The 115343-nt window shown below is 68.4% G+C and carries 99 protein-coding genes and 1 tRNA gene (1 of these 100 running past the window's edge); 65 read left to right on the top strand and 35 right to left on the bottom strand.

Going from position 1 to position 115343, the window contains the following annotated elements:
• Positions 1-220, top strand: the end of a protein-coding gene (locus R5H19_RS00500; RefSeq protein ID WP_318157017.1) for a sterol desaturase family protein. 893 nt of this gene lie to the left of the window's left edge; 220 of the gene's 1113 nt are visible here — the last part of the coding sequence; the start codon falls outside the window, past its left edge; its stop codon occupies positions 218-220.
• A 7-nt stretch (positions 221-227) separates the two neighbouring features.
• On the opposite strand, the gene R5H19_RS00495 is transcribed toward R5H19_RS00500, so the two are convergent.
• Both R5H19_RS00495 and R5H19_RS00490 read right to left on the bottom strand, forming a co-directional pair.
• The gene (locus R5H19_RS00495) at positions 228-1181 is read right to left on the bottom strand and encodes a pyridoxal-phosphate dependent enzyme (RefSeq protein WP_318158121.1); all 954 of its coding nucleotides are present in this window, start codon (positions 1179-1181) and stop codon (positions 228-230) included.
• The gene (locus R5H19_RS00490) at positions 1175-2176 is read right to left on the bottom strand and encodes an aldose epimerase (RefSeq protein WP_318157016.1); all 1002 of its coding nucleotides are present in this window, start codon (positions 2174-2176) and stop codon (positions 1175-1177) included. Before R5H19_RS00490 ends, R5H19_RS00495 begins: the two co-directional genes overlap by 7 nt.
• Positions 2177-2244: 68 nt before the next feature.
• Here R5H19_RS00490 and pepN point away from each other — a divergent pair, with 68 nt between their 5' ends.
• Positions 2245-4896 (top strand): aminopeptidase N, encoded by a 2652-nt coding sequence (pepN, locus tag R5H19_RS00485; protein ID WP_318157015.1) that lies wholly within the window; start codon positions 2245-2247, stop codon positions 4894-4896.
• Positions 4897-4981: 85 nt separating this feature from the next.
• Here pepN and R5H19_RS00480 read toward each other — a convergent pair whose 3' ends face one another.
• A complete protein-coding gene (locus tag R5H19_RS00480) occupies positions 4982-5167 on the bottom strand; it encodes a hypothetical protein (protein WP_318157014.1) in 186 nt (61 codons plus the stop codon).
• Between the two features lie 64 nt (positions 5168-5231).
• On the opposite strand from R5H19_RS00480, the gene R5H19_RS00475 reads away from it, so the two are divergent.
• The 3 genes from R5H19_RS00475 to R5H19_RS00465 all read left to right on the top strand — a co-directional run bounded on the left by R5H19_RS00475 (position 5232) and on the right by R5H19_RS00465 (position 8493).
• Entirely contained in the window at positions 5232-5729 is a 498-nt protein-coding gene (locus tag R5H19_RS00475) for a hypothetical protein (protein WP_318157013.1), read from the top strand.
• Between the two features lie 40 nt (positions 5730-5769).
• On the top strand, positions 5770-7644 hold the full coding sequence (gene mnmG / locus R5H19_RS00470; protein ID WP_318157012.1) for a tRNA uridine-5-carboxymethylaminomethyl(34) synthesis enzyme MnmG: 1875 nt from the start codon (positions 5770-5772) through the stop codon (positions 7642-7644).
• Positions 7645-7716: 72 nt separating this feature from the next.
• Positions 7717-8493, top strand: coding sequence for an RDD family protein (locus R5H19_RS00465; protein ID WP_318157011.1), 777 nt, complete (start codon positions 7717-7719; stop codon positions 8491-8493).
• A 57-nt stretch (positions 8494-8550) separates the two neighbouring features.
• Here R5H19_RS00465 and R5H19_RS00460 read toward each other — a convergent pair whose 3' ends face one another.
• Positions 8551-9045 (bottom strand): hypothetical protein, encoded by a 495-nt coding sequence (locus R5H19_RS00460; protein WP_318157010.1) that lies wholly within the window; start codon positions 9043-9045, stop codon positions 8551-8553.
• A 244-nt stretch (positions 9046-9289) separates the two neighbouring features.
• Here R5H19_RS00460 and R5H19_RS00455 point away from each other — a divergent pair, with 244 nt between their 5' ends.
• Together R5H19_RS00455 and R5H19_RS00450 are read left to right on the top strand one after the other, a co-directional pair.
• Complete coding sequence (locus R5H19_RS00455; RefSeq protein ID WP_318157009.1) at positions 9290-11623, top strand: Tex family protein; 2334 nt, start codon at positions 9290-9292, stop codon at positions 11621-11623.
• Between the two features lie 115 nt (positions 11624-11738).
• Complete coding sequence (locus R5H19_RS00450; RefSeq protein WP_318157008.1) at positions 11739-13586, top strand: autotransporter domain-containing protein; 1848 nt, start codon at positions 11739-11741, stop codon at positions 13584-13586.
• A 116-nt stretch (positions 13587-13702) separates the two neighbouring features.
• Here the strand turns inward: R5H19_RS00450 and R5H19_RS00445 are convergent, their stop codons facing one another.
• A complete protein-coding gene (locus R5H19_RS00445) occupies positions 13703-14401 on the bottom strand; it encodes a YbaY family lipoprotein (protein ID WP_318157007.1) in 699 nt (232 codons plus the stop codon).
• Between R5H19_RS00445 and R5H19_RS00440 the strand changes: the two genes are divergently transcribed.
• Positions 14382-14600 carry a hypothetical protein gene (locus R5H19_RS00440; protein ID WP_318157006.1) on the top strand — a complete coding sequence of 73 codons (219 nt, stop codon included), beginning with the start codon at positions 14382-14384 and terminating at the stop codon, positions 14598-14600. The genes R5H19_RS00445 and R5H19_RS00440 overlap by 20 nt on opposite strands.
• A 154-nt stretch (positions 14601-14754) precedes the next feature.
• Here the strand turns inward: R5H19_RS00440 and purD are convergent, their stop codons facing one another.
• The 6 genes from purD to R5H19_RS00410 form a co-directional block, all read right to left on the bottom strand.
• Positions 14755-16038, bottom strand: coding sequence for a phosphoribosylamine--glycine ligase (purD, locus tag R5H19_RS00435; protein WP_318157005.1), 1284 nt, complete (start codon positions 16036-16038; stop codon positions 14755-14757).
• A gap of 106 nt (positions 16039-16144) precedes the next feature.
• Complete coding sequence (locus R5H19_RS00430; RefSeq protein ID WP_318157004.1) at positions 16145-17524, bottom strand: AMP-binding protein; 1380 nt, start codon at positions 17522-17524, stop codon at positions 16145-16147.
• 132 nt (positions 17525-17656) lie between these two features.
• On the bottom strand, positions 17657-18229 hold the full coding sequence (locus tag R5H19_RS00425; RefSeq protein ID WP_318157003.1) for a Sua5/YciO/YrdC/YwlC family protein: 573 nt from the start codon (positions 18227-18229) through the stop codon (positions 17657-17659).
• Positions 18230-20725, bottom strand: coding sequence for a DNA topoisomerase I (locus R5H19_RS00420; RefSeq protein WP_318157002.1), 2496 nt, complete (start codon positions 20723-20725; stop codon positions 18230-18232).
• Between the two features lie 122 nt (positions 20726-20847).
• Positions 20848-22017, bottom strand: a complete 1170-nt coding sequence (dprA, locus tag R5H19_RS00415) for a DNA-processing protein DprA (RefSeq protein ID WP_318157001.1) — start codon at positions 22015-22017, stop codon at positions 20848-20850.
• A 93-nt stretch (positions 22018-22110) separates the two neighbouring features.
• Positions 22111-23232, bottom strand: a complete 1122-nt coding sequence (locus tag R5H19_RS00410) for a LysM peptidoglycan-binding domain-containing protein (RefSeq protein ID WP_318157000.1) — start codon at positions 23230-23232, stop codon at positions 22111-22113.
• A gap of 189 nt (positions 23233-23421) precedes the next feature.
• Between R5H19_RS00410 and def the strand changes: the two genes are divergently transcribed.
• The 6 genes from def to R5H19_RS00380 all read left to right on the top strand — a co-directional run bounded on the left by def (position 23422) and on the right by R5H19_RS00380 (position 30451).
• On the top strand, positions 23422-23931 hold the full coding sequence (def, locus tag R5H19_RS00405) for a peptide deformylase (RefSeq protein WP_318156999.1): 510 nt from the start codon (positions 23422-23424) through the stop codon (positions 23929-23931).
• 11 nt (positions 23932-23942) lie between these two features.
• The gene (gene fmt, locus R5H19_RS00400) at positions 23943-24869 is read left to right on the top strand and encodes a methionyl-tRNA formyltransferase (protein ID WP_318158120.1); all 927 of its coding nucleotides are present in this window, start codon (positions 23943-23945) and stop codon (positions 24867-24869) included.
• Positions 24866-26167: a 16S rRNA (cytosine(967)-C(5))-methyltransferase RsmB gene (rsmB, locus tag R5H19_RS00395; RefSeq protein WP_318156998.1), complete on the top strand. Its 1302-nt coding sequence runs from the start codon at positions 24866-24868 to the stop codon at positions 26165-26167. Before fmt ends, rsmB begins: the two co-directional genes overlap by 4 nt.
• Before the next feature lie 81 nt (positions 26168-26248).
• Positions 26249-27967: a glycosyltransferase family 39 protein gene (locus R5H19_RS00390; protein WP_318156997.1), complete on the top strand. Its 1719-nt coding sequence runs from the start codon at positions 26249-26251 to the stop codon at positions 27965-27967.
• 127 nt (positions 27968-28094) lie between these two features.
• A complete protein-coding gene (locus tag R5H19_RS00385) occupies positions 28095-29540 on the top strand; it encodes an O-antigen ligase family protein (RefSeq protein ID WP_318156996.1) in 1446 nt (481 codons plus the stop codon).
• Positions 29540-30451, top strand: coding sequence for a glycosyltransferase family 2 protein (locus tag R5H19_RS00380; protein WP_318156995.1), 912 nt, complete (start codon positions 29540-29542; stop codon positions 30449-30451). The genes R5H19_RS00385 and R5H19_RS00380 overlap by 1 nt, the downstream gene beginning before the upstream one ends.
• A gap of 21 nt (positions 30452-30472) precedes the next feature.
• Here R5H19_RS00380 and R5H19_RS00375 read toward each other — a convergent pair whose 3' ends face one another.
• The 3 genes from R5H19_RS00375 to R5H19_RS00365 are packed head-to-tail and all read right to left on the bottom strand — an operon-like array spanning position 30473 to position 33196.
• Entirely contained in the window at positions 30473-31300 is an 828-nt protein-coding gene (locus R5H19_RS00375; protein WP_318156994.1) for a glycosyltransferase family 2 protein, read from the bottom strand.
• A gap of 10 nt (positions 31301-31310) precedes the next feature.
• Positions 31311-32249, bottom strand: a complete 939-nt coding sequence (locus R5H19_RS00370; RefSeq protein WP_318156993.1) for a glycosyltransferase family 2 protein — start codon at positions 32247-32249, stop codon at positions 31311-31313.
• The gene (locus tag R5H19_RS00365; protein ID WP_318156992.1) at positions 32246-33196 is read right to left on the bottom strand and encodes a UDP-glucuronic acid decarboxylase family protein; all 951 of its coding nucleotides are present in this window, start codon (positions 33194-33196) and stop codon (positions 32246-32248) included. The genes R5H19_RS00370 and R5H19_RS00365 overlap by 4 nt, the downstream gene beginning before the upstream one ends.
• Before the next feature lie 172 nt (positions 33197-33368).
• On the opposite strand from R5H19_RS00365, the gene R5H19_RS00360 reads away from it, so the two are divergent.
• From R5H19_RS00360 to R5H19_RS00345, 4 genes are all read left to right on the top strand, one after another.
• Positions 33369-34184, top strand: coding sequence for a glycosyltransferase family 2 protein (locus tag R5H19_RS00360; protein WP_318156991.1), 816 nt, complete (start codon positions 33369-33371; stop codon positions 34182-34184).
• Positions 34185-34331: 147 nt separating this feature from the next.
• Positions 34332-35363: a CDP-glycerol glycerophosphotransferase family protein gene (locus R5H19_RS00355; protein WP_318156990.1), complete on the top strand. Its 1032-nt coding sequence runs from the start codon at positions 34332-34334 to the stop codon at positions 35361-35363.
• Positions 35364-35443: 80 nt separating this feature from the next.
• A complete protein-coding gene (locus R5H19_RS00350; RefSeq protein WP_318156989.1) occupies positions 35444-37186 on the top strand; it encodes a glycosyltransferase family 39 protein in 1743 nt (580 codons plus the stop codon).
• The gene (locus R5H19_RS00345; RefSeq protein ID WP_318156988.1) at positions 37183-37509 is read left to right on the top strand and encodes a tetratricopeptide repeat protein; all 327 of its coding nucleotides are present in this window, start codon (positions 37183-37185) and stop codon (positions 37507-37509) included. Before R5H19_RS00350 ends, R5H19_RS00345 begins: the two co-directional genes overlap by 4 nt.
• Before the next feature lie 18 nt (positions 37510-37527).
• Here the strand turns inward: R5H19_RS00345 and R5H19_RS00340 are convergent, their stop codons facing one another.
• On the bottom strand, positions 37528-38421 hold the full coding sequence (locus R5H19_RS00340) for a lipid A biosynthesis acyltransferase (protein WP_318156987.1): 894 nt from the start codon (positions 38419-38421) through the stop codon (positions 37528-37530).
• Positions 38422-38534: 113 nt separating this feature from the next.
• Here R5H19_RS00340 and dtd point away from each other — a divergent pair, with 113 nt between their 5' ends.
• Together dtd and rpoD are read left to right on the top strand one after the other, a co-directional pair.
• Positions 38535-38975: a D-aminoacyl-tRNA deacylase gene (dtd, locus tag R5H19_RS00335; RefSeq protein WP_318156986.1), complete on the top strand. Its 441-nt coding sequence runs from the start codon at positions 38535-38537 to the stop codon at positions 38973-38975.
• 168 nt (positions 38976-39143) lie between these two features.
• A complete protein-coding gene (gene rpoD / locus R5H19_RS00330) occupies positions 39144-41024 on the top strand; it encodes an RNA polymerase sigma factor RpoD (RefSeq protein WP_318156985.1) in 1881 nt (626 codons plus the stop codon).
• A 64-nt stretch (positions 41025-41088) separates the two neighbouring features.
• On the opposite strand, the gene R5H19_RS00325 is transcribed toward rpoD, so the two are convergent.
• Positions 41089-41460, bottom strand: a complete 372-nt coding sequence (locus tag R5H19_RS00325) for a SnoaL-like domain-containing protein (protein WP_318156984.1) — start codon at positions 41458-41460, stop codon at positions 41089-41091.
• 121 nt (positions 41461-41581) lie between these two features.
• On the opposite strand from R5H19_RS00325, the gene R5H19_RS00320 reads away from it, so the two are divergent.
• The 21 genes from R5H19_RS00320 to R5H19_RS00220 all read left to right on the top strand — a co-directional run bounded on the left by R5H19_RS00320 (position 41582) and on the right by R5H19_RS00220 (position 67264).
• A tRNA-Ile gene (locus tag R5H19_RS00320) sits at positions 41582-41657 on the top strand.
• A 632-nt stretch (positions 41658-42289) separates the two neighbouring features.
• A complete protein-coding gene (locus R5H19_RS00315) occupies positions 42290-42469 on the top strand; it encodes a hypothetical protein (RefSeq protein WP_318156983.1) in 180 nt (59 codons plus the stop codon).
• Positions 42470-42489: 20 nt separating this feature from the next.
• Positions 42490-43074, top strand: a complete 585-nt coding sequence (locus R5H19_RS00310; RefSeq protein WP_318156982.1) for a hypothetical protein — start codon at positions 42490-42492, stop codon at positions 43072-43074.
• 152 nt (positions 43075-43226) lie between these two features.
• The gene (locus R5H19_RS00305; protein WP_318156981.1) at positions 43227-43541 is read left to right on the top strand and encodes a transposase; all 315 of its coding nucleotides are present in this window, start codon (positions 43227-43229) and stop codon (positions 43539-43541) included.
• Positions 43541-44359 carry an IS3 family transposase gene (locus tag R5H19_RS00300; RefSeq protein ID WP_318156980.1) on the top strand — a complete coding sequence of 273 codons (819 nt, stop codon included), beginning with the start codon at positions 43541-43543 and terminating at the stop codon, positions 44357-44359. The genes R5H19_RS00305 and R5H19_RS00300 overlap by 1 nt, the downstream gene beginning before the upstream one ends.
• Positions 44360-44946: 587 nt before the next feature.
• The gene (locus tag R5H19_RS00295) at positions 44947-45123 is read left to right on the top strand and encodes a hypothetical protein (protein ID WP_318156979.1); all 177 of its coding nucleotides are present in this window, start codon (positions 44947-44949) and stop codon (positions 45121-45123) included.
• A 202-nt stretch (positions 45124-45325) separates the two neighbouring features.
• Positions 45326-46183: a CoA ester lyase gene (locus R5H19_RS00290; RefSeq protein ID WP_318156978.1), complete on the top strand. Its 858-nt coding sequence runs from the start codon at positions 45326-45328 to the stop codon at positions 46181-46183.
• Positions 46183-48633, top strand: coding sequence for a sodium:solute symporter (locus R5H19_RS00285; RefSeq protein ID WP_318156977.1), 2451 nt, complete (start codon positions 46183-46185; stop codon positions 48631-48633). The genes R5H19_RS00290 and R5H19_RS00285 overlap by 1 nt, the downstream gene beginning before the upstream one ends.
• Positions 48634-48728: 95 nt before the next feature.
• Positions 48729-49610 carry a LysR family transcriptional regulator gene (locus R5H19_RS00280; RefSeq protein ID WP_318156976.1) on the top strand — a complete coding sequence of 294 codons (882 nt, stop codon included), beginning with the start codon at positions 48729-48731 and terminating at the stop codon, positions 49608-49610.
• A gap of 286 nt (positions 49611-49896) precedes the next feature.
• Entirely contained in the window at positions 49897-52158 is a 2262-nt protein-coding gene (locus R5H19_RS00275) for a TonB-dependent receptor (protein ID WP_318156975.1), read from the top strand.
• Between the two features lie 70 nt (positions 52159-52228).
• Positions 52229-53548, top strand: a complete 1320-nt coding sequence (locus R5H19_RS00270) for a serine hydrolase domain-containing protein (protein ID WP_318156974.1) — start codon at positions 52229-52231, stop codon at positions 53546-53548.
• 31 nt (positions 53549-53579) lie between these two features.
• Complete coding sequence (locus R5H19_RS00265; RefSeq protein ID WP_318156973.1) at positions 53580-55751, top strand: formylglycine-generating enzyme family protein; 2172 nt, start codon at positions 53580-53582, stop codon at positions 55749-55751.
• Positions 55751-58615, top strand: a complete 2865-nt coding sequence (locus R5H19_RS00260) for a ThuA domain-containing protein (protein ID WP_318156972.1) — start codon at positions 55751-55753, stop codon at positions 58613-58615. Before R5H19_RS00265 ends, R5H19_RS00260 begins: the two co-directional genes overlap by 1 nt.
• Positions 58612-60450, top strand: a complete 1839-nt coding sequence (locus R5H19_RS00255; RefSeq protein WP_318156971.1) for a beta-L-arabinofuranosidase domain-containing protein — start codon at positions 58612-58614, stop codon at positions 60448-60450. Before R5H19_RS00260 ends, R5H19_RS00255 begins: the two co-directional genes overlap by 4 nt.
• A gap of 138 nt (positions 60451-60588) precedes the next feature.
• Entirely contained in the window at positions 60589-61791 is a 1203-nt protein-coding gene (locus tag R5H19_RS00250) for a CoA transferase (RefSeq protein ID WP_318156970.1), read from the top strand.
• A gap of 257 nt (positions 61792-62048) precedes the next feature.
• Complete coding sequence (locus tag R5H19_RS00245) at positions 62049-62627, top strand: sigma-70 family RNA polymerase sigma factor (protein WP_318156969.1); 579 nt, start codon at positions 62049-62051, stop codon at positions 62625-62627.
• On the top strand, positions 62624-63286 hold the full coding sequence (locus R5H19_RS00240; protein ID WP_318156968.1) for a ChrR family anti-sigma-E factor: 663 nt from the start codon (positions 62624-62626) through the stop codon (positions 63284-63286). Before R5H19_RS00245 ends, R5H19_RS00240 begins: the two co-directional genes overlap by 4 nt.
• A 31-nt stretch (positions 63287-63317) precedes the next feature.
• Positions 63318-64754 carry a deoxyribodipyrimidine photo-lyase gene (locus tag R5H19_RS00235; protein ID WP_318156967.1) on the top strand — a complete coding sequence of 479 codons (1437 nt, stop codon included), beginning with the start codon at positions 63318-63320 and terminating at the stop codon, positions 64752-64754.
• Between the two features lie 66 nt (positions 64755-64820).
• Complete coding sequence (locus tag R5H19_RS00230; RefSeq protein ID WP_318156966.1) at positions 64821-65930, top strand: catalase family peroxidase; 1110 nt, start codon at positions 64821-64823, stop codon at positions 65928-65930.
• Positions 65927-66493, top strand: a complete 567-nt coding sequence (locus tag R5H19_RS00225; RefSeq protein WP_318156965.1) for a cytochrome b — start codon at positions 65927-65929, stop codon at positions 66491-66493. Before R5H19_RS00230 ends, R5H19_RS00225 begins: the two co-directional genes overlap by 4 nt.
• A 102-nt stretch (positions 66494-66595) precedes the next feature.
• Positions 66596-67264: a lipocalin family protein gene (locus tag R5H19_RS00220; protein WP_318156964.1), complete on the top strand. Its 669-nt coding sequence runs from the start codon at positions 66596-66598 to the stop codon at positions 67262-67264.
• Between the two features lie 31 nt (positions 67265-67295).
• Here the strand turns inward: R5H19_RS00220 and R5H19_RS00215 are convergent, their stop codons facing one another.
• From R5H19_RS00215 to R5H19_RS00190, 6 genes are all read right to left on the bottom strand, one after another.
• Complete coding sequence (locus tag R5H19_RS00215; RefSeq protein ID WP_318156963.1) at positions 67296-69509, bottom strand: TonB-dependent receptor; 2214 nt, start codon at positions 69507-69509, stop codon at positions 67296-67298.
• A gap of 273 nt (positions 69510-69782) precedes the next feature.
• Positions 69783-70757: an ABC transporter ATP-binding protein gene (locus R5H19_RS00210; RefSeq protein WP_318156962.1), complete on the bottom strand. Its 975-nt coding sequence runs from the start codon at positions 70755-70757 to the stop codon at positions 69783-69785.
• The gene (locus R5H19_RS00205) at positions 70757-71776 is read right to left on the bottom strand and encodes an oligopeptide/dipeptide ABC transporter ATP-binding protein (RefSeq protein WP_318156961.1); all 1020 of its coding nucleotides are present in this window, start codon (positions 71774-71776) and stop codon (positions 70757-70759) included. The genes R5H19_RS00210 and R5H19_RS00205 overlap by 1 nt, the downstream gene beginning before the upstream one ends.
• A gap of 57 nt (positions 71777-71833) precedes the next feature.
• Positions 71834-72733, bottom strand: a complete 900-nt coding sequence (locus R5H19_RS00200) for an ABC transporter permease (RefSeq protein ID WP_318156960.1) — start codon at positions 72731-72733, stop codon at positions 71834-71836.
• Positions 72730-73662 (bottom strand): ABC transporter permease, encoded by a 933-nt coding sequence (locus R5H19_RS00195; RefSeq protein WP_318156959.1) that lies wholly within the window; start codon positions 73660-73662, stop codon positions 72730-72732. Before R5H19_RS00195 ends, R5H19_RS00200 begins: the two co-directional genes overlap by 4 nt.
• A 94-nt stretch (positions 73663-73756) precedes the next feature.
• On the bottom strand, positions 73757-75262 hold the full coding sequence (locus R5H19_RS00190; protein ID WP_318156958.1) for an ABC transporter substrate-binding protein: 1506 nt from the start codon (positions 75260-75262) through the stop codon (positions 73757-73759).
• A 320-nt stretch (positions 75263-75582) separates the two neighbouring features.
• Between R5H19_RS00190 and R5H19_RS00185 the strand changes: the two genes are divergently transcribed.
• Positions 75583-76551, top strand: a complete 969-nt coding sequence (locus R5H19_RS00185) for a hypothetical protein (RefSeq protein ID WP_318156957.1) — start codon at positions 75583-75585, stop codon at positions 76549-76551.
• A 126-nt stretch (positions 76552-76677) separates the two neighbouring features.
• Here the strand turns inward: R5H19_RS00185 and R5H19_RS00180 are convergent, their stop codons facing one another.
• From R5H19_RS00180 to R5H19_RS00170, 3 genes are read right to left on the bottom strand one after another with little or no spacing between them, the layout of a single operon-like run.
• Complete coding sequence (locus R5H19_RS00180; protein ID WP_318156956.1) at positions 76678-77451, bottom strand: hypothetical protein; 774 nt, start codon at positions 77449-77451, stop codon at positions 76678-76680.
• Positions 77448-78653 carry an NAD(P)/FAD-dependent oxidoreductase gene (locus R5H19_RS00175; RefSeq protein WP_318156955.1) on the bottom strand — a complete coding sequence of 402 codons (1206 nt, stop codon included), beginning with the start codon at positions 78651-78653 and terminating at the stop codon, positions 77448-77450. The genes R5H19_RS00180 and R5H19_RS00175 overlap by 4 nt, the downstream gene beginning before the upstream one ends.
• Positions 78650-79957, bottom strand: coding sequence for an MmgE/PrpD family protein (locus R5H19_RS00170; protein ID WP_318156954.1), 1308 nt, complete (start codon positions 79955-79957; stop codon positions 78650-78652). Before R5H19_RS00170 ends, R5H19_RS00175 begins: the two co-directional genes overlap by 4 nt.
• Before the next feature lie 151 nt (positions 79958-80108).
• Between R5H19_RS00170 and R5H19_RS00165 the strand changes: the two genes are divergently transcribed.
• Positions 80109-82106 (top strand): FAD-dependent oxidoreductase, encoded by a 1998-nt coding sequence (locus R5H19_RS00165; protein WP_318156953.1) that lies wholly within the window; start codon positions 80109-80111, stop codon positions 82104-82106.
• 73 nt (positions 82107-82179) lie between these two features.
• Here R5H19_RS00165 and R5H19_RS00160 read toward each other — a convergent pair whose 3' ends face one another.
• Complete coding sequence (locus tag R5H19_RS00160; protein ID WP_318156952.1) at positions 82180-83097, bottom strand: LysR substrate-binding domain-containing protein; 918 nt, start codon at positions 83095-83097, stop codon at positions 82180-82182.
• A 183-nt stretch (positions 83098-83280) separates the two neighbouring features.
• Here R5H19_RS00160 and R5H19_RS00155 point away from each other — a divergent pair, with 183 nt between their 5' ends.
• The gene (locus R5H19_RS00155; RefSeq protein ID WP_318156951.1) at positions 83281-84462 is read left to right on the top strand and encodes an acyl-CoA dehydrogenase; all 1182 of its coding nucleotides are present in this window, start codon (positions 83281-83283) and stop codon (positions 84460-84462) included.
• A 1-nt stretch (position 84463) separates the two neighbouring features.
• Positions 84464-85705, top strand: coding sequence for a CaiB/BaiF CoA-transferase family protein (locus R5H19_RS00150; protein WP_318156950.1), 1242 nt, complete (start codon positions 84464-84466; stop codon positions 85703-85705).
• Between the two features lie 28 nt (positions 85706-85733).
• On the opposite strand, the gene R5H19_RS00145 is transcribed toward R5H19_RS00150, so the two are convergent.
• The 6 genes from R5H19_RS00145 to R5H19_RS00120 form a co-directional block, all read right to left on the bottom strand.
• On the bottom strand, positions 85734-86903 hold the full coding sequence (locus R5H19_RS00145; RefSeq protein WP_318156949.1) for a class I SAM-dependent methyltransferase: 1170 nt from the start codon (positions 86901-86903) through the stop codon (positions 85734-85736).
• A complete protein-coding gene (locus R5H19_RS00140) occupies positions 86896-88119 on the bottom strand; it encodes a methyltransferase domain-containing protein (protein ID WP_318156948.1) in 1224 nt (407 codons plus the stop codon). Before R5H19_RS00140 ends, R5H19_RS00145 begins: the two co-directional genes overlap by 8 nt.
• A gap of 28 nt (positions 88120-88147) precedes the next feature.
• Positions 88148-89026: an SDR family oxidoreductase gene (locus tag R5H19_RS00135; RefSeq protein ID WP_318156947.1), complete on the bottom strand. Its 879-nt coding sequence runs from the start codon at positions 89024-89026 to the stop codon at positions 88148-88150.
• 16 nt (positions 89027-89042) lie between these two features.
• Positions 89043-89321, bottom strand: coding sequence for a hypothetical protein (locus R5H19_RS00130; protein ID WP_318156946.1), 279 nt, complete (start codon positions 89319-89321; stop codon positions 89043-89045).
• A gap of 228 nt (positions 89322-89549) precedes the next feature.
• Complete coding sequence (locus R5H19_RS00125) at positions 89550-90776, bottom strand: MFS transporter (protein ID WP_318156945.1); 1227 nt, start codon at positions 90774-90776, stop codon at positions 89550-89552.
• A gap of 34 nt (positions 90777-90810) precedes the next feature.
• Positions 90811-91584, bottom strand: coding sequence for a GntR family transcriptional regulator (locus R5H19_RS00120; RefSeq protein WP_318156944.1), 774 nt, complete (start codon positions 91582-91584; stop codon positions 90811-90813).
• Between the two features lie 161 nt (positions 91585-91745).
• Between R5H19_RS00120 and R5H19_RS00115 the strand changes: the two genes are divergently transcribed.
• The 8 genes from R5H19_RS00115 to R5H19_RS00080 all read left to right on the top strand — a co-directional run bounded on the left by R5H19_RS00115 (position 91746) and on the right by R5H19_RS00080 (position 99499).
• Positions 91746-93275, top strand: a complete 1530-nt coding sequence (locus tag R5H19_RS00115; RefSeq protein WP_318156943.1) for an aldehyde dehydrogenase — start codon at positions 91746-91748, stop codon at positions 93273-93275.
• A 122-nt stretch (positions 93276-93397) separates the two neighbouring features.
• On the top strand, positions 93398-94084 hold the full coding sequence (locus R5H19_RS00110) for an isochorismatase family protein (RefSeq protein ID WP_318156942.1): 687 nt from the start codon (positions 93398-93400) through the stop codon (positions 94082-94084).
• Entirely contained in the window at positions 94081-94995 is a 915-nt protein-coding gene (locus R5H19_RS00105) for a polysaccharide deacetylase family protein (protein WP_318156941.1), read from the top strand. The genes R5H19_RS00110 and R5H19_RS00105 overlap by 4 nt, the downstream gene beginning before the upstream one ends.
• Complete coding sequence (locus tag R5H19_RS00100) at positions 94992-95918, top strand: polysaccharide deacetylase family protein (RefSeq protein ID WP_318156940.1); 927 nt, start codon at positions 94992-94994, stop codon at positions 95916-95918. The genes R5H19_RS00105 and R5H19_RS00100 overlap by 4 nt, the downstream gene beginning before the upstream one ends.
• Entirely contained in the window at positions 95915-96781 is an 867-nt protein-coding gene (locus R5H19_RS00095; RefSeq protein ID WP_318156939.1) for a GntR family transcriptional regulator, read from the top strand. Before R5H19_RS00100 ends, R5H19_RS00095 begins: the two co-directional genes overlap by 4 nt.
• 30 nt (positions 96782-96811) lie before the next feature.
• Positions 96812-98086 carry a 3-isopropylmalate dehydratase large subunit gene (locus tag R5H19_RS00090; protein ID WP_318156938.1) on the top strand — a complete coding sequence of 425 codons (1275 nt, stop codon included), beginning with the start codon at positions 96812-96814 and terminating at the stop codon, positions 98084-98086.
• Positions 98083-98598 carry a 3-isopropylmalate dehydratase gene (locus R5H19_RS00085; RefSeq protein ID WP_318156937.1) on the top strand — a complete coding sequence of 172 codons (516 nt, stop codon included), beginning with the start codon at positions 98083-98085 and terminating at the stop codon, positions 98596-98598. The genes R5H19_RS00090 and R5H19_RS00085 overlap by 4 nt, the downstream gene beginning before the upstream one ends.
• Before the next feature lie 40 nt (positions 98599-98638).
• On the top strand, positions 98639-99499 hold the full coding sequence (locus tag R5H19_RS00080; protein ID WP_318156936.1) for an isocitrate lyase/phosphoenolpyruvate mutase family protein: 861 nt from the start codon (positions 98639-98641) through the stop codon (positions 99497-99499).
• A gap of 229 nt (positions 99500-99728) precedes the next feature.
• On the opposite strand, the gene R5H19_RS00075 is transcribed toward R5H19_RS00080, so the two are convergent.
• On the bottom strand, positions 99729-99911 hold the full coding sequence (locus tag R5H19_RS00075) for a monovalent cation/H+ antiporter complex subunit F (RefSeq protein WP_318158168.1): 183 nt from the start codon (positions 99909-99911) through the stop codon (positions 99729-99731).
• Between the two features lie 328 nt (positions 99912-100239).
• Between R5H19_RS00075 and R5H19_RS00070 the strand changes: the two genes are divergently transcribed.
• Positions 100240-100965 (top strand): GTP cyclohydrolase I, encoded by a 726-nt coding sequence (locus R5H19_RS00070; protein ID WP_318156935.1) that lies wholly within the window; start codon positions 100240-100242, stop codon positions 100963-100965.
• Positions 100966-101083: 118 nt separating this feature from the next.
• On the top strand, positions 101084-101806 hold the full coding sequence (locus R5H19_RS00065; RefSeq protein WP_318156934.1) for a MipA/OmpV family protein: 723 nt from the start codon (positions 101084-101086) through the stop codon (positions 101804-101806).
• Between the two features lie 7 nt (positions 101807-101813).
• Here R5H19_RS00065 and R5H19_RS00060 read toward each other — a convergent pair whose 3' ends face one another.
• Positions 101814-102710, bottom strand: coding sequence for a LysR family transcriptional regulator (locus tag R5H19_RS00060; RefSeq protein ID WP_318156933.1), 897 nt, complete (start codon positions 102708-102710; stop codon positions 101814-101816).
• Between the two features lie 104 nt (positions 102711-102814).
• On the opposite strand from R5H19_RS00060, the gene R5H19_RS00055 reads away from it, so the two are divergent.
• The 4 genes from R5H19_RS00055 to R5H19_RS00040 all read left to right on the top strand — a co-directional run bounded on the left by R5H19_RS00055 (position 102815) and on the right by R5H19_RS00040 (position 108966).
• Complete coding sequence (locus R5H19_RS00055) at positions 102815-104401, top strand: NADH-quinone oxidoreductase subunit L (protein WP_318156932.1); 1587 nt, start codon at positions 102815-102817, stop codon at positions 104399-104401.
• Between the two features lie 14 nt (positions 104402-104415).
• Entirely contained in the window at positions 104416-106932 is a 2517-nt protein-coding gene (locus tag R5H19_RS00050) for a DUF2309 domain-containing protein (protein WP_318156931.1), read from the top strand.
• On the top strand, positions 106929-107933 hold the full coding sequence (locus R5H19_RS00045) for an L-threonylcarbamoyladenylate synthase (RefSeq protein WP_318156930.1): 1005 nt from the start codon (positions 106929-106931) through the stop codon (positions 107931-107933). Before R5H19_RS00050 ends, R5H19_RS00045 begins: the two co-directional genes overlap by 4 nt.
• 406 nt (positions 107934-108339) lie before the next feature.
• Positions 108340-108966 (top strand): OmpW family outer membrane protein, encoded by a 627-nt coding sequence (locus tag R5H19_RS00040; RefSeq protein WP_318156929.1) that lies wholly within the window; start codon positions 108340-108342, stop codon positions 108964-108966.
• A gap of 202 nt (positions 108967-109168) precedes the next feature.
• Here the strand turns inward: R5H19_RS00040 and R5H19_RS00035 are convergent, their stop codons facing one another.
• The gene (locus tag R5H19_RS00035) at positions 109169-109561 is read right to left on the bottom strand and encodes an MAPEG family protein (RefSeq protein WP_318156928.1); all 393 of its coding nucleotides are present in this window, start codon (positions 109559-109561) and stop codon (positions 109169-109171) included.
• Between the two features lie 321 nt (positions 109562-109882).
• On the opposite strand from R5H19_RS00035, the gene R5H19_RS00030 reads away from it, so the two are divergent.
• The 6 genes from R5H19_RS00030 to R5H19_RS00005 all read left to right on the top strand — a co-directional run.
• On the top strand, positions 109883-110782 hold the full coding sequence (locus tag R5H19_RS00030; RefSeq protein WP_318158119.1) for an acyl-CoA desaturase: 900 nt from the start codon (positions 109883-109885) through the stop codon (positions 110780-110782).
• Between the two features lies 1 nt (position 110783).
• Complete coding sequence (locus tag R5H19_RS00025) at positions 110784-112082, top strand: FAD-dependent oxidoreductase (RefSeq protein WP_318156927.1); 1299 nt, start codon at positions 110784-110786, stop codon at positions 112080-112082.
• Complete coding sequence (locus R5H19_RS00020) at positions 112079-112879, top strand: DUF1365 domain-containing protein (RefSeq protein WP_318156926.1); 801 nt, start codon at positions 112079-112081, stop codon at positions 112877-112879. Before R5H19_RS00025 ends, R5H19_RS00020 begins: the two co-directional genes overlap by 4 nt.
• 22 nt (positions 112880-112901) lie before the next feature.
• Positions 112902-114182: a cyclopropane-fatty-acyl-phospholipid synthase family protein gene (locus tag R5H19_RS00015; RefSeq protein WP_318156925.1), complete on the top strand. Its 1281-nt coding sequence runs from the start codon at positions 112902-112904 to the stop codon at positions 114180-114182.
• Positions 114179-114712 (top strand): DUF2878 family protein, encoded by a 534-nt coding sequence (locus R5H19_RS00010; RefSeq protein WP_318156924.1) that lies wholly within the window; start codon positions 114179-114181, stop codon positions 114710-114712. The genes R5H19_RS00015 and R5H19_RS00010 overlap by 4 nt, the downstream gene beginning before the upstream one ends.
• Positions 114709-115343 (top strand): DUF1295 domain-containing protein (locus R5H19_RS00005; RefSeq protein ID WP_318156923.1); only part of this gene is annotated, 635 nt, incomplete at its 3' end. The genes R5H19_RS00010 and R5H19_RS00005, both read left to right, overlap by 4 nt.

Here is a 115343-nt window from a genome sequence, read left to right as displayed (position 1 = left end):
CGGCCTGGTCGGCCTGCACTGGGCCGCGCTGAAGCGTTTCTGGGGCGCGGTGCGCCGGCCTGCGGGATGGCGCCCGGGCGAGGTGGCGTTCGACCCGGTCGACTACCGCCCGATTCCGGTCGAGCAGCTCGATCTGCACGCGCTGGCACACCATCTGCCGGGCCACGTCGCCGCACCCGCGCCGCACGCGGCGGCGGTCGGAGAATCGGCCACGGCCTGAGCCGGCTTCACCACGGCAGCGCGTCGAGATCCACGTTGCCACCGGTCAGCACCAGGCCCACGCGCCGGCCGGCGAAGCGTTGCGGCTGCTTCAGGACCGCCGCCAGCACGGTGGCGCTGGACACTTCCACTACCTGCTTCAGTTCCGACCACAGCAGCCGCATGGCGGCGATGGTCTCCGCGTCGCTGACCGTGATCACCTCGACCCGGTGCAGGCGCAACGCGTCCAGGTTGCGCTCGCCGACCAGCGCGCGCAGGCCGTCGCAGACCGTGTCGGGCACCACCGTGGTGACCCGCGTGCCGCGCGCCAGCGACTGCGCCGCGTCGTCGGCACCCAGCGGTTCGGCACCGAACAGCGCCAGCGCCGGGTCGATCGCATGCGCGGCAACCGCCACGCCGCTGGCCAGGCCGCCGCCGCCGACCGGGGTGATCAGCGCGTCCAGCCCCGGCGCCTGCTGCAGCAGTTCCAGCGCAATGGTGCCCTGGCCGGCCATCACCCGGGTGTCGGCATACGGATGCACCAGCTCGGCGCCGGTGGCACGCTGAACCTCGGCGCACATCGCCTCGCGCGCCGCCTGGGTCGGCGCGCAGCGATGCAGGATCGCGCCGGCGCGCTCGATCGCCTCGAGCTTCGCGCGCACCGCGCCCTCCGGCACCACCACGTGCGCGGTGATGCCGCGGGTGGCGGCAGCCAGCGCCAGCGCGTTGCCATGGTTGCCGGAAGAATGCGTGACCACGCCATGCGCGGCCTGTTCGTCGCTGAGCGACCACACCGCGTTGCAGGCGCCGCGGAACTTGAACGCGCCGCCGCGCTGCAGCTGCTCGCACTTGAAGTACAGCTCGGCGCCGCTGAGCGCATCCAGCGCCGCGCTGCGCAGCACCGGGGTCACCCGCGCATGGGACGCGATGCGCGCGGCGGCGTCGCGGATCTGGTCAACGTCGGGCAACGCGTTCGTCACGATTCGATCTCCACGCCACAACGGAAACGGCGCTCGGCGCCGGGTTCGAGCCGGATCGCCGCGGCGCACTCGGGCCGGTTGAACGCGTCGGCCATGCACTCCATCGGCTCCAGCGCGACCGAGCGCCGCGCGCCGCGCGCCACGGTGTCGGCGGTGAATGCATGCATCACGCCGCGCTCCTGCCACACCGCGATGGCGAAGCCGCTGGCCGGATCGCGCAGGCGGGTGCGGATGCGGCCGTCGGCATCGGCTTCGAGATCGGTGTAGCCCTGGTCGAGGATGCTGTCGCCGATCCGCCGCGGCTCGCGGAAATCCAGCGCCGGCGCATCGTCCAGCGCCACGTAGGCCTCGGTCCCGGCCAGCGCGATCAGATCGGCACCGGTGCGGATCAGGGTTTGCGCAGGGATCTGCAATTCCCACCCGTCGACCTCGCCATCGGCCACGCGAAAATACGGATGCCAGCCGAAGAAACACGGTGCCGCGCGGTCGCCGACGTTGCGCATGGCCGCTTCCAGGGCGAGGCCGGCGTAGTCGAGGGTGAATGTCACCGCCAGGTCGATCGCGTGCGGATAGCCGGGGCGCGGGCGGATCGCGTCGGTGCGCAGGGTGACGCGGGCGGAATCATCATCCGCCGCCAGACCGGCAAGCTCGAAATCGGCATCGCGCACGAAGCCATGCCGGCTGGCGCGCGCGGCACCGACGACGCCCGGGTCGAGATCCTGCAGCTGGCCGTCGAAGCGGTAGTGCGCATCGGCGACGCGCCCGGCAAACGGCGCCATGACCGCGAAGCGCGAACCGGGCCGGGTGGCGATTTCGGCGGCATCGTCGTAACCGGCGGCGAGGTCGCGGGTGACGTCATCGGCGTCGACCTCGAAACTGAGCAGCGCCGCGCCATGCTGCGCAAGGCGGATGCAGCGGCCGCCATCGACGTCCGTCAGCACCACGATGTCCTGCTCGCCGAGGCGGGCGCAGCGGGCCGTGTAGCGCGTCGCAGCCATGTGACTTTCCTGTGGTTTGACGCACGCATGGTATCCTTTTCGCTCCCCGCGCCCCATCCGTTCTTCCCATGCACGCACTTCCCGAGCAAGTCGCCCCGGCACAGGTCCGTCTTCGTGATTACCGGGAGCCGGCATGGCGCGTCGACACGGTCGAACTGGATTTCGACCTCGGCATCGACGCCAGCGAGGTGCTCGCGCGCCTGCACCTGCGCCGCGATCCCGCGCAGGACGAGTCGCTGCGGCTGGACGGCGAGAACCTGCAGCTGCTGTCGATCGTGCTGGACAGCCGGCCGCTGCCGGCCACCGAATACCGCTACACCGGCAACGTGCTGGAAGTGGACGGCGCACACGACGGCAGCGTGCTGGAAACCCGCGTGCGGCTGCGCCCGGCGGCCAACACCGCGCTGGAGGGCCTGTACCTGTCCGGCCCGCGCGAGACCGGCTTCCTGCTGACCCAGTGCGAGGCCGAGGGCTTCCGCCACATCACCTTCTTCCCCGACCGCCCGGACGTGCTGGCGCGCTACACGGTCACCCTGCGCGCCGACCGCGCGCGCTTCCCGGTGCTGCTGGCCGGCGGCAACCCGGACGGCGCCGGCGAGCTGGAGGGCGGCCGACACTGGGCGCGCTTCGTCGACCCGCACCCGAAACCCAGCTACCTGTTCGCGCTGGTTGCCGGCCGGCTGGAAGTGCTCGAGCACGACTACCGCACCGCCGATGGCCGCGACGTGCAGCTGAAGATCTGGGCCGAAGCCGACGCGATCGACCGCTGCCACTACGCGATGGACGCGCTGGAGCGCGCCATGCGCTGGGACGAACGGACTTACGGCCGCAACTACGACCTCGACGTGTTCCACGTCGTCGCCACCCACGACTTCAACATGGGCGCGATGGAGAACAAGGGCCTCAACATCTTCAACGCGAAGTGCCTGCTGGCCGCGCCGGACTCGACCACCGACGACGAGTATCGCCACGTCGAGGCGGTGGTGGCGCACGAGTACTTCCACAACTGGAGCGGCAACCGCGTCACCTGCCGCGACTGGTTCCAGCTCAGCCTGAAGGAAGGGCTCACCGTGTTCCGCGAGCAGAGCTTCTCTGCCGACATGAACTCGGCGCCGCTGAAGCGCATCGAGGACGTGGCCCTGCTGCGCCGCGCGCAGTTTCCCGAGGACGCCGGTCCGCTGGCGCATCCGGTGCGCCCGGCGCAGTACAGCGAGATCAACAACTTCTACACCGCCACGGTGTACGAGAAAGGCGCCGAACTGGTGCGCATGCTGGCCGGCGCGCTGGGCAAAGACGGCTTCCGCCGCGGCATGGATCTGTATTTCGCGCGCAACGACGGCCGCGCCGCCACGCTGGAGGATTTCCTCGGCGCACTGGGCGAGGCCAACGGCGTCGATCTCGCGCCCTACCTCGCCTGGTACGCCCAGGCCGGCACGCCGCGGCTGAAGGCGCACGGGCGCTACGACGCCGCCGCGCACACCTACACGCTGACCCTGGCCCAGCACATGGCCGGCGCCGCCGCGGGCGAGCCGCGGCCGCCGCTACCGATCCCGGTCAAGCTGGCGCTGTTCACCCACCATGGCGACATGCTGCCGCTGCATCTGGACGGCCAGACGTCCAAACCCGCCACCGAGCAGGTGGTGGTGCTGGAGCGCGCCGAGCAGAGCTTCGTGTTCACCAACGTCGCCACCGCGCCGGTACCGTCGCTGCTGCGCGGGTTCTCTGCGCCGGTGGTCCTGGAGTGCGACTACACGCCGGACGAACTGGCGCTGCTGCTGGGCCACGACGTCGACGGCTTCAATCGCTGGGAAGCCGGCCAGCAACTGGCCGCGCGCGCCTACGAGGACCTGCGCGACGGTACTGCTGCTGCGCTGCAGGCCTGGTGCGATGCGCTGGCCCGGCTGTTCGACCACGCCGTCATCGACGACGCGCTGCTGGCCGACCTGCTGACCCCACCGGGCGAGATCGAACTGGCCGAGCGCGAAACGACGGTCGACCCGCAGCGCGTCCACGACCTGCGCCAGGCCCTGCAGCAGCGGCTGGCCGCGCGGCTGGGCGCATCGGCCCTGCGCCAGCGCTACGCCGCGCTGGCGGCGCATGCCAGCGCCGAGCTCGACGCATCGAGTCAGGCCCGCCGCCGGCTGAAGCGCCGCGTGCTGGAACTGCTGGCGCTGCTCGACCCTGCCGGCGGCAGCGAGCTGGCAGCCACGCAATACCGCGAGGCGGCCGGCATGACTGACCGCCTCGCCGCCCTGTCCGTGCTGGTGCGTGGCGATGCCCCGCAGGCCGCGTCGGCACTGCACGATTATCGCGGGCGCCACCTCGGCAACGCGCTGGCGCTGGACAAGTGGTTCGCGGTGCAGGCGCAGCTGCCCGGCGAGCCGGCGCTGGATCGCGTGCGGCTGCTGGAGCGCGATGCCGCATTCACGCTGAAGAACCCGAACCGGGTGCAATCGCTGCTGGGTGCGTTCGTGCGCAACAACCCGAGCGGCTTCCACCGCGTCGACGGCGCCGGCTACCGGCTGCTGGCCGAGCGGCTGGTGGCGCTGGACGCGCTGAATCCGCAGGTCGCAGCGCGGCTGGCCACGGCATTCAACGGTTGGCGGAGGCTGGAACCGCGACGGCGCGAAGCTGCGCATGCGGCGATCGTGGAGTTGGGCGGGCGTCGCGGACTTTCCCGCAACCTGGCCGAGATCATCGGCAGCGTGCTGAACCACTGAGGCGGTCGCGGCGGTATCGCGCCGACCGCGGGCAACTGCCCCGGCGTGCGTGGCTGGCTGCCACGCACGCGGGAAGGGCATTCATTCAGACGTCCAGATGGTCGAGCGCGTCGAGCAGGCTCTGCATGCGCGATTCCAGGCTCGGCTGCAGTGCTACGCGCTCGCTGTCCTCGCACTCGCTCAGGCCATCGATTGCCATCTCGACCTGGCCCAGTTCGACCAGCAGGTCGTGATGCGGATAAACCGGTTGGAAATCGAAGCTCACGTCCATGGCGCACCTCTGTCTGGTGGATTGGTGACGGGATGAAAGCAACCGCCATGCCAAGATGTGATCCATGTCACGCTCGATTCACGCATGCCATCACACGACTGACGCGGCACGTCATCTGCTGCCGCGATCCGGCACAAAATTCCTTTTCAGTCACTCCGTGTTCACGCGATTGCGGCGAATATCGAGCCACGTTCAGCGGCAGCTGCGGCTGTCCCGCCAGCAGGTTTCCGGCTTCTGGCGCTCGGCAATACGGTCATCCTGGATTCCCCCTGTTCCTGAGACCGCCGGGCGCCAGATCTATCCGCACGAAGCCCCGCGGCTGCAGACAGCCGCGGGGCTTCGTATTTGCGGGACCTGCAGGTTTTTCCACGGCACAAAAGACGACGGCACCCCGAAGGGTGCCGTCTTGCTTCCTTTCCCGGTACGCGATCGAACCCCTGTCCGTCCGATCTCGGCGCGCGTGGTCGCGCAGCGTCTGCCCGTGAAAGTGCTGGATTTTTCCCAGCAGGAAACATGCCAGTCATCCCGGACGGCCCGCAGGACATTGACGGCGTTACCATGACGCCCCGTTTCGTCACTTTCTGCACGCTCAGGTCAGTTTGATGCGCCACCCGACCCACTACGACGTCATCGTGATCGGCGGCGGCCACGCCGGCACCGAGGCTGCGCTGGCCGCCGCGCGCACCGGCGCGCGCACACTGCTGCTCAGCCACAACATCGAGACGATCGGCCAGATGAGCTGCAACCCGGCGATCGGCGGCATCGGCAAGGGCCACCTGGTCAAGGAGATCGACGCGCTGGGCGGCGCGATGGCGCACGCCGCGGATCGCGCCGGCATCCAGTGGCGCACGCTGAACGCATCGAAGGGTCCGGCCGTGCGCGCCACCCGCTGCCAGGCCGACCGCGCGCTGTACAAGGCGGCGATCCGCCGGATGGTGGAGACGCAGCCGAACCTGGAGCTGTTCCAGCAGGCGGTGGATGACCTGATCATCGAGCACGGCCGCGTCACCGGCGTGGTCACCCAGATGGGCTTGTCGTTCGGCGCGACGACCGTCGTACTCACCGCCGGTACCTTCCTCGCCGGCAAGATCCACATCGGCCAGGCGCAATACGCCGGCGGCCGCGCCGGCGATCCGCCGGCCAGCACGCTGGCGCAGAAACTGCGCGAGCTGCCGGTGGCCGCCGACCGTCTGAAGACCGGCACGCCGCCGCGCATCGACCGGCGCAGCATCGACTTCAGCGGGCTGGAAGAACAGCCCGGCGACGCGCCGGCGCCGGTGTTCTCCTATCTCGGCACGCGCGACGAGCATCCGCGCCAGGTCAGCTGCTGGATCACCCACACCAGCGAACGCACCCACGAGATCATCCGCGGCGCGCTGGACCGCTCGCCGCTGTACACCGGCCAGATCGAGGGCGTCGGCCCGCGCTACTGCCCGTCGATCGAGGACAAGGTGGTGCGTTTCGCGGAGAAATCCTCGCACCAGATCTTCATCGAGCCGGAAGGGCTGGACACGTTCGAGATCTACCCGAACGGCATCTCCACCTCGCTGCCGTACGACGTGCAGCTGGCGCTGGTGCATTCGATTCCCGGGTTCGAAAAGGCCCACATCACCCGCCCCGGCTACGCCATCGAATACGACTACTTCGATCCACGCGGACTCAACCCGTGGCTGGAGACCAAGGCGATCTCCGGCCTGTACTTCGCCGGCCAGATCAACGGCACCACCGGCTACGAGGAAGCCGCCGCGCAGGGCCTGATCGCCGGCCTCAACGCCGCGCTGGCGGTACACGGCAAGGCGCCGTGGTATCCGCGCCGCGACGAGGCGTACATCGGCGTGCTGATCGACGACCTCACCAGCAACGGCACCATCGAGCCGTACCGCATGTTCACCTCGCGCGCCGAATACCGGCTGCACCTGCGCGAGGACAATGCCGACCTGCGCCTCGGCGAAAAGGGTTTCGAGCTCGGCGTGGTGCCGCCGGCACGCCACGATGCGTTGCGCGCCAAGCGCGACGCGGTGGCGCGCGAGACGCAGCGTCTCGGTGCGCTGTGGGCCGCACCGAACAACGCGCTGGGCGCGGCGGTCGAGCGCCGGCTCGGCATCGCGGTAAGCCGCGAGACCAGCGCGATCGAGCTGCTGCGTCGCCCCGAGCTGGACTACGCCAGGCTCGCCGGCGTACCGGAGCTGGGCCCGCCGGTGGAGCGCGACGACGTCGCCGCGCAGGTCGAGGTGCAAGTGAAGTATGCCGGCTATCTCGAGCGCCAGCGTGGCGAGATCGAGCGCCAGCGCCGCCACGAGCACACGGCGATTCCCGCCGGCTTCGACTACGACAAGGTGCGCGGCCTGTCGGCCGAGGTGCTGCTGAAGCTCAAGCGGGTGCAGCCGGCCACCATCGGCCAGGCCGCCCGCGTCAGCGGCGTCACCCCGGCCGCGATCTCGCTGCTGCTCGTGCACCTGAAGCGCCACGCCGCCTGAACACCCGCGTCGGCAGCATTCCGCGCCACGCCCGTGGCATCATGCGCACCTCACCACCTGGGGATCGTGCGCATGGAGATCTGGATCGGCCGCGACGGCGAACGGCATGGCCCGTACAAGGAAGACGACGTGCGCGCCTGGCTGCGCAGCGGCCAGCTGAGCCCGCAGGACCTGGCCTGGCGCGAAGGCCTGGCCGACTGGCAACCGCTGTCGGTGCTGTACCCCGAGGTCAGCAAGGAAGTACCGCCGCCCTCCGCGGACAACCCGTACGCCGCACCCGAGGCGCCGCTGCTGCCGCAGGTCACCGCGCTCTCGCTGGAAGACCACGCCGGCTTCTGGAAGCGCCTGGCCGCCTACGTCGTCGACGCGATCGTGCTGTACATCCCGCAGATGCTGATCGAGAAGGCGTTCGGCGGCGACGCCGCCAAGGCGGCGCTGAAGCAGGCCAGCCTCGACGCCATCGGCAATCCCGACGCCATGATGGCGGCCAACATGCACTACTACGCCACCATGTGGCCGGCCATGCTGCTGATCGTGGTGCTCGGCGTGCTGTACTTCACCGTGTGCGAAAGCTCGGCCTGGCAAGGCACGCCGGGCAAGCTGGCGCTGGGTATCCGGGTCACCGACCTGGACGGCCGGCGGATCAGCTTCCCGCGCGCCCTGGGCCGCTACTTCGCCAAGTTCATCAGCGCCATCACCCTGGGCATCGGCTTCCTGATGGTGGGCTGGACCCGGCGCAAGCAGGGTCTGCACGACATGATCGCCGGTACCCTGGTATTGAACGGCCGCGCCAGCGAGTTCAAGCCGACGCAGCCAGGCACCGACAAGCGCAACACGTTCAGCGCCTGAGGACGCACGGTGGCCCGCCGCCACCGGCGCGGCCACCGGCATGTTGCCGCGGTACGGTCAAGGCCGACTCAGCTCTGCCACGCGCAGGCTTCCGGTTCCCATCGACGCCAGGCCCTGGCCACGCGCCCCCCGGGAAAACAGCTGGCAGCGCTGGCCGCCCGCCGGGGCGACGCGCTTGCAATGCACGTCCGTGATGGCCACCGTGGCATCGGAGGCATCGAACAGCAGGATGCGCGTGGCCATGCCCGGCCCGGATGAATCGTCGAGGGCCACGGTGACGAACGGTGCCGCGGCCATGCCCTGCTTGCGCAAGGCCTCCGACCTTTCGGCCTCCCGTCGCGCCTGCAGGTACTGCCGATGGGTGTGGCCGACCAGCGCCTGCAACCCGTAGCCGGCGTCCAGATCGACGGTATAGGTCTCGTACTGCCCCGGCACGGCGGTGACCGTGACGCGCTGCAAGTTGGCGGTCTGAGACGTGTCCTGGGCGGCGCCGACGCCGACGATGCAGGAAAGTCCGAACGCGATGGCCGTAGCAATGGTCAGGTGTTTCATAAGAGCCTCCACACGGACGCCAGTGCCCGTTGCGCCAACCTAGGCCGGTGCGACGGCTCTTGCTTGAGGGATTCGAGGGGGATCGGCGCGGATTCCATGAGGGTTTCCGGCGGATCCGCCGGCAGGCGAACCGCCGCGGACATCCCTGCCCCGGACCACGGCCGCCCTCGACAGGCGGCGCGAGCGGCTTGCTATCATCCGCGGTCCGCTTGCCGCCCCGGCCCGAAGGAAACCGCACAGCCTCATGCCCAGTATCGAACAACGCATTGCCCACGACATCGCCGCGAAGACCGAACAGGTCCGCGCGGCGGTCGACCTGCTCGACGGCGGCGCCACCGTGCCGTTCATCGCGCGCTACCGCAAGGAAGTCACCGGGGGGCTCGACGATACGCAACTGCGCCTGCTGGAAGAACGGCTGCGTTACCTGCGCGAACTGGAGGATCGCCGCGCGGCGATCCTCGCCAGCGTCGAGGAACAGGGCAAACTCAGCGATGCGCTGAAAGCCGACCTGCTCGCCGCCGACACCAAGGCGCGACTGGAGGATCTGTACCTGCCGTTCAAGCCCAAGCGCCGCACCAAGGCACAGATCGCCCGCGAGGCCGGGCTGGAGCCGCTGGCGACCGGCCTGCGCGAGGATCCCACGCTCACGCCGGAGACGTTCGCCGAGTCGTTCGTCGATGCGGACAAGGGCGTGGCCGACGTGCGCGCCGCGCTGGACGGCGCGCGCGCGATCCTGATGGAATCCATCGCCGAAGACGCGCACCTGGTCGGCGAACTGCGCGACTGGTTGTGGTCGCAGGGGCAGATCCGCGCGAAAGTGGTCGAAGGCAAGGAGCACGAGGGCGCGAAGTTCCGCGACTACTTCGACCACGTCGAGCCGATCGCGAAGATTCCCTCGCATCGCCTGCTGGCGCTGATGCGCGCGCGCAACGAGGGGGTGATCGAACTCGAACTGGCGCCGGCCGTCGACAGCGAACAGGGCCACGCCGAGGGCGAGGGCCGCGTCGCGGCGCACGCGAACATCCACGACCGCGGCCGCGCCGCCGACGCCTGGCTGCGCGAAACGGTGCGCCTGACCTGGCGCGTGAAGCTGCACCTGCACCTCACGCTGGACCTGTTCGGCCGCGTGCGCGAAAGCGCCGAGGACGAGGCGATCCGGGTGTTCGGCGACAACCTCAAGGACCTGATGCTGGCCGCACCGGCCGGCGCGAAGACGGTGATGGGGCTGGACCCCGGCATCCGCACCGGCTGCAAGGTGGCGGTGGTCGACCCCACCGGCAAGCTGCTGGCTACCGACACCATCTATCCGCACGAACCGCGCCGGCAGTGGAACGAATCGCTGGCCGCGCTGGCACGGCTGTGCCAGCAGCACGGCGTGGACCTGATCGCCATCGGCAACGGCACCGCCTCGCGCGAGACCGACAAGCTCGCCGGCGAACTGATCAAGGGGCTGGCCAAAACCCATCCCGGGCACAAGCTGTCGAAGATCGTGGTGAGCGAGGCCGGTGCCTCGGTGTATTCCGCCTCCGAGCTCGCCGCGAAGGAGTTCCCCGGACTGGACGTGAGCCTGCGCGGCGCCGTCTCGATCGCGCGCCGGCTGCAGGACCCGCTGGCCGAGCTGGTGAAGATCGAGCCGAAGGCGATCGGCGTGGGCCAGTACCAGCATGACGTCAACCAGATCAAGCTGGCGCGCGCGCTGGATGCGAGGGTGGAGGACTGCGTCAACGCGGTCGGCGTCGACGTCAACACCGCCTCGGCCGCGCTGCTCTCGCGCGTGGCCGGTCTTTCCGCCAGTGTCGCCGAGAACGTGGTCAAGCACCGCGACGCCAACGGCCCGTTCGCCAACCGCAAGGCGCTGCTGAAAGTGCCGCGGCTCGGCGACAAGGCGTTCGAGCAGTGCGCCGGCTTCCTGCGCGTCACCGACGGCGACAACCCGCTGGACGCCAGCGCGGTGCACCCGGAAGCCTACCCGGTGGTCGAGCGGATCATCGCCCAGTGCGGCCGCGAGGTGCGCCACCTCATCGGCGATACCGGCTTCCTGCGCGGCCTCAAGCCCGAGCAGTACACCGACGACAAGTTCGGCGTGCCGACCGTGCGCGACATCCTGAAGGAACTGGAGAAACCCGGCCGCGATCCGCGCCCGGAATTCGTCGCACCGAGCTTCGCCGAAGGCGTCGAGGACGTGAAGGACCTCAAGCCCGGCATGATCCTGGAAGGCCGCGTCACCAACGTCGCCGCGTTCGGCGCCTTCGTCGACATCGGCGTGCACCAGGACGGCCTGGTCCACGTCTCGGCGCTGTCGCACAGCTTCGTCAAGGATCCGCGCGACGCGGTGAAGGCCGGCGACATCGTCAAGGTCAAGGTGATGGAAGTGGACATTCCGCGCCAGCGCATCGGCCTGTCCATGCGGCTCGACGACGAACCCGGCCAGACGCGCAGCCGCCCGGGCGCGGGCGGTGACCCGCGTGGCCAGCGCGACAACCGCGGCCAGCGCCCGGGCGGCGGCGCGCCCAAGCCGACTGCCGCGCCGGCCAACAACGCGTTTGCCGACGCGTTCGCGCGTGCCGGCAAGCGCTGAATCGCCCGCAGCAGACCCGCTTGGCGGCGGCGATGCGCTGCAGCATGCGGTTCCGTATGGAATGCCGTACCGTAACGTCCAGCTAACAAGGCCATCCCGGCCCAGGAGTGTTCCCATGCTTCGTACTCGCCATCTGGCCGGCGCGATCGCCACCGCCCTGCTGTTCAGCACGGCCGCCGCCGCCACCGATTTCAGCAAAGTCGTCGTATTCGGCGACAGCCTCAGCGATGGCGGCAACATCTCGCTGGCCAGTGCGCCGGCGATCCAGCCGCCGCTGCGTTTCACCACCAACCCGGGCACCACGGCGGCGGAGAACGTGGCCAAGGGTCTCGGTTTCACGCTGGCCCCGTCGGCGGCGGGCGGCACCGATTACGCCTGGGGCGGCGCCGGCTTCGTCAACAACGTGGCCGCGGTGCCGACCATCGCGCAGCAGCTGCAGATGTACCTCGGCGCCAACGGCGGCAAGGCTGATTCCCATGCCCTGTACCAGGTCTGGGGCGGCGCCAACGACATCTTCTACCTGAGCGGCACGCTGACCGATCCGAACGCGATCTCTGCCGGCGCGGTCAACGCGGCGCAGACCGAGCTCGGCGTGCTCAACGGCCTGCAGGCCGCCGGCGCGAAATACGTGGTGGTCTACAACCTGCCCGACCTCGGCAAGACCCCGGAAGCCGCCGCCGGCGGCGCGGCCGCGCAGGCCGGCGCCAGCCAGCTTGCCGTGCTCTACAACGGCGTGCTCAACAGCGGCCTGGCGCAGCTCAGCAACAACGGCCTGAACGTGATCCCGGCGAACACCTACGCCCTGCTCAACGAGGTGATCGCCAACCCCGGCGCGTACGGCTTCAGCAACGTGACCGATCCGGCCTGCGGCGCCGGCTCCAGTTCGGTGCAGTGTGGCCCGCAGGGCTCGGGGCTGCCGTACACCTACGCGGCGGGCACCGATAAGACCTACCTGTTCGCCGATGGCGTGCACCCGACCGCCGCCGCCCATGCGATGCTCGGCCAGTACGTGCTGTCGGTGATCCACGCGCCGGAGCAGATCTCGCTGCTCGGCGAAGCGCCGCTGGCGGCCAGTGCCGTGCAGAACCGCGTGATGCGCGACCAGATGCTGACCAGCGGCAAGGACGGCGAGGTACGCGCCTTCGTCAACATCGATTACGCCCGACAGCGTTTCGACGCCACCGGCGGTTCTCCGCGCACCAACAGCGACAATTTCAACTTCACGCTGGGCGCGAACTTCTTCGCCAGCGAGCACGTCACCGCCGGCGTGGCGCTCGGCATCGGCCAGCACAATGCCGACTTCGCCGGCGGCGGCGGCTACAAGCTGCAGGACGTCAGCGGCCTGGGCTATCTCGGCTACCGCAACGGCGGCGGCTACGTGGGCGGCTACGTCAACCTCGGCCAGTCCAACTTCAAGGACATCGAGCGCCGCCTGAGCATCGGCGCCATGCAGCGCACCGAAACCGGCAAGACCGACGGCTCGCACCTGGGCGGCGGCGTCACCGGCGGCTGGTGGTTCGGTTTGGGTAACGGCCTGCAGACCGGTCCGTTCGCCACCGTCGACTGGATGACGGTGAAGGTCAGCGGCTACAACGAGAGCGGCAACGACAGCAGCGCGATGTGGTTCGGCCGGCAGCAGCGCGATTCGCTGCAATCCACGCTGGGCTGGCGCCTGCGCGGCCAGTGGCAGGTCAACAACCTGCTGATGTCGCCCTACGTCGAACTGGGCTGGAGCCATGACAGCAAGGCCGACCCGCGTCTGGTCCGCGCCGGCCTGAACAGCATGAATGGCAGCTTCGCCCTGACCGGCTACAGCCCGGACCAGAGCTGGGGCACCGCAACGCTGGGCCTGTCTGCCCAACTCACCCCCAACATGCAAAGCTGGGTCGGCTACAGCGGGCGTTTCAGCGACAACAGCCAGAAGTACAACAGCGTCAACATGGGCGTGCGGATCGACCTCTGATCCGGCGCGACCGCACCCCGGCAGCGGTCGGGGTGCGGCATGAAAAAGCCGCCCGCTTCAGCAGCGGGCGGCTTTTTCGTGTGTGCTTTCCGCTCGGTACGGAAGCCTGCGGCGGCTTACTTGTTCTTGCCGCCGGTCGCCATGCCGAGGATGGCCATGGCCTGCTTCTTCAGCGTCTCCGCCACGCCGGGATCGAGCGCCTGCACGTCGTTGCCGACCTGACGCTGCTTCAGCACCAGCGTGCCGTCGTCGCTCCAGCCGGCACGGCTGATCGCGCTCGGCTTGCCGTCGCGGCTGGCCTTGGTTTCCTGCACGATCGCCCACGGCTTGCCGTCCTTGTAGGCGTAATCGGTGCTGGTGTAGCCCTTGTCGCCGTAATCGACTTCTTCGCGGATGTACTTCACTTCGCCGGCCTGACGGAACAGCTGCCAGCCGCGCGAATCATTCGCTTCCAGCTTGGTGCCGTGGCTGATCTTCATGCCGCCGATCTGCGCCTTCGCCTCGGCGAATTCGGCCAGAATCTTCTCGCTGGGCGTCTGCTCGGCCACCAGCTCAATGGCTACGCCGTCGTTCTTGCTGCCCTTGGCCAGCACCGGCGCCTGGATCGGCATCGTGTACTTGCGGTCGCCGTCGGTCAGGGTCGCCTGGACCACGTACAGATCGTTCGGTTTCACTTCGGCCGGGTTGAAGGTCAGCGTGAACGACTGCGGGAACGAGCCGGCCGGCGAGGTCTTGCTGGCCAGCGGAGCGGAGCCCGCGGCCGTGGACGACACGTTGGCCAGGTTCAGCACCAGGGTGGCGTTCGCCGATGGCATGGGCGAGCCGGCACGCAGCGTGATCGTGCCGCTCACCTGGCTCGGGATCTGCGGATTCGCGACAGCCGTGTTCGCGGAAGCGGGGGCAGCGGAGTCCGTCGGACCAGACGGATTGGGAGCGTTGCTGCAGCCAGCCAAGGCCAATGCCGCAACCGACATCAGCGACAAAACCGTCTTGCGCATGGGAAAACCTCATTGAACGTGGAATCAAGCACGCAGCCGTTCAGGCGCCTTGCGCCACGACTCTACGCGGGGGAAGCCCCAAGCATAGCCCAAAAAAGACGGCACGGAAAAGTCAAGTCATCCGATGGCCTACCATGCGCCGGCGTACGCCGTCGGTATCGACGTCTGCCTCAGTGGCGCCGCAAGGCGCGATGCGCGATGTCGCGACGGCAGAACGCGCCGTCGTAATGGATCCGGCTGACCGCGGCATAGGCGTTTTCGCGCGCAGTCGCGAGGTCGCCGCCGAGCGCGCAGACGGTCAGCACGCGGCCGCCGGCCGTAGTCACACGCCCGGCCGGATCAAGCCGGGTACCGGCGTGGAATACCTTGATCCCGGCGGCCACCGGCACGTCGAGGCCGTCGATCGCGTCGCCAAGACGCACCCGCCCTGGATAACCGCCGGCGGCCATCACCACGCCGATCGCCGGGCGCGCGTCCCAGCGCGCGCGGACATGTTCCAACCGGCCGTCCAGCGCCGCGTCGATCAGCTCGACCAGGTCCGACTTCAGGCGCAGCAGGATCGGCTGGGTTTCCGGATCGCCGAAGCGCACGTTGAACTCGATCACCTTCGGCGCACCCGACTTGTCGATCATCAGCCCGGCGTAGAGGAAGCCGATGAACGGCGCGCCCTCGGCCGCCATGCCGCGCAGGGTCGGCTCGATCACTTCCTTGAGGATGCGCTGCTCGACTTCCGGGGTGACCACCGGCGCCGGCGAATAGGCGCCCATGCCGCCGGTGTTCGGGCCGAGGTCGCCCTCGTCGCGACGCTTGTGGTCCTGGCTGGAGGCCATCGGCAGCGCATGGCTGCCGTCGCTCATCACGATGTAGCTGGCTTCCTCGCCGTCGAGGAACTCCTCGATCACCACCCGCGCCGAGGCGTCGCCGAACGCGTGCGCGCCGAGCATGTCGTGCAACGCCAGCTCCGCGTCGGCCAGGGTCAGCGCCACCACCACGCCCTTGCCGGCGGCCAGACCATCGGCCTTGATCACGATCGGCGCGCCGTGCCTGCGCACGTAGGCCAGCGCCGGATTCAGCTCGGTAAACACCGCGTAGTGCGCGGTGGGGATGTTGTGCCGCTGCAGGAAATCCTTGGCGAACGCCTTGGAGCCTTCCAGCTGCGCGGCGATCGCGCGCGGCCCGAAGATGCGCAGGCCGGCGGCGCGGAACTTGTCGACCACGCCGGCCACCAGCGGCACCTCGGGACCGACCACGGTCAGGCCGATTTTTTCGCGCTTCGCCAGCTGCAGCAGGCCATCGAGGTCGTTCGCCGCCACCTCGGCGTTGCGCACGCCGGGCTCGCGCGCAGTACCGGCGTTGCCGGGCGCCACGATCACTTCGTCGACCTGCGGGGATTGTCCGAGCTTCCACGCCAGCGCGTGCTCGCGACCGCCGCTGCCGATGACGAGGACCTTCATTGCGCTGCTCCGTGTGAGGCGCGCCACCCGGCGCAGCGCGACATTGTACCGGCTACGCCGCCCGCGGACGGCGGCGAAGCCGCGCGCCTTGCCTCAAGCCGGCGACTTACTCATCGTCGTGCTGGCCGAGCATGGCCAGCAGCGCCGCACGCGGCAGCTTGCCGGTCTCGTTGCGCGGCAAGGCATCGACCAGCTTCAGCGGACGCGGCAGGAACAACGGGTCGATCGCGCGGCGCAGCGTGTCGAGTATCGCGTGCACGTCCAGCCCCGGCGCCACCGCCAGCGCGGCAATACGGTGCACGCCCAGCGCATCGCCACCGCCAAGCTGGAACACCGCGCCGTCGCGCACGCCCGGAATCGCCAGCAGGCGCCGGGTGAGATCGCCCAGCGAGGCACGCTTGCCGGCAATCTCCAGCAGGTCCGCATGGCGGCCACACAGGCGGAAGCGGCGGCCGTCGTGGGACAGGCTGACGATGTCGGCCAGGGTGACCGGCGCGCCGAGCTGCGGCGCCTCCACCGCGGTGCCGTCCGGTTGCGGGTGCAGGCTGGCACCGTCGTACAGCGACCAGTCCTCCTCCGCGGCGGGACGGCGGCTGGCGAACACGCAGGTCTCGGTGGAGCCGAACACCTCCAGCAGCGGCGCGCCGAAGCGCCGCTCGGCCGCCCGCGCCAGTTCCACCGGCAGCGGTGCGGTGGCCGACAGCATCGCGGCGAGCGGCGGCAGCCCGACACCTGATTCCACCAGCGCACGCAGGTGCACCGGTGTGGTCACCAGCACCCGCGGCGCCGGTACCTCGGCCAAGGCGGTGGCCACGTCGGCCGGGAAGAACGGCCGCCCGGCATGCACGCCGACGTCACCCAGCAGCGGCAGCAGCACGCTCATCTCCATGCCGTACATGTGTTGCGGCGGCACCGTGGCGACGATCCCGAAATGCGGCCCGACGGTGGCGCGCAGCATGGCCAGGTTGCCGGCGTTGCTGGCGTGGAAGCTGCCCCAGCTCTTCGGATTCGCGCCGGGCGTGCCGGTGGAGCCGGAGGTGTAGCCGATCGCCACCACCTGCTCGGCGGGAATCGTCGGCCAAGCCGCAGCGGGCTCCCGCGGCGATGTGCCATCCAGCGGCGGCAATCGCCGATAGCCGCGCGGCGCCGGATCGAGCGCCAGCTCACCCAGCGCGTAACAGCCCGGATGCACCGCCATCACCTCGTCCACCGCCTGCGGCGCACGTGAGGACGGCAGCAGGTTGGCCTGGCCACGCAGCGCGATAGCGCAGAACGCGACCAGGAACGCATAGCGGTCCTCGCACAGGTTCACCGCCGCCACTGCCGTCGGCAGCTCCGCCGCCACCGCCTGCACCTGCGCCAGGAAGCGCGCCACGCACACCGGTTCGCCGTGGCGCCAGGCCACGATCCGCGCGGGATCATCCGCACCGAGCAGCGGCAGCCGCAGCGGCGCCTCGCGCTGGCAGGTGTCGTAAACGGTGGCCAAAGCTGTGCTCTCCTGATCCTCGATGCGTCACGCCCGGCAGCATGGTGTCGCACGCAGAACGGCGGCATGAACGGCTGCCGTGGGCATCCCGCGCCGGTTCAGCCGATGCGCGACCGGCCCACCCCGGAATGTTCAGGCGCGGATGATAGCGCCCGACAGCGCATCGCGAATCTCCGTGGGACCGGCCTGGCCGCCCAGCGGGGCGTCCAGCAGGCCGTCCAGGGCAGCACCGAAATAATCGGTCACGGTCTGCGCCGAACGTGCCGGCGGTTGGCCGTGCGGGTTGGCGCTGGTCGACACCAGCGCGCCACCAAAGGCCCGGCACAGCGCGGCGGCGGGCTCATGCGCAGTAACGCGCAGCGCAATGCCCGCATGGGCGCCGGCCACCCAGTCTGGCACGGCAGCCGAGCGCGGGAAGATCCAGGTGTGCGGGCCGGGCCAGCTCGCGCGCACGTCCGCCAGCACCTTCGGCGGCACCTTGTCGAAGTCGATGTAGCGTTCGACCTGGGCGAAGTCCGCGGCGATCAGCAGCACGCCCTGGGTCGCCGGGCGCTGCTTCAGCGCGAAGATCCTGTCGAAGGCCGCGCGGTCGTGCGGGTCGCAGCCAAGGCCGAACACGGCCTCGGTGGGATAGGCCAGCACGCCGCCGCCGTGCAGCAGCACGGTGGCGGCGTCGAGTTCGGCGAGGGTGAAGCGTTGCGCCACTCAGGCTTCGACCTTGCCGGCCGCCGTCTTCTTCGCGACGGCTTTCTTCTTGGCGGCCTTCTTCGCGGCAGTTTTCTTTGCCGTGGTCTTCTTTGCCGCAGCCTTCTTCGCTGCGGTCTTCTTTGCCGGCGCCTTCTTGGCAGCCGCTTTCTTCGCCGCCGTCTTCTTCACCACCGCCTTCTTGCCGAAGCGGCCCTTGCGCACCGGCGCGGCGGCCAGCAGCTCCAGGCACTGCGCCTCGGTCAGCTCCTTCGGCTCCTGTTCCTTCGGGATGCGCGCGTTCTTCTCGCCGTCGGTGATGTAGGCGCCGTAGCGGCCGTTCAGCACCTGCACGCCGTTGCCGAAATCGAGGATGACGCGGTTGGCCAGCATCTCGAGCTTGTCCTGCACGATCTGCAGCGCGCGCGGCAGTTCGATCGTGTACGGATCGTCCTCGGGCTTCAGCGAGGCGTAGGTGCTGCCCTGCTTGACGAACGGGCCGAAGCGGCCGATCGCCACGCTGACTTCGTCGCCGTTCGGCGCGCTGCCCAGCTTGCGCGGCAGCTTGAACAGCTCCAGCGCCTCGGCCAGGGTGATCGTGTGCATGCTCTGGCCCGGGCGCAACGAGGCGAACTGCGGCTTGTCCTCGTCGTCCTTGGTGCCGATCGCCGCGTACGGCCCGAACCGGCCCAGCCGCACCGAGACCGGTTTGCCGGTCTTCGGGTCGCTGCCCAGTTCGCGCGCGCCGGTGGCCTCGCTGCGGTCGACCGACTCGGTCTTCTCCTCCACCTGCTGCTTGAACGGCTGCCAGAAGCGCTGCATCAGCGGCACCCAGGCTTCCTCGCCGCGGCTGACCGCGTCCAGCTCGTCCTCGAGCTTGGCGGTGAAGTCGTAGTCGACGTAGCGGGTGAAATGCTGGGTGAGGAACTTGCTGACCGCGCGGCCCACGTCGGTCGGCTTGAAGCGGCGGCTGTCGAGGAACACGTACTCGCGGTTCTGCAGCACCTGGATGATGCTGGCGTAGGTCGACGGGCGGCCGATGCCGTACTCCTCCAGCGCCTTGACCAGGCTCGCCTCGGAGTAGCGCGGCGGCGGTTCGGTGAAGTGCTGGTCGGCGACGATGTCGTGCAGCGGCACCTGTTCGTCCACCGCCAGGCGCGGCAGCCGGCGGCCCTCGTCGTCGTCCTCGGCGCCCTTCTGGTCGCGGCCTTCCTCGTACACGGCGAGGAAACCCGGATCGACCACGGTGGTGCCGCTGGCGCGGAACGCGGCGTCGCCGCCGACCACGCCGCGCACGGCGAACTCGACGGTGACGGTGTTCAGCGTGGCATGGATCATCTGGCAGGCCACCGTGCGCTTCCAGATCAGCTCGTACAGCTTGCGCTGGTCGTCGTTGAGGAAGGCGGCCACCGACTTCGGCGTGCGCATCGCCGAGGTCGGACGGATCGCCTCGTGCGCCTCCTGCGCATTCTTCGACTTGGTCTTGTATACCTGCGGCGCGTCGGGCAGCGCGCGTGCGCCGAAATCGCGCGCGATCAGCTGGCGCAGCTCGGCCACCGCGTCGTCGCCGAGCATGGTGGAGTCGGTACGCATGTAGGTGATCAGGCCGACGTTGCCCTCGCTGCCCAGCGCCACGCCCTCGTACAGGCCCTGCGCCACCTTCATCGTGCGGCTGGTGGTGAAGCCGAGCTTGCGTGCCGCCTCCTGCTGCAACGTGGAGGTGGTGAACGGAGCGGCCGGGCGGCGCTTGCGTTCCTTCGAGCTGACCTCGCTGACGGTGAGGCGGCCGCGCGCGGCCTGCTTCAGTGCGTCACGGGCGGCCAGTGCGTCGGCCTCGCCGGTGAGGTCGAACTGCTCGAACTTCTTGCCGTTGAGTTTGCTGAGGCGCGCGGTGAAGTCGCCTTCGGCGTGCTTGAGCTGGGCCTCGATGGTCCAGTACTCGCGCGCCTTGAACGCCTCGATCTCGTCCTCGCGCTCGACGATCATGCGCAGCGCCGGCGACTGCACGCGGCCGGCGGAGAGGCCACGCTGCACCTTGCGCCACAGCACCGGCGACAGGTTGAAGCCGACCAGGTAGTCCAGCGCGCGACGGGCCTGCTGCGCGTCGACCAGGTCGTGCGAGAGCTGGCGCGGCGAAGCCACCGCGGCCTTGATCGCCTTCGGCGTGATCTCGGAGAACACCACGCGGTGCAGCTGCTTGCCCTTGGTCAGGCCGCGCTCCTTGAGGATCTCGCTGATGTGCCAGGAAATCGCCTCGCCCTCGCGGTCCAAGTCGGTCGCCAGATAGATGTCGTCGGCCAGCTTCGCCGCCTTGGCGATCGCATCGACGTGCTTCTCGTTGCGCTCGATGACCTCGTAGGCCATCGCGAAACCGTGCTCGGTGTCGACCGCGCCCTCCTTCGGCTTCAGGTCGCGCACGTGACCGTAGGAGGCGAGGACCTGGAAGTCCTTGCCGAGGTATTTGTTGATCGTCTTGGCCTTGGCCGGTGACTCGACGATGAGCAGGTTTTTCGCCATGAAGCTGGATATCCACCAAGTGAACCACCGGCGCTTCCGTGCCGGACATATATATATTTGAGACCATGCCGCACCAATGACTGTCAAGCTCGGCCGCAGCCCGGGTACCACATGGCGGCGGCTCAGTCGTCGGGCAAGCGCTGGTAGCGATTGCCCGGCAGGCTTGCCACCCTGGCCTCCAATTCCAGCATCAGCAGCATCGAGGAAAGTGCCGCGGCGGACTGCCCGGTACGCTGCACCAGCTCGTCCAGTGTCGTCGGCTCATGACCAAGCTCGATCAGGAGTCGCCGATACCCGGCGTCGCCGCCGACCGGCTCGCCTGCCGCACCGCCATCACCGGCGAACCGCAACGGCTGCACCCTCTCGCCGCCGGCCGCCTCCAGCCGCGCGGCCAGCTCACCGCCAAGCATGCGCGCTGCCGGTGTCAATGTCTCGACAATCTCGGCCGCGGTTTCGACCAGCCGGGCGCCGTCGCGGATCAGCCGGTGGCAGCCGCGGGCCAGCGGATGGTGGATGGAACCGGGCAGCGCGAACACCTCGCGGCCCTGCTCGGCGGCCAGTCGCGCGGTGATCAGCGAGCCGGAACGCAGGCCCGCCTCGACCACCACGGTGCCCAGCGCCAGGCCGGCGATGATCCGGTTGCGGCGCGGGAAATGATCCGGTCGCGCCGGCGTACCGGGCGGAAACTCGCTGATCAGCGCACCGTGTGCGGCGACCCGCCGGGCCAGCGCATGATGTTTGCGCGGGTACACCCGATCCGGCCCGGTACCGACCACCGCGAGCGTTTTCGCACCGGCGTCCAGCGCGGCCGTGTGGGCGGCGCCGTCGATGCCGTCGGCCATGCCGCTGGTGATCGCGAAGCCGGCCTGCGCCAGCGCCAGCGCGAACGCCCGGGCATGCGCGAGGCCTACGGCGCTGGCGCCGCGCGCGCCCACGATCGCCACCTGCGGCAGCAGCAGCAGGCTGGCGTCACCGACCACGAACAGCACGGCCGGCGGCTGCGGGATGTGTTCCAGCTGCGGCGGGAAATCCGCATCGGTACAGCGCAGCAGCCGATGCCCGGGTTCGGCCAGCCAGGCCAGGTCGGCGTCCAGCCGGGCCGCGTCGGGCCGAACCAGCCAGGCCCGGGCCGGCTCGTCCAACCGGGCCGCGTCGCGGCGCAACTGCACCAGCGTTGCGCCGATGTCGCCACCGGCCGCATCCAGTCGTTCGCGCAGGCCGCCGGGGCCGAGGCCGGGCGTGCGCAAGGCGACCAGCCAGGCGCGCAGTTCGTCAGGATCGTCCATGCTCATGGCGGCAGTTTACGCAGCGAAGCGCAAACAAAACGGCGCGGTGGAAACCGCGCCGTGCTGTAGGCAGATGCCGCTGCGGGAGCTTGCCGGCGGTTACTCCGGCATGGCCAGGCGGGCGCCGACGTGCACCGGTCGCAAGCCGTCCATCACCAGGCCGTAGCTGACCCGGTCGAAGGTGCGGAACACCATCACGTGGCCGACGTATTCGTCCGGCAGCTTGACCGTCTCGCCGAGGCCCCGACGCATGCTGTCGCTGGCCACGTCGTCGTGAATGGTCTCGCCGGGCTCGAACATCGTGTAGGTCTGGCCGTTCTCGACGCCGTCCTTCGCGCCGATCGACAGCATCACCACCTGGCGCGAACCGGCCGCGTCCATCGCATCGGCGAAGCCGATCACCTTGGCGTTGGCCGGCACCGACTTCGGCGCATGCGGGTAGTAATAGGGGTCGTATGGCGACTCGTCCAGCGGCATGATGCGATCGCCGCTGCGGATCTCCTGGGTCGAGCCCAGCAGCAGCAGGGTGGCCGGGTCGCCGGCACGCAGCGTCTCGGCGGTGCCGATCACGCTGACCTCGACGCCGAGGTCGTCGCCCTTGCCGTAGTGGCCGTCGTTGCGCGAATCCTCGCGCCACGGCGACTTGACCATCGCCGCGTTGCTGTCCAGGCCATGGGCGACCAGGTCGGCGCTGGCCGCGTCGTTCTGGTCGAAGCCGCGGAACACGTGGCTCGGCCGCACGATCGCCCAGCGCTGGCCAGGCTCGCTCTGCAGGCCGCGCACGTAGATGTTCTGGCCGACCGTGCCGCGCAGGCGCGATTCCTCCAGGCCAACCACGTAGGGTGCGGAACTGACCGCCTTCGAGTCCATCACCCGCATGTCCTTCAGGAACATCTTCAGCTCGGACAGCGGGATCGCCGGCACCGCCTCGCCCTCGCGACGCACGCTCGGCTGCAACCCCAGACGTGGCCCGTTGATGAAGGACAGGTTGAGCACGTCACCGGGGTAGATCAGGTGGGGGTTGCGCACCTGCGGATTGGCCTGCCAGATTTCCGGCCAAAGCCACGGCTTGGACAGGAACTTGGCGGAGATGTCCCAGAGGGTGTCGCCCCGGCGCACGGTGTAGCTGTCGGGATGATCGGCCCGCAGTTGCGCACCGGCCGCATACACGGCCACGGTGACCAGCATGCCGGCCAGCAACACGATAATTTTCTTGATCATTGGCGGGAATCCCCCTTCCCCAGATGCTCGGTCGAGTGTAACCGAATGGTTAATGCGCGCAACAGGCGCGAGTTGGCAAAAATCGTCTGCACTCGGGCGCTTGCCGACGTACAATAAGGCACATTCTAGATGGCGCCGCGGGTGGCTTTTTACCAATTCGCCCGCACTTTCGGCGCCGAGGTGAAATCCATGTCCGTGCTGTCCATCCTTGAATTCCCCGACCCCCGGCTGCGCACCCGCGCCACGCCGGTGAGCGTGTTCGACGCCAAGCTGAAGCAGTTCGTCGCCGACATGTTCGAGACCATGTACGCCGCCAACGGCGTCGGCCTGGCCGCCACCCAGGTCAACGTGCACCAGCGCGTGCTGGTCGCCGACATGAGCGAGGAGCGCAACCAGCCGCTGGCGCTGATCAACGCGCAGATCCTCGAAAAGGACGGCTCGCAGGTCTACCAGGAAGGCTGTCTGTCGTTCCCCGGCCTGTACGCCGACGTCACCCGCGCGCTGAAGGTGAAGGTGAAGGCGCAGGACGTGACCGGCCAGGAGGTCGTGATCGAGGCCGAAGGTCCGCTGGCGGTGTGCATCCAGCACGAGATGGACCACCTGGAAGGCAAGGTGTTCGTCGACTACCTGTCGCCGCTGAAGCGCAGCCTGCTGCTGAAGCGGCTGGAAAAGCACCGCAAGCAGGCGGCCAGCGCTTGAGCCCCCGGCCCCTGCGGCTGGTCTTCGCCGGCACCCCGGAATTTTCCGTACCCTGTCTCGAGGCCTGCCGCGCCAGCGGCGCCGAGGTGGTGGCCGTCTACACCCAGCCCGACCGTCCTGCCGGCCGCGGTCGCAGGCTCACGCCCAGCCCGGTGAAACAGGCCGCGCTGGCCGCCGGCCTCGCGGTGGAACAGCCCGTATCGCTGAAACCCGCCGACGTGCAGCAGCGACTGGCCGACTACCGCCCCGACCTGCTGGTGGTGGTGGCCTACGGCCTGATCCTGCCGCGCAAGGTGCTGGCGATCCCGCGGCTCGGCTGCTGGAACGTGCATGCCAGCCTGCTGCCGCGCTGGCGCGGCGCCGCGCCGATCCAGCGCGCGATCCTCGCCGGCGACGCCGAGAGCGGGGTCGACCTGATGCAGATGGAAGCGGGACTGGATACCGGCCCGGTGCTGCTCGAGCGGCGTACCCCGATCAGCCGCGACGACACCGGCGGTTCGCTGCATGATCGGCTCGCCGCGCTGGGTGCCGACGTGCTGGCCGAGGGGCTGCGTCGCACGCTGACCGGCGAGGCGCTGGTCGCCATGCCGCAGCCGGAGCAAGGCGTCACCTACGCGCACAAGTTGGACAAGGCCGAGGCCAGGCTCGACTTCAGCCGCCCGGCCATCGAGCTGGAGCGCCAGGTACGCGCGTTCGACCCGTGGCCGGTGGCCGAGGGCGAGATCGCCGGCGAGTCGCTGCGGATCTGGGCCGCCCACGCGATCGAGGCGGATCACCGTGCCGCGCCAGGCAATGTACTGGCCGCCGGTCGCGACGGCATCGACCTCGCCTGCGGGCAGGGTGCGTTGCGCATCACTGCGCTGCAGCGCGCCGGCGGCAAGCGCATCGGTGCGACCGACTACCTCAACGCCCGCCCCGAACTGCGTCAGCGTCGATGAAGGCCGATACCCGTGCGCTGGCCGCCAGGGGGGTCGCCGAAGTCGCCCTGCGCGGCGCTTCGCTGCGCGAGGTGATGGAGCGTTCCGCCCCCCGACTGGCCGACCCACGCGATCGCGCCCTGCTGATGGCCCTGCTCAGCGAAGGCGCGCGCTGGTGGCTGCGCTTCGACCCCGCGGTGGACGGCCTGCTGGAGAAATCGCTGCGGCACAAGGACCCCGCCGTGCACGCGTTGCTGGTGCTGGGGCTGGTCCAGCTGGAAATCCTCGAACTGCAGGACTACGCCGCCGTGGCCGCCACGGTCGAGGCGGTGCGCGCGCTCAAGCGGCCGGCGCTGGCCGGCCTGGTCAACGCGGTACTTCGGCGCTGGCAGCGCGAGCGCGAAAATCTGCTGGCGAAACTCGACGCCACACCGCAGACCCGCCACGCCCACCCGGCCTGGCTGGCCGCCGCGCTGCAGCGCGACTGGCCGCACCAGGCCGAGGCGGTGATGGCCGCCGACAACGGGGAGCCGCCGCTGATACTGCGGGTCAACCGGCGCCGCAGCGATCGCGCGGCGCTGATCGCACGGCTGCAGGGCGCCGGCTACGCGGCCACCGCGCATCCCTGGCTGGACGACGCGCTGGTGCTGCCGCACAGCAGCGACGTCACCCGCATGCCCGGCTTCGACGACGGCCAGTTCGCGGTGCAGGACGGCGCCGCCCAGGTGGCCGCCGACCTGGCCGACCTGCGCGACGGCCTGCGCGTGCTGGATGCCTGCGCCGCGCCCGGCGGCAAGGCCTGCCACCTGCTCGAACGCGCCGACGTCGCGCTGACCGCGCTGGAGTTCGACGCCGTGCGCGCCGAACGCATCCGCCAGAACCTGATGCGGCTGCGGCTGGACGCGAGAATCGTGGTCGGCGACGCCGGCGCGCCGAAGGGCTGGTGGGACGGGCAGCCGTTCGACCGCATCCTGCTCGATGCGCCGTGTTCGGCCAGCGGCGTGCTGCGCCGCCGGCCGGACGTGCGCCTGCACCGGCGCGAAAGCGACATCGCCGCGATGCAGGCGCAGCAGCGCCGCATCCTGGCCGCACTGTGGCCACTGCTGGCACCAGGCGGGCGGCTGCTCTACGTCACCTGCTCGGTGCTGCGCGCGGAGAACGAGGCGATCGTCGGCGAACTGCTCGCAGATCAACCCGACGCGCAGGCCGTGGCCCTGACCTTGCCGGTCGGACAGGCCGCCGCCGTCGGCTGGCAGATCCTGCCCGGCGACGGCGACCTCGACGGCATGTATTACGCGGTGCTGCACAAACCCCGCTAAGCCAAACCCCAGGCTTGGCATGGCATCTTGCCGGGCTATGCTTGGCGCTCTCCCGACCGCCATCGACGGAACCCGCCGCCCGTGAAGCCCTTCCTGCCCCAAGCGCGTCCGCTGTGGCTGCGCAGCGCCCGCTCGGAACTGCTGCTGTTCGGCGTGTTCGCGCTGCTGCTGCTCGGCCTCGGCCTCGGCCTGCGCGACCCGTGGCCGTCCGACGAACCGCGCTTCGCGCTGGTGGCGCAGTGGATGGTCGAGCATGGCCAGTGGCTGTTCCCGCACCGCGGCCACGAGCTGTACCCGGACAAGCCGCCGGTGTTCATGTGGCTGCAGGCGCTCAGCTATTACCTCACCCACAACTGGCGCATCGCCTTCCTGCTGCCCTCGCTGCTCGCCGCGCTGGGTGCGCTGGCGCTGGTCTACGACCTGGCGCGGCGGCTGTGGAACCACCGCAGCGCGCTGCTGGCCGCGGCCACGCTGCTGGTCACCATCCACTTCACCTACCAGATGCGCAACGCGCAGATCGACCCCGTGCTGCTGGGCTGGATGACGCTGGCCAATTACGGCCTGCTGCGCCACCTGCTGCTGGGGCCATCCTGGCGCTGGTTCGCCGTCGGCTGTTTCTTCGCCGGCGTGGGCGTGGCGACCAAGGGCGTCGGCGTGCTGGCATTGCTGATGCTGATTCCCTATCTCGTGGCGCGCCGCGGCCACTGGCGCCAGCTGGCGCTGCCCACCGGCGGCTGGCGCTGGGCCGGCAGCCTCGCGCTGTTCTTCGTGCCGATCCTCGGCTGGCTGCTGCCGATGCTGCTGGTGGCGCATGCCGACGGCGACCCGCAGCACGCCGAGTACGTGCAGAACATCCTGTTCGGGCAGACCGTGCACCGCTACGCCACGCCGACCGGACACCTCCACTCGCCGTTCTACTTCCTCGGCATCATCGTGGTCGACTGGCTGCCGCTGTCGCTGCTGCTGCCGTGGGCGATCCCGGCGTGGTGGCGCCGGCTGCGGCGGCGCGACGCGCGCTTCCTGCTGCCGTTGGGCTGGATCGTGCTGCTGCTGCTGTTCTTCTCGTTCAGCCCGGGCAAGCGCGACGTCTACATCCTGCCGGCGTTGCCGATGACCGCGCTGGCGCTGGCGCCGCTGCTTCCCGGCCTGCTGCGCCGGCGCGGCGTACGCATCGCGGTGTGCACGCTGACCACGCTGCTGGCTGGGGGTCTCACCATCGCCGCCGCGTGGGCGATCCACCGCCATCCGGCCTGGGCGGTGAAGATCGAGCAGAGTCTGGACCCGCAGATCTGGCGGATACTGCTGGTCATCGGCGTGGCCGGCCTCGTCATCGCCGCGCTGACCCGGGTACGCCGCGCGCCGTTGGGCTGGTTGCTGTTCGTCGGCGTGCTGTGGAGCGTGTACGGCCTGTGGGGCTACCCGATGCTCAACGGCGACCGCTCGGCGCGCGACGTGATGGTGCGCGCGCGCGCCATCGCCGGACCGGACGCCACGCTCGGCCTGCTCGCCTGGAAAGAGCAGAACCTGCTGATGGCGCAAGGTCCGGTCGTCGAATTCGGCTTCCTGAAGCCGTGGCCGCAGCAGTACGCCGATGCCGTGACCTGGTTGCGGCAGGATCCGGCGCAGCGCTGGATCTTCAGCCTCGACGAGGCGATGGGCGCTTGCGTGGATCGCCGTCGCGCCGTCTACGTCGGCCACGCCAACCGCCGCGAGTGGTGGCTGTTCCAGGCTGCCGCCGTCGTGCCGGACTGCGTGCCCGGCGCCAGCGCGCAGGAAAATGCGGACGACGCCACTGACTGATGCGGCGACACCGGCTAAACTTCACGTTCACGTTGTGAACACACATTCAAGATGAATGCCTGCAATACGCGCTTCGGCGCGCAAGCCACGTCGGACACGGTGGCCGCTAGCATCCAGAAGGGAATTCATGTCGGATCGCTGGATGCACGTTGTGGGCGCAGTTCGCACTCCTTCCGTTCCACTCTCCCTGCCGACGCCTTTGCCGGATGCGGAGAGCCGCGACGATGACCTCGCCGGCGACCGCTCGTCAGCCCACGGCCGCGGCGGGAGCCGGACACCGGACATCGCGCCACACTCCGTAACCGACACTACCCGCGCCCTGCCATGGCTGCGCGTCCGCGAGGCGATGCTTGCGGCGGGCCGCTGGTGCGCCGTTGCCAGCCTGTTCTGCGTACCGCTGAACAAGCCTGCGACGAACGTCGCGCTGGGGCTGGCCTTCCTTTTCTCCATGCTGGGCGCCGACGCGCGCCGGCGCTGGACCGAGGCTGCGCGACATCCTGTGGCACGGGGCGCACTGGTGTGGTGGGCGGTACTCATGCTCAGCGCGCTGCACGCGTGGTACCTCACCGCGTCCTTCCCGCCCACCGCTTCCTTCGTGTGGGCCTGCGTCTACCCGCTGCTGTTCGTCTCGCTGCTCCAGACCACGCCATGGCGCCGTCGCGCCCTGTTGGCCTTCGCCTCGGCGGCAGGATTCGTGGTGCTGGCATCCTTCGGCATGAGCCTCGGCCTGATACCGCAACGGCCGGACGCGCTGCTGTCTCCGACCCTGCACAACACCGTGTTCAAGGAATACACGCAGCAGGGCCTGGCCACGCTCATCCTGGCCGCCATGGCCGCAGCGGCGGCCATCGCCGCCCGATCGAAAAAAGTGCGGCGATTCTGTCTCGTCGCGACCGGGCTGGCTCTGCTCAACGCCGCACTGGTACTTGAAAGCCGCACCACCTATCTGACCCTCGTGCCGCTGGCGGTCTACTGGATATGGCGAAGCGCGGCGCTATGGCACTTCGACAAGCGCGTACTGCTGGCCACGTTCCTGTCGGCGGTGGCCGCCCTGGCCCTTGCGTGGTCGACACCGTTCGTCCAGAAGAGGCTGGTCCAGGCCATTCCACAGGAGGTCGAACTGTATCTGGCGGAGCGCCAGCCGACTTCGACAGGCATCCGTCTCGAGCTGTGGCGACGCACCCTGCCGATCATCGCTGCCGCCCCGCTCTTCGGCCACGGCCTGCATCAATGGGCGCCGCTCTATCGGGAGTCGATCGCCCGGCTGCCGGACTTCGACGCCTTCGACATGGGGCATCCGCACCAGGAAATGCTGCTCATCGCGGCCGAACAGGGGCTTGCGGGACTGGCGGTCTACCTGTTCCTGCTGCTGGCGCTCGCGCGCTACGTACAGCGCCTGGAACAGCCGGAAAGAGACATCTACAACTGCCTGTTGCTGATCTATCTCGCTGCCGGGCTCGCCAATGGCCTCTGGGCGGACTTCACTCATCGCCACGTGTTCATCCTGCTGCTGGCCTGCATTCCGCTCGCCAGGCGCATCCAGGCCACCGGCGACACCCCCCGGCCCGACTGATGCCCCATTCCCCGCTCGAGCAAGTGACGGTCATCTGCGTCACCTACCAGAGCGAGTCGATCATCGACTCGCTGGGCGTCACCTTGCAGGCATTCCCGCATGTCGTGATCGTCGACAACGGCAGCAGCGACGCCACGACCGCACGGATAAGCCAGCGGATTCCGCACGCCAGGCTGATCGCCAGGCGCGACAACATCGGGTTCGGCGCCGCCAACAACGAAGCCATGGCGCGGGTCCGCACGCCTTTCGCCCTGCTGCTCAACCCCGACAGCAGCATCGACCCGACCAACCTGGCGATCCTGCTGGATACGCTCGATCGCCACCCCGATGCCGCCGCCGTCGCCCCGCAAAGCTGGCGCAACGACGGGAAACCGCAACGATCGTTCCGCCAGGCCTTCTACAAGATCCACGGGAAAAAGGGCCGCTACGAAGCGGCCCAGGCCACCTGCTGCGCCGATTGGCTGCACGGCAGCTGCCTGCTGCTGCGCACCGACACGTTCAAGCACGTCGGCGGCTTCGACGAGAGTTTCTTCCTCTACTACGAAGACGACGACCTGTGCCTGCGCCTGCAGAAAGCCGGCCACGCCTGCCTGTTCGAGCCGCGCGCCAACGCACGGCACGTCGGCGCGTCATCGTCGACGGACGAGGCGCGCACCCGCTTTCTCAAATCGTTCCATTACGCGCGCTCGCGCCACATCGCGCTCGACAAGTACGTGGGGCGCCACGCGGGCAACCTCTACCTGGCCAAGATCCTGGCTGCGGCGCTGCCGGCGGCGCTGCTCTACGCCATCCTGCTCCAGCCCAGATATGCCATCCGCTGGGCTGCCTGGGGCTGCGCCGGCATGACGAGCCTCGTGCAACGGGCTACGGGCACCGCGAGAAAAGTCGCCAGCAGGCAGTTCCTGCCGTAAGCGACCCGCGACCGCGCCGCCTCAGCCTGCCGGCCGCAGGTCGGCGGGCGGGCCGACGAACTCGGCCAGGTGCTGGTCGACGCCACGCTCGCAACGCAGCAGCCGACGCGCCCGCGTGTCGTCCACGATACGGTCGTTGGGATTGCCGACGACGTGCTTGCGGGTGGCATGGTGCAGATGCACCGCCAGCGCGCTGAAGCGGAGGTCGCGCCGGAGCAGGCCGGCATGGAAGGCGCGCACGGCCAGCTCGGTATCCTCGCGGCCCCAGCCGGTCATCGCCTCGTTGAAGCCGTTCAGGCGCAGCAGGTCGTCGCGCCAGAACGCCATGTTGCAACTCTTGATGCCGCGACGTCGGGTACCGGGCCGGGCGTACCAGCGCGCCAGCCACGGCAAGTGCAGCGTATGCCGCCGCCGCTCGATGCCGCGGCTGAAAAAGCCGGGCATCCCCTGGCTGCCATCCAGCATGCGTGCGGTCAGCGCGGCGTCGGTGAGCACGCGCGAGCCCTGCACGAAACAGCCGCGGCGCGCGAAGCGGCGGTGGTCGGCGACGAAGTGCCGTTCGGCCACCATGTCGCCGTCGAGCAAAATCACGTAGTCGCCCTGCGCGGCGGCAATCGCGCGGTTGCGCGCGCGACTCATGCGCGCGCCGTCGTCGTTCTGCCACAGGTGCACCAGGCGCGTCGGGTAGTCGACCGCCAGCCGTTCGAGCAGCTGCCGGGTTTCCTCGCGTGAGCCGTCGTCGGTGACGATCACCTCGTGCGGCAGTTCGCTCTGCGCGGCCAGCGCGCGCAGCACCCGCTCCAGCGCGGCGGGCCAGTTGTAGGTGATGACGGCGACGCTGATGCGCATGGCGGCCCGCTCAGTCCATCGCCGACTGCGGCGCCGCTTCGGGTCGGTGCCGCTTGAGCGTCGACCACAGGATCGACGCGGCACGCTGCTGGTTGCGCAGCCACGAGCCGTGGCGCAGGCGCGCCAGCTTCGCGTAGTGCCGGGCCTCGCGCCAGGAGGGATCCGGCTTGGTGCGAAACTCGTGCTTGACACTTTCCAGGCAGCGCTCGTCCAGGCCGATGCTGCGCGCGTAGATCCCGATCAGGCAGCGCGAGCGGAACCGGTTCAGGTACGTCGTGGCCGCCGTCTGCCGGCCCCACCAGCCGTTGTTGCCGTGGATGCGGTAATGCACCGCGCCGGTGCGCAGGTAGTACTTGCGCGCGCCCAGCACGCTGGCACCGAACACCAGGCAGTTGTCGGCGGACAACCGCCACGTCTGGCTCAGCTGCGCCGGCAGCTCCAGCGTGCGGTGCGCCCACGGCGCACGCATCGACAGCGCCGAGGTGGGAGCGCCGTACCAGTGCATCAGCACGTAGGTGCTGATCGCGGTGAAGCCGAGGTCGCGCGACTGCGCGGCGTAGCCCATCCAGCGGTTCTCGTCGCCGAACAGCTGCATGTCGGAGAACACGAAGTCGACGTCGCGGCGACTGTCGTAGAGTTCGCCCAGGCGTGCCAGGTAATCCGGCTCCCAGCGGTCATCCGCGTCGAGGAAACAGACCACCTCGGCGCGCGCCTGCGCCACGCCGCGCTGGAACGCGGCCAGCTGGCCGCCGTTCTCGCCACACAGCAAAGTCACTCGCGGGTCGTTGCCGTAGCGTTCGCGCAGATGGGTCGGCGTGCCATCGGTGGAACCGTCGTCCACCACGATGACCTGCATCGGCGCGCGGGTCTGCGCCAGCGCGCTGTCGATCGCCGTGCCGACGAAGTCGCGATAGTTGTAGCTGGTGATGACGACCGCGAAGCTGATCATGCCGCCGCACCGTCCTGCAGCAGGCGGCGGAAGTAGCCGATGGTTTCCTTCAGGCCGTCCTCCAGCGCCACCGTCGGCTGCCAGCCGAGCTGGTCGCGAGCCACGCCGATGTCCGGCTGGCGCTGGCGCGGATCATCGGACGGCAGCGGCCGGTACACCAGCTTCGAACGGCCGCCGACCAGGGCCAGCACTTTCTCGGCCAATTCCAGCATGGTGTGCTCGACCGGATTGCCGATGTTCACCGGACCGGTGAAGCCGCGTTCGGAATCCATCATGCGCACCATCGCCTCGATCAGGTCGTCGACGTAGCAGAAGCTGCGCGTCTGGCTGCCGTCGCCGTAGATGGTGATGTCCTCGCCCTTGAGCGCCTGCACGATGAAGTTGCTCACCACCCGGCCGTCGTTTGGATGCATGCGCGGGCCATAGGTATTGAAGATGCGCACCACCTTGATGTCCAGCGCGTGCTGGCGGTAATAGTCGAAGAACAGCGTCTCGGCGCAGCGCTTGCCTTCGTCGTAGCAACTGCGCACGCCGATCGGATTGACCCGGCCCCAGTACGCCTCGGCCTGCGGGTGCACTTCCGGGTCACCGTAGACCTCGCTGGTGGAGGCCTGCAGGATGCGCGCCTTCACCCGCTTGGCCAGGCCGAGCATGTTGATCGCGCCATGCACGCTGGTCTTGGTGGTCTGCACGGGGTCGTGCTGGTAGTGCACCGGCGAGGCCGGGCAGGCCAGGTTGAAGATGCGCTCCACCTCCACGTACAGCGGGAAGGTCACGTCGTGGCGCATCAGCTCGAAGTACGGGTGGGTGAGCAGGTGCGCCACGTTGCGCTTGCTGCCGGTGAAGAAGTTGTCCACGCACAGCACGTCGTGGCCGTCGTGGAGCAGGCGATCGCACAGGTGCGAACCGAGGAAACCGGCGCCGCCGGTGACGAGAATCCGTTTCATGCGTTGCCGTTCGATACCGTTGCGGTAGAGGGTGAGGCGGCGCTGGATCCGCTGCCGAGCAGCGAATAATGTCATGGATTTCCGTGCAAGGATGCGACCGGCCCGCCCGATACACAACCCGTTCAGCCCGCCGACCCGCGGGAGCCTCCCGGGCTTCGGCTAGAATCCGCCCATGCCCACGTTCCCGCTGACCCTCGCCGTCATCACCCACAATGAGGCCGGGAGCATCGCACGCTGCCTCGACAGCGTGCCGTTCGCGGCCGAGAAGCTGGTGGTCGATTCCGGCAGCGACGACGACACGGTGGCGATCGCGCAGGCGCACGGCGCGCGCGTGGTCCACCAGGACTGGCTCGGCTTCGGCGCGCAGCGCAACTTCGCCAGCAGCCAGTGCAGCCACGACTGGATCCTGGTGCTGGACGCCGACGAATACCTCACGCCGGAACTCGCCGCCGAGTTGCAGCAGCGGCTGCCGGCCCTGATGGCCGGTGGCGCGGCGGCGGTGTACCTGCGCCGCAGCACGATCTACATGGGCCGGCCGATGCGCTGGTACCGCCCGTCCGTGGGCGAGAAGCTGGCGCGGCTGTACCACCGCGGACGTGCGCGCTGGAGCGATGCGCGGGTACACGAGTCGCTGCGCTTCGAGGGTGCCGTACCGACCCTGCGCGCCCCGTTCAACCACGCCAACAACCCGACGCTGCCACACAAGCAGCTGAAGGTGCTGCGCTACGCCGAACTGAAATGCCGCGACTGGCTGGACAAGGGCAAGCCGGTACGGATGTGGCAAGCGCCGTTCGTCTACGCGCTGGCCTTCCTCAAGGACTATCTGTTCCGGCTGGCCTTCCTCGACGGCTGGCGCGGCTTCCTGATCGCGCAGACCGCGGCCAGCTACGCGCTGTACAAGCGCATGCGCTACTACGAGATGGTCAACAACCCCAAATCGGTCGCGGACGCGGCCGATTTATTGAACAAACATCACATGGATCGCTGAAGCACAGGTTCGCGACGCAGCATGCTCAAGCGAACCCGCTCGGCACCTTCGCCTCCTCTCCCTCCGGGAGAGGATTGAGGTGAGGGTGCGGGGGCTCGCCGTAACCTTCATTTTGCAGCTCTTGCAACCCACAACTCGCCATTGCCCATGCCTCCCAAAAAGCACTACCTCCTCTACGGCTCCGAGCGCTACGCGCTGGCCATCCTGCGCCCGCTGCAGGAGGCCATCCGCGCCCGCGGCGACGAGGCCGCCTGGTTCTTCGACGGTCCCGGCGCGGAGGATCTGGTCGCCGGCGAGCGCCTGCTGACGGTCGAGGAAGTGCGCGCGTGGCAGCCGCTGGCGGTGATCACCTCGTCCAACGCGGTGCCGCACTTCTTCCCCGGGGTGAAGGTGGAGACCTTCCACGGCTTCGACGCCGGCAAGCCGCGGCACATCTACGTGCGCGGCTTCTTCGACCTGTACTGCACCACCGGCCCGCGCGACACCGCGCAGTTCCAGGCGATCGCCGACAAGCTCGGCCACTTCAGCGTGATCGAGACCGGTTTCCCCAAGCTCGACCCGTTCATGCAGCAGATCAGCGGCCCGCTGCCGCCGGTACGCCAGCCGCCGGTGATCCTGTACCACTCCACCTTCTCGCCGTCGTGGAGCGCGGCCGAAACGCTGTACGAGGAAGTGAAGCGGCTGTCGCGCGACGGCCGCTGGCGCTGGATCGTCAGCTTCCATCCGAAGATGAACCCGGAAACCACCGCGAAGTTCAAGGCGCTGCAGAACGAGTACCTCAGCTTCGCCGAGAACGACAACATCCTGGAACTGTTCCCGCAGGTGGACATGATGTGCTCGGACACCTCGTCCGCGCTCAACGAGTTCCTGCTCACCGGCAAGCCGGTGGTGACGTTCAACAACCGCCGGCCGGGCCCGCAGCTGATCGACATCCACGACGCGAAGGATTTCGAGCCGGCGATAGAGCGAGCGCTGAGCCGCCCACCGGAACTGATGGCGGCGATCCGCGCCTACGCCGACGCGATCCACCCCTGGCGCGACGGTCGTTCCAGCGAACGCGTGCTGGAGGCGATCGACACCTTCATCGCCCGCGGCGCGAAGAACCGCCGGCGCAAGCCGCTGAACCTGTGGCGCAAGCTGAAGATCCGCCGCCGCATCGGCTACTGGGGGCCGGCCTGACCTCGCCGTCCGCCGACCCGGTCGCCTTGCGGCCACAGGCCACAGGCTAGAATCGCCCCCAGTCCGCCGAGAGTCCGCCCGTGCCGTCCAGCTCCTACCGCCGTTCCGAACACCTGCGCGCCGTGTGGCCCTGGCTGCCGCTGTGGGCCGTCGTGGCGCTGCTGGCGATCTTCTCGCACGGACCGATGCCGCTGTACTCCACGCGCACCCTGGCGGTGGCGTGGGAAATGTGGAACCAGGGTCACTGGCTGGTGCCGCACATCAACGGGGCGCCGTACAGCGAGAAGGCGCCGCTGCTGTTCTGGCTGATCCAGGCCGGCTGGTTCGCGTTCGGCGTCAGCGACGTGTGGCCGCGCGTGCTGGAGGTGCTGTTCGGCGGCACACAGCTGGTGCTGGTGTCGCTGCTGGCGCGGCGCCTGTTTCCGGACCGGCCGTGGATGGCCAAGGCCACGCCGTGGATGCTGCTGGCGTTCGGCTATGCGTTCCTGTTCGGCCTGCAGATCATGTACGACGTGCTGCTGGCGGTGTGGGTGCTGGCCGCGTTGCTGTGCCTGACGCCGAAGCCGCAACGCAGCGAACCGCGCTGGCTGTTGTTCGGCCTCTGCGTGGGCTTCGGGCTGCTGACCAAGGGTCCGGTGATGCTGCTGCACGTGGCCTTCCCGTGGCTGCTGGGCCCGCTGTGGAACGCCTGGGCCGGCCGACACCGCGCGCGCTGGTACGGCCGCGGCGTGCTGGCGCTGCTGCTCGGCGGCGCGATGCTGCTGGCCTGGGCGCTGCCGGCCGGCTTCTCCGGCGGCGAGGCGTACCGGCAGCGGCTGTTCTTCACCCAGACCGCCGGCCGCGTGGTCGACAAGCTGGCCGCGGGCAAGGACCTGCAGAACCACGCCGAGCCGATCTGGTTCTACCTGCTGTGGCTGCCGCTGATGCTGTTCCCGTTCAGCGGCTGGCCGCGCGCGTGGATGGCCGTGGCCGGCCTGCGCCGGCCGCTGGAATCGGGCCTGCGTTTCGCGCTGTGCTGGCTGCTGCCCAGCTTCATGGTGTTCTCGCTGATCAGCGGCAAGCAGCTGTACTACCCGTTGCCGGAACTCGGCGGCATCGCCCTGCTGCTGGCCGGGGCGATCGCCGTGCTGCGCGAGCGCCGCCCGAACCTGGCCTACAACGGCTGGCTCGGCACTTGGCCGCTGGGCGTGGGCGGCATCGCCTTCGCGCTGGCGCTGTTCCTGCTGCCGCTGCTGGTGGACGGCAACCACCTGCACGGCGAATGGGCCGATGCGGCGGCGCCGTACAGCCGCTACTTCGGCATGCTGTTCCTGCTGCTGGGCAGCCTGCTGCTGTTGCGCGGTCGCGGCGAGCTGCGCCGGTTGGCGGTGGCCGGGCTGGTCGGCGTGCTCGCGCTCAACACCCTGTTCACGCTGACCCTGTGGCCGCGTTACGACCTGCGTCCCACCGCGCTCCTGCTTGGCGCCGCCGACCAGGCCGACCGGGCGATCGCCTTCATGGGCAACTACGAAGGCCAGTTCCATTTCGAAGGCCGGCTGACCCGGCCGATCGAGGAGCTGCTGGGCGACCCGGCCACGCAGGACCAGGCCGTGCAGGACTTCGCCCGCGCCCACCCGGACGGCCTGATCGTGGTGCGCGTGGACCGGACCGACGCCAACGACCTGCGTTACGCCTTGCTGGTGCAGCCATTCCGCTCGTCATGGCTGGTGGTCTGGCCGGCCACCTCGCTGGCCGACCTGCGGGCTGGGCACACACCGCCGGAACCGGCCCAGCCGACCCGGGTCTACCCGGCCGACGACTGGCGCTACCGCATCCAGCCATGAACGCCGAGCTGATCGCCAGCCTGCGCCAACAGTGCGGCGGCCCGCGCGATGGCGCGCTGCTGCGCTTTTCGCTGGGCAGTGCGCTGCTGGCCGCGGACGATACGGGCGCCGCGATCGAGGAGCTGCGCCGCGCGGTGGCTTTCGACCCGACCTACTCGGCGGCGTGGAAACTGCTCGGCAAGGCCTGCCTGGCCGGCGGCGACGAAACCGCCGCCGTCGACGCCTGGCGCAGCGGCATCGCCGCCGCCGCGCAACGCGGCGACAAGCAGGCCGAGAAGGAAATGGGCGTGTTCCTGCGCCGGCTCGAGAAGCCACGCTCGTAGAAGCGCGCGTAGCGCGGCCTATCCCTGTTCGCGGTCGTACGGGCTGATCAGGCCATCCGCCGAATAGCGCTTGTACTGCCACTGGTACTGCGGGAAGGCCAGTTCGACGCAGTCCTGCACGCCCTGGTTGAGCGCACGGCAGGCGACGCCGAGATCAGCGTCGGCCAGGCCCGCCGGCGCCGGCAGCAGGTGGATGCGGTAACCGGTGCCGCGCGGCAGCCGCTCGGCGAAGGCATACAGCACGGCCGCCCCGGTACGCGCGGCCAGCCGCGGCAGCAGCACCATGGTCAGCGCGTCGCGGCCGAAGAACGGCGCGATCCGGCCCTCGCCCGCGCGTGGCTTCTGGTCCGGCAGGATGCCCACCGTGCCGCCCGCAGCCAGCCGCTTGTACAGCGTGCGCACGCCGGCGCCGTCGGCACGCACCTGCTCCGGCGCCAGCGCGCCGCGCACCTTGCGCAACAGGCCCTCGACCGCGGCGATCCGCGGCGGCCGGTACAGGATCGCCATCGGCGTCTTGCGGCACAGCCAGTAGTTCAAGAGCTCCCAGCAACCCAGGTGCGGTGCGGCGATGATCACGCCCCTGCCCGCGGCCAGCGCGGCATCCAGCAGCGCCTCGCCGCGCACCTCGCGCACCAGCGCCAGCGCGCGTTCGGCACCGGCGCCCCAGACCTTGATGATCTCGGTGACCGACTTGCCGCTCTCGGCCACCACCTCGCGCAGCAGCGCCGCCCGGGCCGCTTCATCCAGTTGCGGCCGCGCGATACGCAGGTTCGCCGCGGTATGGCGCACCGTGCGGCTGCCACGCCACAGCAGCAGGCGACCCAACCCACCGCCGATGCCGTGCAGCACACGCAGCGGCGGCAGCGCCAGCAGACGCAACAGGAAGTAGACCAGGTACATGTCGATACGCATCCGCGCAGTTTACGGGAGGCTGCTGCGCAGCACGCTGCCATGCCGGCGGCCGGGCACCTTTCCCCGGCTGCGGCGGCGCCGTAAGCTGGGCGCCCTGCCATCGCCATGCGCCCATGATTGCCCTGATCCAGCGTGTACTGTCCGCCAGCGTCAGTGTCGGCGACGAAACGGTCGGCGCGATCGGCCCCGGCCTGCTTGCCCTGGTGGCGGTGCAGCCGGACGATGGCGAAGCGCAGGCGAAGCGCATGCTCGAGCGCCTGCTTGGCTACCGCGTGTTCGCCGACGCCAACGGCAGAATGAACCGCTCGCTCGCCGATACCGGCGGCGGCCTGTTGCTGGTCAGCCAGTTCACCCTCGCCGCCGACACCCGTTCCGGCATGCGCCCCAGCTTCACCAGCGCGGCGCCGCCCGAGCACGGCCGGCGCTGGTTCGAGCGGCTGCTGGAATTGGCCCGCGCCGCCCATCCGGGGGTGGAAAGCGGACGCTTCGGCGCCCATATGGTGGTGCGGCTGGCGAACGACGGCCCGGTCACGTTTCGGCTCGATACCGGCTGAACGGACGCCCACCCGCATGGCCCGGCCCGAGGCGGTCGTGACGCGGCAATACCGCGATCTGGCGCGATTTTTGCGTACCTGATCGCAGCCTTTTTCCACTTGAAAACTGGTCAAAAAAGCAGCACATCGCTATAATGTCCGGTTCTTGAACCCTGCGGCGGTCGGTGAATGAATAGCAAAGCTCCCCACGAGCAACAGTCTGAAATCAAGGCGCTCATCTCCAAGGGCCTGGAGCAGGGCTACCTGACGTACGCCGAGATCAACGACCACCTGCCCGACGACATCGTCGACCCGGAGCAGATCGAAGACATCATGGCGGTGCTCAAGGGCGTCGGCATCGAAGTGCACGACGCCGCGCCGGACACCGACCCGCTGGCCGACAAGGCCGGCAGCAGCACCGACGACGAGGCCGCCGCCGAGGAAGCCGTGGCGCTGCTGTCCGCAGTGGATTCCGAAGTGGGCCGCACCACCGACCCGGTGCGCATGTACATGCGCGAGATGGGCACGGTCGAGCTGCTCACCCGCGAGGGCGAGATCGCCATCGCCAAGCGCATCGAGGAAGGCCTGGGCCAGGTGCAGACCGCGCTGGCCAGCTTCCCGCTGACCATCGAGTTGCTGCTGGAGGAATACGACCAGCACCTGGACGGCAAGCGCCGCCTCAGCGAGATCCTGGCCGGCTTCCTCGACCTGGAGGAAGCCGCCGACCTCGCCCGCAAGGAAAAGGAAGCCGCCGCGCTGCTGGCCGCCGAGGAAGAGGCCGACAGCGACAGCGAAGCCGACGAGGACGAGGACGACGGCGCCAGCGAGGACGAGGAAGAAGCCGGCCCCAGCGGCCCCGACCCGGAAGAGGTCAAGCGTCGCATGGAACTGCTGCGCGAGCACTACGCCAAGTTCCAGAAGGCCGCGCCGAAGGCCGCCAGCATCACCGACAAGAAGATCGTCAAGCTGCGCGACCAGATGGCCGAGGAGTTCCTCAAGCTCAAGCTGCCCAGCGCGCTGATCGACGGCTTCGTGCGCAAGCTGCGCGAGGTGGTCAACGACATCCGCCACCACGAGCGCGTGCTGATGGACATCTTCGTCAAGCAGGTGAAGATGCCCAAGGCCGAGTTCATCAAGGCGTTCCCCAGCAACGAGGGCAACCCCGAGTGGGTCGCCGAGCTGAGCCGCAAGCGGCAGAAGTGGTCGCCCAACATCAAGATCTACCGCGAGGCGATCGACGCCGAGCAGGAGAAGCTCGCCGCGATCGAGCGCAAGCTGTTCCTGCCGCTGATCGACATCAAGGACATCAACCGCGCCATGGCCAGTGGCGAGGCCAAGGCCCGCCGCGCCAAGAAGGAAATGGTCGAGGCCAACCTGCGCCTGGTGATCTCGATCGCCAAGAAGTACACCAACCGCGGCCTGCAGTTCCTTGACCTGATCCAGGAAGGCAACATCGGCCTGATGAAGGCGGTGGACAAGTTCGAATACCGCCGCGGCTACAAGTTCTCGACCTACGCCACCTGGTGGATCCGCCAGGCGATCACCCGCTCGATCGCCGACCAGGCGCGCACCATCCGCATCCCGGTGCACATGATCGAGACGATCAACAAGTTGAACCGCATTTCCCGCCAGATGCTGCAGCAGTTCGGCCGCGAGGCTACGCCGGAGGAACTGGCCAAGGAAATGGAGATGCCCGAGGACAAGATCCGCAAGGTGCTGAAGATCGCCAAGGAACCGATCTCGATGGAAACCCCGATCGGCGACGACGAGGATTCCCACCTGGGCGACTTCATCGAGGACGGCAACGCCAGCTCGCCCATCGACTCGGCGACGGAAACCGGCCTGATGGAAACCGTGCGCGACGTGCTCGCCGGGCTCACCCCGCGCGAAGCGAAGGTGCTGCGCATGCGCTTCGGCATCGACATGAACACCGACCACACGCTGGAAGAGGTCGGCAAGCAGTTCGACGTCACCCGCGAGCGGATCCGCCAGATCGAGGCCAAGGCGCTGCGCAAGCTGCGTCACCCCAGCCGCTCCGAGCAGCTGCGCTCGTTCCTCGACGTCGAGTAAGCCCGCCGCGCCATCGCGACAGCGAAGAAGCCCCGCCGATGCGGGGCTTCTTCGTTTCGCCGGCTCAGTCGACGTCGTAGAAGAACTGCTCACGCACGATCTTGCCGCCATGCACGCGGTACACGCAGATCTCGCTCATGTTCATCCGGCCGCGACCCTTCATGGTCACGTCCAGCGCCAGCGCGATGCTGAACCAGTTCTCCGCGATCACCGGCTCGCTCACGCTGCCGCCATGCACCGCCTCGATCATCGCGTTGAACTGCCGCCCCTTTTCGTAGATTGCCGCCAGCCCCTGCACACTGCCCAGAGCGCCCGGCGGCAGACCCTCCGGCTCGATGCTCACCGCGTCTTCCGCGTACAGCTCGCGCTGCGCGCTCTCGTACTTGCCTTCCCGGCACAACTCGACCAACCGTTTCGCGATCGCTTCGGTGTTCATGCGCCTGGCTCCGGTGTGAGGGGGCAACCAGCCTACGCTCCGGGCAACCACCTCACCACCGGCGGCCGGCAGGCCACCTCGTGCACCGTGCGTTCGCTACGGTAGACTCTCGCCCTTGCGCGGGCCTATAGCTCAATGGTCAGAGCAGGGGACTCATAATCCCTTGGTTCCAGGTTCGAGTCCTGGTGGGCCCACCAAGACATCCGCCGCCCGCACAAGAGGTGCGCGATCCGGCAAGGTTTGGCCAAAACGGCCAAACTTTCACGGACGTCTTGCGAGTTTGGCCAGATTGGCGGTTGCGGAAAAGCGCTTCTTCACGTCCAATCCCCTTCGGATGGGGGATTGGACTCCAAACCACGGTGCTACTCAAAAGCGGGGGGACGTCGAATCCCTCTGAGACTCCACTAAGGCGTTGGGAGCCAAGACGGTGGCGCCCCAGGTGCTGCTGACCTGAACCCTTGATGGCTCCCGGGATGGGGGCGGCGCTTTGCCGCGCCCAAGCTAGACCTCATCTAGGCGGGAGTGCGGTACCGTTGTTCCTAGAAATAGTGGCTCTCAGTGTTTGTCAGCACAGGATATTGGGGCGCTTCCGCACTCAAGTTGTCATCTTTGGTGCCGACCATAGTTTTTAGGCGGCGCCTGAATTCCGGAGTGTGCTGAGTGGCTGTTGTTTTCGGTCTCGAATGGTGAGATTGTCGGCCTCGTGGCAGATATCGATCGTAAATTCGTGTAGTTTTTTTGCTTGCAATAGTGTCACACATCGAGGTAAGCTAGGCGGCCGCTAGGAGCGGCTTTATTTGTCACCCTACCCGCAACGGGAGTGAGTGTTATGACCACCAACATGAAGCGTGCCCAAGAGTTGATCTTTGGCAACCTTGGTGCGTCCAATTTCAAGATGTTCCCGGGCAGCAACCGGGAAGTGACGGCCGAGATGATCGCAAAGGAAGTTGCGAAGGTTGTCGATGAGCTTGGTGCCGGTGAGCTGGTCGAGATCGACTTGGCTGACTGAGCTCTTGGAAGAACTCACGGATGAGCTTTGCTGCCCTTTACGAATACTGCCAGAGCTTAGCAGTCCCCATCGGGCAGAACGCGGTCAGAGAAAAGGTTTGTGAGTTGACGGGCCGGACGGGCCTGATCAGGGTGATGTGCTCCAACCAGCTCGCCGACGAGGTGATGTGGGGCTGCATTGTGTGGCCAGGCACCGTCAAGCACCCTTACGCCCAGTTCTGCAACGGCGAGCCGCTTATCGTGGTAGCGCGCGGTCTCGATGAGCGCGAACGGCGCTTTGTTGTGGTCAAGGAACTGATGCACCTCTTTGATGAGGCGCTTGAGCGTGTCAGCACGCCGCAGGAGTTTGAGGAGCTTCTCACCCACATGAGCGCACCGGCGCCAGACGGCCGTTCGGCTGCAATGCAGTCGGAGGCAAACTGCATGTGGATGGCACTAACCGTCATGTGTCCCGAAGCAATGCGTCAAGACCTTCAGCGTAAGCGAGAAGCCGGCGAAATCGGCGATGTCGATATCGCAGAGCGACTCAAGATCCCCGAGGTTTACGTGCCACTGCTCTTCGTACCTAACTTCAAGCAAATCGTCACGTACTTGACCAACTGCTGAGAAAGTTTCGATACATGAAGCAAAGGCGCCCTTGGGCGCCTTTGCGCTTTCCGCTGTTGCCCGGTCCCGCTTGGTTTGTGGCGTTGGCTTGCGCTTAGATGTACTGACCCAGTGAAAACCTGCTCAGGTGTTACCTTGAAGAGGAACACCCCATGAGCATCACGATGGACGAAGAGATCAAGCGTTGGACGGCACGCCGGAAGGCGGCGCTGGTACTGGAGATCGTGCAAGGCAAGACCACGGTGGCGGAAGCCAGCCGGCAGTTTGACCTGCAGCCCTCCGAGATCGAGGAATGGATCGACCAGGGCAAGGCGGGGATGGAGAACGCCCTGCGCGCCAAGCCGGAAGATGTGCGCGAGCAGTACGAGCGACAGCTGAAGGACCTACAGGAGGCCTACGGCGAGGCCATGCTGGAGCTGCGCGCACGAAAAAAATTGGCGTCCCTGTTGGGCAAGGACGAGACCTGATGGTCACGATCCAGCAGGGACTGCAGGAGGACGGCATCGCGGTATCGATGGCCAAGCTGTGCCGGTGGTTTGGCGTGGCGCGACGCACGGTGTACTACCGGCCGACCAAGGCGCCGCCGGAGGTGAACGAGGCGTTGGCCACACCGATCAAGGCGTTGATTGAGGAAGAACCTTCGTTCGGTTACCGCACGGTGGCTGGGCTGCTGGGCATGAACAAGAACACCGTGCAGCGGATCTTCCAGCTCAAGGGCTGGCAGGTACGCAAGCGTGCGGTGGGCCATCGCCCGCGTGTCCAGGCCTTGCCTTCCGTGGCGACGGCACCGGATCAGCGCTGGGCCACCGACCTTTGCCGCATCTGGGGTGGTCGCGATGGCTGGCTGACGCTAGCCCTGGTCATCGACTGCCACACCCGCCAGCTGCTGGGCTGGCAGCTCTCGCGCAGTGGCAAGGCCAGCACGGCCGCCGCGGCCCTGGAGCAGGCACTGCTTGCGCGCTACGACACGTTGGGGCGGGTTGCAACGCCATTCCTGCTGCGCTCGGACAACGGCTTGGTGTTCACCAGCCGCATCTACACCCGGCTGGTGCGCAGCTACGGCCTGAAGCAGGAGTTCATCACCCCGCACTGCCCGCAGCAGAACGGCATGGTCGAGCGCGTCATCCGCACCTTGAAGGAGCAATGCGCCCATCGCCACCGCTTCGAGACCCAGCAGCACGCCATGCGCGTGATCGGCGACTGGATCGGCTTCTACAACCACCGGCGCCCGCATCAGGCACTGGGCATGAAGACACCCGCTCAAGCGTATGCTTTAGCGGCCTGACCTGTGCAGGAACCGCTGGGTCATTACATAGACACCCGCCGGCTCGTTTCTAGACGTGGGCGATTACATGTTGCCTGGCCGCAGCGCGCCGTGGCTGTGAGCGTTTGTCGGCCCTGTTGATGCTCTCGCTTCAACGTCGGCCAGGCCGATATTCATGGGGGCAACTATGGGGGCATCAGCGCGGATGATCTAAGCACAATTGGCTCAAGAAAAAGCTTCTCTAGCCCTAATTTGGATGCTGGTGGGCACCAAGACATCCGCCGCCTGCACAAGAGGCAGCGACTGGCCGGCCTCGAGCCCGCCATGCCGGGCCGACAGCCCCGGCACCCCCACGTGTCATGCCACCCGCGGCCACCGAAACGTGACGAATTTCACGGTTGAAATGGCCGGGAAATGAAAAACTGTGCGCAGTTTCACTCTGTACAGCTAACATGATCGTCGTGAGACGACCTTCCCGGCCACCCCCGGCACAGATGGATCCAAGCCCGCCATGGCGGGCTTTTTCATGCTTGAAACTCGTCGTGCCGACCTTACCCAGGTTCGACGATGCCCACAGAAAGGACGCCAGCATGGTGAGGGAAAGCAGGATGCAGTACCCGCTGCAGGCCTGGATCGAGGGCCATTACGCGCGCGACTGCGGCGAGCCGCGAGAAAAGTGCCCTTACGAGCATGGCTCCACGATGGCTCTCGCCTGGCACAGCGGCTGGTGCAACCGCGAGCAGCTGGGCGTCACGAAAGGCCCGGAAGCGGAAGCCGACGATTAGTCACGCCACATCGGGACCATGCCCGGGCGAGATGCCGCTCATGCTTTCCCGCGCGGGAAGCCGGCGATGCCGGCGGATCCACCGCCGGTCGGCGCCCTCGATAGAAAAACTATCTTTTGAACATGCCGTGCCGGCTCGATTCGAGGGGTGGCTTGCCGCACACTCGCCGGCATGATGAGGATGGCAACCGGCAGGCGACCCGATGCGTAGCAAGCTGTTCGTGCCCGGCTCGCGGCCGGAGCTGTTCGCCAAGGCGCTGGCCGGCGACGCCGACGCACTGTCGTTCGACCTGGAGGATGCCGTCGCCGAGGGCCGCAAGGCCGAAGCGCGTGCAGCCGTGGCGGACTTCGTCGCCGGCGACACGGTGGCGCAGGCGGCCAAGCTGGTCATCGTGCGCACCAATGCAGCGGATTCGCCGCATTTCACGGCAGACCTCGCCGCGATCGTCCGGCCCGGCGTCACCCTGATCAACCTGCCGAAGATCGAATCGGCGGACGCCCTGCTCGCCGCCGTGGCCGCGATCGAGGCAGCCGAACACGCGAACGGCGTGACGCATCCGATCGGCCTGCTGGTGAACATCGAGACGCCGCGCGCGCTGGCCGACGCCGCGCGCATCGCTGCAGCGCATCCGCGTGTCGCCGGGCTGCAGCTGGGGCTGGGCGACCTGTTCGAACCGTACGGCATCGACCGCGCCGACCCGCGCAACGTGCACGCGGCGATGTTCGCCCTGCGCATGGCCGCGGCGCAGGCCGGCGTGTTCGCGATGGACGGCGCCTTCGCCGCGCTCGACGACGACGACGGCTACCGCGAGGAAGCGCGCATGGCGCGGCGGCTCGGCTTCATCGGCAAGAGCTGCGTGCATCCGCGCCAGGTGGCGCTGGCGAACGCGGCGTTCGTGCCGTCGGAGGCAGAACTGCAGGCGGCGCAGCGGATCGTCGAGGCCGCGCAGGCCGCCGCCGCGCAATCGCGCAGCGCCTTCGTGGTCGACGGCCGGATGATCGACCCGCCCTTCCTGAAACGCGCACAGGCCCTGCTTGCCGCCGCAAGGCGATCGGGCTGATGCGCGGGCACGGGGGCGTGGAGACCGCGTTTGCTTCCAACCCGGTGTCGCGCGCGCTGCGCGCGTGGCTGGGCCTGCTGCTGCTTGCCGTGCTTGCGCCCGCGCCGGCGCAAAGCCTGGCGCCGCTGCGCAGCGGGCAGCTGCCGTCGCTGGAAACGGGTGCGCCGCTGCGCGACATCGCCGTCATCGACGGCCGGCCACTGGCGCTGGCCGACGGCGAAGCGTGGCGCCTCGACCAAGCCGGCAAGGCTTGGGTCCGATTGCCCTGGCCAGCCGGCGCATCGCATGTCGCAAGCATCATCGACGACGGCACGCAGGCCTGGCTGCTGAGCGAAACGCCGGACACGCACGAAGTCACCGGCGTGGCCCGCCTGCACGCCGGCGACGAGCAGCTCCAGCTGCAGCCGCTGCCGCCCTTGCCGGCCCCGCTGCGCGATGCGCGCGGGGCGTGGGCGAACGATACCTTGTCGATTGCCGGTATCGGCGCGGACGGCAAGGCACAGCTGCTGCAGTTGTCGACCAATACGCAACAGCCGCGCTGGAACACGTTCGCCGGATGGCCCGGCAACGGCGCGCCCAGCTCGGTGGTCGCCCGCGCCGCTGCCGTGCTGGTCAGCGTGCCCGACGCTTCCGGCACCGGCGAGAAATTGTGGCGCTGGAGCGCCGGCGACGGCTGGAGCGAACGCGGCCAGGTGCCCGGCCGGCTGCTGCCCGGTTCCGGCCATGCGCTGGGCCAGGCGAACGCGCTCTACCTGGTACGCGACGACGGCGCGCACGGGCAGGCGCCGGCCCGGCTGATGACCTTCCAGACCATCACCAGCGCATGGGCCACCCTGCCCGGCGCCGCACCGGCCGGCGTGGTCGCCGCCGGTGCGTGGACCGACGGCCTGTTCTGGGCGCAACGCAGCGCCGACGGCACGCGCGTCGACTTCGGCTACGCCAGCGTGCAGTCCAGCAAGCAGCTGTTGCGCTGGCTGGACTGGATCGTGCTCACGGTCTATCTGCTCGGCATGCTCGGCATCGGCCTGTATTTCTACCTGCGCGAGAAGCGCAACTCCACCGCCGGCTTCTTCGTCGGCGGGCGCAGCATCCCGTTCTGGGCCGCGGGCATCAGCCTGTACGCCACCAACACCAGCTCGATCAGCTTCATCGCGATCCCGGCCAAGGCATTCGAGACCAACTGGCAGTACCTCACCAACAACCTGATCGCGATCCTGGGGCTGATGTTCGTGGCGGTGTGGATCGTGCCGCTGCTGCGCCGGCTCGACCTGATGAGCGTGTTCTCCTACCTGGAGACGCGCTTCCACCCCGCCATCCGCATGCTGGCCAGCGCGCTGTGCATCGTGATGCAGATCGGCAGCCGGATGAGCGTGATCCTGTTCCTGCCGGCGCTGGCGATCGCCACCATCACCGGCATCGACGTGGTGTGGAGCGTGCTGATCATGGGCGGGTTCACCATCCTGTACACCACGCTGGGCGGCATGAAGGCGGTGATCTGGACCGATTTCGTGCAGGTGTTCGTGATGTTCGGCGGCGCGCTGTTCGCGATCGGTTTCATCATCTGGAACATCCATGGCGGCGTGCCGGCGTTCTTCCACACGGCGATGGCCGAGCACAAGATGCACTTGCTGGATTTCAGCTTCGACCTGACCAAGGCGACGGTGTGGGGCTTCGTGTTCCTGGTGCTGTTCGACGTGGTGCTGACCTTCCCCAAGGACCAGGTGCTGATGCAGCGCATCCTGTCCACCCGCTCGGACAAGGAAGCCGGCCGCTCGGTGTGGACCTTCGCCGCGGTGATGATCCCGGGCGGCTTCATGTTCTACCTGATCGGCACGGCGCTGTGGGTCTACTACAAGTCGCACCCGGAGCGGATGAACCCGACGCTGCCGATCGACGCCACCTTCCCGCTGTTCATCGCGGCCGAGCTGCCGATGGGCGTCACCGGCCTGATCATCGCCGGCATCTTCGCCGCCGCGATGTCCACGCTGTCGAGCATCATCAACAGCGTGTCCACCCTGGCCTCGGTGGACTTCTACGAGAAGCTGGCAAGGAACCCGACGCCGAAGAAGAGCGTGCTGTTCGCCGAGGTCACCGGCGTGGCGGTCGGGCTGGTGGCGATCGGCCTGGCCATCGTGCTGTCGCGCTTCGACATCCACTCGCTGTTCGACGTCTCGATCGAGCTGGCCGGCCTGCTCGGCGGCGGCTTCGCCGGCGCCTACACGCTGGGCATGTTCACCCGCCGCGCCAACGCGCCGGGCGTGGCCATCGGCATCGGCTCCAGCATCTGCCTGACCCTGGTGGCGTGGTGGTTCAAGCTGGTGCATCCGTACTTTTACCTGGCCATCTCGATCCTGCTGTGCATCGTGATCGGTTATCTGGCCAGCCTGTGCTTCCCGGCCTCCACACGCTCGCTGAAGGGGCTGACCATCTACGCCGACCGCACCGGCTGAGTGCCTTCGAGCACTCGCCGCGAGGCCGCCGGACACGGCATGATGGAAGCGACCGGCAGGCTCCGCTTACCTGCCGCCCAGACCAGCGAGGCGCCGTGGAAACCCAGTTCCTGCACACCTTCATCACCATCGTCGACCAGGGCTCGATGGCGGCCGCGGCGCGCGTGCTGAACATCACCCCGGCGGCGGTGGCGCAGCAGATCCGCACGCTGGAGCGCGAGATCGGCGCCCCCCTGATCGCCCGCGTCGGCCGCACGGTCAGCGTCACCGAGGAAGGTTCGCGCATCCTGCAGCGTTCGCGCGATCTGCTGCGCCAGGTGGCCGACCTGCGCAGCGTGGCGAACGAGAACGCGGTCTCCGGCGAACTGCGCCTGGGCGCCTGCCCCACCGCGCTGGCCGGCATCCTGCCCGACGTGCTGGCGCGCATGGTCGACGCGTTCCCGCAGATCAACGTGTTCATCAAGCCGGGCTATTCGGCCGAGCTGTACCGTGCGGTGGAAGCCGGCGACCTCGACGCGGCGGTGGTGCTGCAGGCGCCGTTCGCGCTGCCCAAGACCTGCGAATGGCTGCTGCTGCGCGAGGAGCCGCTGATCGTGCTGGCGCCGAAGAGCATGGCCGGGTGCGACCCGCACGAGCTGCTGGCGACCCAGCCGCTGATCCGCTACGACCGCAACCAGTGGGGCGGCCGCCAGGCCGACGAATACCTGCGCGCGCACGGCATCGTGCCGCACGAGCGTTTCGAACTGAATGCGCTCAACGCGATCGCCGTGATGGTCGACCGCGGCCTCGGCGTGTCGCTGGTGCCGGACTGGGCGCACCCGTGGCCCGAAGGCGTGCAGCTGGCGCGCATCCCGCTGCCTGCGCCAACGGTGCCGCGGCGCATCGGCATCGTATGGTCGCGCTCCAGCGTGCGCGTGCGGCTGGTCACCGTGTTCCTGCAGGAGAGCCGCAAGGCGGTGCAGGCGCGCGCGTCCTGAGCCTGCCTGCACGAAGCCGATGACGCTGTTGTTGCATCGCGGCACACATTTGCTTCGTTCGTAAGCAACAAAAACTAGCCTCTGAACATAGGCCGCGCTGGTTCATTGCGGACGGCGAAGCGCATAGGCTCGCCCAGAATCACGCACAGGGCTGCCGGACGCCGGGGAGGGCGCCGCGAATGAAACACATCCCAGATCGTTCCTGACGCACTGCGCTGCATTGCGCTGCATCGCGGCCGCCGTTCCGGTCGGGCCGCGGCCACCCCACACCACGATGAGACACGCCATGATCAAGCCACTCACCGCCGCGATCGGCAGCATCCTGTTGTTCTCCGCGATCCCGGCCGGCGCGCACGCGCAGGACAGCGCGTCCGCCGGCGCCAGCGCCGCCGCACAGGACGCCGGCACGCAGGGCACGAAGAAGAAGGACGACAAGGTCGTCGACCTGAACCGCATCATCGTCACCGGCACGCGCACGCCGAAGGCGGTCGACGAGATTCCCGGCGCGATCACGGTGATCTCGAAGGAAGAGATCCAGCACACCCTGCTGGTGACCGAAGACGCCACCGCCGTGCTGGCGCGCTCGGTGCCGGGCTACGCGGAATCCTCGCAGGCGATGAGCAACACCGGCGAGACGCTGCGCGGACGCATCCCGCTGCGCCTGTTCGACGGCATCCCGCAGGGCTCGCCGCTGCGCGAGGGCACCCGCAACGGCACCTTCACCGACATGGGCATCATCGGCCGGGTCGAGGTGATCAACGGCCCGTCCGCCTCCGAGGGCATCGGCGCCGCCGGCGGCATCATCAACTACATCTCCAAGGTGCCGACCAAGGACGGCGCCGAGACCACCTTCACCACGCGCTACCAGACCCAGGGCCACGGCGGCAGCGAAGGCTGGAAGACCGGCCTCACCTTCGCCGCCAAGCAGGACGCCTACGACGTGCTGCTCTCGGCCTCGTACATCGACCGCGGCATCAGCTACGACGGCAACGGCCGCCGCATCGGCATGAACACCAGCGGCTCGCTGGCCGACTCCACCTCGAAGAACCTGTTCCTCAAGGGTGGCTTCAACTTCGGCGCGGCCAACGAGCAGCGCCTGCAGGCGACCTACAGCCACTTCAAGATCGCGGGCAAGGGCAACTACATCCAGATCCTCGGCTGCCGCGGGCCGGACGACGACCCGCCGTGCGCCGTGCCGCGCACCAACACCTCGGAGAAGGGCCACATCTTCGGCTCGAAGGACGCATTCAACGACTTCGAGCAGTACAGCCTGGCCTACAGCAACGCCGATTTCTTCGGCGGTGCGCTGGAGATCAACGTCTACAAGGCCGACCAGGCGATGCGCTACCTGCCCGAGAACAGCTCGGACAAGCAGGATCCGCTGATCGCGCCGCTGGGCACGCTGTTCGACCAGTCGGAAATCGACTCGCACAAGAAGGGCATCCGCACCTCGTGGACCCGTTCCGACCTGTTCGACGTGAGCGGGCTGGAGCTGCACACCGGCATCGACTTCGGCCGCGACAGGGCGCAGCAGCAGCTGGCGCTGACCAAGCGCCTGTGGGTGCCGCCGATGAACTACAAGAGCACGGCACCCTACGCCCAGCTGTCCTGGGACGTCGGCCCGGTGACCCTGAGCGGCGGCATCCGCCGTGAGGACGACAAGCTCACCGTCAACAGCTACACCACCACCTACTACCGCAACCGCGTGTTCGTCGAGGGCGGCGGCGTGAAGTACACCAAGAACCTGAAGAACTTCGGCGCGATCTGGCGCATCGGCAGCGAGTGGTCGCTGTTCGGCTCGTACAGCGAAGGCTTCACTTTGCCCAACATCGGCATCCCGCTGCGCAACATCAACGTGCCCGGGCAGTCGGTCAGCCGCATCCGCGACCTCGACGCAATCATCTTCAAGAACAGCGAGGCCGGCTTCAACTGGCGCGGCGAGCACGGCGCGTTCGGCGCCACCCACTACATCTCCAAGTCGCCGTTCGGCGCCTCGCTGGCGATCGACCCGAACACCAGCGACTTCATCCTGACCCGTGCCCCGGTGCGCATCGAGGGCACGGAACTGACCGGCGAATGGCGCTTCTCGGATGCGTGGAAGGCCACCGGCCTGTACTCGCGCATTCGCGGCAAGACCTCGTTCTGGTCCGCTGATCCGGCCGGCCGTTACGGCGCGGGCGGGCTCACCAAGCCGATGGGCGTGCTCGACATCAACCCGGACAAGTTCGCCGCCGCGGTAACCTGGAACTTCCTGCCCAACGCCGACGCCACGCTGGGCTTCACCACCCTGTTCGACCGCCACATCTCCGGCAGCGACACCCGTGCCTTCGACAACCGCACGTTCAGCTACGACGAGCAGACCCACGGCTACACCCTGTTCGACCTCGGCGTGAACTACGACATGGCGCGCTACGGCAAACTCTCGCTGGGCGTCGAGAACCTGTTCGACAAGCAGTACATCCTCAGCTGGTCGCAGCTTGCGGGCTACCAGAACTACTGGGCCGGCCGTGGCCGCATGACTTCGCTGACGTATACGATCACGTTCTGATCCCGGCGTGACGCATACCGGTCGCGACGCCTCGCCTCCCCGTGGCGTCGCGACCCGGCGAGGACCCCAGATGATCGACCTGCCCAGCACCCCTGCCCGCAGGAACACCGCCTGGTCGAGGCTGCTGATGGCGGCGCTGCTGTGCGCGGCGGTGTCGCCACGGGCCGCCGCGGCCACGCCGCTGCCGCCGCAGACGCGGCCCGAGGCGCAGGGCGTGTCGTCCGCACGCCTGCAGCGCCTGCACGACTTCATGCGCCAGGCCAGCGGCGCCGACGGCTACCTCGGCGGCGTCACGCTGGTGGCGCGCAACGGCCGCATCGTGGACTGGCAGGCGTACGGCTTCCGCGACCTCGCGCGTCGCGAGCCGATGCGCAGGGACGACATCTTCCGCATCTATTCGATGACCAAGACGGTGACCTCGGTCGCGGTGATGATGCTGGTGGAGGAAGGCAAGCTCACCCTGGAAGATCCGCTGTCGCGCCACCTGCCCGGCTTCGACGTGTCGCAGGTGCTCGTCGGCGGCAGCGTCGATACGCCGAAGCTGCGGCCGGCCAGCCGTCCGGTCACCCTGCATGACCTGCTCACCCACACCGCCGGCTACCCGGCCGGTCGCAAGGGCGACGAGCTGGCAGGGCAGCTGATGGAACGCATCAACCCGCATGGCGCGAGCGACCTGCGTGGCTTCGCCGAACGCATGCGCCGCGTGCCACTGGCCGCCGACCCCGGCACCCGCTTCGGCTACGACGGCGCCTCGCTGGAACTGCTGGCGCGGGTGGTCGAGGTGGTCTCGGGGCAGTCGTTCGAGAGTTTCCTGCAGCAGCGCATCTTCGACCCGCTGCAGATGCGCGACACCGGCTTCCGCGTGCCGGCGGCGAAGCGGGAGCGCGTGGTGGACCTTACCCGCATGAATGCGGACGGCCGACTGGAACGCGCCGACACCCTCAGCGCCCGCCACCCGGGCGAGCCGCTGAATGCGTACGCCAGCGGCGCCGGCGGCCTGTATTCCACCGCCGGTGACTACGCCCGCTTCGCGCAGATGCTGCTGGACGGCGGCACCCTGGACGGCCACGTGCTGCTGGGTCGCAAGACGGTCGAGCTGATGCTGCGCAACCACCTCACCATGCTCGACCCGCCGGTCACCCAGTTCAGCGACGCCGAAGGTTTCGGCATCGGCGGCTACGTCGTGCTCGACGCGGCGAAGCGCGGCCAGCTCGGCTCGCCGGGCCAGTTCGGCTGGAGCGGCGCGGCCTCGACCAGCTACAGCATCGACCCGCACGAACACCTGCTGATGATCCTGCTGCTGCAGCACCTGCCGCGCGACAACGGCGGCAAGGACCTGCCGCGGATCAGCCGCCGCTTCTACGACCTGGTCTACCAGGCACTGCAATGACCTCGCCACGCACGGCGTTACCGAGTACCCGATGAACATCGACCCCGCTTCCCCCGATACCCCAGCCACCCCGCCCGTGCGCCACGAGTTCAAGTTCTCGCACGTCACCACCGGCCGCTACCTGCCCGTGCCGGGCAAGGCGCCGGGTTGGCCGTTCGCCGAGATCGGCCACTGGAAGACGGACGTGGACGGCTGCGTCGACGACTGGGTCCGCGAGCTCACCGACTGGCGCCGCGAGCACCTCGTGCGGATCGGCTACGACGACGCCAACTACCGTCGCCCCGAACTGCAGTGGGCTCAGCGCAATTTCGTGCACGCGCAGATGATGGTGGAGGATCGCTATTTCTACGATCCGGTCGCCGGCCGCTACACCGTCGACCGCTACCTGGACGACCTCGAGGCACGCTTCGGCGGCATCGACAGCGTGCTGATCTGGTTCGTCTACCCCAACATCGGCCTCGACGACCGCAACAAGACCGCCCTGGCGCACGACCTGCCCGGCGGCCTCGCCGGCCTGAAGAGCGCGGTGGACGACTTCCACCGCCGCGGCGTGCGCGTGTTCCTCCCCACCATGCCGTGGGACCACGGCACGCGCGAGCCGGAGCGGAACGACTGGCAGGCGATCGCCGAACTGGTTCGGGCGGTCGGCGCCGACGGCATCAACGGCGACACCTACAACGGCGTGCCGCGCGCGTTCTTCGACGCCTGCGACGCGCTCGGCTGCCCGGTGGTACTGCAGCCGGAATCCACCATCAGCGCCGAGGAGCAGCTGATCTGGAACGTGCAGAGCTGGGGCAAGAAGGCGCCGAACGAAGTGATCCCGCCGGTGGCCAAGTGGAAGTGGCTGGAGCCGCGCCACATGATCAACTACGAGAACCGCTGGGGCCGCGACCGCAACCACGACCTGCAATACATCTTCTTCAACGGCATCGGCTACAACGCCTGGGAAAACATCTGGGGCATCTGGAATCAGTTCACCCCGCGCGACGCGGAGACGCTGCGCCGGATCGCCAGCATCGAGCGGCAATTCGCCCCCGCACTGGTCAGCCGCGACTGGCGTCCCTACGAACGCACGCTGCAGGCCGGCGTGTTCGCCAGCCGCTTCCCCACCGACGGCTTCACGCTGTGGACGCTGGTCAACCGCAACGAGTACACGGTGGACGGCGAACAGATCGCGCTGCCGCACCATGACGGCACGCAGTACTACGACGCCTGGCACGGCGTGCCGCTGCAGCCGCGCCTCGACGGCGGCCGTGCGGTGTTCGACTTCGCGCTGGAAGGCCGCGGCTTCGGCGCGCTGCTGGCGCTCTCGCCCGGCGCCGCGCTCGACGGCCTCGACGCCTTCCTCGCGCGCATGCGCGAACGCGCCAAGGTGCCGCTCGGGTCGCTGTCGAACCAATGGCGTTCGCTGCCGCAGCAGCTGGTGCCGATCGCATCCACGCCGCCTGCCTTTGAGGCCCCGCCCGGCATGCTGGCGATTCCCGCCGGCACGTTCGACTTCGTGGTCGGCGGCGTCGAGATCGAAGGCCAGACCTGGGAAGGCAACGACGTGCAGTACCCGTGGGAGGACAGCGCCCGCCGCCACCACCGCCACCGCCTGCAGATGCACGCGTTCTTCATCGACCGCACGCCGGTGACCAATGCGCAGTTCCGCGAATTCCTCCAGGCCAGCGGCTGGCGCCCGCGCGACCCGCACAACTTCCTGCGCCACTGGATCGACGGCGCGCCGCCGCCGGGCTGGGAGCACAAGCCGGTGACCTGGGTGGCGATCGAGGACGCGCGCGCCTACGCCGCCTGGGCCGGCAAGCGCCTGCCGCACGAATGGGAATGGCAGTACGCCGCGCAGGGCCACGACGGCCGCCGCTACCCGTGGGGCAACGACTGGGATGCGTCGATGGTGCCCGCCGTCAACCGGGGCCGCACGCTGACCGCGCCGGCTGACGTCGACGCGCACCCGGCCGCGGCCAGCCCGTTCGGCGTGCTCGACCTGGTCGGCAACGTCTGGCAATGGACCGACGAATACGCCGACGAACACACCCGCGCCGCGATCCTGCGCGGCGGCAGCAGCTACCAGCCGCAGACCTCGCACTGGTACTTCCCGCAGGCCTACCGGCTCGACCAGCACGGCAAGTACCTGCTGATGGCGCCGTGCAAGGACCGCTCCGGCAGCGTCGGCTTCCGCTGCGTGGTGGACGCCGCCTGATGGCCGTGCCGGCGCCCGCCGTCGCCTTGCGCTGGCTGCTGCTCGCCACCTGCGCGATGCTGGCGGCCGGCTGCCATCGGGCTGCACCGAAGAAGATCGTGCTGATCGGCGGCGCCCCGAGCGAAGGACCGGCGCGCCACGACTACGGCAACGGCATCCGTCTGCTGGCCGGGTTCCTGCAGGCCACGGCCGCGGCGCAGCGCGGCGAGATCGCCGTCGCCAGCCACCCCGACGGCTGGCCAGCCGATCCCCACGCCTTCGACGGCGCCGCCGCGGTGGTGCTGTACTTCGACGGCGATGCGAAACATCCACTGCGCGACGCCGCACGCCGGCAGCAGTTCGAGGCGCTGATGCAGCGCGGCGCCGGGCTGGTCGCGCTGCACCAGGCGTCCACCGTGCCCGCCGGCGACGACAGCATCGGCCTGCAGCGCTGGCTCGGCGGCGCGCGCTTCGGCATGGTCGACCGCACCACCGAAACCACCCTGCTGCAGCCGGCGGCGCCGGCGCATCCGGTCACCCGCGGCGTGCAGACGTTCGCCTACCGCGACGAGTTCTACCCGACGATCCGCTTCGCCGCGTCCGGACGCATCACGCCGATCCTCACCGCCACGCTGCACGTGCAGTACCGCGACGGCAAGTCGGTCGTGGAGGATCAGCCCGAACTGGCCACAGTGGCTTGGGCCTACCAGCGTCCGGGCGGCGGGCGCTCCTTCGGCTTCAGCGGCGCCCATTACCTGGTGGCGCTGGATCAGCCGATGCTGCGGCGCACGCTGCTGAACGCGATGCTGTGGAGCGCGGGCCTGGACGTGCCGCCCGAAGGCGCGAGCGGCGGCGCGGGCGACGCCGCCACGCGCGTCGCCGAACGCGAACTGCGCGAGCGGCCGGCGCGCCGCGCAGCCGCGGACGCATCGGCCTTCCACCGCGACCCGCAACGCACCGGCTGGAACCCCGACGAAACCGTGCTGACCCCGGCCAGCGTCGCCGGCCCGTCGTTCGGGCTGCTGTGGGAGTCGCCGCCACTGGACGCGGTCGACGGGCAGGCGCCGCGACTGTACGCCTCGCCGCTGTACGTGGACCGCGTCACGATCAGCGCCGGCGAACACCAGGGCGAAACATTCGCGGTGGCGTTCGCGGCCAGCAGCAACGGCTACGTCTACGCCATCAACACCGAGCAGACCGGCGACGTCGCCGCCGGCCGCATCCTCTGGCGCACGCGCCTGGCAACGCCGTGCCGCCTGCAGCCTCAGCCGCTCGACGCCGTGCCGACCGGCGTGTTGAGCACGCCGGTCATCGACGTCGCCCACGATCGACTCTACGTCACCGGCTGCGATCCGCAGAACAGCTGGCAGGCCTACGCGCTGGATCTCGGCAGCGGCGCGATCCTGCCCGGCTGGCCGGTGCGCCTGGACGAAGCGCGCCTCAACGACGTCAACCGCAATGCCGGCCCGCGCCTGCTGCCGCCGACGCGGCGCTTCGACTTCCGCGTGCAGCGCGGCGCGCTGAACCTCAGCCCCGACGGTTCGCGCCTGTACGTCGTCTTCGGCGAAACCGAAACCGGCTGGCTGGTGTCCGTGGACACCGCGCAGGCAAAGGTCGACAGCGCGTTCGCCGCGGTCGCGCTGCCGCATCGCGGCAGCGGCGGCATCTGGGGCGCGGGCGGTCCCGCGGTCGATGACGCCGGCAATGTCTTCGTGGCGACCGGCAGCGGCTACGACGGCTTCGTCGACCAAGCCCACGACTGGACGCAATCGGTGCTGAAACTTTCCGACGCCGCACCGCACGGCCTGCGGCTGGAAGGCACCTACACGCCGTTCAACTACTGCGTGACGGCGAAGACGGACATCGACCTGGGTTCGGGCGGCGCCATCCTGCTGCCCGCCCTCGACGCCGCCGCCACCACGACGCCGCAGCTGCTGGTGGTCGGCGGCAAGCAGGGCAACGCCTATCTGCTCGACCGGGCGCGCATGCCGGGGCGACTCGACCGCCGCCCGCCGTGCAGCGAGGACGCCGCCGGCGACGGTTCGCTGCTTTCCCCGCAGCGCCAGCCGCCGTTCGCCGGGCGCGGTCCGCTGAACGTGTTCGGCCCGTACTCGGACAAGGACGCGTCGATGGATCTCGCGCGCGCGCGCTCGGTGCCGGCCGCGTTCCGCGGCGCCGACGGCACCGTGCACGTCTACATGACCGGCAATACGCGCCTGCGCGAAGGTTCGCCGGTCGGCATACCGCCGTCGCTGGTGCGGCTCGACGTGGCGACGGCGCCGGGAGAACCTGCCTGGCTGCGCATCGGCCGCACGCAGGACAGCGTGGTGTTCGGCAACCCCGGCTCGCCGGTGGTCAGCAGCCACGGCGCGCAGGACGCCATCGTCTGGGTGCTCGACGAAAACGCGAAGCGCTCCGCGCCGCTGGCCGGTGCCGACGCGCCGTCGCCGGTGCTGTACGCCTTCGACGCCGACAGCCTGCGCCTGCTGTGGAAGAGCGCACCCGGCACGCTGTTCACCAGCGGCAAGTACAACGAGCCACTGGTCGCGCGCGGACAAGTGCTGGTGGGCACCGACCGCATCCAGGCGTTCGGACTGGGCGGCCGCCAGCTCTCCCGCGCGCGCGGCGAGGCGGGGAAAACCGTGCCGGCCGCCATGCCCGCGAACGCCGCGCCGGCAGCGGGGCTCGACGGCCGCGCGATCTACCGGCAGCGCTGCGCGATGTGCCACGACCACCCGCAAGGCAACATTCCGTCGCGCGCCCGGATCGCTGCACGCCCGCGCGCCGAAGTCATCGAGGCGCTGACCCACGGGGTGATGCGCCCCCACGCCGCCGGCCTCAGCGTACAGGACATCGAGGCCGTCGCTGGAGCACTCAAGCCATGACACTCATACCCCCCCAACTGGGCGGCCTGCTCGGCGGGGCACTCGCCGCCAACTTGCGCGGCCGGCTCGCGCACTTCATCGTCGACGAACACAGCCCGGCGATCGCGCTGTTCGCGCCCGAGCGGCGCAGCGAAAACCGCGAGGGCGACTGGTACGGCGAGCACGCCGGCAAGTGGCTGGTCGCCGCGGCGAAGGCAGCCGCGCGCAGCGGCGATGCCGCGTTGCGCGCGAACGTGCTGCGCGTCGCCGACTACCTGGCATCGGTGCAGGAAGCGGACGGCTATCTCGGCACCTACGCGCCGGACCACCGCTTCATGCGCCCGCAGCCACCGAAGCCGGCCAGCTGGGACGGCGCCCCCAGCGTGCGCACCTGGGACATCTGGACGCACACCTACCTGCTTCTCGGCCTGCTCGAAGTGCATCGCCACTTTCCCGCGCCACGCTACCTCGACGCCGCGCGCCGGATCGGCGACCTGTGCTGGCGCACGCTGACCGACGGCGGCATCGACATCACCGAACTGGGCAACCATCACGGGCTGTCCGCGACGGTGCTGATGGACCCCGCCGTCGAGCTGTACTTCGCCACCGGCGAACCGCGTTACCTGGAACTCGCGCAGCGCGTGCTGCAGCAGGCGAACGGCCATCGCGAGCTGGCCCTGCTCACGCGCGCGCTGGAGAGCACGGACGTCTCGGCCATCGCCACCGGCAAGGCCTACCAGCTGGCCTGGAACCTGGTCGGCCTGGCCAAGCTGCACCGCGCCACCGGCAACGCGGACTACCGCCGCGCGGTGGAACTCGCCTGGCACAGCATCCGCGAGCACCATCTCACCCTGGGCGGCGGCCCGTGGGGCGGCGTGGCGCACCGCTCGCGCGAGGTGTTCAACCCGGCCGGCGTGTTCAGCCCGTACGGCTACGTGGAAACCTGCTCGTCGCTGGCGTGGATCCAGCTGAACCGCGAGCTGCTGGCGATCACCGGCGAGGCACGCTACGCCGAGGAGATCGAACGCACCGCCTACAACGACCTGCTCGGCGCGCAGGCGCCGAACGGCGAGGACTGGTGCTACTACGTGTTCCCGAACGGCAAGCGCGTGCACACCACTTACTGGCGCTGCTGCAAGTCCAGCGGCGCGATGGCGCTGGAGGAACTGCCCGCGCTCGCCTATGTACAGGATGCCGACGGCAGCGTCACGGTGAACCTCTACGGCCCCGGCGTAGCGCGCTTCGCGCTGGCCGGCGGCGGCGAGTTGCGTCTTGCCCAGCACACCGCCTACCCGTATCCCGACGACATCCGGCTGCGCCTCGCCGGTGCGCCGACGATGCGCTTCGCGCTGAAGCTGCGCATCCCGTCGTGGGCCACCGACGCCACGCTCGCGGTCAACGGCGAGGATGCCGGCGTCGCGCTCGTTCCGGGAAGCTACGCCGTGCTCGAGCGCGAATGGCACGACGGCGACGAACTGCTGGCACGCTTCCCGATGCAGCCGCGGCTGCACCGCGCAGTCAACCGCAACGTGCAGGAATCGCGCGCGCCGGACGGCAGCGAGGTGCGCCAGGAAGTGCTGCATTTCGAATACGCCGCGATCACCTGCGGCCCGCTGGTCTACGCCACCGGACTGATCGACGGCTTCAAGATCGAGGAAACCCTGCGCCTGCCCGCCGCGCCGCCGGAGCGATGGCTGGCGCTGCAAGGCGCGCCGGCCGACGGCGTACCGCGCATCGTGCTGGATCCTGGCTACCGCGCGCCGCTGGAGTTCACCCCGTACTTCGCCACCGGCGGCCGTGTCGACGGCAGCTGGCGGCTGAGCTGGCTGCCGCTGGCCCCGGAGCCGCCGGCGTGATCCGCCCGCCCTGCCGAACGGCAGCCGTCACACAAGAATTTGTGGCGCCAGAACATAGCCGCTTCGCCTGTTTCTTCACCAGGGCATGGTGCAGAGTGGCCCGCAGCACCCACCCCGACCCCGATGGACGCGCCGCGCATGGAAACCCCACCGCCTGAGTCGAAAGCCGCCCGCCCTGGCCCGTTGGCCGGCGTGCGCGTGCTGGACCTGAGCGCCTACATCGCCGGCCCGTACGCCTGCTCGCTGCTGGCCGACCAGGGCGCGGACGTGATCAAGGTCGAGCCGCCGGGCGGCGACAACCTGCGCCAGTACCCGTCCACCTTGCCCAGCGAGAGCCGCGCCTTCCTCGGCGTCAACCGCAGCAAGCGCGGCATCGTGCTCGACCTCAAGCGCGCGGGCGACCATGCCGTCCTGCTCAAGCTGGTGCGTGATGCCGACGTGCTGGTGCACAACTTCCGCCCGGGCGTGCCCGAGCGGCTCGGCATCGGCCACGAGCAGCTGAACCCGATCAATCCGCGGCTGGTCTATTGCGCGATCACCGGCTACGGCGACAGCGGCCCGCTGAAGGACAAGGCCGGCTACGACCAGGTGCTGCAGACCATGACCGGCATGTGCACGCTGCAGGGCAAGCGCGGCGGGCCGCCGGAGATCATCTACGGCTCGGTGGTCGACTACTACGCCGCGGCGCTGCTGGCCGCCGGCGTGTCGTCGGCGCTGTACGAGCGCGAGCGCAGCGGGCTGGGCCAGTTCGTCGGCGTCTCGCTGCTGCGCAGCGCGCTGACCATGCAGTCGGCGCGGATGATCTGGACCGAGGGCGAGTCGCTCGACATCGGCCGCGACATGCGCTCGGGCGGCGTCACCGGCATCCACCCCACACGCGAGGGCTGGATCTACATCTCGGCCAACACGCCGCGCTTCTGGAAGGCGCTGTGCGCGAAGACCGGCCTGGATGCGCTGGCCGCCGAGCCGCGCTACGACAGCGTGCGCAAGCGCGCGCAGCACTTCGCCGAGATCCTGCCGCAGCTGCACGCGGCGCTGGCCGCGCGCAGCGCGCTGGAATGGGAGGAGCTGTTCGGCGACGAGGTACCCTGCGCCGCCGCGCGCCGTATCGAGGACATGTTCGACCATCCGCAGGTGCAAGCGCAGGGCATCATCGACACCTTCGAGCATCCGGTGGTCGGCCGCTATCGCGGCGTGGCCCAGTCGATCCGCTTCGGCCGCACGCCGGGACCGGCGCCGTTCGCCGCGCCCGTGCTCGGCCAGGACACCGCGCAGGTGATCGCCGCGGTCGAAGCCGGCACGCCGATCGCCCCCAAACCGCGCGGCCGGCACAAGGCCTGATCACCGGCTCCCCGCGCGGCCGTTGGCCGCCCTGCAGGAACGCGCGTGGGCCAGCGGGGGTATCCGCCGCCATCGGGCTGCCCGCCTGAACCGGCCGCCGGCCCGATGCATCCGATTGGCCCCGTCCGTCGTATGCCATCGGCATGAAGCAGGCGCAACGGCCGGATCGTCCGGCAGTCGTCGCCGGCGGGAAGTTGCGTATGATGAATCCCCACCCAGCCGTTGCCGAGGTAGCGCCCTTCCGGGCGAAACGAGTCGTGGCCCCTCCCGCGAGCAACGCCGCCCCCGATGCGCAGTACTGGTCGATGCAGATGGCGGCCGTGTCGGCACAGCGCGACCGCGCCAGCTTCATGCGCATCTACGACCATTTCGCGCCGCGACTGCGGCGCTACCTGCGCAACCTGGGCGTGGCCGAGCCGCTCGCCGACGAGCTGGTGCAGGAAGCGCTGCTGACGCTGTGGCGCAAGGCCGGCCTGTTCGATCCGGCGCGGGCCAGCCTGGCCACCTGGCTGTACCGCGTGGCGCGCAATCTGTACATCGACCAGGTGCGGCGCGAGCCGCACTGGCTGCCGATCCAGGAGGGGCTGGACCGACTGGACCATGCCGAGTCCGACCGGCGCGACTCGACGCCCGAATCGCTGATCGACCAGGACGCCCTGAAGCAGGCGATCGACCGGCTCCCCGCCGCGCAGGCCAAGCTGGTGCGCATGTGCTACCTGGAAAGCAAGAGCCACAGCGAAATCGCGCGCGAGCTGGACATGCCGCTGGGCTCGGTCAAATCCTCGCTGCGGCGCGCCTTCGCGAAGCTGCAGGGCAGCATGGGGGGCGAGCGATGAAACCGAACCACCATCTCGACGATGCCACCCTGCTCAGCTATTCCGCCGGCGCGCTGCCGACGGCGCTGGCGGTGGTCGCCGCCACCCACCTGGAGCGCTGCGCGGCGTGCCGTGCGCGCCTGCTCGACGCCGACCGGATCGGCGGCGTGCTGATGCAGCAACAGCGCGTCGACACGCCGAGCGACGATGCGCGCGCCGCCATGCTGGCGCTGCTGGACGCCGAGCCGGCGACCGCAGCGGCGGCCATGCCGGCCGACCTTATGGAAGAAGCCGACCCGGACCGGCTGCCCGCCGCCCTGCAGCCGTGGTTCGGCCACTCGCTGCGCGCGCTGCGCTGGAAACGCGTGGCGCCCGGCGTGCAGCGCATCCGCGCCGGCGGCGTCACCGGCGGCGAGCTGATGCTGCTGCGCATCGCGCCCGGCAGCAAGTTGCCGCTGCACAGTCATGGCGGCAACGAGCTGACCGTGATCCTGGACGGCGCCTACGACGACATGCTCGGCCACTTCGGCCCCGGCGACGTGGCTGACCTGGATGGCCAGACGCTGCACCAGCCGGTGACCTCGCCGGGCGTGCCGTGCATCTGCGTGGCCGCGACCGATGCGCCGCTCAAATTCTCCGGCTGGGTCGCCCGCACGCTGCAGCCGCTGTTCGGTTTCTGAGCACCATGCTGTGCCGCCCAGGCGCGAGCCGATGAACACGGCGCTGGTGCTGTTCCGGCGCGACCTGCGCGTGGCCGACAATCCGGCGCTCGGCGCCGCGTGCGCCGCGCACGCACGGGTGCTGCCGGTGTTCATCCACGCGCCCGACGACGACGGCGAGTGGACGGCCGGCGCCGCCAGCCGCTGGTGGCTGCACCACTCGCTGGCCGCGCTCGAGCGGGAGCTGCGCGCGAACGGCGGCGGCCTGCACCTGCGCCGTGGCGACCCGCTGGAGGTGCTGCGCGAACTGATCCGCCACAGCGCGGCCAGCGCGGTGTACTGGAACCGGCGCTACGAACCGGCCGCGATCGCGCACGACACGCGGATCAGGAGCGCGCTGCAGGCCGAAGGCGTCGCGGTGCACAGCCACAACGCCGCGCTGTGGTGCGAGCCGTGGCAGCTCGCCACCCGCCAGGGCGAGCCGTACCGGGTGTTCACGCCGTACTGGCGCAGCCTGCGCCCGCAGCTGCAAGCGGTCGAGCCGCTGCCGGCACCACGCTTGCCAGGCTGGCGTGAGCTGCCCGACGGCCTATCGCTGGATGCGCTCGGACTGTTGCCGCGCATCGCGTGGGCCGGCGGCCTGGCCGAAAGCTGGCGACCGGGTGAAGCCGGCGCGCGCGAGCTGCTGGACATCTTCGCCGACGATGCCCTCGGCGACTACGCGCACGCGCGCGACCTGCCGGCGCGTCATGGCACCTCGCGCTTGTCGCCGCATCTGCACTTCGGCGAGATCTCGCCGCGGCAGATCCACTTCGCACTCGATCGCCGCGCCCGCGCCACCGACGCCAAACGCCGCCCCGACCTCGAGCCGTACCTGCGCGAACTGGGCTGGCGCGAGTTCGCCCATCACCTGCTGTATCACTTCCCGCATACGCCGACCGACAACTTCAATCCACGCTTCGACGGCTTCCCGTGGGCGCCCACCGATCAGGCCGTGCTGCAGCGCTGGCAGCGCGGCCGCACCGGCATCCCGCTGGTCGACGCCGGCATGCGCGAGCTGTGGCACACCGGCTGGATGCACAACCGCGTGCGCATGGTCGTGGCCAGCTTTCTCACGAAAAACCTGCGCCAGCACTGGCGCCACGGCGCGCGCTGGTTCTGGGACAGCCTGGTCGATGCCGACCTCGCCAACAACACGCTGGGCTGGCAGTGGGTGGCCGGTTGCGGCGCCGACGCCGCGCCGTATTTCCGCGTGTTCAACCCCGTCATCCAGTCGAAGAAGTTCGACCCCGACGGCAGCTATCTCCGCCGCTGGCTGCCGGAGCTGGCCGAAGCTCCCGCGAGCGTGCTGCACGAGCCGTGGAAGGACGAAGCGTTGCTCCGGCGCAGCGGCTATCCGGCGCCGATGGTCGATCTGGCGCAGTCGCGACAGCAGGCGCTGGACGCCTACGCGGCGCTTCCGGCCGGCGCGGGCGGCACCTCGAAGTAACCTCAGTCGCCGTGCCGGCGAAAGGAATCAGGCCGTCCATTTTCATCTTCAGCAGCCGGAGTCTCCATGCCTGAACTCGACCCTGCCGCCATTCCCGCCAGCCGTCGGCGTAAAGCGTTGGCATGGATCGCCATCGCGCTGATCGTCGCCGCGCTCGCCCTCGCCTTCGCCTGGGTCGCCGGCTGGCTGAGTCCCGGCCGCCTCACGCCACAGCGTTTCACCAACGCGATCGAAGCCGCCAACGGCCAGGTCTGGCGCGGGTTTCGCCGGGCTCACGCCAAGGGCGTCTGCGTGGCCGGCTACTTCGAGGGCAACGGACAGGGAACGGCGCTGTCGAGCGCGCGATTGCTCGCACCAGTGCGCACGCCGTTCGTCGGCAGGTTGTCGATCGGCGGCGGCTCGCCCTACGGCCTGGACGCCAGGGCGCGCGTGCGCAGCATGGCGCTCAGGCTCGACAGCGACGACGGCCAGCAATGGCGCATGGCGATGAACAGCTTTCCGTTCTTCGGCGTGTCCTCGGTCGAGGCGTTCTACGAGCAGACCCGCGCCAACACCCCCGATCCCGCCACCGGCAAGCCCGATCCGGTGCGCCAGGCGGCGTTTGCCAGGGCGCATCCGGAATTCGCCCGCTTCGCCGATTGGGCCGCCCACGCGCCCTGGTCCACCAGTTGGGCGAACACCACGTTCAACGGCGTCGACACCTTCCGCTTCGTCAACCGTGCCGGCGAGGTGCGCAACGTGCGCTGGTCGATGCAGCCGCAAACCCCGTTTGCCGAAATGACGCCGGAACAACGCGACCAGGCCGATGCCGATTACCTGGCCGAGGATCTGGCCGCGCGTCTGGCCAGGGGCAATCTGCGCTGGGACATGGTGGTGACGCTGGCGCAAGCCGACGACCCGGTGAACCCGTCGCAAAGCTGGCCGGAGGACCGCCCGCGGGTCACGGTCGGCACCGTGGTGGTGGAAAGCAGCAGCGCGCAGGCCACCGGCGCGTGCCGCGACATCAACTACGATCCGTTGGTGCTGCCCACCGGCGTGGAGGCTTCCGACGATCCGATCCTGGCGGCGCGTTCGGCCGTCTACTCGGTGTCGTTCAACCGCCGCCAGCACGACATCGCCAGCGGCGAGGCTGCCGCCGCCACCGGCCATGCCGCGACACGGGAGTCGGACCGATGAAGCGCGCCGGCAGCTCCGCCCATTTCAACCTGCTCGCCCGCGTGCTGCACTGGACGATGGCGCTGGCGATCCTGGCGATGCTCTTCGTCGGCGTCGGCATGGTCGCCTCGCTGAGCCTGCGTCCCGCCCTGGTCAGCCTGCATCGCCCGCTGGGCATCGCGATCCTGCTGCTGGTGGTGGTGCGCCTGGCCAATCGCCTGCGCCATCCGCCACCGGCGCTGCCGGCCGACCTGCCGGCGATCCAGAAGGCGGCAGCCCGGGCTTCGCACATCCTTCTGTATGCCTTGATGTTCGCCATGCCGCTGGTGGGTTGGGCCATGGTGTCGGCCGGCGGCTATCCGGTGACCATGCTCGGCGGGCTCAGCCTGCCGGCGATCGCACCGCACGACCCGGTGGTGTACGCCGTGCTGCGCACGGCCCATACCTGGCTGGCGCTGCTGCTGTTCGCCGTCGTGCTCATGCATCTGGCGGCGGCGCTGTACCACGCCTGGATACGTCGCGATGGCGTGTTCGCCAGCATGGCAGGCGGAGCGGGGCGGCACCGGAACGATATCCGCTCCTAGGCCGCTGACACCGCGCCTGGTGCGACCGGGCATCCAAAGGCGAACGTGCGCCGTATGAGCTGCATGTCGCGGTCCTGATCGCAGCAGACGAGGTTGCCCCGGGTGAAACGCCTGGTTGTCCTGACGCTCCCCGCTGCGTGGATGCTGCCCGCGTCGCCGGTACGTGCGCGTCAGGTCGATCCGATCCGGCCGGTGCACACCGCGGAGGTGGATCGCTACCTGGGCCGCTGGTACGTGATCGCCTCCATGCAGACGCGCCTCGGGCGCGACGGCTACAACGCGGTGGAAACCTTCCGGCGCAACGACGACGGCTCGCTCTGCATCTGGCTGCGCCAGCGCGCCGGAAGGTTCGACGCGCCGGCAAGGCTGTTCAAGTCGACCGCGAGCGTGATCGAGGGCAGCGGCCATGGCGAATGGCGCCTGCGCTTCTTCGCCTTCCTGAGCGCCCGATACCTGGTCGGCTGGCTGAAACCCGACGGCAGCCAGGCGATGGTGGTGCTTGCGCACTCGCCACCCGAACTGGAACAGCCTCTGCACGGTGTTCCCGTTCATGCCCAGCAACCACGCCACCGTGCGGAAGCCGAACGGCTTTTGGCGGCGGCGTCGGCCGCTGTAGGCGGACCGTTGAAGACCGGCACACGGCATGACCAGCGGAAAGGCAACTGGACATGGCCTCTTGCGCAATCCTGCGACGGAATCCTCCCAAGCCGGGGAGCAGGGGACGCGAGACCAGCCGGGCTCCCCCGTACGCCTGCCGGGGACCGTTCGTGACCGGCCCCCGGGCGGATAACAGGAGCGGCGCCTAAAAGCGGTAGCGCAGATTCAGGCCGAAGCGGCGGCCGTCCCGCAGCGGATAGTTGAAACCACGTGCGACACGATTGACCAGGCCGCTGCCCGGGGCAATAGGCGGCAGCGGATGGGCATTGTCGAGGTAGCGCACGACCGACGTGGGGGCGTCGTCATTGGTCAGGTTGCGGACATAGAGGGAGACGTCGGTTTTCCCGGCCTCGATACCGAAGCGCAGGTTCAGCTGGCGCGAATCGCCCGTGCTGGCCAAGTTGTAGGCCTGATCGAACTTGCCCTCGCCATAGGCGAAGTCGGCGCGCAGGTAGCTGTTCCAACCGTTGGACAACTTGTGGTTGTAGCGTGCGTAGAGGGTGTATTCGTTCTTGGAGGTGTTGGGCGTACGCCGCCCGGCCATCGAGGGGTCGCCAAACAACGCAGCACCTTCGTCATCGTCGAATTTCTTGAAGCGGGCATCGATGTACGAGTACGTGAATCCGGTGAACAGATTCTCCGTCAGCGCCAGATCCATCACGTATTCCAGGCCCTGGATCTTGGTCTTGCCCACGTTGATGCTGTAGGTGATCGAGCTGTTGTCGGTGTGGGTATACGAATCGGTCAACTGCTGATCGGTCCAGTCGATGGAGTAGAACGCCAGGTTCATGTTCATGCGGCCATCGAACAAGGTGTTCTTCACGCCCAGCTCGTACGTCCAGTTCTTCTCTTCGCCCACGCTGATCTTGTCCGGAGGCAGGCGCGGATCGGCGTTCACGCCACCGGGCTTGTTGCCCTTGGCCACCACGGCGTAAAGCATGCTCTCTGGCGTGACGAACCAGTCCAGCGTGAAACGTGGCGTGACGCTGTCGTTGGTGGCCTTGTAGACACGCCCCAACTCGTCGCCGAAGGACAGCTTGTCCTGGGCGTAGCGCAGTTCCACCGAGCTGGTCAGGGTGTCGCTGATCTTGTAATTCAACGCGCCGAATACGGCGTGGTTTTTCACGTAGGTGCGGCCCAGGTCAACGTCCTTGGTCTTGCCGGCGGTGAACTGCGCGTGCTGGCGGCTGGCCTCCAGATCGCGGTGGTAATAGAACACTCCGGCCAACCAGCTTAGGCGCTCGCTGGAGGGGGATTCCAGGCGCAGCTCGGTGGACCACTCGCGACGGTCGCGTATCTCGCGCCGCATGTTGGTCGTGGTGCGATTGGCGTTCAGGTAGTCGGAGTCGTAGCCGTACTTTTCCGCGGTATTGAAGAAGCCGGTGTTCGAGCTCAGCGAATAGCCGTTGCCCAGGTCGTACTCCAATCCGGCCATCAGCCGGGTGGTCTCGCGTCGCAGGCCTTCTTGGCCCAGCAGCGCCGCGCGGTTCACGTTGACCGTGTCCTCGGGCTTGATGTCACCGCAGTAGTACTGGCGGTACCTGTCCAGAAAGCAGTTGTTGTGGAAGCGATCCTGCAGGCCAGTCGCCGCCAAGCCGTCGTCGTCCTTGTTGAAACCGCCACTGAAGGTGGCATTCAGACGCTCGCCACGGTATTCGAGCGAGCCGTTCAGACCCACCGAATGTTCCTGGCCAACCTTCTTGCCGTCGAACCGGTTGACGTGCTCGCCGCCGAAGTCGTAATAGCGGGCGTGCGCGGTGTAGAAAAGATGGTTGCCGGCCAGCGGGCCACGCGACATGAAGTTGACGTCGTAATCGTTGTACTGGGCGATACGCGCGCTGAGCTCGTTCTGGACCGTGTCGGTCGGCCGCTTGGTGATGTAGTTGATGGCGCCGGCGAAGGTGGAGCGGCCAAACAGGGCCGACTGCGGGCCCTTGATCACTTCCACGCGTTCCACCGTTTCCATCGGGAACGAGAGCATGTTGTTGGAATACAGGATGCCGTCGACGAAGAACGCGACGTTGGATTCCGAACCGATGCTGGACATGCCGCGGATCACCGGGCGGGTGCCGCCATTTTGCGCACCGTAGCGGTTGCCGAGTTTCTCGAACTGGAAGCCCGGAGTGGCCACGCTGATGTCGTTCAAATCCTGGATGCCGCGCTCGGCCATCTCTACGGCACCGATCGCCGTGATGGTGACGGGGGTGACCTGCAGCAGCTCTTCCTTCTTGCGCGACGTGACAACGAGGCCTTCGAGCGTGACTGCCGACGACTGCGATTTCTTGTCATCGATCTTGTCCTCCTCGCCGGCCGTCGCGTCTTGCGCAAACACGCCGGTGGGCAAGGGCATCAAGGCCATCAAGGCACTCGCAATCAACCGCTTCTTGAAGTGTGCACTGACAACGCGACGTTGGTTGAACTTCATTTGGATGTGCTCCTGATGATCGGCTTCTGGCGGATCAAGCGGTTGGCGAACGAGCCCCTGGACTCGATGACGTACGTCTCGAACTAGAAATGTTCTATTGATATATAAACATGTCTACGTGTTGATATTACCGAATAGTTTTGTCATTGCAAGCTCCCTGTTCCGCGCTTTTCTGCGGAATTCAACTAGCTGAAACGATTGGGCTTTCTAGGATCTCGAGGCGAACCAGCAGGCAATCTGATGGTCGCCGCCGGCCAAGGCCGGCTCTTGCTGGCAGCGGGCACCCACCGAACTGCAGCGCGGACTAAACGCGCAACCCGGGGGAAAGGCTCCGGCCACCGGCGGAGAACCCGCAATCGGCACCAGGCAGGGGCGGTCCGGATCGAAGTCCGGCGCCGCCGCCAGCAAACCACGTGTGTAGGGATGCCCGGGGGCGCCGAGGATCGAATGGATCGGCCCGTACTCGACGATGGTGCCGCCATACATGATGGCGATGTTCTGGCACACGGTCGCCGCCACGCCCAGGTCGTGGGTGATCATCAGCAACGCCACCTTCTGCGCCAGTTGCCCGCTGAGCATGTCCAGAATCTCGGCCTGCACCGTGGCGTCGAGCGCGGTGGTCGGTTCGTCGGCGACGATGACAGTGGGTTCGGTGACCAGCGCCAGCGCGATCAGCACACGCTGTTTCATGCCGCCGCTGAGCTGATGCGGAAACCGCTCCAGCACCACCTGTTGCAGGCCGACACCAGATAGAACGTGAGCAATGCGATCGCGCCGCTCGGCCTTGCTGACCACGCAATGCCGAACAAGCACTTCGTCGAAAATCCGCCCGATACGGCGCACCGGGTTGAGTGCGCTCATCGGGTCCTGCGGAATGAAACTGACGATGCCGCCACGCACGCGGCGCAACTGGGCGTCGCTGGCGCCCACCACATCGATGCCATCGATGCGGATGGAGCCGGCGGACACGAAGGTCGGCGGCGGCAGCAGGCCAAGCAGGCTGCGCGCCGTCAGCGACTTGCCGGTACCCGACTCGCCAACCAGGGCAAGCCGTTCGCCGACGGCCACGCTGAGCGACACGCCGCGAACGATCTCGATCAGCTGGCCGCGTTTGCGGTGCGCGATGTGGAGGTTCTCCACCACCACGCCGGTACGCGCGCCATGGGCCGTAGCGGTATCCATCATGCGTTCCCCATCTCGCCGGGAAAATGACAGGCCACGCGATGTCCACCGCCCGGCGGCGGCTGCAGTGCCGGCTTCTCCGTGCGACAGCGCGCGCGTGCGATCGGGCAGCGCGTGTGGAAGGCACAGCCGGACGGCGGGTCGATCGGCGACGGCGGCTCACCCTTGAGGATGATGCGTTTGCGCTGCAACTCGTCCATGCGTGCCACCGGCGTCGCCGAACGCAACGCGGCGGTGTAGGGATGTTGCGGTTCGCGCGACACCACATCGGCTGGACCGGTTTCCACCACTTCGCCCAGGTACATCACGGCGACCCGGTCGGCGATGCGTGACACCAGCGGCAGATCGTGGCTGATGATGAGATAGGTCAACGCCTGTTCCACGCGCAGGCGTTCGAGCAGATGCACTACCTGCGCCTGTACCGACACGTCCAGCGCCGATACCGGCTCGTCGGCGCAGATCAGCTGCGGCTTCAGCAACAGGATGCGGGCCAGCGCGATGCGCTGCAATTGACCACCGGAGAAATCGCGCGGGTAGCGGTCCAGCGCCTCCGCCCCCAGGCCCACCGAGGCCAGTTGGGCGCGCATGTCGGCTTCCACCTCGCGCATGTCCGATGCAAGACGATTGGCCTGCATCGGCTCCCAGAAAATGCGGCGGATGGTATGCCGCGGGTTGAGGCTGGGCAGCGGCTCCTGGAACAGCAGTTGCACGCCGCGACGGATCTGCCGCCAGTGCTCGCCCGGCGCATGCACATCGATGCCACGAAAGCGGACCGAGCCGGCGCTGGGCTGGTACATGCCGCAGATTGCGCGCACCAGGCTGGACTTGCCGCAACCCGATTCGCCAACGATGGCGAACACGGCCCCTTCGTTGATGGTGAGCGAAACGTCACGCACCGCCTGCAGGCGGCGACCACCCACCGGGAAAGTCACGTGCAGCCCGGCGACTTCCAGCAGCGGCGTGGTTGCCGTCTTCGGCCGCGGATGTGGCGGCAAAGTCGCTTCGCCGGTAGCGCTCATCGGTCGGTGCCGTGGCTGGAGGGGATGGGCATGGCGCGGGTTCTCCTTGCGGGGGCGTCAGCTGTCGGCGCTGCGGCGGTTGGCACGCGTGCCGGCGGCCAACTCGTCGCCGATCAGGTTGGCCAGCACCACGGTCCACGCGATGGCCAGGCCCGGGCCGATCAGCAGCCACGGCGCGCGGGTCATCTCGGCGCGGGCCTCGGCCAGCATCGAGCCCCACTCCGGCACACCCAGCCCCGGCCCCAGGCCGAGGAACGAGAGGCCTGCGGTGGAGATCAGCAAGCTGGCGAACTGGAACGCGGTGACTACCGAGAGCGTCGGCGCGATGCCGGGCAGGATGTGGAACAGGATGATGCGCAAGCGGCTCACGCCGAACAGGCGCGCTGCAGATACGTATTGCAGCACCTCGACCCCACGCCCTTGTGCCAGCGTTACCCGGGTGAACGACGGCCAGTAGAAAACGCCCAGCGCGATCGCCAGCGTCAGATTGCCTCGGCCGAGGATGCCGACCATCACGATGGCCAGCACCAGCGACGGAAAGGCGATGGTGAGGTCGACCAGACGCCCGACCAGCGCACGCACCCAGGCCGGACCGACCACCGCGAGCAGGCCCAGGCCGATGCCGATGCTGCCCGCGATCGCGGTCGCCAGCGCGGCGATGATCAAGGTGTAGCGGGTGCCGACCAGCAGCCGCATCAAGGTGTCGCGGCCGAGTCCATCGGTACCCAGCAGATGGCCTTCCGTGCCCGGCGGCAGCAGGCGGCGGCTGAGGTCGCGCCGACTGGCCAGCTCGTCCAGGCCACCCCAGCCGAACACGCTGAACAGCACCAGGATCGCGGTCAACACGCCGGCCACGACGATGATGATGCGGCGCCACGGCCACTCCGCGATCGGCCGGCGGGCGGCCTGCGCGACCTTGGCTTCGCCGGCGGCGCCGGCCGCGCTGACCGGGCTCATGCGCGCGCCTCCCGCTTGAGCCGCGGGTCGATGACCTCCATGAGCCGGTCGGTGCCCCAGTTGACCATGAACACCATGATCGTGGTCAGCACCACCACCGCCTGCACCACCGGGAAGTCGAGCAGCAGCACCGAGTCGAGCAGCAGCCGCCCGACACCCGGCCAGCTGAAGATGGTTTCGGTGATGATGATGCCGTTGACCAGCCCGGCCACCTGGGTGCCGATCAGGGCGGTGGCACCGAGGATCGCGTTGGGGAACGCATGCCGGATTACCTGCGTCGAGTAGCGCGCGCCCTGCGCGCGCGCCATCACCACGTAGTCTTCCTGCATGGCTTCGGCCACGTTCACCGCGATCACGCGGGCCAGCTTGGGCGCCAGGAACGAGGCCACCGTCAACGACGGCAGCACCCAGCTCAGGCCCGACTCGTTGCCCACGCTGGGAAAGAAGTGGTACTTCACCACCAGCAGCTGGATCAGGAACAGCGCCACCACATAGCCCGGCACGCCCTGCATCACGAAGATGAAGATGTCCAGCGCCTTGCGCATCCTCGGTGCCAGTTGGGTGCCCAGAAACGTGCCCAGCGGAATTGAGATCGCCAGGTTCATCGCCATCCCGGTCGCGGCCAGGAACAGGGTCGAGGGAATGCGCTGCCAGACGATCGCGAGGGCGTCGCGGCCTTCCACCCACGACACCCCGAAGTCGAGCTGCGCCGCGTTGGCCAGAAAGGTGAAGTACTGCACATACAACGGCTGATCCAGGCCGTACTTGGTGCGCAGCAGCGCCAGCGCATCCAGGTCGCCCGACTCGCCGGAAAGCACCACCGCCGGGTCGCCGGTCAGGCGCACCAGGAAGAACAGCAGAGTCACCGTCACCAGCAGCAGCGACAGCAGTTGCAACGACAGCAGGCCGGTGGATTTCAGGACGCTCAAGCCCCTGTCGACGAACGCCGCCAACAACCTCCGCGCCGGGACGTCGTGGTGCCTGTCGATCCGCCCGTCGGCGGTTTTCTGTGGGGCTGGGTGCTTATTCAAGGTCGAGTCGATCCCATCGCACGATGAGGTTCTGCACGTCGTAGTCCTTCACGCCGATCAGACCGGTGACCGCCATCAACTCGTGCAGCAGGATGGCGGGAGGGTCGTCCAGCAGCATCTGGTTGGCGGCCGCCATCATCTGCGCCCGCCGCTGCGGGTCCATTTCCACCGATCGCGCATTGATCAGGTCGGACACTTCGCGCTGGCAGAACGGCGGCTTGGCACGATCGCAGGACAGGTACTGCCAGATGCGGCTGATATCGAACAACGGCCCGATCCCGGTGGCCCAGGTGTACATGTCGCCCTTCCAGTTGCCGGTGAGCAGGTTGGCGCGCCAGCGCTCGAACTCGACCGTGTTCAGGGTCACTTCGACCCCGATGTCCTGCAGGTCAGCGGCGACCGCCTCGAACACCAGCCGATCGGTATTGGTCGAGGCCAGGGTGTCCACGTCCAACTTGAAGCCCTTCGGGTAACCCGCCTGCGCCAGCAGGCGCCGGGCCAGCGCGGGGTCATAGGTGACCGGCTCGATGCTCGGATCGAATCCCTCCATCGCACGGATGCCCAACTGCGTGGAAATCGGTGCGTCGGCAAGCAGGTATTTGACGATGTCCTTGCGATTGACGGCGTGGTTGAGCGCCCGCCGCACCAGCACCGACTTCAGCGGCGAGCCTTCCTTGACGATGAACACCATCAGCCGCGAGCGCGGCTCGGCCACCTGGATCATGCGGATGCCGGCGGCGCCCAGGTCGGCGATGTCGTCGGGAGACAGGTACTGGGCAATATGCACCTGGCGCGATTCGATGGCCTGCCGCCGCGCCGTCATGTCGGGAATCTCGACGAAGTCGACGCCGGCCAGCCGCGGCGGATTCCATGCGTGCGGGTTGACCCGGGTACGCACGATGCCGACGCCCCAGTCGGTGACCATGAACGGGCCGGTTCCGACCGGCTTGCGGGCGAACTCGCGCGGCCCGACCTTGGCGAAATATTCCGGCGGCAACGGATAGAACTGCGCCAGCCGCCGGGGCAGCAACGGATCGGGCGCGTAGGTGGTGATCTCGATCGTGTGTGAATCGACGATGCGCGCACCGGCCACCGTCGGCAGCAGGCTGTTGCGCACCAGGTTGGTCGCGCCGTAACCAAACAGCACGTTGTCCACCGAGCTTTGCACCGCGCGCGCGTCGAAAGGCTCGCCGTTGGAGAACTTCACCCCTTCGCGCAGCTTGAAATGCCAGGTGCGGTCGTCGACCAGGGTCCAGCCGGTCGTCAGCCACGGCTGGGTCTGACCGTCGTTGTCGATGAAGGTGAGCGCGTCGAAGAAGGCCGGCCAGATGTCGACGGATGGCTGGCCACTGTGCGCCGCGATGTCGGCGAAAGCGGGCGGAAGGCGCCGCATGGCCACCCGCACGATCCGCGGTTCGCTGCTGCCGACCGGCGGCAGAGGTGTGCCGTCGACCTGGCCCCGGTCGCACGCCCCCAGCAACAGCACCGACAGCAGCATCAGGGCCCGCAGGCAAGGCGCCAGCCAACGGGCTGGAGATCTGGAAACACGGATCGACTTGTTCAGACAGCTACCCCTCCACCACGCACGCTGACAGGCGGTTGATCTGGACTGATTTTCGGCAAACGGTTCACGCAACTACCTGAACACGCGGCCTGTTAAAAGTTCTATAGTTATGACCATGTAATAATATAAGTTCATGTTTATTTGAAACGAGGGCTCAGGTCAACAGCTTTTCATTCCTCGACGTCTTCAGGCGGCCTGCCTGCCGCCATCTGCCGCGGATGGATCCACAAATCACCAACGGGTTAGCCGAAACCATGTCTACTTCCAGCAACGCTCCGCAGTACGGCCGCACCACCGCAACCCGTGAGCACCACCCCAAGCTCATCAGGATCAGGATTGCCACCACCGCGGCGCCGGACGTCGACGAGTTCATCGACTGGTACGCGAAGGGGTTCGGCCACCAGGTACGCGAGCGGGGCACCGTGGCGCCGACCTTGGCCAGCGCCTGGGGTGCCCCGGCCTGCGCCGGACGGCGTTACGCCCTGCTGAGCCTTCCCTCGGCACCGGACGTCTACCTGCGGGTGGTGGAGTCCACCCCGGTGCCCGGCTTCAAGCCACTGCTGACCTTCGGCTGGAACGCGTTCGAGATCATCCTGGACGACATCCAGGCCGTGCGCGCACGCCTTGCCGACAGCCCGTTCAAGATCATCGGCGAGCCGCGACCGCTCGGTTTCCGCCCCACCATCCACGCCATGCAGGTAGTGGGCCCTGCGCAGGAAGTGCTGTATCTGGCCACCGAAACCGGCGACCGCTCCACCTCACCGCTGCCCCTGCCGAACGGCCTGGTTGGACGCCCCTTCATCATGGTGCTGGGTGGGCCGGACATCGCCGCGATGCGCGAGTTTTACAGCCGCACTTTCGACCTGGAGCCGCACCCCATTCGCGCTTCCCGTGGCCAGACCCTGCAGGGCGCCTGGGGCGGCACCGAAGACGGCACCCACCCGATCACCCTGTTGCGCCTGCGCGAGCATGGCAACTCGATGGAGCTCGACGGCTACGTCAAACCGGGCCTGTGCCCACGGCCGCGCCCCCCGGGCGAGCTGCCGCCGGGCAACGCCATGGCCAGCTTCTCGGTACCCTCGCTGGGCGATCTGGACTTGCCATATCTCGGCCAGCCCACGGCGCATGAAGGGCTGGCTTACGCCGGTGCCAGGGCGGCGACACTCAGAGGCCCGGCGGGAGAATTGATCGAATTGATCGAAGAGCCCGACCGGGGCGGCTAAGCCGCAGGGCCCGCTGCCGCCGCTCGTCGGCGGCAGCGGCTGACGTCGCCGCAGCCGACGCGGAAGGAACCCCGACAGCGGCGACAGCCTGGACGCCCAGCGATGGGCAAAAGTTTCGTCGCCCGTTCAGTGCTCCAGCCAGAGCGCGCCCGCATCGGCGCGGCGGTCAGGGATGCCCAACTGGCGCAGCGCATCCCAGTAGGTCACCGAATTGCAGGATAGCACCGGGACACCCAGCCAGCGCCCCGCCTCGGCCGCCAGTTGGGCGGTCGCCAGGTTGGTGCCTGGCTGCACGATCACGTCGGGCCTGCCCCGGGCCAGTTCGCGCAGCGCGTCGACCACGTGCGCCATCGGGGTGGACGCGATCGCCAACGGGCCGACGCACTTGAGCCCGATCACCTCGGTCACCTGGTAACCGGCATCGTTGAAGAAGTCGCGCACCTGCTCGTCGCCCGGCGGCCAATAGGGCGTCAACGCGGCCAGCCGGCGGCCGACGCCGAGGGCTTGCAGCGCACGCACGAACGATTCGGCCGGCAGGATCACCGGCGTGCCGCCGGCATGCGCCTGCAGCGTCTCGCGCATCGTCTCGGCGCCGCGCAAGCCGCCGCGGAAGGTGTCGATGGAGTGCCCCAGCAGAATGCCATCGGGCTTGCACGGCGCGACCAGGTCGATCGCCGCCAGCACGTGATCCAGCGAGCGGTCCAGACTTCTGCGGTAATCGTCCATGCGATCGGCGTGCATCGCGGCACGCGCGGACGGCGCCATGCGCGCCACATGGTTGGTGACGCCGTGCGGCCGCAACGCCTCATATTCGGGTTGCGCGATCGTGTTGGTGGCCGGCACCAGCACCCCGATCTTGGCGCGGAAACCCAGCGCGTCGTCGCCGTATTCGTAACTCATGCCTGCACTCCTTCGGCCTGCTCCGAACGCTGCAGCGAAGCGATCATCGAGGACTCCAACAGATAGGCGCGCATGCGCGCGGGGTCGGCGGTGACCTCGCGCAAGTCGCGCCAGATGACTTCGCGTTGCTGCGGGTCCTTCTCGCGATGGCGCCGGTAATTGCGATCGGACTGCACCTGCACGTCGTCCTGCGCGATCCGGCGACGGACCGCCGCGTAGCGATCCAGCGCAGACTCGTCACCGCCGTGCAGCACCTCCGCCAGCGCCCGTGCCAGCGAACGGGCGTCGTGGATGCCGCTGTTCATGCCCATGCCGCCGGCCGGGCTGTTGAGATGTGCGGCATCGCCGGCCAGCAAGACGCGACCGACCCGGAAGCGCTCGACCAGGCGGCGCTGGATCGTGTAGGCGCCCACGTGCACCACCGCCGCATCGGCCGCCGCCGGCAGGATGCGCGCCAGATGCCGGCGCACGTTCGGCAATGCCACGGCATCTTCCAGGCTCTGCCCGTCGGCCGGCGAGAAACCGGTGCGCCAGTGCCGGCTGATGCGCATCAGGCTGTAGTGGTCGCTCGCCGTCCATACGTAATTGACGAACAGCATGTCGCGCAGATGGTCCTCGAACGGAAAATCCACCACCACGGTGATCGAGGTCTTCGGATACGTGGCGCCGGCCAGCTCCATGCCCAGCAATCGGCGGGTGGCGCTGGCGGCGCCGTCGGCACCGACCAGGAACGACGCCTGCAGTTGTCGCTCACCCTCGGCCGTGCGCAGATGCACGCGCACCGCGGCGGCGTCATCCTGGAAGCCCACCAGCTCGACACCGAAGTGGATGCGGAACAAGGGCTCGTCGCGCAAATGCTCGACGATGGCGCGGGTCAACCGGAACTGCTCGCATTGCAGGCGAAACGGGTGCGCGGTGTCGCCAGCCAGCACGCCAAGATCGAAGACCGCGGCCTCGCCGGTATCCAGTCGCAGGAATTGCCAGCGCTGCGCACGATGTCCTTCGTTGACCAGCCGCTCGGAGACGCCCCGTCGCGCCAGCACGTCCAGCGTGGCCGGATGAAACGTCGACGCCCGCATGTCTTCGACCAGCGCCGGCGCCCGCTCCAACACGGTAACCGCGATACCCCGCTCGACCAGAAACAGCGCGGCGGACAACCCTACCGGGCCTGCCCCGACAATGACGACGCGCGGCGCGCTCATCGAACCGCTCCACGCACACCCAGCTCGAAGGGGCTCGCCAATGGTGCACTCAGCACATGCTCGATCAGACGCAAGGCGTCCTCCTTGTTCAGTCGGATGGTCAGGTAAGTCAACGCTTTTTCGCGCACGGCAGCTTCATCGAACGGCTGGCCGGCATCGCCCAGCACGCTGTCGACGGTGAAGGTCGTGACGTCCTTGTCGGTGTCCACCAGCAAGGTGGCGCCGCGCCCGACGCGTTCGTCGATGCGCAATTCCACCAACGCTTCCAGCCGCTGAAGCTCGGGGTCGCCGAGCACCGACGGCGCGTAGGCGGAGGTGCCGAGGCTGCCGTGCAAAAGTGCATGCGCGGTGGCGTAGCTGAGGCTGAATTGCGCCTGGATGGGTGCGGTGGGCGCACGCAAGCCGCAGTAGGTGGCCGCTTCGGCATAGGTGGTCAACACCAGCCGACGAATGCGCCCGGCCTGCCCGGCATGGGTCGCGTGCCATTGGCAGGCTGCACTTGCCGCGTAATGGGTATGGCGCACGGCGGCATACGGTTTCAGGTAGCCCTGCAGGATCAGGAATTCGCCCGCAGGACACCACGGCCAACCCTCGGCAGGCACACTGCCGGCGCCCAGTTGCAGTGCGGCTTCCTCGAACACGTCCAGCGGAGCGCGGATGCCGGCCGCCACCGCTTCGGCCAGAAGGATGCCTTGCGACACGGCGTGCGCGGCATAGGTATTGCGCGCGGACGTGCCCGCGCGCACCGGCGCGTACAGCGACACCGGCAGCTGGCAGGCCGCGGTGGCCAGGGCCTCCAGGCACAAGCCGGCATCCAGATCCAGCATCCGCGCGGCGGCCGCCGCTGCAGCCAGCGTGCCCCAGGTGCCGTCGACATGCAGTCCCTGGCGAATGCGCATCGCCTCGCCGGCGCGACCGCCGATTTCATAGCCCCACACGATGGCCTCGAGCACCTGGCGCAAACTGGCGCCGCGCTGCGCACCCAACGCCGCCGCCACCGGCACCGAGTGCAGACCCGGACGCCCATGCGCACGCGCCAAGCCCTCGCAGGCCTCGTGCCAGCAGGCCGCCATCGTCGCCACCGCCGCCGCAGGAACGGGTGCCAAGGTCACGTCGATCCCCGGCCAAGTCACGCTGCCCGGCATATGACCGGCCAACCGCCGCGCGTAGGCGGCGGGCTCGTCATAGGCGAAGCCGGCGGTGATGCAAGCCAGGGTGTCGAGCAGCAGCCAGCGGGCACGGCGCTCCACCGCCGGCTGTTCGCTCAAACGGACCTGCTGCAACCAGGCCAAGGTTGCCGCCATTTCTATACCTGGCTTGGCGGCAAATGCTTGTGTCGGGTCGGCCGTAGGCATGGAAACGGAACCTCGAGCAGAGGACCGGCTCTGAAGATCGGTCACATAATTGGATGTATTAATATGTCATTATACTTTTATGATGACAACACCTCGCGCCATGTCCGAAACTGCCGCCGGCACCTGCGCCTACCCTCACCTGTTCGCGACGCTGCAACTGCGCAACACGCGCCTGAAGAACCGACTGGTACATGCGTCGATGTCCACCCGCTACGCGGTGGACGGATTGGTCTCGCAGCGGCTGATCGACTACCACGCCAACCGCGCCCAGGGCGGCGCGGCGATGCTGATCACCGAGACCATGAATCTGGCGCCGCAGCAGCTCAGCCCGCACAAGGTCTTCGTGCACCGCGAGCAGAATCGCCCGCTGCTGGAACGCTGGGCCGCCGCCGTGCGTACGCACGACTCGCACCTGCTCGGCCAGGTGCAGGACCCCGGCCGCGGGCGCCATCAGCCCGGTCGCAACCATTCCGCCATCGGCGCCTCGGCGCTGCCGGACGACCTCAGTTGGACCATTCCCCGCGCGCTGACTACGGGCGAGGTCGAGGGCCTGCTCGAAGGCTTCGCGCTGGGCGCCCGCGTATTGCGTGACGCGGGTTTTGCGGGTGTCGAGATCTCCGCCGGTCACGGTCATCTGTTCCACCAATTCCTGGCCACCGCCGCGAACCAGCGCAGCGACCGCTTCGGCGGCGACGTGGCCAACCGCAGCCGCATCCTGACTGAGCTGATCGCCGCGCTGCGCAGCGAGTGCGGGCCGGATTTTCTGATCGGCGTGAAGTTGCCCGGCGAAGACGGCATGCCACGCGGCATTGATCACGAGACGGCCGTGGCAATCACGGGACACGTCCACGCCACCGGCGAAGTGGATTACCTCACCTGGTGCTGGGGCGCCCATTCGGACACGCTGGACTGGCATCTGCCGGACCTGCACGGGCCGCGTACGCCATACATCAACCGCATCGCGAACCTGGCCCGCGCGGCGCCGGGCATCGCCATCGGCGCGCTGGGCCTGATCACCGACCCCAACGAAGGCGAGCGCATCCTGCGCGACGGCCAGGCCGACCTAGTCATGCTGGCCCGACCATTGGTAACCGACGCTGCGTGGGGCGAGAAGGCGCGCAGCGGCCGCGAAGCGACGATCCGCTACTGCGTGTCCTGCAATACCTGCTGGGGCGCCATCAACGCCGGCCTCAAGCTGGCCTGCGACAACAACCCTCGACTCGGCACGCCGGACGAAGCAACCTGGCAGGCCAGGCGGGCGCCGCGCCCGCGCCGCGTGCTGGTCGTCGGCGGCGGCATCGCCGGGATGGAGGCCGCATGGGTGGCCGCGGCGCGCGGTCACGCGGTGACCGTGCTGAGTGCCGGCGCAGAACCCGGCGGCAAGACCCGGTTACACGCGCAACTGCCCGGCGGCGAAAGCCTCAGCAGCATTTACGACTACCAGGTATTGCGCGCGCACCACCACGGCGTGAGGATCGAACACGGCGTGCGCGCCAGCCTGGCCGATTGCCTCGCGTTCAATCCCGACGCGGTGATCCTCGCTACCGGCTCGACCCCGGCGTGGCCGGACTTCATTCCGGAGGAATGGCGCGATCCCGATTTCTTCCCTGACGTGCGCACCGCCGCCGCGAACCTGCTGCACCGGCGCGGCCGCGAAAGCGGTGCAGCCATTCTGTACGACCATGACCACACCGCGTTCACCTACGCCACCGCCGAACTGCTGCACGGCCTGTTCGAACGGGTGGTGCTGGTGACGCCGCGGCCCGGCCTGGCCGCCGACGAGCCGCTGGTCAACCGCCAGGGCATTTACCGGCGGCTCTACCAGAAGCAGATCGACATCCACCTGCTGAGCGACCCGCGCATCGACGAGGCCCTCGAAGACGGCATCGTGCATATCCGCAACCGGATCAACGGCCATGAAGTGCGGATCGAGAACATGGCCTTGTTGTGCCACGCCACGCCGCGCCTGCCCGACGACGCATTGGCCGAACCGTTGCGCGCACACGGCATCGAGGTGCATCGGGTCGGCGACTGCCACATTCCGGGTACGGTGCTGATGGCGACACAGGCCGGTCACCACATCGGCGAAACGGTTTAGCCGTCCATACGAAACGTGGCGCGACGATTCGATCCACGGCCGGGCGGCGAAGAGGGTCGCACCGCCGTCTCGATCAATCGTCAGTCGGCGTCGCCACTACCCCCGTCGCGCGTTGCAACCAGGTGCTGAACGCCTGCAGCGTGGGATCACCGGCGCGGGATTCCGGCACCACCACGTAGTAATGGCGATCGCCCGGCAGGGGGTTGTCACAGGCCACCACCAGCTCCCCGCGCGCCAACTCGGGCACCACCAGCATCCTCGGCACCAGCGCCACGCCGAGCCCGGCCACCGCGGCCATCGCCGTCATGGAGAACAATTCGTAGCGGGGGCCGGCCAGTGCCGCGGGCGACTCGACGCCCATCGCCGCAAACCATTGCCGCCAGGCCTCGGGCCGGGTCGTCTGCTGCAGCAACGGTGCCTTGGCGATTGCTGCGGGGGTCCAGCGCGCGCGTCTGGACAGCAGGGTCGGGCTGGCCACCGGCACCACGTCCTCGCGCATCAGCGGCAAGGCGCGAGTGCCCGGCCAGTTCGCCATTTGCGTGGCGGTGCCGGCATACAGCGCCGCGTCGTGCCCGGTTTCGGCAAACAGGAAGGGCCGCGTGCGCGTTTCGATATGCACCGTGATGTTCGGGTAGTCGCGGGCAAACGCCGGCAGCCGCGGCACCAGCCAACGCGTGGCGAAGGTCGGCACCGAGGCGAGCCGGATCGAACCGCCGGCGCCCTGTCGCGCCATCGCATCGAGAGTGTCGCGCTCCAGGCCGTCCAGACGGCCGCTGATCCTTCGCGCATAGGCCGCGCCTTCTTCGGTGAGCCGCACGCCGTGGCGTGTACGCCGAAACAGGCTGACGCCCAGGAAGCCCTCCAGGCTCGCGATCCGGCGCGACACCGCTCCCTGGGTCAGCGCCAACTCCGCCGCCGCACGGGTGTAGCTCTCATGCCGCGCGGCCGCCTCGAAACATTGCAGGGACTGGAAGGTGGGCAGCTTTCTCACGGTGATATGTCAAAAACGGTGGAATGATATCGATGCTACCGCAGAAATCCTGCATAAATTGGCACCATCCATTTCATGCATGTTGGAAAATCATATCTTGGTGCACAACTTTCGTTTGCCCATCATGCGGTGCCTTCCTAGGATGGCCGGATACTCCCACCAACCGGTTGAGCGCGCACCGTCATGACCAAGATTGCTTTCCAGTGGGACGACCCGCTTCGCCTCGACGCCCAGCTGTCCGACGAGGAGCGAATGATCCGCGATGCCGCTGCCGACTATGCGCGGGTCACGCTGGCGCCACGGGTCACCGAGGCGTTTCGCCACGAGCTGACCGACCCGGCCATTTTTCGCGAGATGGGCGCGCTCGGTCTGCTCGGTGTCACCATCCCCGAAAGCTACGGCGGCGCGGGCCTCAACTACGTTTCCTACGGATTGATCGCGCGCGAAATCGAGCGGGTCGATTCCGGTTACCGCTCGATGATGAGCGTGCAGTCCTCGTTGGTGATGCTGCCCATCCACACCTTTGGCAACGAGCGAACCCGGCGGAAATATCTGCCTGGGCTGGCCACCGGCGAACTGATCGGCTGCTTCGGCCTCACCGAGCCCAACCACGGCTCCGACCCGGGAAGCATGATCACCCGCGCGCGCAAGGTAACCGGCGGCTATGCGTTGAGCGGCAGCAAGACCTGGATCACCAACAGCCCGATCGCCGACGTGTTCGTGGTCTGGGCCAAGGACGACGAGAGCGTGATTCGCGGCTTCGTGCTGGAGAAAGGCTGGAAGGGCCTGTCGGCACCTGCCCTGCACGGCAAGGTCGGCCTGCGCGCCAGCGTCACCGGCGAAGTGGTCATGGACGAGGTGTTCTGTCCCGAAGAGAACGCGTTCCCTGATGTGCGCGGGCTGAGGGGGCCGTTCACCTGCCTCAACAGCGCACGCTACGGCATCGCGTGGGGTGCGCTGGGCGCCGCCGAGGATTGCCTCGCGCGCGCCCGCTCCTACACCACCGAACGCCACCAGTTCGGTCGGCCGCTGGCGGCCAACCAGCTGGTGCAGAAGAAGCTGGCAGACATGCTCACCGAGATCGCGCTGGGCCTGCAGGGTTGCCTGCGACTTGGCCGCATGCGCGACGAGGGCAGCGCCGCGGTCGAGCTGACCTCGATCATGAAGCGCAACAGTTGCGGCAAGTCACTGGAGATCGCCCGTCTCGCCCGCGATATGCTCGGCGGCAACGGCATCAGCGACGAATTCGGCGTGGCCCGCCACCTGGTCAACCTGGAAGTGGTCAATACCTACGAAGGCACGCACGATGTGCACGCCCTGATCCTGGGCCGCGCCATCACCGGCATCGCCGCGTTCGCCAACTGAGATGGGCACGCCTACCGCACGCCGCGCACCGCTGACCGGCATCCGCGTCCTCGATCTGTCACGCGTGCTGGCCGGCCCCTGGGCCAGCCAGATGCTGGCCGACCTGGGCGCCGATGTGGTGAAAGTCGAACGCCCGGGCCAGGGCGACGACACGCGCCACTGGGGCCCGCCCTACCAGCGTGATGCCGCGGGCAACGACACCGACATGGCCGCGTACTTCCTCTGCGCCAACCGCAACAAGCGCTCGCTCACGCTGGACCTGACCCACGCCGGTGGCCAGGCGCTGGCACGCGAACTGGCGTACAAGGCCGACGTGGTGCTGGAAAACTTCAAGCCCGGCGGGTTGGTCAAATACGGTCTCGATGCCGCCAGCCTGCGCCAACTGGCGCCGCGGCTGGTGTACTGCTCGATCAGCGGCTTCGGCCAGACCGGTCCGTACGCGCATCGCGCCGGCTACGACTTCCTGATCCAGGCGATGGGCGGCCTGATGAGCGTCACCGGTCGCGCCGACGACGAAACCGGCGCCGGCCCGCAGAAGGTTGGCGTGGCACTCACCGACATCCTCACCGGGCTGTACGCCACCATCGCGATCCAGGCCGCGCTGGTCGAACGCGAGCACTCCGGGCTGGGCCAGCACATCGACCTGGCCCTGCTCGACGTGCAGGTGGCCTGCCTCGCCAATCAGGCGTCCAACTACCTCGCCGGCGGCATGCTGCCGCAACGGATGGGCAACGCCCACCCGAACATCGTGCCCTACCAGGATTTCCCCACCGCCGATGGCGACATGATCCTGGCGATCGGCAACGACGGCCAGTTCGAACGTTTCTGCACCGCGGCCGGCCACCCGGAGTGGGCGAGCGATCCCCGCTTCGCCACCAACTCCCAGCGGGTAACCCATCGCACGGCCTTGATTCCGCTGCTGCGGCAGGCGACCGTGATGCGCACGACCGATGCGTGGATGGCGTTGTTGGAATCGCAAGCAGTGCCGTGCGGACCGATCAACCGGCTCGATGCGGTGTTCGCCGACCCGCAGGTCGTGGCACGCGGCCTGCGCATCGAGTTGCCGGACGCGTGGGCGGGTTCGGTGCCGCTGGTGGCCAACCCGATCCGCCTGTCCGATACGCCGGTGACGTATCGGCTGCCGCCGCCGCGCCTGGGCGAGCACACGCAAACCGTGCTGGCCGAATGGCTGGGTCTGGACGCCGAACGTATCGGCCGGTTGCGCGACGATGCCGTCATCTGAGGTCCGGCAATGTCGCGGACGGCTGTCGTCACAACGGCTTGCGCGCGCCGTAGCAGTACCACGGTGAATTGCGTTCCGGCGGGCTGTCGTAGCTGACGAACGCGCACGCGTCGGGCACGCCGGCGGCGCGCATCAGGGCGGGGATGTCGGCATCGATCCAACCCGTCCAGAACGGCTCGCCGTTATGCCGCACCTGGAAATCGTTGAGCACCTGGTCGCACAGGTCGATGCGCCCGCGCTGGATCGGCACGTCCATGTGGAACATGACCCCGCCCGGGCGCAGCACGCGCCAGGCCTCGGCGATCATCAGCGGCAGGTGCTTCTTCGAAGTCTCATGGCCGACGATGTGCGAGGCCACCAGATCGAAACTGGCGTCGGGGAAGGCCATGCAGGTGATGTCCATTTGCGAGAAATCGATGGCCACGCCCTGGCTCTCGGCACTGACGAACGCCCAGCGCAACAGGCCGGCCGCGCAATCCACCGCCTGCACGCGGGCTTCCGGGAACGTCCGCTTGTACGCCGGCGTGTTGCGGCCGGTCCCGCAACCGATTTCCAGCACGTCGCGCGGCTCTAGCTCGGGAAAGCGCTGGCGTACCAGCTCGCACAGGAAGTCCCCGGCGGAGCGGCCCCGACTCAGCCGGCCACGACCGGCGGCCACCGCCGGGCCGATCAACGCGCCCATGTTGTAGAGCGCGCCGGCCGAGATATCGCGATCGTGATACTCGAACGTGAAGCCGCGGGGCTGGCGATGGATTTCGTTGTTATGGATGTTGGCCGGCAGCTCGAGATCCGGGTTCAGGGTCAGCGAACCGAGTGGCTGCTCGCGCGTGAGGTAGTCGTCGGCGGCTCGCTGCAGTGTCTCCAGATGCTGGTGCACGATGCGATCGACGAACTCCCACTTCATGCCCTGCGATTCGTACGACAGCTTGCACCACAGCTGGAAAATCAGCTCGCCGCTCAATTCGTGCTTGACCCGTCGGCGGTCCTCGGCGCTGGTGTTGGAGAGCGCGCCGTCGCGCTCCAGGGCAGGCGCGATCCTTTCGTCGTAGTGAGCATGCACGAGCCTGGCGCAATCGCGCACGGCCCAGCTCTTCAGGGCAAGCACGAAATCGCCGCGCGCGCGCACGTCGTGCGGTTGCGCCCGCATCAACGCCGACAGGGCGGGCATGGGCTGCGGCGCACGGGTGGTCTCAGGCATGCTTGGTCGCTCCAAAAATGAACCAGCCGCCACGGCCATGCAGCGGCGCATCGATCTCGCCGGCAAGGAAGGCGGGATAGCGCGACATCTCGAACGTGGTGACGTCGGGCACGGTCGTGGTGAAGAAATCCTCGCGCGCGAAACCGGCCTCGACGGCCAGGCCGGCCAGGTCCTGCGAGCGGAAGTCGATGTAGAAAGGCTCGTTGTTGTGCTTGGCGTCCCAGTCCCAGTAGAAATTGAGCCAGGCGTCACACTGGTCCTGCGGCGGCAACTCCATGTGCGCCATCACCCCGCCGGGACGCAGCAGTCGATGGCACTCGGCCAGGATCCGGCGCGTGGCGGCCACCGGCAGCTCATGGAAGAAGAAGCTGGAAACGATGATGTCGAACGAGCCATCCGGGAAATCCATCGACTCGGCATTCTGCTGGCTGAAGTGCGCGCGCCGCCCCTGACACTCGGCCTTGACGTGGCCGTAGCGCAGCGCCGGTGCGCTGACGTCCACGCCGTGCATCGAAGCGCCGGGAAACACGTCGGCGTACGGCAACAGGTTCTTGCCCGACTGCGTGCCGAGGTCGAGGACGTCCGGTTGCGCCAGCGCGGGGAATTTCTGTGACAGCCAATAGGCGATCGAGCGGCCGACGCCGCCGGAATCCTTGTTGCGGTAGGTGTTCGCGCCACGCGATACCCGGCCACCGAAATCGATGATCACGCCCTGCGCCACGTCGTCCGGCACGTATTCGGTGTGGAAACCGCCGGGAATCAGATGGACGTCCAATCTGCTGACGTAGCGCGGAATTTCCAGCGTCGGCGACAGCCGCAGGCTGCCGCCCGCCGGGCGCTCGCGGGCAATTTCGCGGGCGAACTCGACCATCGCCGGCAGCTCGCGCTCGACCGGCGCCAGCGTGGACTGGTACATCATCCGCTGCGCGTTGTAGCGCACGACGCTGTACATTTTGTAGTAGATGTCGTCCTCCATCAGCCGCTCGATTTCGGCGCCGTCGGCAGGCTCCGAGCCGTGCCGCGCCATGTAGTCCGGGCGCAACTTCTCCTCATAGGACTGCGCCATGGCATCGCGCATCGTGCTCTTGGCGTAGTTGCGCAATACGCTGATGAAGTGCTGGCGCGTGCGTTCGTCGTGCGTCGGCCGGAACAGGTCGTCGATGCTGGATATCTGCCCACGCACGGGCGACGCACGGGTGAATTCGGCTTGTATCATGTCGCTGGTATTCCTTGCTGGTCGACGTTCAACGCATTTCCTCGCCACCGGAGACATTCATTGCCTCGCCGGTGATGAAGCTGGCCGCCTCCGACGCCAGAAAGACGCACGCCTCGGCGGTGTCTTCGGGTCGGCCCAACCGACCCAGCGGTACCTGGGTGGCGCGATAGGCCAGCACTTCGTCCACGGTTTTTCCCATGCGCTGGCCGCGATGCTGGTTCTGCCGCGCGCCCAGGCCGGTGGTGACGTGATTGGGGCATACCGCATTGACGGTGACGCCGTACCTGGCCAGCTCGAGCGCGGCCACCCGGGTCAGGCCGAGCAAGCCGTGCTTGGAAGCGGCGTACGCGCCGAAATCGGCGATCGCGGATTTGGCGCCCTTGCTGGCGATATTGATGATGCGCCCGCCGCTCCAGCCACCTTCGTGCTGCTGCACCATGCGCCGGCCGGCGTACTTGGTGAACAGGAAGGGGCCGCGCAGATTCACTTCCTGCACCAGATTCCACTCCTCCATGCTGAGCTCGATCAGCGGCCGCATGACGAAGCCCACGCCGGCGTTGTTGACCAGGATGTCGATCTGGCCGAACGCGGCGACGGTTTCGGCCACGGTCTTCGCGACCGCGGCTTCGTCACGCACATCGCAAGCCGACACATGGACGCGTCCGGGCGAATCTGCCGCCCGGGCCGCGGCCATCAGGCCCTGAGCCACCGCGTGCATCTCGTCCAACGTGCCGATGTTGTCGCCATCCAGCAACGGACCTGCAGGCCGACCCAGATCGGTCAGCACGATGTCGGCACCTTCCTCGATGAAACGCCGGGCGATCGCGGCACCCAGGCCGCCACGGCGGCCGGCGCCGGTGACCAGCGCGACCTTGCCGGCGAGGCGCCCGGGCAGTGGAGCGCTCACGAGCGGTACCGTGGCATCAGCCATTCATCCGCATGACGCGTTCGAGCAGCGCCTTGCGTTCGGCCGCGCGCCGCTGCTCGCTGGTCTCGTCGTGCACGAAGGTTTCGATGGCGTCGGGGACCATTACGCCGCTCTCCGCCAGCACACGCTCCAGCGTATCGAGGCGGTCGCGCAGGACCGACACTTCGGTCAGCAGTTCAATGAAGAACGTCATGACCTGGTCGATCGCCGGATCCTTGAAGAACACCGACGGCTTGCCTTTCACTTTCTTGGGAATGGACAGTGCTGCGGACATGACGCTGGCCTTGTCTTGATAGTTATGTTGATATGAAAACATACTAACATAACCTCACTCAACTACTCCAGGCCTCGGCGCCAGCGGCGGCGACCGATCATGGCGACCGAGCAAGCATGCGGAGCCTCACCGCGCAAAACTCCGGCCGCCACTTCGCCGGTTCGCGACGCATCCGGCAGGGCTGCGCGATCAGTTCCGATCGGCCGCGGCCCTCCGGACGGAGTCGGCTCAGCGCTCCAGATCGCGCGCCAGGCTGTGGCGGCCGCGCCAAGCGAGTCCGCACGCCAGCAGGCAGCCGCCCGCACCAGCCAGGAAGGCGCCTGCCATCCCCACCAACTCGGCGACCGTGCCCATCATCAAGGCGCCCACCCCGGGTACGCCGCGCAGGATGATGAACCACAGGCTCATCACCCGGCCACGCATCGCGTCCGAGACCGAGGACTGCACCAGCGTCTGGGCGGCGGTGCCGAACTGCACAGTGAAGAAGCCCACCAGAAAAATCAGCACGCAAGCCGCCGGGAAATTGCGGGCCATCGCCAACCCGGCAAGGCTGACCGCCTGCAGCGCACCGGCGACGAGCATGGCCCGGGTGAGCCCGATCATGGCCCTGCCCGAGGCCCACACGCCGCCCATGATGCTGCCCACGCCAAGCACGGAAATGAGCATGGCCACGCTCTGCACGCCACCGGCAAACAGCGTCTCCACGAACGCCGGCAGCAAGTCCTCGATCGCCCGCGCGGTCAACACGTAGGCGATATAGAGCACGAACATCGCGCTGAACGCGTGGTGCGCCGTGATGTAACGGCAGGCCAGTACGATCTCGCCCAGCACATGCGACTCGTCCTGCGCCGAACGACGCGTCGCGGGCGTGGCCCTGCCGATGAAGGCGATCGCCACCGCCATCGCCAGGAAAGACAGCGCATTGGCCACCAGCGCCAGCGCGAAACCGCCGTAGGCGATCAGCACGCCGGCCAGTGCCGGCCCCACCGTGCGGGCGATGTTGAACACCACCGAGCCGAACGACACCGCGGCATTGAGGTTCTTGTGGCCGACCAGTTCCACCAGCAGCACCATACGGGTCGGATGGGCCAGCGCGATGCTGCCGGAAAGGCAGACCCGCAGGCCGACCAGCAAGCCGAGGGTCAGCGCGTCCAGGTGATAGGCCAGCGCCAGGCCGCACAAAATGACGGCGCACACGACCTGGCAAATCTGCAGGAAACGCAGCCGGTCCAGGCGATCGGCCAGTACCCCGCCGTACAACGCCCCGACCAGCGTCGGCAGCAAATCGGAGGCGGCCGTCAGCCCGACCCAGAACGGCGAACCCGTCATCTCCCAGACCAGCCACGCAATGGTGATGCGCTGGATCCAGGTACCGGTCAGCGAAATCGCGGTGCCGGTGATGTAGACGACGTAGTCGCGCTCCGAAAGCAGCGAGCGCAACGGGCCGAAGTTCATCTTCGGCAGCGCCCACAGGCACGCGTGACCCGCGTCATTCGGCGGCGTCGGACGACGGCGTCGTCAGTTCGTCGTCGCCCTCGTGGCGGGCCAGATAAACGTGATGTTCGTAGCGGTCGGCCAGGTAGTAGGCGGTGCTGCGCTCGATCGGCACGTCGTGCTGGTCCAGCACGATCAGCCGGATGCGCACCAGCGGCGCGCCGACCACGATGTTCAACAACGCAGCCTTGTGCGCATCGGCCAGGCAGGCTCCCACGATATGGTGCGCGCCGGACACCGGGATGCCGCGTTTTTCCAGCATCAGGTACAGCGGCAATCCGGAGACGTCCGCCTCGCTGATCTTGAGCTCCGGCTTCAACGGCACATAGGAGATGCGATAGCCCACCGGCACGCCTTCGATGAAGCGGACGTAGGAGACTTCCTGCACTTCCGAGCCAGGGTCGATCTGCAGGTCCGTACAGACCTGCTCGTCGGCGACGACCGTCCGGATCTCCACGTGACCCACCTTGGAATGGTGGTACAGCCGCTCGGTGCGGCGCATGAGCTGGTTCATGTCGCCAACGCCGATGGCCAGCGCCACGTCGTCGACCACGAAGGTGCCCTTGCCCTGGATGCGGATCAGCAGTTTTTCCTGCACCAGCAGGTTGAGCGCCTTGGTCGTGGTGACCTTGGACACCCCGAGGGTCTCGCACAGGGTCGATTCCGATGGCAGGCGCGAGCCCGGCGGGTAGGTCCCGTCCATGATCCAGCCGCGCAGCGCGGAATAGACCGCTTGGTAACGGGGCGGCTTGATGCTTTCCACGGACATGGGGGATCCCTTCCATTCGATATTGGGTTGGCGCGCGGGTTGGACAGCGCCAGGAGCGGCATCGTCTCACAGCCGCTGGACAGGTGAAATTGTAACAGAGCATCCAGTCATGTGAATATGTCATTATGCAAACATACCGTTTGCACTGTTCGGAGCCCAGCATGCCCCAGCCATCCCCCGCCAGCGCCGCCACCTCTTTTCACGTACCGTCCCTGATCACCCGTATCGTCGACGGCCGGGTCGCGGCGGCGGGGGCGGGCCACCAGATGCGCATCGTCAATCCGGCCGACGAATCTGCCCTGACCGTGCTGGTCGAGGATGATGCCGCCGCCGTCGACGAAGCTGTCCGGTCGGCCCGGGCCGCGTTCGACACCGGCCCCTGGCCGCGCCTGCCGCTGGCGACCAAGCGCCGCATCATGGGCCAGGTGCGGGACACCATCCTGGCGCACGCCGAGGAGCTCGCCTACCTCGATTGCCTGGATACCGGCATACCGCTATGGGATATCCGGGGCCGCAAGATGTCCCGTATCGCGGACAATTTCCAGTTCGCGATGGACATCGCCAACACCCTCAGCGGCGAAACCTACCAGCAGAACGAGCAGTACCTGAGCTTGGTCACGCACAGTCCGGTCGGCGTGGCCGCGATCCTGGCGCCGTGGAATTCACCGATGTCGCTGGCCTCGATGCAGATCGCGCCGTGCATCGCGTTCGGCAACACCTGCGTCATCAAGCCTTCGGAGTTCACCCCGCTGTCGGTCTTCCGCCTGGTGCAGCTCATGCACGAGGCGGGCCTGCCGCCCGGGGTGGTGAACCTGGTGAACGGTCGCGGCACGGTCACCGGCGCGGCACTGGCCAGCCACCCGGGCATCGACCTGGTGAAGTTCACCGGCGGCACCGCCACCGGCAAGCGCATCATGGCCGCGGCTTCGGGCGGGCTGAAGAAGGTCGGCCTGGAATTGGGCGGCAAATCGGCCAACATCATCCTGGAAGACGCGAACTTCGACGCCGCCTTGACCGGCGCACTGCTGAGCATCTTCTCCAACAATGGCCAGCAGTGCCTGGCCGGTTCGCGCATCCTGGTGCAGCGCCCGATCGCCGACCGCTTCATCGCCGCCTTCGTGGAGCGGGTCAAGCAGATCAAGGTAGGCGACCCGTTGGCACCGGATACCGAGATCGGGCCGATGGCCTTCCGCGAACATTACGAGCGCGTGCTGTCATATGTGGATATCGCGCGTGAAGACGGTGCGCAGATCCTGGTCGGCGGCACGCGTGCGCCCGGTTTCGACAAGGGCTACTACTTCCTGCCCACCGCCGTGCTGGCGCCCGACAACCAGGCCCGCGTGTGCCGCGACGAAATCTTCGCGCCGTTCGCCACCTTCCTCATTTTCGACACCGAGGAAGAAGCCATCGCGATCGCCAACGACTCGGACTTCGGCCTGGTCGGCTATGTGTGGACCCAGGACGTCACCAAGGCGATGGGCATCAGCCAGCGGATCAACGCCGGCACGATCCTGATCAACACCTCGATGGTGCGCGAGGTGCGCGCCCCGTTCGGCGGCTTCAAGCAGTCGGGCATCGGTCGCGACGGCCTGCGCGGCACGGTGGAATTCTTCACCGAACCCCGGACCACCACCATCCCGCTGGGCCCGGTCACGATGCGCCCGATCGGTACCGGCCAGGCGCCGTCCTGAAAACGTGAAGCTTGTCGTGCTTTAATATCATATTAGTATGACAATATAGTAATATGGCACCCGGAATCGGACGCCGGTCCCGGAGCACCCGACCAAGTTCCACGCGCACGAGGGACTGCAAGATGGAAACATCCGACAAGACCAGCCGCCAGCTCTTCGCGGAGATCAAGGCCAACCCGACCCGCAAGCGCTTCGGCTTCGGCGACAAGCCGGCCTTGGTCAATATCGACCTGCAGAAGGCCTACACCGCCGTCGGCGAGTTCGCCACCGCCTATGCCACTGATCCCCGCCAGATGGAATACATCAACGCGCTGGCGGCGGCGTTCCGCTCGCGCGGTTTCCCGGTGGTGTGGACCTACGTGGCCTACATGGAATCGGGCGAGGATTGCGGCATCTGGGGCACACGCAGCGATACCCCGGATTCGCTGCAGAACATCAAGGTCGGCAGCCGGCGTGCCGAGTTCGACGACCGCCTGGAGATCGACCACGTCCGCGACATCATCATCAACAAGCGCATGGCCTCGGCCTTCTTCGAGACCAACCTCGGTTCGATCTTCTCCTTTCACGGCATCGACACGGTGGTGGTGACCGGCGGCTCCACCTCCGGCTGCGTGCGCGCCACCGTCGTCGACAGCCTCTCGCGCAGCTTCCGCACCATCGTTCCTGAGGAATGCGTGGCCGACAAGCACGAAGCGCCGCACTTCTCCAACCTCTACGACATGGCGATCAAGTACGCCGACGTGGTGGGCGTGCAGGAAGTCCTGACGCAGATGCAGCGCTACCCGGCTGCCGTGAGGGCCGGCGCATGAAACGCGACCCGGGACTGTACGGATACCTGCCCTATCCGGGCCGGCCGCGGATCGAATGGCCCGGCGGCGCGAAGGTGGCGTTCTGGGTCGCCCCGAACATCGAATTCTACGAACTCGACCCGCCCCGCAATCCTGCCCGCGCGGCCTGGTCGCGACCGGTGCCGGACGTGCAGAACTATGCTTACCGCGACTATGGCAACCGCAGCGGGTTCTGGCGGATGTACGAAGCGATGGCCAGGCACAAGGTGCGCGGCAGCGTCTCTCTGAATGTGGCGGTGTGCCAGCACCATCCCGAGATCATCCAGGCCTGCCGCGATGCGGACTGGGAGTTCTATTCGCACGGCACCTACAACACCCGCTACCTGATGGGCATGGACGAGGCGCAGGAACGCGCGGTGATTCAGGATTCCATCGACACCATCCGCGAACACACTGGACAGCAACTGGACGGCTGGCTGGCGCCGGCCCTTACCTACACGCAGAACACGCTGGACCTGGTTGCCGAAATGGGCCTGAGCTACGTCTGCGACCTGTTCCACGACGACCAGCCCGGTCCGGTCAAGGTCAGGCAGGGCCGGCTCACCAGCGTGCCGTACTCGCTGGAGATGAACGACGTCATCGTCTACAACGTCAACCTGGTGCAGCCGCGCCGCTACGCGGACATCCTCAAGCGGCAGTTCGACCGTCTGTACCGGGAAGGTGAGCAGTCGGGCACGGTGATGTGCATTCCGCTGCACCCGTACCTGGTGGGACACCCGTACCGGATCGCCGCGTTCGAGGAAGCGCTGGCCTACATCACCGGCCACGACGATGTGTGGCTGGCGACCGGACGCGAGATCGCCGCGCACTTCCGCGCGCACTACCACGACGCCTTCGCCGCCGCCGAACACCCCGCCGGAGAGCCCGCATGAGTCTGCCGGAAAACCACCTGCGCTATCCGCTGCGCCGCTACGGCATGGACCACGGTCGCTACGACTGGTCGATGCTGCACCGGCGCCCGCCCGTCACCTGGCCACACGAAGCCCGCGTGGCGCTGTGGGTGGTGCCGGCGCTGGAGTGGTTCCCGCTGGACATGAAGGGCTCGCCGTTCAAGCCGCCCGGGGCGATGGTCACCGCCTACCCCGACCTGCGCCATTACACGCTGCGCGACTACGGCAACCGGGTGGGCATCTTCCGCATCATGCAGGCGCTCGAACGCCACGCCATCCCCGCCTCGGTCGCGGTGAACGCCGCCATCGCCACGCGCTACCCGGCCCTGCTGGCGGCCTGCGTCGAGCGTGGCTGGGAGATCATCGCCAACGGCGAGGACATGGACCACCTGCACCACTCGGGCCTGTCCGAGGAAGAGGAACGCGGCCAGATCGAACGCACCCTGGCCACGTTGCGCAGGGCATCCGGCCAACCAGTGCGGGGCTGGCTGTCGCCGGCCAAGTCCGAATCGTTCGCCACGCTGGACCTGCTGGCCGAGGCCGGCGTGGATTACGTCTGCGACTGGGTCAACGACGACATGCCCTACGCGATGCGCGCCGGCACGCGGCCGTTGTACGCGATGCCGCACCCGATCGACATCGACGACCACACCATACTGGTACAGAACCATCACTCGGAGGACGATTTCCGCGACGCGCTGTGCGACCAGTTCGACACGCTGTACCGCGAGTCGGCGACTCACGGCGGCCGGGTCATGGCGATTTCCCTGCACCCGTGGGTGATCGGCCAGCCCTACCGCATCGGCGCGCTGGAGGAAGCCTTGCAACACATCATGGCCCACCGGGGTGTGTGGGCCACCACCGGAGCGCAGATACTCGACGCATGGACAAGCCAACAACCGTGAACACCGGACCCATCCACTCCCGCGCCGCCACCGGCGAACCCCCCGAGCCGCTCGACCAGCGCGCCGCGGCGCCCATGGCCGACTCGCTGCCGCTGCCCAAGTACCACCGGGTCTACCTGGTGCTGCTCGAACAACTGCGCGAAGGCCGCTTCGCCGACGGGTTGCCTTCGGAGCTGATGCTGGGCAAGCAGTTCGGCACCAGCCGGATCACCGTCCGGCACGCACTGAAGCGGCTGGCATCCGAGGGGTTGATCATCCGCGAAGCCGGCCGCGGCACCCGGCCTGCGCCCCAGCCGGCCGCGGCCGGCGGTGAGGACCACGTCAAGCAGGCGCAGTCCAGCCGGCTCACCGGCCTGCTCGGCAACATCGTCGACGTGAGCCTGCGTACCGAAGTGGACGTGCTGGAATGGCGCACGATCCACGCTTCCGAGGCGATGGCCGAAGTCCTGCAGGCGACACCGGGGGCCAAGCTGAAGAAGGCGGTGCGCCGGCGCAGCCTGCAGGGCACGCCGATGTCCTACATCACCACTTACGTGCCGGACGCGCTGGTCAGCAACTTCGGCCGTCGCGACCTGACCCACAAACCGATGCTGCGTTTGCTGCAGGAATCGGGCGTCGAGCTGGGCCGCGCCCGGCAGACCATCTCCGCGCGGCAGGCCGACGCGGTGGTCGCCAGCGCGCTGGGGGTGGAAATCGGCACCGCGCTGCTGGCCGTGCAACGGCTGGTTTTCGACGCCAGCGAACGGCCCGTCCAGTTGCTGCACGGTTTGTACCGTCCCGACCTCTATGAGTACCGGATGGAAATTTCCCAAGTGGGCGACGTCGACGCCCAGATCCTGGTAAAGGCCAACCTGTCGGATTGACCGGCGCGGCCAGAAAAATTCAAGGACCGCATGACAACTTCATTGTCCAAGGCCCAGTCGCTTGCGCAGAAACTGATCGCCAGTGCCGCCGGCCGCAGCAGTGTGATGCCCGGCGAGATCGTGAGCTGCAAGGTCGACCTTGCGATGTTCCATGACTCGTCCGGCCCGCGCCGCCTCAAACCCATGCTCGAAGAGCTTGGCGCCACCATCTGGGACCGCTCCAAGGTCGTACTGGTCATCGACCATTACGTGCCGGCCCAGGACGACGACTCGCGCCGGATCGTGCAGGTCGCGCGCGAATGGGCGCGCGAACAGCGGCTGCCGCACGTGTACGACAGCGTCGGCATCTGCCATGTGGTCGTGCCGCAGCACGGCCATCTCCGGCCCGGCATGTTCTGCGTCGGCGGCGACTCGCACTCGCCAACGGGCGGCGCCTTCGGCGCCTACATGTTCGGCATCGGCAGCACCGACATGCTGGGCGTGATGGTCAACGGCGAACTGTGGGTGCGCGTGCCCGAGACCATTCGCATGGAATGGCATGGCCGGCTGGCGCCGGGAGTGATGGCCAAGGACATGATGCTGCACATGATCGGCCGCTTCGGCATGAACGGCAGCCAGTACCAGGCGGTCGAATTCACCGGCTCGGCGGTGCGCGCCCTGCCGATGCAAGAACGCATGACGCTGTCCAACATGAGCGCCGAGCTCGGCGCGCAAGTGGGCCTGATCAGCCCCGACGAAACCACCTACGCGTGGCTGGCGGAGCACGGCGCCGAATGCGCGCCGGGCGACTGGCACAGCGATGCAGGCACGGCGATCGCCACCCATGTATTCGACGCCGACACGCTTGAGCCGCAGGTGGCCGCACCGCACAGCCCGACCCATACCGACGGCGTCAGCCGCCACGTCGGCGCGCCGATCGACGTTGCCTACATCGGCGCCTGCACCGGCGCCAAGCTGGAGGATCTGCGCGCCGCAGCAGCGGTGCTCCGGGGCCGGCGGATCGCACCGGGCGTGCGCCTGTCGGTAGCGCCGGCCAGCGCGCACGACCAGGCCATCGCCGAGCGCGAAGGCGTCATGAGCGTGCTGCGCGACGCCGGTGCCGAAGTACTGCCGACCGCCTGCGGCGCCTGCGCCGGCTACGGCGGCAGCATTCCCGACGGCGCCACCGTCATCTCCACCACCGCGCGCAACTTCCGGGGGCGCATGGGCTCGGCCACGGCCTCGGTCTATCTTGGTTCGCCCTATACGGTCGCTGCCTCGGCGCTGGCCGGCCAGATCAGCGACCCGCGTGAGGTGATGGCATGAGCGCCCACCGTGTCTGGAAACTGGGCGCGGACATCGATACCGACGCGCTGGCGCCCGGCGCCTACATGAAGCTGGGCATCGAAGGCATCGCCCCGCATTGCCTGGAACGCGTGCGCCCGGAGTTCGCCGCCAACGTGCGGCCGGGCGATGTCATCGTCGCCGGACCCAACTTCGGCATCGGCTCCTCGCGCGAGCAGGCGGTCGCCGCCCTGCTGTTGCTGGGCATCAAGGCGGTGATCGCGCCGTCCTTCGGCGGGTTGTTCTTCCGCAACGCCTTCAACCTCGGTCTGCTGCTGCTGACGACGGCGGCGACGGACCAGATCGAGCATGGCGAGAACATCGACATCGACTTGTCGCCGCCGCTCCTCGTCACCGCCACAGGTCAGACCCTGGCCTGCGAACCGATCCCTTCGTTTCTGCTGGAAATGGTCGCCGCCGGCGGCCTGTTCAACCAGCTCCGCCAGCAGTTGGCCACTGCCCGGGGCAGCCGGCACGTTGAACCGCTGGCATGACGCACGTGCCCGCCGCCGCCCATCGGAGACAACCCCTGTCATGAGTTCCCCCCACTTCAGGCAGCGGCTCGGCGAGAACCGCCCCCTGCTGGTGCCCGGCATCTACGACGCGCTGACCGCGCTGATCGCCGAGCAAAGCGGCTTCGAAGCGCTCTACCTGTCCGGCGCGTCGATCGCCTACACCCGGCTTGGCCGCTCGGACGTCGGCCTGGTCACCGCCAGCGAAGTCGCCGACACGGTGGCCAGCATCGCCGACCGCGTGGTGCTGCCACTGATCGTGGACGCCGACACCGGCTTCGGCAATGCGCTGAACACCCAGCGCACCGTGCGCGCGTTCGAGCGTGCCGGCGCGGCGATGCTGCAACTGGAAGACCAGACCTTTCCCAAACGCTGCGGCCACCTCGACGGCAAGGCTGTGATCCCACTGCAGGAAATGTGCGGCAAGCTGCGTGCCGCCCTGGACGCGCGCCATTCGGACAATACCCTGATCATGGCCCGCACCGATGCGCTCGCCATCGAAGGCTGGGACGCCACCATGGAGCGGGCCGAAGCGTACCTGGCGTGCGGCGTCGACGCGCTGTTCATCGAGGCCCTGCGCAGCAACAACCAACTCGCCGACGCCGGCAAGCGCTTCGGCGCCCGCGTGCCATTGCTGGCCAACATGATCGAGGGCGGCAAGACGCCCCCGCACAGCGTCGACACGCTGGGCGAGATGGGTTTCCGCATCGTCATCTTCCCGGGCGGCACCGCTCGCGCCGCGGCCTTCGCGCTGCAGGCGTATTTCCGCAGCCTGCGCGCCAACGGCAGCAGCGCGGCCATGCAGGACAGCATGCTGGACTTCGACGGACTGAACGAAACCATCGGCACCCCGACCCTGCTTGAGCTGGGTCGCCGCTACTGATCACACGATGCACGTCGGCACCTGACCGGCGCAGTCGCAGCAGGCATGCCCGGCGCGCAGCCGGGAGAACATCGCACGAAACTCGCGCACGGCATCAAACCGGAAACACTCCGGCAGGGCGATCGTCCGACCCAGCCGCTCCACTCACTCGTGCAGCGTCACCTGCGGCACGTCCTGCGAGCCTTCCTCGCGGAGGCGGCCGCCCAGGACGGCAGGGCGTCGCGGTGGTTCATTCGATCACCTGCCCGCGCATCAGGAATTTCGACAGCGCCACCGTGCTGGCGAAGCCGAGCAGGGCGATGACCAGGCCGGCACCCAATTGCTGGAGCATGCCTACGCGCACCACATCCAGCGGTTGATGGTGATCGGCAACTTCACGCTGCTGGCCGGCCTGGACCCCGGACAGGTGCATCGCTGGCATCTCAAGGCGGACCCGACCGGCCGGCACTGCCTGTGCAGTCCGTCGTGTTGCCTGCAGCCCCGGGCGACCGTGCTGGAACATCGCCGCCGGCGGCGAGGAGCTCACCCTGATCCCGTGCCTCAATGACCAGCCGCAGTGGGCCGATGCCGTCGCGGCGCTGTGTCGACAGCCTTCGGACCAAACCCTGGCAGCCTGAATCCGTCCACGGACGGCAACCGTGCATCCGGATGGCCCGGTGCTGCGTAAGAGCTGATGGTGCATGCCGGGCATTCGGGTTCGACAGCGCACGCCGCCATCCGCCGCTGCAAGAGGCCTGATCATGCAAACCGCACTTCCCGACGTGGCATCCCTTCGCCATGCCGACGCCATCGCCATCTCGGACCGCATCCGCCACCGCCTGCGCGATGCCGGCGTCCGGTTCCACGCCAACGACAACGTGGCCGAGTTCATCCGGCCCGGCGAGCTGGACGAACTGCAACGGGAGGTGGCCGACAAGGCGGACGCTCTGCTGCGCGCCCTGGTGATCGACGTCGAGCACGACCACAACACCCGCGAGACCGCAAAGCGGCTGGCCAAGATGTTCGTGCGCGAAGTGTTTGCGGGCCGCTATCAGGCCGCGCCCGAGGTCACCGAGTTTCCCAACGTGCAGCATCTGAACGAGCTGATGATCGTCGGGCCGGTGCGCGTGCGCAGCGCCTGTTCGCACCACCTGTGCCCGATCATGGGACGCGTCTGGGTGGGCGTCATGCCCCATGCCGCATCCAACCTGATCGGCTTGTCGAAATACGCGCGACTGATCGACTGGGTGATGAGCCGGCCGCAGATCCAGGAGGAAGCGGTGGTGCAGATCGCCGACCTGCTCGAATCGCGCCTGCGGCCCGACGGCCTCGCCGTGGTGCTGGAAGCCGATCATTACTGCATGCACTGGCGCGGCGTGAAAGACGATGGCGCCAGGATGGTGAACAGCGTGATGCGCGGATCCTTCCTCGAGGACACCTCGTTGCGAAAGGAATTCCTGAGCCTGTTGGCCGAACGCCGGGCTTGAATGTCGCCGTCGTGCACGGCCATCCGGCTGCAGGCGAGCGTTGCCTTCCCCCATCCGATCGGAGCGCCGACCCATGCTTCCCCCCTTCCCCTGGATCGTTGTTGCCTGGCTGCTGTGCATGAGTTGTTCGCAGGCCTTCGCCGCCGAGGAAACGACCTCGCGCCGGGTACCACGAGGCTGGCAGGCCGGCGGCATCGCGCTGGTCAGCAACGGCGGCTATGCCGGTTCCTCCAGTCGCCAGCTGGTGGTTCCCGCGGCGGCTTACGAAGGCGAGCACGTCTTCCTGCGCGGCCTGCAACTCGGCTGGCATGCCTGGCAACGCGACGACTGGCGGCTGGACCTGGTGGCGCAGGCGCGGCTCGACGGCTTCGATGCCGACGACATTCCCCTGGACGGCCTTCGGGACCGCCGCGGGAGCATGGATGTCGGCGCGGTGTTGACCCGTTCCGGCCGGCTGGGAAACCTGCAGCTGACCGTGCTGAGCGACGCCTTGTCCCGAAGCCGCGGGCAGGAGCTGGCCTTGCAGTACGGCTACCCGCTGCGGTTCGGGAAGTGGCGGCTCACGCCCAGCCTTGGTGTGCGCTGGTGGTCGCATCGGCTCGCCGACTATTACTACGGCATCCGCCCCGCCGAAGTAGCCGACGGTGCACCGGGGCCCTACGCCGTTCCCGCCGTGCTGGTGCCGGAGACCGGCTTCAACGCCGCCGTTCCGATAGGCCGCCGCTGGATGTTCTGGAGTGCCCTGAAATACCAGCAGCTGCCTGGTGCGATCACCGACAGTCCATTGGTGCAGCGTTCTTCGGCAAGCACCATGCTGGTGGGCGTGGTGTATTCCTTCTGAGGCCGCGCTAATCGGCGAGCTCGAGCGCAGCATGTGGGCTGATCAGCTCGCGCAGCAGCGGATTGGGAAAGCGCCGCTTCATGGTGACGGCGAAGAAGGTCTCGCTGAGCTGCGGCAACTGGTGAACTTCCACCAGCAGGCCGCTGGTGAGCTCATCCTTGACCACGATCGGCGGAACCACCGCCAGGCCGATGTCCTCCCGGGCGATCAACCGCAGCATCGCCATGTCGTCGATTTCCGCAGCCACCCGCACTCTCCAGCCCATGCGTTCGACCAGCGCGTCGAATCCGATGCGCACGCTGCTCTCCATCGTCGGCAGCACGAGGGGTTGTCCGGTCAGCAGTTTCTTCAGCGTGCCGCCCTTGCCGATGCGTTTCGGCGTTCCGATCAGGCTGACCGGCTGTTCGGCAATGGGATGGGAAACCCAGGGAGTGGCCGCGTCGCGGGCAGGCGCGACATTGACCAGCGCCACGTCCAGCCGATGGGCTTCCAGGCTTTGCAAGAGGAACGCGGTGGTCCCCGAGCGAACGATGACCTCGACATTCCTGCGTCCCAGCAATGGGCGCAGGAAGCCGATCTGGAAATTGCGCGACAGCGTGGCCAAGGCCCCGACCCTGAGTATCGAGCGCCGGCCGCCGGAGCGCTGCTTGAGCGTGGCGAGCAGGTCGCCGCCGGTGGCGAAGATCGATTCCGCGTGGTCGAAGGCGATGCGCCCGGCCTCGGTCAGCACGAGTTGCCGTCCGCTGCGTTCGAACAGGTCCTGTCCCAGCTGACCCTCGAGCTTCCTGATCTGGATCGACAGCGCCGACTGCGAGATCAGCAGCTTCTCCGCGGCGCGCGTGAGGTTTCCCTCGCGGGCGACGGCCCAGAAGTAGCGCAGGTGGTTGTAGTTCAGTGCGGCCATGCAATCATTCTATTTTGTATATCGACAGGTTTCATTAAATGAATTTTTTAGAATGATGCGTGAAGCGTAGGCTTGCCGCGGCTCACCTGACCGCGGAGTGATTGATGCTGCCTGCCCTTGCGACGCTGTTCCTGCTCGCCCCCGCCAGCCTGCTGCTGGTGGCCCTGTTTCCTTCACGACCGGGCCCTGGTCGGCCGGACGCCATGCTTCCCGCAAGCCGCCTGGCGACATGGTTTTGCCTGGTGCTTGCGGTGCTGGCCTGCCTGCTGACCGCGTTCGAAGGCCCGGCCACCAGCCGGCTGCTGGGAGGGAACGGCATCGGCTTGTCGGTCAGGCTGGATGCCATCAGTTGCGTCATGTTCCTGCTGGTCGCCTTCGTCGGCGTCATCGTGGTCCAGTACAGCCGCAACTACATGGACGGTGAGCCGCGCCAGGGCGCCTTCATGGCCGGCCTGTGCCGGACGCTGGCAGCCGTGACGCTGCTGGTCTTCGCGGGCAACCTCGTGCAGCTGGTGGTTGCGTGGGTGGCGATGAGCCTCTCCCTGCACCGCTTGCTGGTGTTCTACCCGGAGCGCCGACCCGCAAGGATCGCCGCCCGCAAGAAGTTCCTCGCCGCCCGCCTCGGTGATGCGTGCATGCTCGGTGCCGCCGCCCTGCTGGTGACCACCTTCGGCACCACCGACCTGGCCACCGTGCTGGCCCGGGCGCAGGCCATCGCCGCCGACGCCGCGCCGCCCGCACTCTCGCTGGCTGCTTTGCTGCTGGGTGTCGCGGCGCTCATGAAGTCGGCGCAGTTCCCCACCCACGGCTGGCTGCCGGAGGTGATGGACACGCCGACGCCGGTGTCGGCCCTGTTGCATGCGGGCATCATCAATGCGGGCGGATTCCTGCTGATCCGCTTTGCCGACGTGATGGTGCTCTCGATGCCGACGTTGTACGGCATGGCCATCGTGGGCGGCTTCACGGCCTTGTTCGGCGGCGTGGTGATGCTGACCCAGACCAGCGTGAAGGGATCGCTGGCTTTCTCGACCGTGGCGCAGATGGGTTTCATGACACTGCAGTGCGGGCTCGGCGCCTTCGCGATCGCGCTGCTGCATCTGGTTGCCCATTCGCTGTACAAGGCCCACGCCTTCCTCTCGGCCGGGGGCGTGGTGGAAACCGAGACGCTGCCGCGTTTCGCCAGGCCCCGCCTGCGCCCCGTCACGCTGAGCCTGTTGCTGGCGGCCGCGATCTACGTGCTGTTTGCCGGGGTCTTCGGAACCTTCGTGCGGGCCGAGCCCGCCGTGCTGACCCTGGGCGCGATCCTGGTGATGGGCGTCAGCATGCTGCTGGCATCGTCACTGCAAGGGGCCACCACCTCCCGACTGGTTGTGCAGACCCTGCTCGGGGCCGCCGGAACCACGCTGGCCTACTTCGTCCTGGAAACCGCCTTCACGCGGCTGACGGCCGGCAGCCTGCCGGCGATTCCCCGGCCCGACGGCACGGGCCTGCTGATCATGGGACTGGCCATCGCATCGTTCACCGCGGTGACGGTGCTGCAAAGCCTGGTCGTCCTGTGGAACCAGCGGCCGGCCTGGCGGGCGGCACGCGTCCACCTGGCCAACGGCCTCTACGTCAACGCCATCTTCAATCGCCTGGTGGGCGCCTTGCGTCGGGAAGACGCGCGCCATCACGCACAGACCATCGCCTGAGGGAGCCGCAGCGCATGAACGCCACCGCATTGAAGATCAGGGAACAAGCCGATCCCATCCAGCCTTCCACCGACATCGGGACAGGGCGTGCATGTGAAGCCGCGCAGCGTGCGTGCAGGCGCATCGCGCCGCTGTGGCCGCTGAAGAACTTCGTGGCGGTCAATCCCTTCCTCGGCATGGCCGACCGCCGCTTCGGCGAGGTGGCGCGCGTCATGGCCGACGTGGCGGGAGCCCGCATGACCATGCCGCGCGCGTTCTACCGCGACGCCATCGCGCAAGGCCGCATCACCGACCGGGATCTTGCCCGGGCCCTGCTGCGCCGGGAGGGTGCCGCCCATCGCGGCATCGACGTCGCGGCGCTGCACCGCCAGCTGCAAACCGAGGACCTGGCGGCACCCACGCCGCTGCCGACCGTTGCCGACGTCGCCGGCAAGCTGACCGGACGGGACTGGGCCGGCTTTGCCTGCGAGAGAATCTCGCTGTGGGCAGCCGGCTACTTCGACGCGGGGCAGGCGCTGTGGCCATCGTCGACACGGCACCTGGGCCCTTATGCGGCCTGGCGTGAGGAGGCCGCCATCGATCGCACGCCCCAGGTCATGGGGCTCGCCGGATTCCACCGCACGATCGGCGCGCTTCCTGCCACTGCCGAAGCGATGATCGCCCAGGGGGCCACCCGCCTGAAGATGGACGAGCCGGGCCTTGCCGATTATTTCCACCGGCTGCTGATGAGCGTAGCGGGCTGGGCCGGCTACGCCCGCTACCAGGTCTGGCAAAGCGGGTTGGCAGGGCGCCGCGACGACACCTTGCTCGAACTGCTGGCGATACGGCTGGCTTTCGAGGTGGCGCTGCTGGAAACGTGCCAACCGGCCGCCGCACTGGCGGCCGGATGGGAGCAGGCCCGCGCATGTTTCGCTGCATCGGCCCGCGAGAACGAGCCGGCCGCGCCGACGCTGGAAGAAATCCTGCAGGACGCCTACGAAATCGCCTGGCAGCGATGCTTCCTCGCCAAACTCGCCGCGCCGCGGCCAGCCGTGATCGCCATGCGTCCGGCGGTGCAGGCGGCCTTCTGCATCGACGTGCGCTCCGAAACCTTCCGGCGCGCGCTGGAGAAAGTGGCGCCCGGCGTGGAGACGCTGGGCATGGCCGGCTTTTTCGGCATGCCGATGGACTATGTGCCGCTCGGTCGGGGCCAGGGTGGTCCCCGCTGCCCGGTGTTGCTGGCCCCCGGCCTGACGGTGCACGAGACCGTCAAGGGCGCGACGGCGCAGGAGCAAGCCGACATCGCCACGCGGCGGCGGCGCCGGCTTCGCGCTATCGGCCAATGGCGCTGGTTCAAGCTGGCCGCGGTGTCGTCGTTCACCTTCGTCGAAGCGATGGGATGGAAATTCGCCGGCAAGCTCATCGCCGACAGCCTGGGCTTCACCCGGCCCGAATCGCACCCGGCGAAGCGCGGTATCGACGACGCGGCACTCGCGCGCCTCGCGCCGGACATCACGCCCTCGACCGCGAACGACCGCGCCACCGGCATGCCGCTGGAAACGCGGATCGCGTTCGCCGAAGGCGCCCTGCGCGCCATGTCGCTGCGGCAGCAGTTCGCGCGCGTGGTGCTGTTCGTCGGGCACGGCGCCAGCTCGGTCAACAACCCGCATGCCAGCGGCCTGGATTGCGGGGCCTGCGGTGGGCACGCAGGCGATGCCAACGCACGGGTGGCGGCCGCCGTGCTGAACGACCGCGAGGTGCGCCAGGCCCTGGCACGACGCGGCACGGTAATTCCCGACGAGACGCTTTTCCTCGGCGCGCTGCACGACACCACCACCGACCAGGTGACGATCTTCGACACCGACGGCTTGCCGGCGACGCATGCCGACGACCTGGCCCGACTGCAGGCAGCGCTGGCCGAGGCCGGCCGGGTGACCCGGCAGGAACGTGCCGCCATCCTCACCTTGCACGACCGGCGCTCGATCGAGAACCAGGTCCCGGCGCGCAGCAGGGATTGGAGCGAGGTACGGCCGGAGTGGGGCCTGGCGGGTTGCGCCTCATACATCATCGCCCCGCGCAGCCGCACCGCAGGCATCGACCTGGAGGGACGAGCCTTCCTCAATTCCTACGACTGGCAGCGCGATGACGGCTTCCGCACCCTGGAGTCCATCATGACCGCGCCGATGATCGTGGGCGCGTGGATCAGCCTGCAGTACTACGGCTCGACCGTGGACAACCGGGTCTTCGGAAGCGGCAACAAGGTGCTCCACAACGTGGTCGGCAAGCTGGGCGTGCTGGAGGGCAATGGCGGCGACCTGCGCACCGGGTTGCCGTGGCAGTCGCTGCATGACGGCAAGCGCTACATCCACGAGCCGCTGCGGCTGTCCGTCGTCATCGCCGCTCCGCTCGACGCCATCAACGCCATCGTCGCCAGGCACGAAGCGGTGCGGCACCTGTTCGACCACGGCTGGGCCCACCTGTTTGCCCTCGGCGACAAGCCGGAGGCCATGCATCGCTACACCGGCAACCTGACCTGGGAGGACGCGGCATGAACATCAAGGATCGGGAAGACATCGGGCGCTCCGGGAGCACTGGCGTTCGCGACGCGGTGGACGCGCTGCGGCGCGGCGCCTTGATCGGCCTGCCGACCGAGACGGTCTACGGACTGGGCGCGGATGCCGGCAACCCCGCCGCGGTCGCGAAGATCTTCGCGGCCAAGCAGCGCCCGGCAGACCATCCGCTCATCGTGCACCTGCATCGGGCCGCCCAGTTGGCGCAGTGGGCGCGGGACATTCCCGCGCTCGCATGGGATCTTGCCGAAGCCTTCTGGCCTGGCCCGCTCACGCTGGTGTTGCCCCGCGCCGCCACGGTGAGCGACGGCGTGACGGGCGGCCTGGATACGGTGGCGCTGCGCGTACCCGCGCACCCGCTGGCGCTGGACGTGCTGGAAGCCTTCGGCGGGGGAATCGCCGCGCCCTCCGCCAACCGGCACAAGAAGATCAGTCCGACCACCGCCCGGCACGTCCGGGAAGAGCTTGGCGATGCGGTCGAGGTGCTGCTGGATGGCGGCCCCTGCCGGGTGGGCATCGAATCGACCATCGTGGATCTTTCCAGCGGCCTGCCGCGGCTGCTCCGACCCGGTGCGATCACCGAGGAGGACCTGGAACGGGTGACCGGCAAACCGGTCGAGTCGCCCATCGACACGTCGATACGCAGCCCCGGCCGCATGAAGCTTCACTACGCGCCCAACGCCCGCGTGGTGCTGGCATCGATGGAACAGGTGCCGGAACGCATCGCCGAATATGCCGCGCTCAGCGCTCGCGTGGGCGTGCTCTCCGCGCAGCGTGCCGGGAGCTGGCCGGCCCACGTGCCCTGGTTGTCCATGGGGCACTCCCCCGACCAGCAGGCGCAGCAGTTGTACCGACGGCTGCGCGAAGCTGACGCCATGGACCTCGCCGTACTGATCGTGGTGCCGCCGGATGGCCGCGGACTGAACCATGCCCTGCGCGACCGCTTGTGGCGGGCGGCGGGTCTTGGCCATGCGCTCGGGTGACGGGGTTCCTCCCGCCAGCGAAGGGGTGATGCTGCCGGACCGCCGCGACGGCGTCGACATCGTCGGAACGCATGTCGCGCCGTGCACTGACCAGGCCCATCGCGTCATGGCGGATGCGTGATCCGCCGTGGAGTTTGCCGAAGGCATCGGCTTCCCCGCGCGTGCGGTGATCGTGACGGCGGCGCTTGACGGCGAGCCCGATCCGGCGGTGTCGCAGCGACTGCGGTCCGGGTGAGTCGGGCGCCTGCGCGATCTGCCGCACGCTGCGCGCGAGGGTTCCGCACGAATTCAATCCAAAACTCGCGGCCAACCGTATAGGCATTCGCGTCGGGGTAATCCCAGCGCGAAGCAGGACTCTGTGCTCAAGAGTCTCGAACCGGTTTGTCACCCCATTGGAGATGCCAACATGAAAGCTTTCCCCCTGATCGTCGCCGGTTGCGCCCTGGCTTTTGCCGGTGCCGGCAGTGCCCTGGCGCAGAATTACAGCGCGCCGGGCTTCTACGGCGCGGTGGGTTACAGCGGTGTCGCACCCAAGAGCAGCAACGGCGTCCTGGCGGGCGCGTTCCGGTCCAGCATCGGCGATGACTGGGAGCCGACCCTCACGCTGGGTTATCGCTTCGCGCCGAACTGGAGCGCCGAGCTGTGGTTGCCGATCGTGAAGTTCGAGCACGACGTGAAGCTCGATGGCGCGAAGTCGGCCACCATCAAGCACATGCCGCTGCTGCTCACCGCCCAGTACCACTTCCTCGCCGACCAGGCGTGGCAGCCCTTCGTCGGCCTGGGCTATGGCTGGGTGAACGTGAGCGACGAGCGCACCACGGGGCCCATCGCGGGCACGAACCTGGACGTGAAGGACAGCAGCGGTGTCGTCGGGCAGCTGGGCCTGGATTTCCACGCCACGTCGAACCTGTTCGTGCGTGCCGATGCGAAGTACTTCGACTGGAGCAGTGACGTGAGGCTCAACGGAGCGGGCATCGGCAAGGCAAAGGTCGATCCCTGGATCTACGGCATCAGCGTCGGCTACAGCTTCTGACGGTTCCGCTGCACGGAACCGCTGGACACTGCTCGTCGTCCCGGCAAAAGCCGGGACCTGGCGCTTCCCGAACGTTGACGCCACTTCGCGGGACATCCGGCCCGCCGGGATGACGAGCACCTGGCCGATCGGCCAGGAGCTCGCCATGTCCTCGCCTTGCCTCGCCGTGGCCGGGCCGAGAGGTTGAAAAAATCACGACCTCTCAGCGCAGCAGGGGCTCCACCATCTGCAGGATGCCCCACAGGCTGGCGGCCCACACGACCGTACGCAGGTAGGGGATACCCACCACATAGATCGGCAGATACGCGAGTCGCGCCCAGAAATAGACCTGCGCCCCGATCGCGGTGTGCGCGCCGGCCTGGTGTGTCGCCACCACCGCCAGCGTGGCCGCGGCGAAAAAGGCGAAGGTCTCGAGGAAATTGTGGCTGGCACGCGTCGCACGCGCGGCGTATCCGCGGAGCGGCTCGGGGTCGCCGTCGCGGTTGCCCACATTCCAGCGCAAGCCGCGCTGCCATGTACCCAGGGCGGCCGCGAACAGCACCTGTACGATCCCGAGCAGCACTGACCAGCCCAGCATCTGCAATTCTGTCGTCATCTCGATTCTTCTCCGGTGGGTTGCCAGCCGCCCGCTGCATGCGCACCCGCGGGCCACGTGTTCTACGTCGCCAACCGGTCACCGGATGCTGCGACCGGCGCCCGCTCGATTGCCCGCTTGCGACTGCGCGGGCGCAGAAGGCAATCCGTCGCTGCCGTGCATCCAATCCGTGTCCCGGCTCGTACGTCATCCATGAATGATCGCCAGGCGCCAGCCATGTCCCGTCCTCCGTCGTCGATGCTTCCGCAACCCGTCCCGCCACGACTGCCGAACCACGGGGTGGCCGCCGTGGCGTCGCGCTGCGCACGGGCGCTGCGCGGAATGCGGCAATGGTTCGACACGGGTCCGGCGGGACAGCTCGACCAGGGCCGCGCCGACCGCATCGACTGGCTGCGCGCCGCACCGTTCATCGTGCTCCATCTGGCTTGCTTCGCGGTGTTGTGGGTGGGCGTGTCGCCGGTGGCGCTGGGCGTGGCTGGCGCGCTGTACGCGGTGCGCATGTTCGCGCTCACCGGCTTCTATCACCGCTACTTTTCGCACAAGACCTTCCGCACCTCGCGCGCGGTGCAGTTCTCGTTCGCCGTGATCGGCGCGGCCTGCGTGCAGCGCGGCCCGCTGTGGTGGGCGGCCCACCATCGCAACCACCACCGCCACGCCGACACCGCGCTCGACCCGCACTCGCCCACGGTGTACGGCTTCCTGTGGAGCCACATGGGCTGGTTCCTCACCCCGCGCGCATTCCGCACCGACCTCGACCGCGTGCCGGACCTGGCGAAATACCCGGAGCTGCGCTGGCTGGATCGTTACGACGTCGCGGTGCCGGTGCTGCTGGCGCTGGCGCTGTACGCGCTGGGCGCGCTGCTGCAGCAGGTGGCGCCGCAGCTGCACACCAGCGGCGCCCAGCTGCTGGTGTGGGGCTTCTGCGTCTCCACCGTGGCGCTGTTCCATGCCACGGTGACGATCAACTCGCTAGCGCACCGCTACGGTTCGCGCCGTTTCGCCACCCGCGACGACAGCCGCAACAACGCGTGGCTGGCCCTGCTCACCTTCGGCGAAGGCTGGCACAACAACCATCATTTCTTCCCGGGCAGCGCGCGGCAGGGCTTCCGCTGGTGGGAGATCGACCTGACCTGGTACGGCCTGAAGCTGATGGCGCTGCTGGGCCTGGTGCACGACCTGAAGCCGGTACCCGCCTGGGTGCGCGCCAAGGCGGGGCGCTGAGATGCGCATCGCGGTAATCGGCTCGGGCATCGCAGGGCTGGCCTCGGCGTGGCTGCTGTCGCGCCGCCACGAGGTGACGCTGTACGAGGCGAACGACTACCTCGGCGGCCACACGCACACGCACGCCATCGAGCTTGTCGGCCGCCGCTACGCGGTGGACACCGGCTTCATCGTGCACAACCCGGTGCATTACCCGCTGCTGACGCGGCTGTTCGACGAACTGGGCGTGGCCTCGCAGCCGACCACGATGAGTTTCTCGGTGCACAGCGAGGCAAGCGGGCTGGAGTACAACGCGAGCACGCTGGATGCGCTGTTCTGCCAGCGCCGCAACCTGCTGTCGCCGCGCTTCCTCGGCATGCTGCGCGACCTGGTCCGTTTCTACCGCGAGGCGCCGGCGCTGCTGGCGCAGCGCGACGACACCACCACGCTGGGCGCGTATCTGGAGCGCCACCGCTACGGCGCGGCGTTCCGCGACGAGCACCTGATCCCGATGGCGTCGGCGCTGTGGTCGTCGCCGTCCGCGCAGATCCTGCAGTTCCCGGCGCGCTACCTGGTGCAGTTCATGGCCAACCACCAGATGCTCCAGCTCGCCGATCGCCCGCAATGGCGCGTGGTGAAAGGCGGCTCGTCGACCTACGTGGCAGCATTGCGCGCGCACTGGCCGGTGCGCGAGCGGCTGAACTGCCCGGTGTTTTCGATCCATCGCCACGACCGCCACGTCGAAGTGGACAGTGCCGCCGGCATCGCCCACTTCGACCAGGTCGTGCTGGCCTGCCACAGCGACCAGGCGCTGCGCCTGCTCGGCGACGCCAGCGAGCGCGAGCAGTCGATCCTCGGCGCGATCGGCTATCAGGCCAACGACGCCGTGTTGCACACCGACGCCAGCGCGCTGCCGCGCCGGCGCAAGGCGTGGGCGGCGTGGAACGCCTGGCTGCCGCGCGACCCCGCGGCCCCCTGCACGGTCAGCTACTGCATGAACCTGCTGCAGGGCCTCGACGCGCCCGAGCCGTTGGTGGTCACGCTCAACCGCAGCGAGGCGATCGACCCGGCCAGGGTGCTGGCGCGCATGCGCTACCACCATCCGGTGTACACGCAGGCCGCGGTGGCGGCGCAGCGGCGCAAGGCGGAAATCCAGGGTTGGCGCCGCACCTGGTATGCCGGCGCGTACTGGGGCTGGGGCTTCCACGAGGACGGCATGCGCAGCGCGGTGGAAGTCGCCGCCGCGCTCGGCGTGCACTGGCCGCCGGGCGCCGAGCCGAAGCCGGCAACGACGGCACGCGAAACGGAGCTGGTGGCATGACGGCACGCACCGCCGGCATGAAGTGGCCGCCGAGCAGCGCGGTGTATGAAGGCGTCGTGCGCCATCGTCGCCACGCGCCGCACCCGCACGCGTTCACCTATCGCATGGCCCAGCTGTATCTGGATCTGGACGAAGTCGAGCAGGTATTCGCCCGGCGCTGGCTGTGGTCGGCCACGCATCGCAACGTGGCCGAGTTCCGCCGCAGCGACTATCTCGGCCCCGCCGACGTGCCGCTGGCCGAAGCGGTGCGCCGCCGCGTCGAGCAGGCCACCGGCCGGCGCCCGATCGGACCGATCCGCCTGCTCACCCACCTGCGCTACTGCGGCCTGGTGTTCAACCCGGTCAGCTTCTACTACTGCTATGCCGCGGATGGCGAAACGCTGGTGGCGGTGCTGGCCGAGATCACCAACACGCCATGGAAGGAACGCCACGCCTACGTGCTGCCGATCGAGAGCGCGCAGGTGCACGGCCGCGCGCTGCACTGGACGTTTGCCAAGACCTTCCACGTGTCGCCATTCATGCCGATGGACTGCGCCTACGACTGGCGCTTCACCCTGCCCGGCGAGGACCTGCGCGTGCACATGAACGTGCTGCGCGAAGGCGCACGCACGTTCGACGCCACGCTGAACCTGCAGCGCCGGCCGCTCACCGGCGCCGCGCTGGCGCGCGTGCTGTGGCGCTACCCGCTGATGACCGCGCAGGTGGTCGGCGCGATCCACTGGCACGCGCTGCGGCTGTGGCTGAAGCGCAACCCGGTGCACGACCACCCGGCGACACATCCGCACGATGCCGACTGAAACGATTCCCGCGAGGCTTGCCATGAACGAGATCGCCACTCCCCTCCGCCGCGATACCGCCACGTTCGGCGGATTCGACCGCTTCCTGCGCCAGCGACTGCTCGACCGGCTGCGCGGCCTGCGCCACGGCCGGCTGCTGCTCGAGGACGCCGACGGCACGGCCGCACTGGGCGACCCGGCAAGCGCGCATGCGGCACCGTCGATCCAGCTGCAGGTGCTGGACCCCGAGTTCTACCGCGCGGTGGCGCGCAACGGCAGCGTCGGCGCCGGCGAGTCGTACATGGCGGGCCACTGGCGCTGCAACGATCTGGTGGGGCTGATCCAGCTGCTGCTGCGCAACCGCGACCTGCTCGACGGCATGGAAAGCGGACCGGCGCGCCTGGGCGGCATGGCGATGCGCGCGCTGCATGCCCTGCGCCGCAACACCCGCGGCGGCAGCCGGCGCAACATCGCCGCGCACTACGACCTGGGCAACGATTTCTTCCGGCTGTCCCTGTCGGGCGACCTGATGTATTCCTCGGCGTACTGGGCCGGCGCCGACGACACGCTGGAAGCTGCTTCCACCCGCAAGCTGGAGCTGATCTGCCGCAAGCTGGACCTGAAGCCGACCGACCGGGTGATCGAGATCGGCACCGGCTGGGGCGGCTTCGCGCTGCACGCGGCCAGGCACTACGGCTGCCACGTCACCACCACCACGATCTCGCGCGAGCAGCACGCGCTGGCCAGCGCGCGCGTGGCGGCGGCGGGACTGGGCGAGCGCGTGCAGGTGCTGCTGCAGGATTACCGCGACCTCGACGGCCAGTACGACAAGCTGGTGTCGATCGAGATGGTCGAGGCGATCGGCGCCGAGTACCTCGACATGTATTTCGGCCAGCTCGGCCGCCTGCTCAAGCCCGACGGCCTGGCCCTGCTGCAGGCGATCACCATCGAGGACCACCGCTACGCGCAGGCGCTGAAGTCGGTGGACTTCATCAAGCGCCACGTGTTCCCCGGCAGCTTCATCCCCTCGCTCAGCGCGCTGCTGGCGGCCAAGACGCGCAGCAGCGACCTCGGCCTGGTCGCGCAGGAGGACTTCGGCGACTCCTACGCGCGCACGCTGCACGCCTGGCGCGAGCGCTTCATGGCGCGGCTGCCCGAGGTGCGCGCGCAGGGCTTCGACGAGCGTTTCATCCGGATGTGGGAGTTCTACCTCGCCTACTGCGAAGGCGGCTTCCGCGAACGCTCGATCGGCGTCTCGCACCTGCTCATGGCGCGCCCGCGCTGGCGGCGGACCGGCACCGGCACGGAGCACGGCGCGGCATGAACTTCTGGCTCACCCTGGCCGCCTACGAGGCGGTGTGGTTCATCGCCGTGATCGGCGCGGGCCGCGGGCAATGGTGGCCCGGCGTGGCCGTCACGCTGGCGTTCGCGGCGTGGCGCCTCGCGGTATCCGTGCACCGCCGCGTCGAATGGCGGCTGCTCGCGGTCGCGCTGGTCGTCGGGCTCGTCCTCGAAAACCTGTGGGTGCGCAGCGGCCTGCTGGGCTACGCGGCGCCGTGGCCGTGGCCCGCGGCGCCGGCGTGGCTGCTCGCGCTGTGGCTGGCCTTCGCGCTGACCATCGTGCCGCTGTTCGGCTATGTGCATGCGCGGCCGCTGCTGGCCGCGCTGCTCGGCGCGCTGGGCGGCCCGCTGGCCTATCTCGGCGCCGCGCGCGGCTGGCACGCGGTGCTGTTGCCCGCGCCGGCCTGGCCGGCGCTGCTGGCGCTGGGCGCGGGCTGGGCACTGGCGCTGCCGCTGCTCGCCACGCTGGCGCGGCGCTGGCTGCGTGCCGAGCTTGCGCGAGGTGTGACATGAATCCCTGGTTCGGCTTGCTGCTGGTGTGGCTGTTGGCGGCGCTGATGATGACGCTGGGCTGGCGCTGGCAGCGGCGCCATGCCAACACCGGCATCGTCGACGTGCTGTGGGCCGCGGGCGTGGGCGGCGCGGCGCTGCTGCTGGCGCTGCTGGGCAGTGGCGCGCCGGCGCCGCGCCTGGCGCTGGCGCTGGCCGGCGGCCTGTGGGGACTGCGGCTGGCGCGCCACCTGTGGCGCCGCGTGGCGCACGAGCCGGAGGACGGCCGCTACCGCGCGCTGCGCGAACACTGGCAGGGCGACCAGCGCAAGCTGTTCGGCTTCTTCCAGTTCCAGGCCCTGCTGGTGCCGCTGTTCGCGCTGCCGTTCGTGGCGGTGGCGGCGAACGCGACGACGGCACCCGCGTGGTTGCTCGCGGGCGCGGCGATCTGGCTGGCCGGGGTGCTCGGCGAAGCGGTCGCCGACGCGCAGCTGGCGCGCTTCCGCGCCGATCCGCGGCAGCGCGGCCTGACCTGCCGCGAGGGGCTGTGGCGCTACTCGCGCCACCCGAACTACTTCTTCGAATGGCTGCACTGGTTCGCCTACGTGGCGTTCGCCGCCGGCTCGCCGCTGGCCTGGCTGGCGTGGAGCGGGCC

Origin of the sequence: Rhodanobacter sp. KK11 (assembly GCF_033345435.1) — a bacterium.
In the GTDB taxonomy this organism is placed as follows: domain Bacteria; phylum Pseudomonadota; class Gammaproteobacteria; order Xanthomonadales; family Rhodanobacteraceae; genus Rhodanobacter.
The sequence above is the reverse complement of the archived record's forward strand: the minus strand, read 5'-3'. Positions and strand labels throughout refer to the sequence as shown.

Excerpts from the sequence above, each read along its gene's own strand:
- R5H19_RS00025 (WP_318156927.1), top strand. The coding sequence starts at position 110,784 with ATGCGCATCGCGGTAATCGGCTCGGGCATCGCAGGGCTGGCCTCGGCG.
- R5H19_RS00360 (WP_318156991.1), top strand. The coding sequence starts at position 33,369 with ATGCCCACGTTCCCGCTGACCCTCGCCGTCATCACCCACAATGAGGCC.
- R5H19_RS00155 (WP_318156951.1), top strand. The coding sequence starts at position 83,281 with ATGACCAAGATTGCTTTCCAGTGGGACGACCCGCTTCGCCTCGACGCC.
- R5H19_RS00225 (WP_318156965.1), top strand. The coding sequence starts at position 65,927 with ATGAAGCGCGCCGGCAGCTCCGCCCATTTCAACCTGCTCGCCCGCGTG.
- R5H19_RS00275 (WP_318156975.1), top strand. The coding sequence starts at position 49,897 with ATGATCAAGCCACTCACCGCCGCGATCGGCAGCATCCTGTTGTTCTCC.
- R5H19_RS00030 (WP_318158119.1), top strand. The coding sequence starts at position 109,883 with ATGCGGCAATGGTTCGACACGGGTCCGGCGGGACAGCTCGACCAGGGC.
- R5H19_RS00115 (WP_318156943.1), top strand. The coding sequence starts at position 91,746 with ATGCCCCAGCCATCCCCCGCCAGCGCCGCCACCTCTTTTCACGTACCG.
- R5H19_RS00375 (WP_318156994.1), bottom strand. The coding sequence starts at position 31,300 with ATGCGCATCAGCGTCGCCGTCATCACCTACAACTGGCCCGCCGCGCTG.
- R5H19_RS00295 (WP_318156979.1), top strand. The coding sequence starts at position 44,947 with ATGCAGTACCCGCTGCAGGCCTGGATCGAGGGCCATTACGCGCGCGAC.
- R5H19_RS00165 (WP_318156953.1), top strand. The coding sequence starts at position 80,109 with ATGTCCGAAACTGCCGCCGGCACCTGCGCCTACCCTCACCTGTTCGCG.
- R5H19_RS00410 (WP_318157000.1), bottom strand. The coding sequence starts at position 23,232 with ATGATCAAGAAAATTATCGTGTTGCTGGCCGGCATGCTGGTCACCGTG.
- R5H19_RS00420 (WP_318157002.1), bottom strand. The coding sequence starts at position 20,725 with ATGGCGAAAAACCTGCTCATCGTCGAGTCACCGGCCAAGGCCAAGACG.
- R5H19_RS00325 (WP_318156984.1), bottom strand. The coding sequence starts at position 41,460 with ATGAACACCGAAGCGATCGCGAAACGGTTGGTCGAGTTGTGCCGGGAA.
- R5H19_RS00370 (WP_318156993.1), bottom strand. The coding sequence starts at position 32,249 with ATGATCAGCTTCGCGGTCGTCATCACCAGCTACAACTATCGCGACTTC.
- R5H19_RS00460 (WP_318157010.1), bottom strand. The coding sequence starts at position 9,045 with ATGAAACACCTGACCATTGCTACGGCCATCGCGTTCGGACTTTCCTGC.
- R5H19_RS00055 (WP_318156932.1), top strand. The coding sequence starts at position 102,815 with ATGCTGCCTGCCCTTGCGACGCTGTTCCTGCTCGCCCCCGCCAGCCTG.
- rpoD (WP_318156985.1), top strand. The coding sequence starts at position 39,144 with ATGAATAGCAAAGCTCCCCACGAGCAACAGTCTGAAATCAAGGCGCTC.
- R5H19_RS00305 (WP_318156981.1), top strand. The coding sequence starts at position 43,227 with ATGAGCATCACGATGGACGAAGAGATCAAGCGTTGGACGGCACGCCGG.
- R5H19_RS00455 (WP_318157009.1), top strand. The coding sequence starts at position 9,290 with ATGCCCAGTATCGAACAACGCATTGCCCACGACATCGCCGCGAAGACC.
- R5H19_RS00070 (WP_318156935.1), top strand. The coding sequence starts at position 100,240 with ATGCAAACCGCACTTCCCGACGTGGCATCCCTTCGCCATGCCGACGCC.
- R5H19_RS00010 (WP_318156924.1), top strand. The coding sequence starts at position 114,179 with ATGAACTTCTGGCTCACCCTGGCCGCCTACGAGGCGGTGTGGTTCATC.
- R5H19_RS00490 (WP_318157016.1), bottom strand. The coding sequence starts at position 2,176 with ATGGCTGCGACGCGCTACACGGCCCGCTGCGCCCGCCTCGGCGAGCAG.
- R5H19_RS00145 (WP_318156949.1), bottom strand. The coding sequence starts at position 86,903 with ATGCCTGAGACCACCCGTGCGCCGCAGCCCATGCCCGCCCTGTCGGCG.
- R5H19_RS00385 (WP_318156996.1), top strand. The coding sequence starts at position 28,095 with ATGTCGGATCGCTGGATGCACGTTGTGGGCGCAGTTCGCACTCCTTCC.
- R5H19_RS00085 (WP_318156937.1), top strand. The coding sequence starts at position 98,083 with ATGAGCGCCCACCGTGTCTGGAAACTGGGCGCGGACATCGATACCGAC.
- R5H19_RS00240 (WP_318156968.1), top strand. The coding sequence starts at position 62,624 with ATGAAACCGAACCACCATCTCGACGATGCCACCCTGCTCAGCTATTCC.
- R5H19_RS00250 (WP_318156970.1), top strand. The coding sequence starts at position 60,589 with ATGGAAACCCCACCGCCTGAGTCGAAAGCCGCCCGCCCTGGCCCGTTG.
- R5H19_RS00290 (WP_318156978.1), top strand. The coding sequence starts at position 45,326 with ATGCGTAGCAAGCTGTTCGTGCCCGGCTCGCGGCCGGAGCTGTTCGCC.
- R5H19_RS00080 (WP_318156936.1), top strand. The coding sequence starts at position 98,639 with ATGAGTTCCCCCCACTTCAGGCAGCGGCTCGGCGAGAACCGCCCCCTG.
- R5H19_RS00190 (WP_318156958.1), bottom strand. The coding sequence starts at position 75,262 with ATGCTGCTGTCGGTGCTGTTGCTGGGGGCGTGCGACCGGGGCCAGGTC.
- rsmB (WP_318156998.1), top strand. The coding sequence starts at position 24,866 with ATGAAGGCCGATACCCGTGCGCTGGCCGCCAGGGGGGTCGCCGAAGTC.
- R5H19_RS00260 (WP_318156972.1), top strand. The coding sequence starts at position 55,751 with ATGGCCGTGCCGGCGCCCGCCGTCGCCTTGCGCTGGCTGCTGCTCGCC.
- R5H19_RS00215 (WP_318156963.1), bottom strand. The coding sequence starts at position 69,509 with ATGGCCTTGATGCCCTTGCCCACCGGCGTGTTTGCGCAAGACGCGACG.
- R5H19_RS00230 (WP_318156966.1), top strand. The coding sequence starts at position 64,821 with ATGCCTGAACTCGACCCTGCCGCCATTCCCGCCAGCCGTCGGCGTAAA.
- R5H19_RS00300 (WP_318156980.1), top strand. The coding sequence starts at position 43,541 with ATGGTCACGATCCAGCAGGGACTGCAGGAGGACGGCATCGCGGTATCG.
- R5H19_RS00340 (WP_318156987.1), bottom strand. The coding sequence starts at position 38,421 with ATGCGTATCGACATGTACCTGGTCTACTTCCTGTTGCGTCTGCTGGCG.
- R5H19_RS00090 (WP_318156938.1), top strand. The coding sequence starts at position 96,812 with ATGACAACTTCATTGTCCAAGGCCCAGTCGCTTGCGCAGAAACTGATC.
- dprA (WP_318157001.1), bottom strand. The coding sequence starts at position 22,017 with ATGAGCATGGACGATCCTGACGAACTGCGCGCCTGGCTGGTCGCCTTG.
- R5H19_RS00465 (WP_318157011.1), top strand. The coding sequence starts at position 7,717 with ATGGAGATCTGGATCGGCCGCGACGGCGAACGGCATGGCCCGTACAAG.
- R5H19_RS00270 (WP_318156974.1), top strand. The coding sequence starts at position 52,229 with ATGATCGACCTGCCCAGCACCCCTGCCCGCAGGAACACCGCCTGGTCG.
- R5H19_RS00065 (WP_318156934.1), top strand. The coding sequence starts at position 101,084 with ATGAGTTGTTCGCAGGCCTTCGCCGCCGAGGAAACGACCTCGCGCCGG.
- R5H19_RS00110 (WP_318156942.1), top strand. The coding sequence starts at position 93,398 with ATGGAAACATCCGACAAGACCAGCCGCCAGCTCTTCGCGGAGATCAAG.
- R5H19_RS00075 (WP_318158168.1), bottom strand. The coding sequence starts at position 99,911 with ATGCACCTGTCCGGGGTCCAGGCCGGCCAGCAGCGTGAAGTTGCCGAT.
- R5H19_RS00170 (WP_318156954.1), bottom strand. The coding sequence starts at position 79,957 with ATGGCGGCAACCTTGGCCTGGTTGCAGCAGGTCCGTTTGAGCGAACAG.
- R5H19_RS00255 (WP_318156971.1), top strand. The coding sequence starts at position 58,612 with ATGACACTCATACCCCCCCAACTGGGCGGCCTGCTCGGCGGGGCACTC.
- R5H19_RS00130 (WP_318156946.1), bottom strand. The coding sequence starts at position 89,321 with ATGTCCGCAGCACTGTCCATTCCCAAGAAAGTGAAAGGCAAGCCGTCG.
- R5H19_RS00040 (WP_318156929.1), top strand. The coding sequence starts at position 108,340 with ATGAAAGCTTTCCCCCTGATCGTCGCCGGTTGCGCCCTGGCTTTTGCC.
- dtd (WP_318156986.1), top strand. The coding sequence starts at position 38,535 with ATGATTGCCCTGATCCAGCGTGTACTGTCCGCCAGCGTCAGTGTCGGC.
- R5H19_RS00480 (WP_318157014.1), bottom strand. The coding sequence starts at position 5,167 with ATGGACGTGAGCTTCGATTTCCAACCGGTTTATCCGCATCACGACCTG.
- R5H19_RS00345 (WP_318156988.1), top strand. The coding sequence starts at position 37,183 with ATGAACGCCGAGCTGATCGCCAGCCTGCGCCAACAGTGCGGCGGCCCG.
- R5H19_RS00315 (WP_318156983.1), top strand. The coding sequence starts at position 42,290 with ATGACCACCAACATGAAGCGTGCCCAAGAGTTGATCTTTGGCAACCTT.
- def (WP_318156999.1), top strand. The coding sequence starts at position 23,422 with ATGTCCGTGCTGTCCATCCTTGAATTCCCCGACCCCCGGCTGCGCACC.
- R5H19_RS00175 (WP_318156955.1), bottom strand. The coding sequence starts at position 78,653 with ATGAGCGCGCCGCGCGTCGTCATTGTCGGGGCAGGCCCGGTAGGGTTG.
- R5H19_RS00200 (WP_318156960.1), bottom strand. The coding sequence starts at position 72,733 with ATGAGCCCGGTCAGCGCGGCCGGCGCCGCCGGCGAAGCCAAGGTCGCG.
- R5H19_RS00180 (WP_318156956.1), bottom strand. The coding sequence starts at position 77,451 with ATGAGTTACGAATACGGCGACGACGCGCTGGGTTTCCGCGCCAAGATC.
- R5H19_RS00445 (WP_318157007.1), bottom strand. The coding sequence starts at position 14,401 with ATGCCATCGGCGAACGCCACCCTGGTGCTGAACCTGGCCAACGTGTCG.
- R5H19_RS00265 (WP_318156973.1), top strand. The coding sequence starts at position 53,580 with ATGAACATCGACCCCGCTTCCCCCGATACCCCAGCCACCCCGCCCGTG.
- purD (WP_318157005.1), bottom strand. The coding sequence starts at position 16,038 with ATGAAGGTCCTCGTCATCGGCAGCGGCGGTCGCGAGCACGCGCTGGCG.
- R5H19_RS00035 (WP_318156928.1), bottom strand. The coding sequence starts at position 109,561 with ATGACGACAGAATTGCAGATGCTGGGCTGGTCAGTGCTGCTCGGGATC.
- R5H19_RS00140 (WP_318156948.1), bottom strand. The coding sequence starts at position 88,119 with ATGATACAAGCCGAATTCACCCGTGCGTCGCCCGTGCGTGGGCAGATA.
- pepN (WP_318157015.1), top strand. The coding sequence starts at position 2,245 with ATGCACGCACTTCCCGAGCAAGTCGCCCCGGCACAGGTCCGTCTTCGT.
- R5H19_RS00125 (WP_318156945.1), bottom strand. The coding sequence starts at position 90,776 with ATGAACTTCGGCCCGTTGCGCTCGCTGCTTTCGGAGCGCGACTACGTC.
- R5H19_RS00150 (WP_318156950.1), top strand. The coding sequence starts at position 84,464 with ATGGGCACGCCTACCGCACGCCGCGCACCGCTGACCGGCATCCGCGTC.
- R5H19_RS00310 (WP_318156982.1), top strand. The coding sequence starts at position 42,490 with ATGAGCTTTGCTGCCCTTTACGAATACTGCCAGAGCTTAGCAGTCCCC.
- R5H19_RS00380 (WP_318156995.1), top strand. The coding sequence starts at position 29,540 with ATGCCCCATTCCCCGCTCGAGCAAGTGACGGTCATCTGCGTCACCTAC.
- R5H19_RS00100 (WP_318156940.1), top strand. The coding sequence starts at position 94,992 with ATGAGTCTGCCGGAAAACCACCTGCGCTATCCGCTGCGCCGCTACGGC.
- R5H19_RS00105 (WP_318156941.1), top strand. The coding sequence starts at position 94,081 with ATGAAACGCGACCCGGGACTGTACGGATACCTGCCCTATCCGGGCCGG.
- R5H19_RS00450 (WP_318157008.1), top strand. The coding sequence starts at position 11,739 with ATGCTTCGTACTCGCCATCTGGCCGGCGCGATCGCCACCGCCCTGCTG.
- R5H19_RS00235 (WP_318156967.1), top strand. The coding sequence starts at position 63,318 with ATGAACACGGCGCTGGTGCTGTTCCGGCGCGACCTGCGCGTGGCCGAC.
- R5H19_RS00050 (WP_318156931.1), top strand. The coding sequence starts at position 104,416 with ATGAACGCCACCGCATTGAAGATCAGGGAACAAGCCGATCCCATCCAG.
- R5H19_RS00205 (WP_318156961.1), bottom strand. The coding sequence starts at position 71,776 with ATGAGCGCTACCGGCGAAGCGACTTTGCCGCCACATCCGCGGCCGAAG.
- mnmG (WP_318157012.1), top strand. The coding sequence starts at position 5,770 with ATGCGCCACCCGACCCACTACGACGTCATCGTGATCGGCGGCGGCCAC.
- R5H19_RS00120 (WP_318156944.1), bottom strand. The coding sequence starts at position 91,584 with ATGTCCGTGGAAAGCATCAAGCCGCCCCGTTACCAAGCGGTCTATTCC.
- R5H19_RS00365 (WP_318156992.1), bottom strand. The coding sequence starts at position 33,196 with ATGAAACGGATTCTCGTCACCGGCGGCGCCGGTTTCCTCGGTTCGCAC.
- R5H19_RS00475 (WP_318157013.1), top strand. The coding sequence starts at position 5,232 with ATGTCACGCTCGATTCACGCATGCCATCACACGACTGACGCGGCACGT.
- R5H19_RS00285 (WP_318156977.1), top strand. The coding sequence starts at position 46,183 with ATGCGCGGGCACGGGGGCGTGGAGACCGCGTTTGCTTCCAACCCGGTG.
- R5H19_RS00060 (WP_318156933.1), bottom strand. The coding sequence starts at position 102,710 with ATGGCCGCACTGAACTACAACCACCTGCGCTACTTCTGGGCCGTCGCC.
- R5H19_RS00355 (WP_318156990.1), top strand. The coding sequence starts at position 34,332 with ATGCCTCCCAAAAAGCACTACCTCCTCTACGGCTCCGAGCGCTACGCG.
- R5H19_RS00210 (WP_318156962.1), bottom strand. The coding sequence starts at position 70,757 with ATGGATACCGCTACGGCCCATGGCGCGCGTACCGGCGTGGTGGTGGAG.
- R5H19_RS00020 (WP_318156926.1), top strand. The coding sequence starts at position 112,079 with ATGACGGCACGCACCGCCGGCATGAAGTGGCCGCCGAGCAGCGCGGTG.
- R5H19_RS00045 (WP_318156930.1), top strand. The coding sequence starts at position 106,929 with ATGAACATCAAGGATCGGGAAGACATCGGGCGCTCCGGGAGCACTGGC.
- R5H19_RS00015 (WP_318156925.1), top strand. The coding sequence starts at position 112,902 with ATGAACGAGATCGCCACTCCCCTCCGCCGCGATACCGCCACGTTCGGC.
- R5H19_RS00185 (WP_318156957.1), top strand. The coding sequence starts at position 75,583 with ATGTCTACTTCCAGCAACGCTCCGCAGTACGGCCGCACCACCGCAACC.